The sequence below is a fragment of the Pedobacter roseus genome (assembly GCF_014395225.1).
In the GTDB taxonomy this organism is placed as follows: Bacteria; Bacteroidota; Bacteroidia; order Sphingobacteriales; family Sphingobacteriaceae; genus Pedobacter; species Pedobacter roseus.
In genome coordinates this window covers 1,326,445-1,441,787 of the sequence record NZ_CP060723.1, presented here as the reverse complement: position 1 = coordinate 1,441,787, position 115,343 = coordinate 1,326,445, and the positions used below count along the sequence as shown (strand labels likewise).

Genomic DNA, 115,343 nt, shown 5'->3' with positions numbered 1-115,343 from the left:
TACTTCTTCCAGCGCAGCTGAAGACTGTCTGAGTGTGATATAATAAGTAATCGTCTTCCGGTCAACGAAAATCTCCTCGCCCTTAAAGCCCAGGTAATTAATTTGCAGAACATAACCATTGGCAGGCACATCATTAATCACTAAGTCTCCGTTTTTGTCGGTGGTGTACATCTTATTGATTGTTTTGTTGTAAACATTTGCGCCCGGAAGTGGCCTGCCTGAGGAATCCCGTACGGTAACCTTTACATCAACAGCCTTAATAATATCAACCAGTTTATCAGTTACACTCTTTTCTGTAATTACAATAGTTTTACCATCCAGCGAAAAAGTAAGGGCCTGGTTATTTAATGATTTTTGAATAGCCTCATATACACTAACCTGATTTACATTGATGGAAACCGGTTTAGCATCCAGAATAATATTGAGGTCGTATATAATATCGTAACCGCTCTGTTTACGTATCTCTTTCAGTACGCGTTCTAATGGCACATTTTTCTCAACAATGGAAACTTTTTGTGCCTTTGTTGATGCACTTAATTGCATGAGCGCCAACAGAAGAATCGCAGCAGTTAGTCGCATAACGAGTAGCAGTTTACGGAGCTGCGTATTGCGCAGCCCTAGTGAAGTAAAATTTTTATACATTTGTTTGTTTGGTTATTGCATTTGGCCCGGGCTTCGAAATCAGGACCTTATGCGGTTATTAGTTGATTGATTATAGTCAGCTACCAAATTATCCAGGGGTGCCGCCAAGCACTTCTGGTTTTTTTTGGCATCCTTTTTCTTTATTTAGAAACGATTACCCTCCTTCCTTCAAGTTTAAAATGTACTTTTCCTGTAAGCTGGATGTGATTGAGTACCTCTGAAATGTTAGTACTTCTCGACATCCACCCGCCAAGGATTAAATTCCCTGGTGCTGTGTCATCATAAACCACTTCTACATTATACCAACGGGCCACTTTGCGCATGGCGCTGCGTAAATCTTCTCTAAATACAAATTCACCTTTTTTCCAGGCAACTTCCATATCCGTATCTGCTGATTGTATATCGATATTTTGATTATTAAGCTTTGCCTGCTGTCCCGGTTTCAACAACCTGGTTTTACCATCGTTGAGTACGATTTTCACGCTTCCTTCCAATAATGTACTTTTAACATAAGGCTCATCTGCATAAGCATTGATATTAAAATGCGTTCCCAGAACTTCCAATTTCTGCATTTGAGAATTGCCTTTAACCACAGAGACAGAGAAGGGCACCCTTCCTTTAATCCCATCTACATGTGCAACTTCAAAGTATCCTTCGCCCGTGAGGATTACGCTTCGTTCGTTTTTAGCAAAGGTTGTCGGATATTTTAAGGATGATCCTGCGTTTAGCCATACCTTTGATCCGTCAGGTAAAATAACAGCATACTGTCCTCCCGCAGGCGTACTGATTGTATTGAAGCCTGCACTTTTAGGCTTAGCGTCAGTTGTCGTATAAACCAATGTCCCGTCTTTTGCTTTAGTAATTTCCAGTCCTGCTTCGGTAGCAACTTTTCCTACAATGTCTTTGTTTAGATCAATTACGCTACCATCAGATAAGGTAAGCATAGCCTTATTTGTACCTGCAGGCAGGTCATACTGTTTGGCGACTACAAACTGATCGTTAGTTTTACTTCTGAAAAGCAAATAGCCAACTCCGGAAATCAATAAAATGCTGGCAGCAATCCCAATCGTTATCAGTTTCCTATAGGTATTGTTTAGTTTTTTAACTTTAAGTACATCAGGTAATGGTTCAGAAACTTCATCAAGAATTTTAGACCAGATTTTTGCTTCCAGCCCTACATAGTCTATCTGTGGTTCGGGTGTGCTACTTTCCTCAGCTTTTAACAAATACCAGGTTTCCAGCCGGGCACTTTGTTTAGCAGAAAGTTTACCATCCAGGTAGTCTCGTATAAATTGTCTCACGTTTAGTTTGCTCATGCTTATTACAGGTAGTATAATAGTAAGACAGGCAGCTCGAGGCAATGTTGTATTCCATATTAAAAATAAATTAACTTTTTATTAATTTATCGCCATATTGGGTTATAATGACATGAGAAACAATGGCAGGTGGTTGCCAAACTTATTGCGTAAAGTGGATATTGCCTTATTCATCTGCGTTTTTACAGTAAGTTCAGAAATATTCATCACGCCAGCGATTTCCCTGTAGGATAAGTTTTGGTTGCGTTTCAACTCAAACACTTCCCGCATTCGCGGTGGTAACTTTTCAATTTCGGCCTCAATCAATTTGGAGAGTATGCGCTCCCGGATACGGTGATCGGTAATTTCATGCGCCTGTTCGAGAAAGTGACCAAGATCTTCCAGATAAGCATGATGAACCTTATTTTTGCTAAAAAAATTTAGGATTGCATTTCTTGTAGAGATATAAAGATAAGCACCGATTGAAATATCGGCCTGAAGAGACGGAGCTTTATGCCAAAGTTTTGTGAATACTTCCTGCACAACATCCTCACTTTCATTTTCTTCTTTGAGCATCCTGAAAGCATGTTTATACAATATTGGCCAGTACCTGCTGTAAATCTCAGAAAAAGCTCTGTTATCCCGTTCTATCAATAGCGAAGTTAATTTACTATCATCATATATGGAATAATCTGAAATCATCGATGAGTAAAAATAGAATATATTACCCATATTTAAAAATGTACGACCCGGGAGCAATTTGTTGCCCCTGGTGCAAAGCACTATACCAGTGTACAATCCTTGCGCATCAATTTAATATATCAGCGGGAATGCATCACTGAGAAGTCTCAGCGGTTTAAATGGCATTGCAGCACTAATCCTCTACAGAACTGTAATCAGACCTGATTTGTCATTCGAACAGTTCGTCCCCAATCTCCAAAAATTTATTGAACCTAAAATCTGTCAGGGTTCCTTTGCGTGTTTTCAAATCGCCCTTTATATCTGTTGTCTTTTGTGTTTTAAGATTGATGATTTTCACACCGATCTCCTGCTTATTACCAACAGCTTCATAAGTTTCATAAACAACATACTTGAAACCGTTATTGCTAAAATAAACGTAATTCAGATCCATCCCTTCATTTTGTACTCCACCCCCACGCATGTAGAATGAATACTTAAAATCCTTGCGGCTGCTCTTTGATTTACCCTGAAATTCTAATTCAACTTTGTCTTTCGTACCAAACCTGTAAACAATGTTATTATCCGCTTTGCTTTTGTTTAATGTTAATTTCTTGCCATTCCGGGTTTCAAAAGAAAATAACACCTCTTCGCCAGGCAAAATCAGGTTTTGTGCAAAAGAACCGGTGGTGACACCAAGTAAAATAAAAAAAAGGGACCATCTAAGCTTTAAAAATATCATTTGTTGCTGTTAGGTAATTATCAAAATGTTAAAATGCCATGTTAATCCCAATAAAATTCGCCATCCTGAAGAATTCTGTCAGGAGGAAGCTTTTTATTAACCGACAGGGCGATCTTCCATGGCTAAAATTATAAAATGTTAGGAACATTTCTCCTAACATTTTACATTATCACTTTAACGCTTCAGCACCTGCAGTCGCCACTTCGTGATCCTGATCAACAGTTCCGCCTGAAACTCCGATAGCACCTATTACCACACCGGTTTCATCTTTCAAAACCACGCCGCCCGGGAACGTGATCAGGCCGCCATTTGAATGCTCAATATTGTATAAAGGCTGCCCAGGTTGTGAAAGCTTTCCAATTTCGCCTGAATCCATATCAAAAAACCTCGCAGTTTTGGCTTTTTTAATGGAAATATCAATTGATCCTAGCCACGCGTTATCCATCCTGTGAAAGGCTTTTAAATTGGCTCCTTCATCAACAACAGCAATATTCATAGGAACGCCAATCTCTTTCGCTTTGGCCTTGGCTGCCGAAGATAATTTTTCTACAATTTCTAATGTTAAGCTCATCATGTTTTATATTGATTAAATGTACTTGCTTAACATCACTAAAACGTTATTGTTCTTCTACTTAAAGTTTTTTGTTACTCTTTAACAGAATATTGGAATGCTGTAAATGGGTAGGCTTGGCGACACGATTGTCTATAACGGCAAAGGGAAATTCCGGGCAAAAGTGATAAATCCAGGTACAATAATTAATATTAAATTTAAATGCCTATCGCTATTTTAGCGGTCAAAATAGATACATTTGAAAAAGACACTTATCCTCCCGGTTCTGACCATGTTATCCCTGGCCGCCTTTTCCCAGTCCGTTAGCCTAACCGATCTCATGATCATTTACGATGCTCCCTACAAGGAGGTGAATAGCTTCCTGACCAAAGAAAAAAATTACAAAGCCTTTAAACAGGCAACCCCTGCGGAGTTTACCGTTTACCATTACTTTTTGAACCGCGGAAAAGCAGCTGAGGAAGAAGTGATTACCGGTATGGGATTCGAAACAGAACCAGGAAAAATCAATACGGATTTATATTATAAATCGAGAGATTCTTCTTTTGTTGACAATCTGCAGAAACAGATATCAAACCTTGGCCTTAAACTTGACAGGGAGCATTCCACAAACGAGGTTAAAAGCTTTGAATACTCCAATAGCAGATTGGCAATAAAGTTTACTTATTCTACCTCAAAAAACTATATGATCCTCTTTAGCCGAAAACACTGATTTTGAGGGGTAAAGATATGGATGCTGTAGGTAAATATAATTTGGATACTCGATTTTGCAGCCTGCCGGGGGAGCACCTGACCAATTGATTTTGTATTATCTTTACCCTATGAGCGAAAAGTCTGCACCTATTCCGGTCTACAGCTTAGGCAACAGCCAGAATTGCAAAAAGCTACCTAAGTTTTTTTGCTTCCAGTTATCATAACCATAAAAAATCAGTTGAGTCGTATGTGTCTCATTTTTACCACTAATTGACCTTTTTATACCTTTTTGGTATACTTCTACAATATAACTTTGCCTAAAATTAATGCTAACCTATTGACAAGAACAAAATCAAGTCAGCAAAGATAGGTTTTACGACGACCATAAGGATAGTCAGAATTATTGGCTGTGGCCGAATTTTAATCTTTTCTAACATTACCATTGACTCAGAAAGTCCAGCTTTTCCCCAAATTTTAAATATGTAAATGAAAACACCAAAAGAAATTATCAACCTTTTTTTAGCAAATACTACCAATCCCGACGTTATTGAATCGGTTGTTGATCCCAAAGTAACTTATATCTCATTAAACTTCGATAATCCTGATTTGCAGAAAATTATGCCTTGGGCAGGGACCCACCACGAAGGGGCAAAAGGTTTCATCGATACTTTTGCTGGCTTTAATGAATTCTGGACAATTCAAAATTTTGAAGTGCAGGACATCTTTTCAGAAGATGAAAAAGTTGCAGTCTTTGGTAGATTTACCTACACTTCAAAAACACTTAATAAACAGGTCACTTCTCCTTTTTCAATATTTGCCAAGGTAAAAGGAGAGAAGATTTATCACTTCATGTTCATGGAAGATACTTTTGCAACAGCTGGTAGTTTCAGAATTACTCCAGCCGGTACGTTTCATAGCGACCCAAAAGGAACACAGTTTAGATTATAATTTAAACAATTTTCAATCGGGCAGATGCTTATAGATCTAACCTCATAACAACATGATCAAATTACCACCACTAAAGGTAAGCAAACCGCTAATAGAAAGGCCTAAAGAATATAAAATGTCTCAGGAACAGGGGGCTTGGGTATTTCTTTATCCCCCAGAAGCTGTTTGATATTGATCTCGATGCTGTTATGCCCTGGCTCCCATACGGAAATCAAGGCATAGCATAAGGACTTAAAGGATTCTAATTACCGCCCAATATTACAGGATTTTTACCATTGCCCATAATGATAATCTTGGTATTGGGAGAGAGGGCGATATCTTTCTGGGCGAGGATAGATTCATACTGGAGCTGTTTATCACTTAGTCCGGTTGAGAGGATGCGCTGATAATCGGCTATACCCTGCGCCTCAATACGTTTGCGCTCGGCCAGCTGTTTTTCTTTTTGCAGTACAAACTGCATTTTCTGGGCATCCTGCTCTGCATTTATCTTCGATTCGATCGCTTTGCGGACAGATTCGGGAAGCGTAACATTCCTGACAAGGAGTTGCTCAAGCTTTAGCCCGCGTTTGGCAAAACTTTGATCAATTGCAGAAAAGATCTTACTCTGGAATTCCTGCCTTTTGGTAGAGTACAGAGCAACTGCCTCATAGGATACCGCATTGTCACGGATAGCTGTGCGGGCAATGGGCCGGACAATTTTGTCCAGGTAATCATCCCCGATTTCTTTCAGGATTCTTGGTGCATCCTTAGGGGTAACGCTAAAGAGAACAGACAGGTCTATGGTAACCTCCAGACCGTCAGAGGTGAGGATACGAATGGCATCATCCCCAGCTTTATTACCTTCATCATGCACCGCTGACATGGTATAATTCTGGGTCTTTACATCAAAGGTCGTGACCTCAACAAGGGGGTTAACTATATTTAGCCCGCTGAAGAGCACATCGTTATCAACTTTTCCATAAAGTGTCTTTACCCCTACCTGTCCCGCGGGGATAACCTTGAACATGGAAAGCGAAGCCCCCAGCAGGATAACGACAATACCTGCTATTCTGATGAGTTTGCTATACCGGGTGAGGGGCGTATCACCTTTTGCAGAAACAATACTTATTATAACAATAAGAAAACCCAGGATTATGAGAAACATGATAATCGTTTTTAATTTATAGATATCATTAAGCAAAGGGAATGCCCCAAAATCTTTCAACACAGATTAATGTATCCACAGCAATTTTGAACGCATTTTTTGTTTTCCATCTGAAAACGTACCGGCAGTACACCATGTCAAAATGGGGCGGTATTTTTCATTTTGGTATCATTTCTGTCGGGAGGGAAACCCGCGGTTTACCTCCTGACAAATGTGGCGGTACCCAACATAACCAAAAGTAAGCAACCCTGAACCACAAGCATTTTTTTTCTTTTCTGAATCCCTTTACCGATTTTTATAACGGCGATAAGGCCAAAGGCTATTGCCTCAATATTCTTCTCCTGCGGGGTCTGAATTTTGCTTTGATTGGAAAATGATATCATCCAAAGCCTATAGGCCAGTCCCACCTGTCAAAATACAGACGGCATTAATTTATTGGCAGGCTAAAATAAAAAACAGATCCTCTTCCCGGTTCGCTTTCAAGCCAGATCCTGCCGCCATGATATTTCACAACTTCTGCACTTAAATAAAGGCCGATGCCGAATCCTGAAATATTCTGGGTCTGATTACTGTCCACCCTGAAATACCTTTCAAAAATCTTGGCTGAATCCAGGGCATTTATTCCAATTCCTGAATCTTTTACACCCAAAATCACTTCATTGCCCTGCACAGAACAGGTTACGTTTATCTCGGAGGCTGCAGGAGAATATTTAACTGCATTACTAAGCAGATTGGAAATGACCGAGTGGATCTTTTCACGGTCTGCTGAGACCATTAGCGATCCGCAGTCGCCCAGGGTAATGCGATGGCCCGGAGCTGTGATCTCAAACTCTTCAATGGTTTCAGCTATAAGCTCCCGGATATCAAAAGATGTTTTCTCAATTGAAAGTTTCCCTGATTCCAGCCGGGAAATATTCAGGAAGCCATTGATCATAGCGCTCATGCGCTTAACCTGTGCGGAAGCCTTGGCCATGGCGGAAGCCAGAAATTCGTCAGAACTATTTTTTAGCTTAATCTGCGAAATCTGAATAATAGCAGAAAGAGAGGTTAGAGGGGTTTTAAGTTCGTGGCTCACCATCCCGATAAAATCGTTTTTGCGGATCTCGTCCATCTTCTGTTCAGAGATATCAGCCATAACGCCGGTAATGTAATTACCATTCTTTTTATCCTCAACAAATTTGCCCACCGACCGGACCCACCTTTGCTTTCCCTCATGATAGGTGGTTATCGGATATTCAATATTAAATCCGGCACCTGTGGAGAATGATGCCTGCACAGCTTGCAAAACCAGCTCCCTATACCCGGGTAATATCTGGTCTACCGCAGCACTGTATGGAACCTGCTCATTAATATCAAAACCAAATAGCTGATTGAACCGGGCAGAGGCAGTAATGGTACCGAGTTTCTCATTCAGATACCAGGTTGCAAGCTCACCGGACTCAATAGCCATCCGCATTCCTTCTTCTGCTTCTGCTATTTTCTGAACGGCAAGATAGTTTTCGGTTATATCCATTACAACCCCGGTGAAAGCGGAAAAACTACCGGACCGATCTGCTTTAAGATTACCAATGGCCCTCAACCAGCGAAGCCTGTTATCATGTAAGCCCAATACCGGATAAGTAACATCATAGTCGCCGTTATTATATATTGCATTTTCGAGCTTGGTAGCTACCATCCCCCGGTATTCCTCTGTAATCTGTGCCAAAGCCTGTTCAATACTCAGATCTTCATCCGGAAAATAGCCAAAAAGTTCCTTCAGACGGGCGTCAGTTACAAATTCCCTGGTAACCGAATGTATAAACCATGTCCCGAAATTGGCAGCATCTATGGCCAGGCGCAACGCAGTTCTTCCCTCTTCAATAATATCCTGTGAGGCGATCAGCTCACTATTTACCTGAGCCAGTTCGTCAATGGTCGAGGTCAGTTCCTCATTGGAGGCTGCGAGCTCTTCATTGATGGTGGCATATTCTTCATTTATGGCCTGAAACTCTTCGGCGCTTTCCTGTAACTTTTGTTCAGATTCCTTTCTGTCGGTAACGTCACGGGTAGTGCCCGCAACAGCCTCCACCAGGCCTTCCTCGTTAAAAACTGGAGTTAGTATATAGTCATAAACCCGAATGCCGAGTGTAGCATGCGGAAAGGACACTTCCCCACGTATGGGCTTTCCTGTTGCCCTTACCTGATCTATTTCCCGTTGATGCATTTGAGCATGCCATGGTTCATATCCGTTCTCCAGCAGTCCCTTTCCGATAGCATCATCCCATGATCTGCCCCACATAGAAAGAAGGGCTTTATTGGCATAGGTAAATCTATATTCAAGATCAAATACGTACATGAGGTCGGGCGTGGTAGAGGTGATTGTTTCATATACCCTTTTCTGCTGATCTGACCGTTCCCTTATTTCGCGCAGCGCGGATTCTGCATTTTTGCGCTCGGTGATATCGCTAGCCGTGCCAAACCATTCTAAAATTTCTCCATGTTCATTCAATATCGGTACCGCGCGGGAGAAAGTCCAGCCTGGGCTTCCGTCAGCACGCAGAACCTTATGCTCGAGTTGAAATATTTTTTTAAAACGGATCGCTTCCGCTATCGTATTATCGACAAGTTCCCTATGCTCAGGGTGAATATTCCTGGATTTCCATGCAGTAGTAGGTTCTGTTGCATCCTTCAAAAACCCCCTGCCATCAAGCTCCCTCATGATTTCCCAATCGGCACTTAAACTATAAATAACATCAGATGTCGCATTAACCAGAGCCTTAAAACGTTCTTCACTTGCATAAGCAGCCTGAGGATCCATTTTAGGTCTATCGGAATGTTTGTCCATATTAGCAGATTTTTTATTTAATTTTTTGAAACACGAAATTAAATTAATCTTTTAAAAAAGATAAATAGAGGCAAATTAATTTACAGGTTAACATTCTGGGCAAATCAGCGTATACTGCTTCTACATAGCGGTCAAAATTAATAATAAATATTATGGTGTGATAAAATACAACTTAGGGGTGATAACCTGGCAGCAAATAAAAATGAAAAACCAAACTTTGAGTTTAACTGTCAGTCCACATCCCCAAATTAAAGCATGCAAGCGACAGAAAACAGGATCTTTAGATAGTAGTTAGTAATTGCATGGTTTAATCAAATCTTGTCACCGGATTATAATAAATAAGACTAAAAGGGTCATATTAACTACAGCCTAAAAGAAAGTCCAACAAAATAACTTTTCATCGCATCATGCTGCAATCCGTAGTTCAGACCTCCGTCGAGTTTAACGTCTTTTGCGACCTCAACCTGTAAGGCTGCATTTAGAAAGTTGTTCCATTGGTGTATCTTGGTGTCGTAGGTATAATAGGTCTCAGCAGTAGCCTCAAGATGATTACAGATTTTATGGGCGATGGTCAGCGATTCCAGTAGTTGCGTATGCATGGCAGAACCTTCACTGTCCTGTAAGCGGTCAGCTTCAACCTGCATCCCTAACCTCCAGTCACCGGGAAGCTTTAGAGACATGGGCAGGATAAGCCCCCCTTCATAACGTTCTCCCTCTTCAACAGCTGAAGTTGGAAATTTAACATACGGTAGTATCGCAATGGCAAAGTTCCCCTTATCATTTCCAATCAGATTCTGTTTAATGCGCAAGGTTAAGTCACCAAATCCGTGTGAATGATCAACTGAGCCCTCCTCATCAGAAACTTCTTTCGACAGGACATAGCTTTGCACAACAAGCTGCAAAGCAGTAGAGCCGGTAAGCCCTAGTTTTAGGTTTGCCTGGTTAAACAGATAGGTATTCTTTACCAAATGCTCACTCCTTTCGCGTTGTAAACGAAAAAGATCGCTTTCGTACTGAAAGTGGCCGGCATCCACAGTAATGGGAGATTCGGTCACATCAGGCCTGTCGGTTTCCATATCGCGGAGTTTTGTTCCCGGTACCGGACGGAAAAGATTATAACTACCAGTTTTTTTGTCTTGAGCCATTACGGATGAAACAAACAGGCAAACTGCAACAGTTAAAAAGTATATTTTTTTCATTTGGGTGATTTAATCAGATTGGTATCCTAAACCGTTCTGTTAGATTTAAAGGACATTTGTGGTTCCAAATTAAAGGTTCCGCATTCCAAGGGTTTATTTAGGGTCGACTAAAATTCCTATAGCCAAAGCCAGATATTATAGGTTTTATTGGTTGTGCCGGGTGATCAGTTTTCCTACCTCAGCTACAAAACTATCCTCAAGGCCGTCCAAGGTTCTCCATTGAGTACCTTCATCTGAAGGCTCTGCATAAATTACGCCCGTTTTCTCTTCACCATTCATAATGCGGTAGGTACCATTTTCCTGTGGTTCAACCGTGAAATCCTGACTGTTTACCGTAATGTTGAAATTTTCCATATTTATAAATTTCTTTTTCAACAGTATAATCAGAAATAAAGTTTTATAAAAACACAAAAGGTGGTTTTGAACGAAATTTACTGAACTGGTTAAGCCGTCTGTTTGACCAACATCAAGACACTACTGTGCGCTGTAATAAACATGTTCAGCTAAATTTTAACAAAGCTTTAATATTTCCTCTATTATGTCGGAATAATCCTCTTAGCTTTCTGTCCATCAAATAGATTGAAAAGCATTTTTTCAGTTTCTGTATACTCATGAAAGCCAGAGTGCCGCGATTTTGAAGCATCTGAGAAGAAGTCATAATCACGGGAAAGATAAAATCGCTTAATCCCCAACAAGCATGATGTCCGCCCACTTTAACCTCTCGAAAGATTACATCGGTTCATATTTTAAACGTAATAGAGGTGTATCACTGAGGGATTATATCAAGGGCTATCGCAGGTCGCTGATCAGGAAAAGAATGGAAAGTGGTAGATTCAGTTTAAAGCAAATCGCACTAGATTTTGGGCTCTCTGACGAAAGCCATGTAAGCAAAATACTTACTGCCAAAGATTAAGAGTGCAATAATAATAAATTAAAGGCATACAAATCTTAACGCTATCTGCTTTAGGCCTACCCATCAAAACGCTTTTAATATTCGGCTATTTCATCATCAACAAAACAATAAATCCATCTTTCACCTGGTTCAGATGAGATGATAACCGGATGTTTTTCTTTCCGACAATGGTGCGACATGTGTTGCATCGGAGACGAATCACAGCACAAAGTAACGCCACAGGTTTGGCAGGTACGGAGATGTACCCAATCTGTACCTAGTTTTATACATAGTTCGCATACCTTTTCTTTTGCCAGTTTTAGCTCTTTTATAGCTTTGATATGGCTACAACTTTGATTAATTTCCATAATTATAGTTTTGATAAGTACTGATGAACCTGAGTAACGGCCATGGCGCCCTCGCCCACAGCAAATCAAAAAATTCCCCTGATGATGGTTTGCACATATCCAGTTGTACGGATCATCAAAACAAAACCAATTGTAACCTATGCTGTTTGATTTTACTGGATCATTAGCGTAAATTAACGAAATAAAGCCAATAGAGCACGCACAAAATAAACATAAAGCACTAATTAACAATTAGTTAAAACAATGGCCTGCAAATTGAATAATTGAATTCATCAATATCCCAGGCTTAGTGATCAACCGAATTACACTGGTTAATTCGCAAAGGCTGCTTAAATAATTAAAATTTAATCTAATAAAAAAACTATGAGTACCATTAAAGTAAAAGACGGAACTGAAATTTATTACAAAGATTGGGGAACAGGTCAACCGATCGTTTTTCATCATGGATGGCCTTTATCAGGAGATGATTGGGACACACAAATGATGTTTTTCCTTAAACAGGGATACCGGGTGATCGCGCATGACCGCCGTGGACATGGCCGCTCAGGACAAAGTGCAAATGGTAATGATATGGATACTTATGTAGCCGACATTGCAGAACTAACAGCAGCACTCGATTTGAAAGACGCTATTCACATTGGCCACTCAACTGGTGGGGGTGAAGTAATCCGTTATGTTGCTAAACATGGCAAAGGCCGGGTTGCAAAAGCAGTATTAATTAGTGCGGTAACGCCAATTATGATCCAGAATGAAAGCAATCCGGAAGGTGTGCCATTGGCCATATTTGATGAAATCCGTCAGGGTACCGGTTTTACCAGGGCACAATATTTCTACGATTTCCCTGTAGCGTTTTACGGATGGAACCGTGAGGGCAAAACAGTTCAGGAAGGAATAAAACACAACTGGTGGCGTCAGGGCATGATGGGTTCTGTATTGGCACATTATGAGGGAATTAAAGCCTTTTCGGAATCAGATTTCACTGAAGATTTAAAAAGTGTAGAAATTCCGGTATTGGTATTACATGGCGAGGATGACCAGATTGTTCCTTTCAACCAGGCTCCAAAAGCAGCAAAATTATTGCCAAACGGAAAATTGATTTCTTATCCAGGTTTCCCTCACGGTATGCCAACTACTGAGGCTGACACGATTAATAAGGATATCCTGGCTTTTATTAAAGGATAGTAAGCTTACATTTTAGCCACGGAAACACAGAAAACAGTCCTCATTTCGTTATTCTATCCCTAAAATTTGGGATTAGGTTGTTTTCTTGATCAAAACCAATATGTGCACCAATAAACACAGTGTTTGTTGGTGCGCATTTTTTTTGTAAAACAAGGGAGTTGGGATTGGGGCGTTCGAAATATCGTTATTCCCAACTTGATTGGGAACTACGTAGGTTGCATTAAGATTCCCGCTTGCGAGGGAAAGACGACCGATCTATGGAATCTATGATTGATAAAATTAGTTTGATGTAGATTTTAACAAAATAAAACATAGGTTGGATATCCGCCACAACCTATGTTTTGACCAAACTAAAATCAGCTTATAGAGAATTAAATCTCACTAAGGCTGGTTATGACCGGTCCTCACCGGGTATTTTTTCCGCTTATGATAAGCGGGAATATTTTAATCATCGAGTGATTTTTTTATCTGCTATCACTCTCAGTTTTATATGGGAGTTTCGGAAAATCCTTTTGTGCCTGCTTAAACTGAAGATCGTAGTCCATTGGCCAGCCGAATGCCTTTGCCGCTACGCCCTGTAGGTTTACTCCTGCCGCACCGCTCCAGAAATGTACAAATTCACCGTAATTGAGATCCCTTTTAAAGCGGCCGTTTTTGCTTTTGGGAAAATTTACTGCAAGTAGTTCGAAATACCTGTTCAATACTTTTCCTTCGCCATACTTGCTGTAAATAGGGAAAAACCAGTTTTTGAACCATTGTGTGCCTGACCTTGGAAAGTCGTCGTACTGGGTTTGCATCTGTGTAAATACCCTATTGGCCTCATCGGTCATGCCTATATTTTTAAGCACATCATAATTGAAGATTTCCATAAATTTACTATCGCCCCACAGCGCGTCCGATGGAGATCCCTTTGTACCGTGGCTCGCACTGGTTACAATGTGGCCCATCTCGTGGATTGGCATACCGATCTGTTCTCCACCTGGATTATTCCATTGCGCTAAACCACAATCGATAACATTGCGGTAATCGTGGCTGGCATCAAAAAACGGTGATGGATGACCACCGCCATAATCTTTACCCATAGCACGGTGCAGGATCACATACAATCTCGGATCTGAGCCAAATTCTCCATAATTCCGCTTCACATAAGCCCAGCAACCGGCCATTATAGCAACAGGCCATTTTACATTCGCCGGCATGTTTTTATCATAAAAAACAGCCACATTCGCATTGCTTTCTACCAGTTTCAGTTCCTCCTGATGTTCGAACCAATGTTCTTTCCAAACGGAATCAGGAGTACTTGTAGTTTTTTTAAACTGATCCTTCGCTTGCGCTTTGGATTTTGAAACCAGTCCCAATATAAAAATTGGGACCAGAACATAAATAATTGATTTAGTTTTATTCATAATTGTATTATTTCTCCATTTTACAGAAGAAAACTATTTATTCCAGAAGGATATTTCGCTAATGTTGCTGTAATTGGGATCACCACTGGCCACTTGAATTACGCGGATTCGGATATACCGGATGTCTGGTAGTCCATCTGGAAGGCTCACTTTAAATGGTGCTGATCCATCATCCGAACGTTCTACTGTTTTTAGCAACTTCCACCCTCTTCCTATCGATTCTGCTGTCCAGCCGGCAGAATTGCCTGGCGATTGTGTCTGCGCACCGGTAAGATCGGCTATTCCCCAAATCTCAAATTTGGTAGGGTTATTATAGCCGTTCCGCCCGATGATTTCAAACTGAGCGAGGTTGGTTACCGCTTTACCCATATCGAAAGTAAAGTGATGCGGAAGCGGCGACTTATCATCACTATGGAAAATATCCGGATAATCAGTGGGTGCTTTATTTCCATTCCAGAGTTGAGTCAAATTGGTTTCATCCGAATAAGTGCCCACATCATTACCCAGCTTCAACGGGCGGAACAGCGATTTATCAACCGGAATCAAGATGTTACTCAAAGAATCATAATCTGCGGTGTAAAAGGTATCAATTGCCGATTTAACGGGAATATAGGCCGATCTGAAATAAATTTTTGTGCCAGATTTGTAGTCGGCCAGCCTGATCGAATTTGCATCAGGACTTAGCGCGCTTGTATGTATGGTACCATCTTTATAAGTATAACGTATTTCTGTAGCGATGTTAATGGTATCGGGTTTTTCAAAGTTGAGTGTGATGCCGCTGTCATCTAGTTGATAGGGATTTGCAGATACCAGAAAGCGATTGGTTAAACTCGATTTATAGCTATCGCCATAAACCTTTACGTTGCTGATCTGAACAGGGACTGATTTATTCCCAGCTTTATCATAAGAATAGATGGTAAAGGAATAATTGTACTCCACTAGTTTTGGAATGATTACCGATACATCAGTGATGGACCGATCAGGCGCTGCCATTTCTAATGAATCTGCGGAATTGTTCCAGAATATTTTGTAGCGGATTACACTCGGATCGGGACTGGCTTTCCAGTTTAGTTTTACCCTATAGTTGCCTGGTGCCGCCGCAACTTTGCCCGGAAAGCCGGGATATATCCGCTCTTTTCCATCGAGATATTTTCTATAATCAAGGGCATCCTTGCTACAGCCACAAAGCACTGCAATGGTCATAAAAACCAGTAAGATGCTGTTTATATGTTTAGTTGTCATCTTCTATAAATTTTAATTGGTGTTTCCCCAAAAAGATAATTCCATTACGTGTGCAAAATCCGCATTTCCCCAGGTCGAGTTAACGGCCAGCCTGATAAACCTGACCTTCGGAATATCCAGGGCAATGTTAAACTCAAATCCGGCTTTAACCGCAGCAAGATCTGCAGGAGTAGTTTGTCCCGGAGCGTTGCCAGATGGTGGTGGCGGACAGTTGAAATTGCCCAGGTTAATCCAGTCGCCAACCACGGTACCTTTAGCTGATGTAACGGGCAATTCGATATCTGCCGGTGCCGTTTTAGCCGACCCCCAAAGTGTCCAGGTTTTAGGGTTACCATGGTTATAAGAATAATCGTTTCCATAGGCTTCTCCCCTTTCCCATATCTTATAACGGCTGAGTTTGGTGAGCACGCCCATATCGAAGGTACAGAGCTGAAGGGGCTTACCATAACCTGCTTCCGTATGCCATCCCGGATCAGAGGTATTATTGTCCCAAAGCCTTGTGGTATTCCATCCCAGCGATATGGCACCCAGAGGTGAATCGGATGCTAATCTATATTCACTAAATTGTGCTTTTGGCACCATGATTTCGAAAATCGGGCTGATTGATTTATATAAGGTATCAGAAATATTTCCCCATCTATCGGTTACATAAACCCCGAAATCTCTTTTTAGGGTATCAAAACCCCTTACACTGAAGTTAATGCTCTCTGCTTCGGTATAAAACTGTTCAATTGGCAGCATTTTCCCCGTGGTTTTATCATTGGAGATCACAATTACCCCTATCGGCTTTTTAGCCGGATTGCTGGCTGTCACATTTACCCCGCCAAAATCGGCCTGAAGCTGAACTGTAGGATAAACGGCCAGGTAAGAAGGTGTTGCCGGGCTGACACGTACCTGTACAGGATCACTTTTTACATTTGCACGCGATACGGCATAAAGGGTTACCTCATAATCCGCGCTTTTTTCAAAGCCTTCAACCCTGATTGTATCGCTATAATAAGAAGATTTACTTTGCCTTACGGTTCGCGAATTGATCCTATATTCTGCCTGAACATAAAGCAGGTTCTCGGAATTAGGCAACACATAAGAAATTACCGCCGCGCCAGCCAGATTTTCTACTTTTATTCCGGTAAGTGCTCCGGGTTTTGTCATATCTTTCGATACCACCTCATTAAAACCTTCGCTTTCTTTGCAGGAATAAAGCGAGCAGGCCACAATTAACAGCAAAAGAAACTGTAGTGTGCAAAGCCTGTTGTATATTTTTGATCTAATTTTCATCATCATCTATTTAGAGTTTACCAATAAGGATTTTGAACCAGGTTCGGATTTACGATCAGGTCGTTGTATTTCAGCGGCCATAAATAATCCTTAAGACCAAAGACCGGAATTACCAGGTTACGCTGACGGTAGTAACCTTCAGGCGTAGTATCCTGAATGTTCCAGCCCTGAAGCGGTTTGCTCATTACCTCCTGCATCACCTTCCAGCGCCTCAAATCCCATCCAATCCTTCCTTCAAAACAAAGTTCAATGCGGCGTTCCTGCTGGATGATAGCTCTTAAGCCATCTTTACTCGATGCCTTACCAGGATTTGTGGAGTATGACGACCATGATTCTTTAACACCCTTTAACCCCGCACGTGTACGTACTTTATCAATATAGGTGTACACATCTGCCGTAGGCCCATTTACCTCATTAAGTGTTTCTGCATAAAGCAGGTACAGTCCGGCGAGCCTGATCAGCGGCATTCTAAAGCCCGTCTGGCTAACTTCTGTACCAAAAACCGATTGGTAGTTTACCAGTTTGCTTGGCCAATAGCCTGATACGTTAACCCTGATATTATCTTTCGGGCCAGCAAGGGAAGTTCCGCCACGGGCCTGTACATACAGCATTTTTTCAGGATCGGTTTGGCCATTGCCAAAAAAGCAGCTTCCATCGAATGATAAATCGGCATAAAAGCGAGGTTCCCGATCCATGTGCATTTTTATGGTTTGATAACCGCTTTTTAAATAGTATTTACTTTCAGTAGGCGCTGTAGCAACGGCATAACGGCCTCTATAATCGTAACTAGCATCTTCAGCCATCGGAATACCATTTTTGGAGTAAAACAGCTCGGCCATGCCAATTGGCACCGCAAAATTGCCCGGTGCACCGCCCATATTCTGAACCATGGCATTGGTAAGTCTTGGCATCGCCATAGATTGTAGTCCAAATTCAGGATTAAGCGCCCAGATCACTTCAGGATTTTTTTCCCAGTTCTCAGTAATGCTCTGCCTGATGTCCATAACGGTTTTTAGCGGGGCAGGTATAGTTGGAAGATTGCCCGGCGAGGTAAAATGGTAAAGCGAAAGATTACTTTCCTCGCATGATTTTACAGCTGCCTGGCAGGCCAGCATTGCTTTGCTCCACTTTTCGGCACTAAAAGCCGCCGGGAACAGATTAAGGCCATCTTTATCTTTAAAACCCGTATAATCGGGATTACCGTTAAAGAAAGGGCTAGCCTGAGTGGTCAGCACCTCAGCTTTAACCGAAAGGGCAATGTTTTGCGTAATCCGGCCTAAACTCCTTGCGAGATCCTGAATGGTGCGTGGAAGATCGGGTGTGGCCTCATCCAATAAAGATACGATATAGGCAAAGGCCTCGTCAACGGGCGCACGTTTTACCCTTACCTCATCTGTGCCCGCATCTATTGGCAGGTTCTGTTTAATTAATGGAATCGGGCCATACATCCTTAACAGGTAAAAGTGGTAATAGGCCTTTAAAAACTTCACCTCAGCGATCCAGCGGTTGCGTTCAAATTGTGGGAGATCTTTCGGACGGTCGATATTCTCCAGAAAGATATTACACCTTCTGATGGCCTTAAAAATAGGCTGACCCAACTGTTCCCCATCCCAATAATTTAGTGAGGGGTTATCAGTAGTTTGTACCCCCCTGATCAGGTGAAAGCCCTGCTCTGCATCCCGGCTACCCAGTGTGGCCTCTGTTAAAGTATTGGGAAAATAAATTTCTCCAGAGGTGGTAAAGGCCGCATCGCTATTGGATGGCCCCATATTCTGTATCGTAGAATAACAGGTAAAAAGGTAGTTTTCGGCCTCGTTTCTGTTTCTGAAAGCATAATCGATAGTGGCCACGTTATCTGGCGTTACATCCAGGTATTTCTTGCAGGAAAGGGCCATCCCCGTAATTGCCGCAAGTAGTATGATGAGTTTAAAATTGAATTTCATAACAGGTCTGCTTATAGGTTTACGTTGATTCCAATGTTATACACTTTCTGGATCGGATAACTGAAGCCGTTAGAGGCCAGTTCCGGATCCCAGTCTTTAAACCTGCTCCAGGTAAGCGGATTTAAGGCATTGAAATAGATCCTGCAGTTAGACAGAAATGCTTTTTTAGATAATTTATCAGGAAAAGTATAACCGATTTCTATCGACTTTAACCTGATAAAAGCACCGTCGCGCATCCACCACGAACTGGTTTGGAGGTTATTGCTGATCTCAGAAGAAGTGGTTCCCAAGCGGGGATATTTGGCATAAAGATCCTGGTTTTCCTCTGTCCAATGGCTATCAGCAAAGGGCTGAAGCACCTGCCTGTTCTCCAGAAACGGACTAACCTGCGAAGGGTCGATAAAGAAACTCGTGCGGCCTACCCCCTGAAAGAACAAGGAAAGATCTATTTTTTTGAATCCCATTGATAAGCCCGCACCATAAACAATTTCAGGCGTTGAAGGCAAACCGATAAAAACCTGATCGGCTTCGGTAATTTTGCCATCATTGTTTACGTCGGTATATTTGATATCGCCACCCTTAGGTGCGGATGCTCCGGCGCCAAAAAGCTGTGTTGGCGAAGCGGCCGCCTCCTGGTCATCAACAAAAAGGCGCTCTGCAATGTAACCCCACCTTACCCCGATTTTCTGCCCGGAGAGTATTCTCCATGGCTCCTTATAGGCTGGTTGCTCGTATTGTCCGTATTTATTCTGTGAAAAGGTAAAATTCATTCTTCCCGACATCCAAAATCCTCCGCTGAAGGTTTTACTGTAGTCGGCCGAAAAGTCTATTCCCCTCGAATCGGCGGTACCCAAGTTTGCGCTCACACCTGATTCTAATCCCATACTGGTAGGAATAGAGGCACGCTCCATTAAGATATTATAGCGGTGTTGTTTATACACTTCAGCAATAATATTCAGACTTTTAAATAAGCTGATTTCCAAACCGATATTGGTCTGTCTGGAAGTTTCCCAGGTTACCGCATCGTTTGCATAATTGGTTATGCTCACCCCTGGTCTGGTTACCCCGTTGGTTTGTCCGAAATAAGCAGGATTACCACCATTCAGGTTTACGTTCGACAGATAAAAGAAACGTTGTGCCCCAATGGCGTCATTTCCCACCAGGCCATAACTTGCCCGCAGTTTAAGCTTATTAACAGCGTCTTTCAAACCGCCATTCCAGAATTTTTCGTTAGAGATTACCCAGGAGCCGCCAATTGTTGGGAAGAAACCAAATCTGTTCTTTTCAGCAAAGCGTTCCGATCCGTTGTAACCAAAGTTAAATTCGGCAAAATAGCGGTTGTCATAAGAATAGCCTAACCTCCCTGATAAGCCTACGTTACGGTAAGGAAGTGAATATTGGAGACTTGATAAATTGGTTGCCGGGTCAATAGCATTGGCATATAAACGCTGTTGCCTGGTTGCAATTAAGGTACTGCTGATGTTATGTTTTGTGCCCAGCTGCCTCGAGTAATCTATAACCGCCTGCATGTACACAAAAGTATTGATATCCTTAAATCCTGGCTCGAAACTCAGGTATTCCGAAGCCTGGCCGGGTTGATTATTGATCCAGTTCAAACTATATTGATTGCTGATCCGGTCGTAAGATGCTATATTGTAGTAAAACGGAGCATATTTTCTCGTCAGATCGAAATAGGAATACCTGTTGGTATTAAAAAGTCCTTTAAAGGTTAAACCCTTTGTTAAAAAATTAAGATCCTGGTTCAGCTCCAACTGGGCCGACATCCTGGATCTGGAGAAGGATTTATACCCTTTCATCATGTCTGCATAAGGATTGGAAAAACCCACCGTATTTCCTGTTCCTTCAGTGGAGCTGTTCCCAAACAGAATGTGTGTATCAATTCCCAATGAAGGATCGGCCGGATAATATGCAGGAAACAATACCGGACTGGTATGGAGTGCCTTTTTATACAGATCGGCAGAAAAAGAACCGTCATCTGTAATTGGCCCGTTATACTCATCAAAAGTGCCAGAAAGCCTCAGCACGACTTCTGTGGTAGGCGTAACATTAATGTTTACATTGGAGCGCAGCTGGTAATTTTCGAGCTTCACATTATTGTTAAAGTTATTTACAGGGCTCACTTTTAATATGCCATTGTCGCGGTTATAAGAGGTACCGATGTAATATCTCGCAATTTTGCCCCCACCACTTACACTTCCATTAAGGCGTTGGTTATTGGTACTGGTTTTAAAAAGTTCATCAATCCAGTTTACCGCAGGATACACATATTTGTTGCTACCCGGTGCATTGCTCAGTGTTTGTTCACGATTATAAATATCATTTTGGCTATACCTGGGCACCGCTAGCGGGTTCCTGGTGGTTAAGGCCTCATTGTACATCTTCATAAAGGTAATGGGATCGGCAATTTCGAGGTTTTGCGTAGACTGAGAAATGGAATTTTCAAAGCGAACATTTACTTTTGCGTTACCTTCTACACCTTCTTTGGTGGTGACCAGAATTACCCCGTTAGCACCCCTGGCACCATATAAAGCAGTTGCACTGGCATCTTTTAATATAGAAAAACTAGCGATATCATCTACCTGTAACCGCGCCAGATCGGTTGGGGTGAGCTCCACATTATCCACCAGGATTAGCGGATCCTGTTTATAGCCAAAAGTGGTTACCCCGCGGATAAAAAACGTAGAATTATCCAATCCGGGCTGGCCGCTCCGCTGGTAGGCCACTACCCCGGCAATCTGCCCGGCCATGGCATTGGTTAAATTGCTTGAGGGGATCTTTAGCTTAGAAGGCGTAATGCTGGTAACCGATCCCACCATGACTTCTCTCCGCTCCTTCTTTCCGAAAGCGGTAACCACTACATCAGAGAGATTATTATCATCGGAGTGCAGGATAAGGTCTACCTTTAGTTTTTGTGGATCAGCGACGAAAGTAGTTGTTCTAAAACCGACTGACGATACCACAACGGTAGATTTGGCCGTAGCATTGAGGGAGTATTTACCGTCGCCATCGGTAATGGTACCCATAGCACTCTGGCCTTTTACCTGCAGACTAACCCCAGGTATGCCTAAGCCAAGCGAATCTTTAACCGTTCCAGTAATTTTGATTGTTGCGCCCTGTTGTGCAAAAGTGCTACTGCCCAAGAGCAGAAAACAGACACATAGTACCGAGAGCAGTATCCACAGATTTCCCTGATAAGGCAAATGCCTTATCCTTGCAGTAAAATTTTGGTTCATAAAGTTTGGTTGGTTAAGTGTTGATTTATTTCAAAAAATGATTGTCGGTATACCCTGGAGTAGTTAATTCCCACTTATACCTGGCAAACAAGAGCGGTTAATAAATTAGCCGGGCCAAAATTGATCCGGCTAACCTATCTTATTTTCTTTCGTTAAATACCCCTAGCTCAGCAATTGCTGGCGGGCTGTCGAAGCCTGTAATGGTTACTTTTATTTTTTCGCACCAGATGCGCCCGAACCTAAAAATACTCACCCTTTTCTCGCCCTCCTGTTTTGCGGTTAAAGCATTCCATTTACCGTTCGCATAATATTGTAAGCTGTAAGTCGCTTTTCTGTTATTTCCTGCCGTTAGCACTATCATGTTACAAGGAACGGCTTTCTCGAAGTTTAGCTCATACCATGGCGATTTTACGGTAGGATTAGATGACCAGCTGGAACCAAAATCATCGTCGTTGGCAAAATCCATAATATTCATATCATCACTCCAGCTACTGTTGCTTTTTACATGCTTGGCGATGTTACTTGAAATAATCGGTGCAGCGTAGGCCGGAATACGTGGAAGACCTTCAGGTTTTTTATAGATCTGCCCCATTTCTTTAAGCGCCGCTAAGGCGTTATCATCGATCAGGCCATTTTTGCCCGGTGCCACATTCAATATAAAATTGCAGTAGGCACCATTGTAAGGAATGATGAACTTATTCACCAGTTCGGGTACATTTTTTACAGGTGTATCAGGGAAAGAAGTTTTCCAGAACCAGTTGGCCTGCAAAGGCAAACAGGCAAGCGCCGGAAGTTTGTTGTTTTCTTTTGAAATAAACTGGCCTGCACCTTGTTCATACGATTTGATATCGGTATAGAAAAGTGCCTGTGTAGGATATTTAGCCGCATTCAGATCCATTACCAAACAGTTAGGCTGTAATGATTTAATTAAATAGTAAATATCTTCAAAAGGTACCTGATCATAAGAAATCCTGGACCATGGTGCATCCCATCCATCAATAATAAGGGCGGTGATTTCGCCATAATTGGTGAGCAATTCAGTAATCTGATCTTTGATCATTTTAACATTCGCCGGGGTAATCTGGTTTGGGCGGATGCCGTGATGGGTATCCAATATAGAATAATACAACATTACTTTTAATCCGTTCTTGCGGAAAGCATCTGCATACTCCTTTACCACATCGCGCTTTAGCGGTGTGTTCATCACATTGTAGGCTGTAGTTTTGGTGTTCCAGATCGGAAATCCGCTGTGGTGTTTGGTAGTCAAACAGCCATAAGTCATATTTGCAGATTTTGCGGCTTTAGCCCATTGATCAGCATCGAGCTTGGGCGATTGGAAAAGGGAAAGATCGGCATCAGGGTCAGACCAGTCCTGATCCATAAAAGTAGGCATTCCATAATGGATAAACATGCCCAGTCCAAGGTCAACAAAATCTTGCTGAAGCTCGGGTAAAGGTTTATTGGCCGATTTCTGCTGGGCCATTGCCGGGTAAATGGATGTCGCTCCCGAAACGATAAGTAATAATGATAAAATCCTTTTAAAGGTCATTTCTTTTTTGTTTGATTTATGTATTTGAGTTTTTGCTATTAAAGATGAATTGGTTTACAAACATTTAGCTATTTCAATCGATCAGTTATATCCGATTTATAAACACCATCACGCTTTCATTATTCAAAGCTACACTCCACACCGACGAAATTTGTCGAACGAAACCGTAACAGAAACCTAACAAAAGCTTAACGTTATGGTATTTATGAAATAATACGTCTATTTTTAAGGGATAAAATGAAAGATCGTATCTATAAGTCCGTTGTGCTGGTCAGTTTTCTGATTTTACTCCTGGTACAACTCAGATTAACCTATAATTCTTATGTACTCAGAGACAGGGATTATAGTTTAAAGGAAAAAACGCTGATTAACGATGAATATGGACGTAGTATATCAGAAGATAAAGTGTACAGGGGCGGTGGAAAGATTATCGATTCGATCCTCTCCAGTAATATGCCAGCGCTTAAACAAGCTTACCTCAGCAACCGGAAAGAATTTGTGAAATTGTCGGAAAGGGTGAGCAACACCCTGTTAAAAGATCTCCAAAAGGAAAGTACCATGGACAGTGTTTTCCGGTCGATTGTAAAAAGGAATGGTTTGGATAGCAATTTGCAATACCTGCTCACCTTCCAGCAGATAGAAATCAACTTTGATACCAAAATCGGGAATATCACTATATTCGATAACCATAGTTATACCGGTTTTAAAGCAAACCAAATAACACCTTACGGGGTAATTATTGATGGTACCCTTGCCGATCCAAGCCTTCAAAATCGTGTAACCAATCTTTCGGTTAGTGGCAAACTGGTTTACGATTATAGAATTACCTTCAATCTTTTTGTCGATCCTCCCGGCCGTACCATGAAAGTGGCCTATCAAATGCTGCCAACATTTTCGCTGGTTGCGCTGTGCATCATTATTATCGTAGGCATTAATTATTATACCTATATCAGCTGGATGCGGCAGAAAAAGGAAACGGATGTTAAATCTGACTTCCTGAACAGCATCAAGCACGAATTCAATACGCCCATCACCACCATATTAGTAGCAAGCAAAAGCCTGCATGAAGAGGAGGTGCTCAATGACCGGATGCGTGTAAATGCACTCATCAACATTGTAGAAAGACAAGCCCGGAGACTTCACTCCCACATCAACCAGATGCTGGAGATTTCGGAAATCAACAACAATATCAACCTGGAAGAAACTGACCTTAACTATGCGGTGCTTACTCTGGTTAACGATTATAAAATAAAAGTACAGGCACCCGATAGCCTTACCTTTGACCCTCATGGTTCGGAAATATTGATCATGATGGATCCTTTTGTATTTACCACCATGTTGCAGAATATTCTGGATAACTCCTTTAAACATAACCATAGCGATGTAAAAATGACCGTGCTTTTTATTACGGCGCATAATGGCGGTTACATCCTCCACATTAAAGACAATGGAAAGGGCATTGAGGAGACTGTAAAGGAGAAAATATTCGATAAGTTCTTCCGCGCGGGCAAGGACAATACGGTTTCGGGGCTTGGGCTTGGGCTCTATTATGTTAAACAGTGCCTGGATATTCATGGCTGGGACATCAGCATAAGAACAGAACCGGAAAAAGGAACCGAATTTCTGGTGCACATCCCGGCCGGACAAACGATAGACATTACAAATCATTAACCGACAGCATTATGCTTTATGATATCGTAATTATTGAAGATGAAATAGACCTGGGCAACGTAATTTCAGAATACCTGAAATTGAGGGGCTTTAGCGTATTGTGGTTTAAAACGGCAACAGAGGCATTGGATTATTATGGCACAAACCAGCTCGATAATAAACTGGTGATTGTTGATGTACAGCTACCAGATAGGAATGGTTTCGAACTGGCTACAGAAATGGTAAAGATAAATGCGAACCAGCCTTTTTTCTTTCTTACCGCACACAATGAAAAACAGGACCGGCTTCGGGGCCTCAAGCTTGGTGCGATTGATTATATATCAAAGCCATTCGAAATCGAAGAACTGGTTTTACGGATCGGGAATATCATCAATAAGTTTTCCGGTAATCCGAAAGCGAAATCGCTTTCGAAACCAGACTATATTACTATTGGCGACATCAGGTACCAGAAAGATCAGTTATTAGTGCTCATGCCCGAGGGCAAAGAGATTTCGCTCACAGTACGGGAATCGGAAGTATTAGACCGTTTGGCCGCCAATATCAATCAGGTGGTTAAAAAGAAGGATATCCTTTTGGCGCTTTGGGGAAATGACGATTATTTTAACGGAAAAAGCCTTGAAGTTTTTATTTCAAGGCTTCGCAGGCTTTTTAAGGCCTCTGAGCAGGTAAGTATCGAAAACGTTTATGGCCTGGGTTATATTTTAAAGGTAAAATAAGTAGTTTCTATTAAACAGTTATTAATCTTTAATTCCCAGACTTTAGCCAATTTAAAACTGATGTAAGGAGAATATTTTTTGGAACGACCAAAGTGGTGGTCCGGCTGAACCTTGCAATGTTGATTCCATAAAAATTACCTCCCCAATCGAAAACAGGAGAACCACATGCACTGGCTTTAATGGCCACATCATGGGCAAAAACATGATCAAAACCGTCTCTCCTTTCTGATTTACCACCTTCAAATTTCTCTGCGGGGTGATTAAAGGCAGCTTGTATCCGTTCACCCAGTTTAATGCTTTTCCTTACCTTTACCGAGTCGCTCGTCCATTCAAAAACAAGTTCATCATCTGCCCAGTATTTTAACATTTCAGGAGCAAATTCGCTTGCCTTTGTTAGCGATTTTCCATTAATGCTAATGAGTTCATCACCGACCTTAATACCCGCTTTCTCTGCCGGACTCCCCGCTTTAATCAACGAAAACTGAACCGGACTTGAGTTATACACCACCATTGCACCGAGATAAGGCATATTATTGATTTTTGGCAAATTAAATATTGAACTGCTTAAAACACTGTGCACTATTTTACCATCGTGTTCAACAGTATATAAAAATCTTCCCGTTTCTATCTTACCAACATCACCGGAAGCCATATCTAAATCCACTCCGCCGGCAAGCTTTTCAGGAGTCTGGAGCAAAGCCAGATCATTTTCCTTATCCCTTTTCAAAACAACTAGCGGGAAAGCTAATCCATTATTGGTTAATTGCGCATTTTCTCCAACCATGGCATTTTTGCTCAACAGAAATTGTTTTTTATCTCCATTGGCCATTTTTACATTAAATAAAGTGGCCTCAATTTCCTGAATTTTACCTTTAACCGTACTTTTAATTAGCAAACAACTGTTTTTGAGTGACGGAGTTTCAAAAACTGGATGTAAAGCTTTTTTTTTATTTTCTTTTTCAATTACCGAACTTAAAGGATCTGTTTTAACACTGTCTGTCTTTTTTGGAAAAGCAGTATACAGTATTTCGCTGTTTAAAGCTGTCCAGTAACGGCGGTAAAGATCAACAGGTATTTCAAAATTCATTTCTTCGGAAACATCAATAGCACTGTGCAAACCGATAACCCGACCATGATAATCAAACAATGGCCCACCCGAATCGCCCGGTTCCATTTTGCAGGTAGAGCGGATAAAACCATATTCGTTTTTTACCTCAGCAACATTACCCAACCTCAAAGTTGGCCATGTTTGGTTTAAAGTTTCGGGATAGGAAATACTGATACAAGGTTCGTTTTTAACCAGACTTGCAGAATACCCCATCTCTGCATGCGGCCAGTCTCCTTTATCGGTAATTTTCATCATGCCTACATCCGGTATGCCAGGGGTATCTTTGTTTTCAATTTTACCTAGGGCAATTGCAATACATTCGCGTCCATCGGGAAAAAAGACTTTATAATTTTTACCAGGAATGATGGTATGGGCGGCTGTGAGGATGTAGCCATCTGCGCTTACCACTACCCCACTAAACTGGGCGCTGGTTCTTTGTTGCTGCTGCACATCAAAACCCCACATCCTTACACTGGCTGGATAAGCTTTTTTAACAGCCTCGTTAACAATTTGCTGAAATTTAGCCACTTGTTTTTTCTGGGCAGCGGCACTTAGGCCAATAAACACGGCTATGCTTAATGTTAATCCTTTAATATAATTGTACATCGTTATTTATGAGTTTTTGCCAGCGTAATCCGTTCAGAAATTTCTGCCAGTGCGGCGGCATTGGTTCCGGTAAAACCGGTGAGTTTAAACACAATATTACCGGCTTTATCGATAATAAATTTTGCAGGGATAGCATTTGCGCCATAGGCTTCAACCGCTGCATTGTGCCCTGATCCATCTTTCACATCCATCAGTACCTCAAATTTAAAACCAGATTGTGCCATGTATTTCTTCACATCTTCAACAGGTGTTTTGGAAGTTTCCCAGGTATGGATGAACAAAAATTTAACAGAAGGATCATTTTTATAGGCATTAACGGCAAGCTGCATAGCCGGAAAAGATTTTTTACAGGGTACGCACCAGGTCGACCAGAAATCGAGTACTATAATTTTCCTTTTTAAATCCTTTAGCGACACCACATTTCCATCCAGATCTTTCAGGCTAAAATTTGGGGCTGGCAATGAAACCATTTGGGCTAATAAACTATTGTGTAATGAGTCGGTTTTGCTTAACGGCGTTTGTGCCTTTAGCGAAAAGGATACAGATAGGCACATCAATGCCAAAAGGCAAAGCCTTAAAAATGATTTCATATTTTAATTTAAAGGATTAAAAAACGGCAGGGCCATTTCACCGGTCCTGCCGAGCGCATAAGTTACTTAAATGGGAATTTCCAGTATTTTCTCTTTTGGTGGATAACATTTGGTTTCATCGCAAACCTGGTAATACAGGCCGCATTTAATTTTTGATCCGGCTTTAGCCTGACTATAATCTACCAGCAACCTAAAGCTTGCCTTTCCTTCGAAAATAAACATCCCCTGGTTGCCAGGATATGGAATTGCCGCCGTAGTTTTCCAATCTTTATCAGCAGTAGCACCCTCGGGAAGTTCCAACCGGGTTTCGGTAACAACAAAGGGATTATCTTTGGATACATAGGCGTAAATATGCCACCCTTTTAAAATTTTGGCTTCAATCAGTAAACTGTCTTTTTTATTGTCATTGCCCGGAATAAATCTTGCAGAAACCGAAACCGGATCAGCTGTGGTAGGTTCTCCACCAGTAATTGCTTTTGTTAAATGATAACTTTGTTGTTCGCCAGAGGGAGCAGTTTTTCCATACGTATTAACCATAAATTTAAAGCCGCCCGATTCGGTATAAAATAAATTGTTGCGGTTTTGGTCAAGCCATTTTCTCCAATCTGTAGCCTTAGTAAAATTTTGTGTAGTATATCTTTCCAGCAGGCGTTGGGCCATTGCCACATCTTTGCCACTCTCTAATAAATCTATACATCTATCCAGAAGTGCTATTTTACGGTTAGAAATGCCTAATTTTTGCGCATCATGGTCCAATTGAAGTGTATACACGCCCGAAGGATAGAAATATTCATAATTTTGGCGGTAATATTTGTGGTAAAGGCTGATATTGGTGCCGTAAAGCCTGAACAAGCTATCGCCTGCAAAACCTTTTACATAATCTTCAAAAGATTGTGTATCATTGGTTACCGGCATTTTCAAAAACATTTCGTTGCCATGGCCAATATCTTCACCCTTTGCTTTTTTATCCTTTAATTCCTGTTGCATTTTCAGCATGCGCAGGTTGCCTTCGCGCCTTGACACAATGGCCTGGTTGTACAGGTCTTTGCTCAACCTGTAAATCAGTTCATCTATACCGCTACGGGTTTCGATCTGTACTTTTTTAACGATGGCTGGCTGGCGGTCAAACTTTTTAATATAACAGATGGTATTTACAAAAACATCTTTAGCTTCATCTGTCATGTAATCCGGAGACCCCGCAAAGCCCCACATAAAATAATTTCCCTGACGACCAAGGGCTACTGCTTCTGCATTTTTAATACAAACACCACCCGATATCGACTCCGCATCGGGCGAATCGTTAAATCCTTCGCCATGAGATACCATACCGATCAGGTAAGGTTCTTTTGAGGAGAAACCCTGTTTTACCACCTGCCACATCTCCATTTCTTTTGGCGTTTTTGCTCCCTGATGACCATTAAAAAAAGAACCTGGAGTTGCTTTCTTTACCATAGTCAGTTTTACGGCGTTTGGAGTATTAAATATGGGATGATCTGTTTTGATATTTAAAGCGTCGTTATCCAAACACTGGCAGTACCAATCGAATTTTAAACCCAAAGGCAAACCTACATTGGGGGCCATGGCATGCATAAGTACCATTGGACGGTTAAAATTTGCAGGAATATTCACCGGACCGGCATCCATAAGGGTTACATCAACCCTGTCAGACATTTCCGGTTTATAATCAGCCACATCTACAACCTTAACTTCGGTAAAACGTTGCTCCAGAAAGGCTTTAAAATCTGCCATCCTGATTTTGTATATTTTTTCTACCACAGCTGGCCTAGTTGAATAATAAACTACATTTTTGGGCATAGGCTTATCAGGATTATAGCCCACATACAATACTTTTAAGGCAATCTTATCCCGATATGTCGCTTTTCCGAAAACAATCAGCGAAACGAGCATCAGGCATGCCGTTAATATTCTTTTCATCATTTATTTTTTATCGATCAGTCATTAATTGAATATCTCAGCAAGTTTTTTATTCAAAGGTTCACCACGCAAGCCATTACCGATAATTTTACCCTGCGCATCTACTAAAAAACTGGCAGGCACTGCACGTACACCATATAAACGGCCCACCTCATTGTTCCACCCTTTCAGGTCAGAAACATGGATCCAGTCCAAACCATCTTTTTCAATAGCTTCTAACCAGCGTTCTTTAACATTATCCAGGGAAACGGATATAATTTCGAAACCTTTATCTTTATAGGTTTGGTATTGTTTTACCAGATTCGGGTTTTCTGCCCTGCATGGTCCGCACCAGCTTGCCCAAAACTCAACCAATACTACTTTTCCTTTCAAACTGGCCAGCGAAACGGGCTTGCCTACCACATTGTTCTGGGTAAAAAGAGGCGCTACGTTCCCAACAGCGGTAATACCACTTGCGGCAATACGCTGGGCCAGTTCTTTCCCCATGTCGGTTTCACGGAATTCTTTATTCAGGGCGTTAAAAATCGGCTGAACTTTGACTACGTCTACTTTGCTTCCTGCTGCTTCTGATAGTGCTACTAAAGCGAAGTATGATGTTGGGTGTTCTTTAGCAAACTGAAATTGTTTGTCTGTTCTGTTCTGGATGTTTTTGCGGTAACGCAGATCAACTGCTTTCATGTAAGCAGTATCTTTTTGCTGTTCGGGTGTACCACGGTTAAAATCGATATTTACGGCTTTGGTAAGATCCATAATGGAACCACCAATAGCTTTGTTATAGGCATCATATTCCTGGTAAACTTTAGAGCCGGCAAAAACAGCATTCTGTAAAGAGTCTTTTGAAGTAATGCTTACCTGTTCCTTACCGAAATAAAAGTAAATTACATCACCGGTATAAACGGCTTTACCTTTACCATCTCCTGTATGGTCAAGCGCCATACGGGCATAAGCATTACCGGAGATATGTCCGGTAAATTTGAAAGTTCCGTTAACAAGGACTACAGAATCTTCGTGACTTATGCCATTGTCCATATAATCGATATATGCTTTCGCCGGAGTACCCAGCTCACCTATTTTACCTGCCAAGCTAAAATTTGGGGTTTGTGCCCAGGTTAAAACGGGGAACAAAAAGGCCAATACAGCTAATTTTATGATTTTCATTTTTATGTTTTTTTAAGGATTATTAATTTCCATGATCAGGATTTTTAAGCCTGAGCATGGAAAAGGATTATTTTCTGATTACAATATCAACCGGAGCCCCCGGGATTCCGGTAATGGTTTGGGTGATGACCCCATTTTTGCCTACGCTTACATCAAGGGTATAAACGGCGCCTTCGGTACCGACCGTTAAGGTATTATCATCGGCACTGATTTTCAACATCGATACTTTTTTTCCACCGAAACCGGCATCAAGCGCACGTAAATCTTCGTTTAAAGGATTGTAACGGTAAATTTTATCATTGGCCGTAAAATAAAACACATTTAAACTGTTGCGTTGCCATTTGGTATCGGATGTGATAAGCGATGCACCTTTGAAAACACGTTTATACTCTGCTTTGATCTTTCTGTTTACTGAATCGAACTGGTAGGTAAAACCCAGCTCGTAAATGGTACCATCGGCAGCTTTAAAAAATGCATAATAAGTACCCGCAGGGCCCGTTTGCATGTAAAGCAGGTCCATACCGATGTTCTTAGGATCGAAACTTGTTCCTGCAGGATCGACTACATAATCTTTACCCAGATAACTTCCATCCCCGGCAAAAGTTACAAAGCCTTTGGTTTTGGTATCGAAAGCAAAGTAAAATGACCCAACGAATGAAAAATACTTCGACAGGCTGTAATCGCCACCAATTTCATTGGCAAATTTTCCATAATCAGGTGCAAAAGGTGCTGTTGAAGTTACCCCAACATACATTTTACCGTTTATCACACCTGTTGGCACAGTTCCCTGGTAAGCTTCAATATGACCAGGTACAATAGCGCCCGGAGGGGTAAAAAACTGATCGTTAAAATAGCTTTTCCGCAGTAGTGTACTGGCATCTAATAAGGGGCTTTTTTTAGTCTGATCGTTACACAATACCCAAAACTGCTGCTGGGTAATAGGTTGGTATGGAAGTGGATCTGCAAAATACAATTCAACTGGATGATCAGGCAAAGTTTCCTTATGGAAAGCATTGTAAATATCGGCAATAACCGTTTTATTATCAGGTTTTACAAACGATAGTTTGGTGGTACCATTATCATCGCTTAGCACAATTTTCCCTTTGGTAAATTCTGTACTACCCATAATATTAAATGGAATAGTATATTTTAATCCATTGCGTTTATCGGTAATAATCAATTTTGCGGTACGTAAACCCGGACCAAGATTATAAACAATCCGTAAGGGAAATCCCTGGTATACTGCTGCCCTTAACTCTTCCTGAACGGTAATTTGCCATTCATAAGCTAAATCGGTTGATGGATTGGCATCCGCGATTGAAATTTTCGGATTCAGGATTAGTGAATCGCCTAAAAGGGCAGCAAAAGTAGAGTCTTTAAATGCACTAAGTGTAGGTTCTGAAGGCGGGTGATAATCATAATTACCCAGATCCTTTTTACAGGCCGTATATAAACCGGCCATGATGGCCAGTATTAAAATCATTTTGAATTTCATCTTCATTTTTTTATCAACGGTTAGATAATAATCTGTTTGCCGTTCTCATCAACAAAAAAGTAACCGTTTACCAATGAAAAATATTTCAGGGTATAACGCTTGGCTGGTGAGGCCGTATTGTAGAAATCGAAGTCTTTGCTGCCATCAGTTTTCGGTGTTAACACAAAGTCTTTGCTGGGATTTTTGGTAATCCATGCAGCCGGGTCTTTTAAGAAAACACGGAAGTTTTCGATATAGTAAAGTGAACGTGGAATTTCCAAATAAGCATTGGGTTTAGACTGATCAACCAAATCTACAGTACCGGATGAGATTAAGAACAACTGGTGTTTAATACGTCCATACTCACCTAAGCTTGACTCCCAATATATCCACCAGCCCGGTTTTTCTAAACGGCTGGAGAATACCACTTTTTTACTGCGCAGCGCAAGCGGAAGGTTTGCCTGAAAATCGCCTCCACTTACTGTACTAATACCTAACCTCACCGATTTTATAGCCAGGGCTTCGTCGGTATTTTTAATGATTAATGGAATTTTAACCGTTCCTGAATCTGCTGGCAGGGTATAAAATGGCTTTAATGCTTCGTAATGCGTCCCCTTTACCGCTGTAGTAACCGAATCGACAACGGTTAAGGCAAACTGCCTGCTGTGCGATACCCTTGGTCCGGTAACCACAATAGGCACCCATAAGGTATCCTGGGCTAAACCGGGATTATACGCAAATGAATAGCTGAGCGTGGTGGTATCCTGATTACCATCTTTATCCAGATATCGCAGATAAACGTTATCATTAGCGATATACGGTAACATTTCGTTCTTTTTGCAGGCAAAGAAAGTGATGCTCAAAAGCAAAACATAAACTACATTTTTTTTCATCTTTTGTCTGTTAAGGTTAGTTTCTATAAGCTTGTTCATCTACCGGAAGCGGGAATACAAAAAGTTTATCCGATGGGGCATAAATAAAGCCTGAAGTGGTTATTACATTCAGGTTTAGCCTTTTGTGCATGTAAAAATTCTGACTTTCGCCATAAAATTCTTTACGGTATTCTCCCTCTAATGCGTTTATAAAATCAGTTTTGGAGATGCCAGCCGATAAAGCAGTACCTATGCCGCGGTGGATCCTGAGGATATTGAAATAATCCAGCGCCTTTGTTGCGTCTGTATCAAAACTGGCTTCGGCTGCAATCAGATACATTTCGCTTAAACGTAGCGCGGGCATTACCATTGGATGGAGGTTCTCAATCGGGCTTGAATTTACCACGTATTTTTGCAGGTAAAAACGGTCGGCAACATTCGCAGCCTTTACCAGCCTGAACCATTGTTTATAACGCCAGTCATCGGCCCCAACCGTTCCTAAATTATATGTGGCATTAATTTGGTCGGTAGTTGCAGAATAATCAGGATTGTCTTTTGCAAAAAGTCCGTTGGCCTGATCTATTGCTGCTTTAGATGCAAACCAGCCAAACAAAATTTCATTGTAAAAAATCCTGTCGCGCCTGGCTACATCGGCAGCAAAGAAATCTTCTTTAACTGTCCATGGGAATTTTAACGATTCAATTACTTCTTTGGCATTGCTTAAGCTATTGGTATTGTCTCCTTTATAGAGGTAAACCCTGGCCAGCTCTCCTGCAACAGCATAATAATTAATACGGTGTCTTCTATTCTGTAAAAACAATGAAGCATTTTTAAGTTCGGTTGTTTTTGTTCCGTTTGGATAACCCACCACATAAGAAGCCTGAATAATCGGATCGGTAGTTTTAAGCAGTGCCTTTGCCTGTTGCAGATCAGAAATAACCTGATCGACTACTTCACTCACCGTAGAATATGGTGTACTTTTAGTCGAAACCGTAGTTACATAAGGCATGGCCTTAAACGTAGGGTTGTTTTTGTAAGATGGCCCGAACATGCGCAGCAGATCGAAATGCATATACGCCCTTAAAGCAAGTGCTTCGCCTTTAATAATGTTATAATTACCATCTTTAAAAAGGTTTTTACGATCGTCGATTACCTCTAAAATCTGGTTTACGTTACCAATGCCTTTATATGCCCCAGTCCAGATGGTGCTGATCTTGCTCACCCAGGCCGGAACAGTGTAATCGAAAGCAGCGATTTTTTGTAAGGTAGCATCATTAAACTGGTAGTTCTGTGCAATTATATCAAGATTGCTCACCGTTAAATTGCCCCCATACAGATTGGTACCGGCAAAGCCTACATAAGCACCGTTTAATGCTTCTTTAAAACCTTCTTCAGTTGTAAAAAGCTCTTCCTTAGAAACGTCGGATTCTGGCTGGATATCCAAAAACTTTTTACAGGATGTAAAGGCAATGAGTGTGAGGATGATAAATAAGTATTTTTTCATTTTCTTAATGTTTAGAATGAGGCCAGCAATGAAACAGTTAAACTTCTGGCAAACGGATAGCTTGTACCCCTTTCCATTTCAATGCTCGAAGTCCTGAAAATATCGTTCAACGTTAAGGATGTACGCAGGTTCTGGAAGCCAAGCTTTTTGATCAGTTCCCTTTTAAAATCGTAAGAGAGATAAACAGACCTTAATTCCATCAGGTTATCTTTCTGTACAAACCTTGATGATACATTGGTAATCGATAAATCGGCAATGTTTTTAAAAAATGTCTGGTCGCCGGGTTTAATCCAGCGCTCATTTAACACCCTGCTATCCACATTAAAACGTGGATCGGCATTTTCGACCCGGTCAACCAGGGTTTGATTGTAGGTATAACCGCCAAACCGATAGTAGAAACTTAAACTCAGCATGAAATTGCGGTAGCCAATATTGGCCGATACATTACCTTCTGCTTTTGGTGCACCATCTGCCACCGGCATAATGTTTTTTACATCCCAATCGTAGGTAATTGATCCATCTTTTTTCACAAAAATCTCTTTACCGGTTTGTGGATCGATGCCCAACGACCTTACCGCATAAATAGAAGAAAGTGACTGTCCCTCATTATAGCGCAACAGTGGTGTAGACTGTGCTTTTTTATCGGGATTGGTTTGGTATTGATCGATTTTATCGTTTAAGGTTTTTAACGAGTTGGAAAGTTTCACCAAAGTGTTAACGTTGTGTGCCAGGTTTCCGGTAATGTTGATATTAAAATCTTTATTCCGGTAGGCATTTGCTGTTAAATAAAGCTCATAACCTTCGTTGGCCATATCGCCCAGGTTTTCTTTATAAGTGGTAAACCCTGTAGATGGCGAAAGATCGATATCAGTGATTAAACCTTTGGTTAATTTATAATAATATCGTGGCGAAAGCACAATGCGATCCTGAAACAATCCCAGATCGATACCTACATCATAAGTTTCGGTTTTCTGCCATTGCAAATTGCTGTTACCATAACCCAAAACCTGCGCACCTAAACCGGTAGAATACCAGTTGGAAGGATCGTACTGATAAATAGACTTTGATAAATAAGCCGGAAAAGAAACAGAACCTACAATACCCGTACTTGCTTTTATCCTTAACTGACTGATTACTTTAGAATCAGCAAGGAAAGCTTCGCGGTGCATATTCCATCCAATACCTGTTGACCAGAATGGGGCAAATCGTTTATTAGAGCCAAAGGCAGATGAACCTTCATAACGGAAAGAGGCATCCAACAGGTACTTATTTTTAAAAGAGTAGTTTCCGGAGAAAAATGCGCCTGCCAGCCTGTTTTCTGATACATTACCACCTGGAGCAGAATTTTCTTTGTAGATACGTGCAAAACCGATATTGGTAAAACGATCGTTAGAAAAGCCCTGCGCTTCAATCAGTTTATCGTCGGTACGGGCAGTTACCACATTTGTACCCAACACAAGGTTAAAATATTGATCTCCAATCTGCTTGTTATAACCTAAGGTTGCCTTTCCATCAATTGCCAGGCGGTCGCTTTCTACTAAAGTATAAGAGCCCTTGTTGTTTAACTTATCAGAAGCATAACTGTAAAATTGATTACTTAAAGGCGAAACAAACTTGTCACCCGAGGTTTTACTTTTGTTTAAACTGATCTGACTTTTAAAGGTTAAACTCGGGCTTAATTTCCAGTCGACAGAAAAAGCATCGATTAACTCCAGGTTTGAAGATTTATCAAAACTGGCCAGATTGCCTTCATAGAGTGGATTAAAAACATAAGTAGTTTTAATCTGATCATTTCCCAATCCATGTGTATCTACCTTCCAGTTGGCTATCTCCTGGATAAGCTCTCCATTTGCATTGGTTTTAGGGTAATACGGATTCATGCGTACATAAGTAGAAAAATCGCCATAAGGAGAATTATTACCATCTACCTGCGTAATGGTGATCTCGTTGCGGAACAACAATTTCGAGGTTGGATTATAGGTAAAATTCATGCCTCCACTGTAACGGTTACGGTCTGATTTGAGCATCACACCGGGTGTGGTTTCGTAGCGAAGGTCGACCCCATACCTGAATTTCTGATCGCCACCCTGCACATAAAGCGAGTGTTTTTGACGGTAAGCATTTCGTAATGCCTGCGATAACCAATAGGTATCTACCCCACTGGCCACATTTTTTAACCTTGCAAAATATTCGGCATCCAGCTGATCCTGATTATAAGCCGTGGTTAAACCGCCATCATACAAACCGGCCAATTTCTCATAAGCCAGTTTATCACTTGCATTTAAAACATGGTAATCGGTTAAATCAGGTGCATTTACACTCAGTTCGTAATTATAAGAGAGTTGTAATTTACCCGCAACCGGCGCTTTAGTGGTAATTACAATTACCCCATTCGCCGCTCTAGAACCATAAACAGCAGTTGCAGCAGCATCTTTTAGCAAGGTTACCGATTCGATCCTGTTGATGTCTAAGTCGGTTACCTTCTGCAGGGTAACTTCGAAACCATCAAGCATAAAAGCAGGCAGGTTATAATTGCTAGACAGGTTATTGCGGTCAAGTATATTTTCGGTATCCTCTATAGAAGGTAATGCTGTGGCACCCCTTACATTAATTTTGGGCAGCGCATTGGGATCAGAACCAAACAGGTTATTATCCAGCACTTTAAAAGATGGATCGAAACTCTGGATACTTTTTAACAAGCTCTGCGGATTGTTTTTCTTTAAATCTTCTCCTTTAATGGTGATGGCGTTACCGGTGTAGGTATCTTTTTTGATGGTTTGATAACCTGTTACCACCACATCGTTCATTTGGGTTAATTTGGCACTAAGCTTAATGTTCAATGCTTTTCCACCCGTGGCTTTTGCCTCAGATAAATCGTAGCCCACATAACTGAAAACCAGAATACTGCCTTCATCAACGCTCACTTTAAATTCGCCCTTATCGTTGGTTATACCCAGGCTATTTCCATTTTTAATAGAAATGTTAACGCCAGGAATGGTTTCGCCTGTAGTTTTATCAACCACAATTCCTTTTACTTCAACTTTTACAGCTGAACCTTCTTTAATAACAGGCAAATTCTCTTTATTGCTGATTACAATGGTTTTGTTAACGATATTATAGCTCAGGTTCTGATCTTTTAAAGCCGCATTCAATGCATCTGTCAGCGGTGCCTTAACTAACTCCACCGTTACATCAGGTTTATCCTGCAGCAATTGACCTTTGTAAAAGAAAAAATAGCCTGTTTGCTTTTTTATCTCTTTAAACACTTGTTTAAGCGAGGTTTTTCTTCGAGAGAGCGTTACTGTTTGAGAGAAGGTGGCTGCCGACAAATGTAGGGCGCCAACCAGCAGTAAAGTTGTAGTCAATTTCATGACCAATAAAAATTTAAGCTTTACCCTCCGCATGTCGCACACGGGGTTGTAAAGGGTAGTTAATTTCATACCTTTGTAATGAATGCGGTTAAAAAATAGCAGCTGGGTTTCGAAGCAAGCTGCTTGTCCAAATTTCTACCGGAAGCGTTGTCGCGCTTTCGGTTTTTTTTAAAGGCAGGATGTTAAATTTCTGGTAATTTTTTCATCATAAAGTTTAGTTTGTTTGTAATTGGTTGGTTGATTTTTTTCGGCTGTTTATAGAATAGCCATTCTTGTTTAATTTCCTGATACGGTAAGTACCTTTCCCCTTGCATCAATATGAACGTGGTTAAGTTCTAATATTTTAAATACCTCAGCCAGGTTACTGTTCTTTGGTATTTCGCCCACATATTTTTCTGATGTAATTTTGCCCTCATAAACTACATCCACATCATACCATCTCGAAATCTGCCGCATAATGGTCTGCAGATCATCATTATCAAATGAAAATATATTATTCCTCCAGGCCATTTCTTTGTCAATATCAACCTGTTGGTCGACAATTAATTTAGCTGTGCCGTTATTTAGTCTTGATTGCTCACCAGGATGCAGGTTAACACTGCCCGAAGCGTTGCTTACTTTTACCGCACCTTCCAATAAAGTGGTTTTCACAGCGGCTTCATCAGCGTAAGCATTGATATTAAAATGCGTACCCAGTACTTCAACTGTTTGCGCATCTGTTTTTACCCTGAACGGACGGGTATGATCTTTGGCCACTTCAAAATAGGCTTCTCCATTGAGTTCCACTACCCTTTCATTTTTAGCAAACGCATAGGGATATTTCAACGTAGTAGCTGCATTTAACCAAACCCTGGTACCATCGGGTAAACTTACCTGGTATTGTCCGCCCCGTGGTGTGGCAATACTATTCGAACCTGTAAGTGGTGCATTCGGGATTTCTTTCACCACATATTCAAGCTGACCGTTCTTTGCCTTACGGATCACAATACCATTCTGGCTGGCCACTTCACCATTTTTAGCGTCGTCTAAATTAACTATCGTTCCATCTGCCAAGGTTAATATTGCCTTATGCCCCCCCGGAAGAATATCTTTTAATTCTGTTTTGGCCGTTAATGGTACACTGTTGCGCCCAACCATAAAATAAAGTCCCATGCCAAGGCACAAAATAATACTGGCTGCAATGGCAACACGCTTCAAGATGATCATTCGGGAAGATTTAACACGTGGGCCTAACCTCTGCCAAACTTCCTCTTTACTATTTTCGATCGCGTGATGGTCTGGCGAGCCATTTTCAAAAGGCAATTGATGGTACCAATCTTCAATAACGGCATTTTCTTCAGGCGTACCAATGCCTGCCAGGTATTTATCTAAAAGATTTTTTGCATTTTTCTCCATTAAAAAAGAAACTTTGTTTGGATGATTACTATATATACGGCAAAGGGTATGCCTTGGGGGTATCGAAAAATTTATTTTTTTTTAAAAATAATTAAACCTGCAATTAAATCCGGGAAAAACAGATGCAAATATCGCCCTGCAGTAGATTATCGGTACGTTTTAAACAATAAAGTAACGTAAATAACGAGACCCAACCTTGATTTAAGAATTTTAAGCGCTTTTTTAACCTGTGTTTTAACAGTAAGTTCTGAAAGGCCGAGTTGGATGGCAATTTCTTTATGAGATTTATTTTCTTTTCGGCTTAAGATAAAAATTTCACGCATTTTGGGTGGCAATGCATTTATTTCCTGTTCAATAAGCATACTCATCTGCTTCTCGCGCACTAAATGATCAGTTTGCACATGATCCTGATCGATATAATCCTGTAAAGAGGCTACGTATTTGTTTTCAACCTTGCTGTGGGCAAACACATCCAGGATCCTGTTGCGTACAGCAGCATATAAATAACCTGATAAATTACCATCAGGTGCCACTTGCATGCGTTTAACCCAAAGCGACTCGAATAATTGATGAAGCAGATCTTTAGCTTCCTCTTCATCGTTTAAGCGTTTGCTGGCGTGGATAAAAAGTAAGGCATAAAAACGATTGTAAATTTCTGTAAAGGCCAGTTCATCACCTTTAGTTAACAAAAATGCCAATTCGCTATCAGAATATGAACCGTAAATACGCATAGAGATAACACAAAGATAATATAAATACAATCGGTTTCATTGCCATAATTGGCTATACGTAAATACGCTAAAAAAAATACAATTAAAGCCCTGTTTTTTGCGGGGCAGAATAACCTTAACTCTTTTGATGAGCTATATTTAATACTGATTCCAGCTGCTCATGAGCAACCTTAAATCGCAATCATTTCCCGAATCACCCTAAGCAGCAGCTTACCACGCCAATTGTAATAGAATAACGAGGGTTGATGATGATATAAAGCGCGGAGCGCCCCGGAACTTTTGATGAATTGGCATAAAAGCCACTTTATCAATGCAGGTTGGTGATAAAGAACCGAGATATTTTTTCCATATCCTGTTGGGCCTCATCAATATGTGCGTGTTCGGTTTTTACCTATATACAGACAATAAAGAATATTTCTTCTTTTTTATGGGGTATTAATTTTTATAGTGGTTTAAAAGCTGGCTGTGTTGAATATGCTTTACCATATAACTGGTCGGGAAAGATCGCTATCTTGGAATCAAAGCTGGCATCAACATATCTACCTGAAAAACAAAAAATTAGGAGCAAAAAAAATGGGGCAAAAATCTTCGAAAAAATCTTTGCCCCACTGGGGTCGACAAAGGTTCGGATAAGCAATAAATTTATTGATGATTTGAAGAGAATCGCAGAACTAGACACTAAGATGACAGAGTATGATGAGCTTGGAAGGTTGATGAAATTAAGAAAAGAAAGAGAAAAATTAATTCCAAAAGTTATAGACAAAAAGAAAAAAATCAGAGCTAAACGAAAATCGAGGCAATTGGCACTTAAGAAATGGATAATAAATATTTCTGATGATTAAATATCAGATGGATAAACCATATGCATATTTCAAGTTATTGATGGAGAAAAGCACTAACTGAAATCATTAATTTTATTATGGATGGACTTAAAGATATAATTTTAAAAACTGATTTATAAATTGCAACGATTCGTACTTTTGTAATTATTTAAACAATGAAAAAAAACAGCAGCTGCAATTTAGAATCTTGCTTGATGTGCAGGCATACCTTACCTGAGTGGCATGCTGCAATTGGTAGCCATAAACGAAATTTCGTTGCTAAAAAGGGCGAAGTTATTATTAAGGAAGGTGAACCTGTAACAGGCGTCTACTTTGTAACATCTGGCAACGTTAAGGTTCATAAACATTGGGGCGATAAAGAACTTATAATCCGTTTTGCAAATGATGGTGCTATTTTCGGTCATCGGGGAATTAGCACAGCCAACAACAGTTATCCAATTTCTGCAACGGCTTTAGAAACGACTTCTCTTTGTTATGTTGATATCGAATTTTTCAAAACCTCGCTTAAAGTAAACCACGATTTTGCTTACAATTTATTAATGTTTTATGCTGATGAACTGCAAGCTTCAGAAAAGAAAATGAGAAACCTGGCGCTAATGTCGGTAAAAGGCAGGTTAGCTATTGCAATATTAAGCCTCAAAGAACAATTTGGATTGAATAGTGAGGGTTTTTTAAACCTGGCTTTAAGTCGGCAGGATTTGGCGGCTTACACAGGCGCAACCTACGAAACAGTGTTTAGAACGATGAATGAACTGCTTGCCGAAGACCTCATCCATGTTAAAGATAAAATGATTGGCATTTTGGATGAAACTAAACTGCTGGATTTGAGTAATAAGTAAATGATGATTGGAGTAGTTTTATGCGGCGGACAAAGCTTAAGGATGGGAACCGATAAAGGTTTATTAAACCATCAGGATAAACTTTGGGCAAAATTGGCTGCTGATAAATTGACATCCATTGGTTTACAAGTTAAATTCTCTGTTAACCCAACTCAGGAAGAAAAATACAACAACTATTTTGATAAGGCGCATCTAATAACAGACACTCAATCACTCGATTTGAAAGGACCTTTGCTCGGGGTTTTGTCGGCCCATTTAGTAAACCCAAATGATGATTTGTTTCTACTGGCTTGTGATATGCTGTTAATGGAAACTGATGTTTTGGAGAAATTAAAACAAACTTTTGCTGCATCTAAGGCTTTCGAGGCTTATATTTTTATAAAAAACGAGCAGCAAGAACCATTGTGCGGAATTTATACTTCAGCAGGCTTGAAAAAAATATTGCTTATGCTTCAAAATGGTAAGTTGAATAAGCGTAGCATGAAGTTTGTTTTATCAAATTTAAAGGTTTGTGAAATTATTGTTGAGGATAAGGATTATCGTTGTTTTGATAATTTTAATTCTCATGCAGAGGTTAATGAACTATAGCACCATCAGCTCCGATTGCTCAACTCGCACAAAACTACCTTTATCTGCTTCACAGAGGCTACAACAATAATCCTCTGGTAAATTGTTAAAAGCTGTGCCTAGCGAGATGTTATTTTCCAGTTCTCCAAGCTGCTCATTGTAAACCGTCAAGCAATTGCTACATTGGTAAAGCACAATTTTGTCCTTGCTTGATAAATCTTCGGTTTTCGTATTAACTGATAGCTGGTTACTTTTTAAAGCCATTTGGCGCTGCTTATAAAATTTATAAACCGCTCGTCTAATCTGCTCAGGCAATATTAAACGTAGGTTGCCGCGACTAAAAATCTCTCCAGTACGTTCATTAGGATTAAAATCTTTTGCACAAAGAATATCGTAAACTGGAAATAATTTTATCTCCCATAAATGAATCACGTATCGTTTTCGGATTAAAATACTACTAAAAATTTCGCTCTTTTTTCGGATTTTAATGCCAAAGCAAATACCGAAAGTTCGGGTATCGTTAATACTTAAATGCTTAACCAAAAAATTCTTCAATTCCAGTCCTTCCAAACAATTATCTTCTACCTGAAAATTGAGTTCGTTTGCAGCATGGCGCATATTAAGTTCAAATTCCTCCAGTAAATCATTCCAGAGTTTTTTATCTTTTTCTTCGATGCCTTTTACCATAATGGTTTTCCATGAAGTGCAACAAAACTGACCAAGTTTGGTATCTAAACACAACTGGCATAGGCGTTTCAAAAAAGCTATACTAAACAATTCATCTCTACGGTAAATGCCCAGCCAATATTTATTGTTGTAACGGTTTAAACCTTCATAATAAGGTAAATTGAAGGTTGATAACGCAACGGGTTTTTCGGCAATTTTAAGTACAAAATCTTCCTGATTTAAATAGGCAAAAAGTGCTTCGCCATTGGCGGTTTCGTTATCTATAAATTGCGATGGATAATCCGTAATAATCTTTTCAATCGCCTTGGTTAGTTTTGCAATGTGGTTGGTGTAGCAAAGCTGTTTCCACTCGTAAATTACGTTGGTTTTTGGAAAACGGATAATTAAATGCCAGTAATGTTCCGCCTGCGATGATGCAATCCAATTAATATTCCCTGTAAGCATAGGCGTAAAACTCTGGTTGCTATCGCAAATGTTTACCTTCACTTTAGGCTTGTAATCAATATCATCCAGAATATCTTTATAAATACCGCCCGTTAACCAACTGTTGCGAATAAAAATTTCTTCCGATGGATAAGAACTGATAATATTTGGCGAATTATTATTATCAACTTCGTAAGCAATGCCCAATTTATCCAATTCAACCGTAAAATCTGGCAGGTTATAATTTACGGTATCAACCAATAATTGTTGGCGCAAACCGAATCGAACAAATGCAATTTTCGCCTTACTGGCTGCCACCAATATATTGTACAAATTGCCAGGAGAAATAATCCCGCCAGGAAAGTTGATGATAATTGTTTGGTCCATTTTTACGTGTTAATTAAGCCAAATTCTGCTACCGCCTTCGGGAAATTCATGTTCTCATGCCCTGGTCGGCAAAGTTTTAGCAAAGCAAATCTTTGTATGTCAGTGAGGTTTTTCCATTGGCTGATGGAGATTTCCAGATTTAACTCGGCCGATTTTTCCATCAGCATTTGCGGAATTTGCGCTAAGTTATTCCAAGCTGGTTGTGTATCTACAGCGAGTTCTGTTGCGCTTTTTCCGGTATAAATCTTAATCAGGTTGATTAGATATTTTCGATATTCAGCAGTTTCTATTGTATTGGTAATGGGCAAAAGAGCCAATTCTATTCTTTCCGTTGGATGAAATCGACACCATTCGCCAAGCTTTAGTTTTATGCCTGACAAATCCAGTTTAAAACGAACCACCATTGGAATACAGCGAACGTTTTCTTCCATAAAATCCTCTTCGAATTTAAAATATTCAATGCCTTCGAGGCTAATAAATTCAGATGGTTCCAGTTCTAATTTCATCATTATTTTAAATTTTATTCAGCCAATGCAACTTCTGGAGCTGTTTTTAGCACGTTAACAAACGAATCGAGAATAGCTTTAACTTCAGGGCGACAACTTCCGCAGCCCATTCCTGCACCTGTAAGCTGGCAAAGTTGTAAATGATCTTTACAGCCATCCTTTATTTTATTAATTAGATTGCCTTCCCCCACATTGTTGCAGCTGCAAACCGTTTTTCCAATAATTGGTTCGGCAGTTTTGCCACTTCTTAATAGTTGAAGCCTTTTTTCACTCAGCTCCATTTTATTTTCAATAAGGTTTCTAAACTCCAGAAACTCACTTTTATCGCCAACTAATATGGCGCCCACTAACCTGTCGTTATGTACAATGCACTTTTTATAATAGCGTTTGGCCTTATCAATAAAGGTAATTTCCTCGTAAGTTGGGTCGTTATCGGGTACTTCTGCCAAACCTAAGGAGCATAATTCCAGACTGTGCATTTTTAAAATATTCATCAGCAGGCTGCCCTGATAAAACTTGGCAATATCGCCACAAATAAACCTGGCCACAATTTCGGCCTGTTGCTCTGCCGCAGCGGTAATGCCATACATTTGCCCTTTAAATTCAGCAATTTCGCCAATGGCAAAAACATCCTGCTCGCTAGTTCTCAAATATTCATCAACCTTAACACCTCTCTTGCATTCAATGCCAGCATCCTTAATTAATTCGGTATTGGGTACTGTGCCGATAGCAATAATCAGCGATTCGCAATCGATTGACAAACCACTTTTCAGGCGGATGCCAGATATGTTTTTTTCGCCAATTACTCGGTCAATTTCATCATTATAAAAAATCTCGATGCCTTTACTAATCAGTTCTTCATGTAATAACTGACTTGCCAAGCCATCCAATTGCCTGCCCATCAACCGCGAAATCCGTTGAATCACACTTACTTTCGAGCCTGTTTCGGCAAGCGATGAAGCCAGCTCAATGCCCAATAAACCGCCACCCACAATAACTACTTTTCCATTAGTTGCAGCGGCATGTTGTTTAAAACTATCAGCATCATTTCGGCTTCTCATGGTAAATATACCATTAAGCGGCGGAATATCCTTTAGCATAAAAGGCCTGCTTCCAGTAGCTAAAAGCAAAATATCATATTGGTGGATTTTGCCCTTGCTATCAACAACCGTTTTATCAATTCTGTTGATTTTATCGATGCCTAAACCGCGATGGAGTTTAATTCTGTAATCAATTTCCTCGCTATCGCTCATTTTTATCAGGTTGTGCCACGGCAAAGTGCCAATAATATAATCGGGCAAAAGTACACGATTATAAAACGGAAAATCCTCCTTACTGAAAATCTCAATATCATCTTCACTATTTAAAGCCCTGTAGCTTTTTACAAAACCACAGGCACCTGCTCCAGCCCCAATTACAATTACTTTTTGCCTCGGTTTTTGATAAAGTTTTACCTCAACGGCAGTAAATTTAAAATCGGGTTCTTTGCTTTGTGGGTCAACCAGATTACTGGTTAAGTTATTTACCCGATTTAAATCGCTTTTTAAAATTTTGCCCCAATGCATCGGCATAAAAACAACTCCAGGTTTAATGTCGGTCGAAAATTTTGCTTTCAAACGAACATTTCCACGCAAGCTGTTCATTTCCACTACATCATTATCCTTAATATTTCTTTTTTCCGCATCTGCGGGATGAATTTCCAAAAAGGATTCGCTAATGTGCTGATTGAGTTTGTTTACTTTACCTGTCTTGCTACGGGTGTGCCATTGGTCTCTTATTCTGCCAGTGGTTAAAATCAGCGGATGCGCTGGCGTTAATGGTTCCGATTGATTTTGGCCATCAAAAGAGATGATGTTTGCCTTTTTATCAACCGTAAAAAACTGATGATCTTCAAATAATCTTGCCGTTCCAAAGGCTTTTTCTTGTTTGGGATAAGGCCATTGAACGGCTCTTTTCTCTTTCAGAATTTCATAATTCAATCCGCTGATATCTATATTCGTACCTTCCGTAAGTGCGGCATGTTCATCGTAAATGGCTGCAGCATTCTTAAAATCGAAACCTTCAAAACCCATTTTATGAGCAAACCTGCAAATAATTTCAGCATCAGGTAAGGCTTCGCCAGGCGCTTGTATCACTTTGCTTAAATACGAAATGTAACGCCCGGCATTGGTCATTGTGCCTTCCTTTTCTGCCCATGCTGCTGCCGGCAAAACCACATCGGCATATTTTAGGGTTTCAACAGTATTGCTAATATCCTGCACTACCACGAACTTTGCCTTTTTTAAGCCTTCTTCTGCTTTTCTAACATCGGGCAAACTAATTAATGGATTGGTGCATAAAATCCAAATTGCTTTCAGCTTCCCGGTATTCAACTCATCAAACATTTCGGTAGCGGTAAGTCCAGGTTTTGGCTGAATGGTACCCAGAGGGATTTGCCAGAATTTTTCTACCTCATTGCGGTGACTTTCATTGTTTAAATTTCGATGAGCGGGAAGCAGATTGCTTAAGCCGCCAACTTCTCTGCCACCCATTGCATTCGGTTGGCCCGTAAGCGAAAAAGGTCCGCTGCCAGGTTTGCCGATATGTCCAGTAATTAAATTGAGGTTAATGAGCGATAAATTTTTGTTCGTACCGACCACGCTTTGGTTGAGGCCCATTGTCCACATCGTAATAAAACCATTCGCATTGCCAATAAAAGAAGCTGCCAAACGGATGTCGCTTTCCTCAATTCCACAAATATCGGCAGCATCTTTTAACGAAGTTTCGAAAACAGTTGACTGATATTTTTCAAAACCATTAGTGCTTTTTGCAATAAAATCAAGGTCGATATGTCCATCTTCAATTAAACATCGGCCAATGGCATGATGCAAAGTAATATCCGTACCAGGATTAAGCTGTAAATGAACATCGGCAAGCGAACAGGTTTGTGTTCTGCGTGGGTCGCTTACAATAATTTTCAGGTCCGGATTTTTCTCTTTCGCGGCCTCTACCCGTCGCCACAAAATAGGATGGCACCAGGCAGGGTTTGCGCCAGCCACGAAAATACAATCGGCAATTTCAATATCATCATAACTAATGGGAACGGTATCTTCGCCCAGACTCATTTTATAACCCACAACCGCACTGCTCATACATAAGCGGCTATTGGTATCGATGTTGTTGCTGCCGATAAAACCTTTAATCAATTTATTTACAACATAATATTCTTCGGTTAAACATTGTCCGCTGGCGTAAAATGCAACGCTATCTGGACCATGTTTTGCAATTAATGCCTTAAAAACCATCGCTGTGCGTTCCAATGCCTTACCCCAACTCACTTGTTGTAATGGCATATTTTTATTGTACCTCATAGCGGGATAAAGCAATCTATCGCTTTTATCGTTCGCGGTGTAATGCAAATTCATGCCTTTGCTACACAACATTCCTTTGTTTACGGGATGGTTTTTATCGCCCTCAACAGTAATGCGTTCCTGATTATCTTTACTAAGTACAATGCCGCAGCCAACCCCGCAATAGCAGCAGGTTGTTGTATTATTGGCAAATGTGTTGTTTTCTGTATTCAAGATAATCAGGAATAAGTTGTGTTTAAATTAGTTACCTGTAGCAAAAGCCAGTTCTTCTATTTTTGACTTCTTTTGAGCCATTACCGTTCTGAAAATAAAAACAGCAACGCCGATTCCCAGAATGATATAACCCAATAATGTGAAGGCGGAGGTATAATTTATCAAGTCTTTTTGAACCGTCTGCCCGTTTTCGATCACGTTTTTGGTTAAGTGACTGGCTTCTGATTTAAACATGAAAGCGATGAGCATTGCACCGATATTGCCACCTGCACCTACAATTCCTGCAACGCTACCTACCGCAACAGGGTTGATGAAGGGAACCAAACTGTAGGTAGCACCGTTGGCCATTTTTAAACTCAGGCCAAAAACAAACATCATAAAAATAGCCATCCCGATGTTGCCAGATTTGGCAAACCAGATTAATCCAATACCTTCAATTAGTAGTAAAATGGATAAGAGCAAAGTTTTACCATCAAAGCCCCAAACTTTGCCAATTTTATCGGCAACAATGCCGCCCATTGGTCTGGCGAAAATATTTATCCAGCCAAAAATACCAGCTACCAAACCTGCAATAGCGATGGTTGCACCAAAGGAGTCGGTAAAGAAGATTGGCGCAAAATTATCAACAGTAATTTCTACACCAAAACAGGCGGCATAAGCAATGGTTAAAATCCATGTTCGGTAATCTTTTGCAGCAATAAGAAATGTGTTTTTGCTGCTTTTAATGGTTTCGTCTTTCAGGTTTTTGAAATCTCCTTGTGGACTATCCTGAGTGTAACGGTAATACAAAAATGCACAGACTAAAAGCATAACGCCAGGGAAAATCATCGCATAACGCCAGCTATCTGCAGAACTGCAAAAGCCTAAAGCCGTTAATGCTGATGCAATTAGTGGCATAAATACGTTCGCTGCACCACCACCTGCATTGCCGAAACCACCAGCGGTGGCGTTTGCTGTGCCTTTAATATTTGGCGCAAACATGATGGAGGTATGGAACTGTGTAATTACGAATGATGCACCGATTACGCCAATGGCTAACCTGAAAAGTAAAAATGAAGTGTAAGATTGGCTGGTGCCGATAAGTAAAACTGGAAGGGCACAAAGTACTAGTAGCCAGGTGTAAATAATTTTAGGGCCGAATTTATCTATCAATCTTCCGATTAAAAGGCGGGCCAGGATGGTTGCCGAAACGGATGCGATTTGGATATTTCCAACCTGGTCTTTTGTGAGATGCAATTGTTCTCGGGCTATTTTCATTAATGGTGCCATCCCGAACCATGCAAAAAAGCAAAAGAAAAAGGTAAGCCATGTAATGTGAAAGGTTTTCATTTGAACACCTTTGAGCGAAAATATATTTAGTTTATCGAGTGGTTTGTTGGTTGTTTGAGCTGTCATGGGGATTGGTTTAGATTTTAAGGTTGATTTGAATTAAAATTTGTAACCCAGGCCTGCACCCAAGTTCCATTCGCCGTTTTTGGCCACTGTTTTAGCATTGTAGTAAAAAGGTAACTGCACTGCAAAATGATGAAACACTGCGGTTAATCCGAAGCCTAAATTTGGTGTTACTAAACTGTTTTTAGTAGCTCCAGCAGCAACTTTATCTTCCTTAAACCTAAGTGTTGGAAGCAAGCCAGCAGCAACTGAAAATGGTTTTTTAGTAAATTTTACACTCGGCCCCGTACAATTGATGTACGCACCATTATCTACATAACCTGCTATGATTGTTCCATCAAAAAGGCTGAATTTTGTTTGTGCTTTGGCTCGAAATGAAAGCAAAGCTATAGCAAGGCAGCTTAAAAAAGCCACATAATTGTTGATTTTCATAATTTTAAGTTTAGTGTTAAGCGGTTAAGCTGCTAAGCATTTAATGCAATGTAAACCGTTCCGTTTTCTACTTTTACGGGATAGGTTTTAATGGCACATTCATCTCCACTCAAACATTCGCCAGTTTTTAATGAAAAATTCTTTTTATGGAACGGACAAGCTACCTTAGGTTCATCGGTAATGGTTCCAATCATGCCTCGGCTTAAAGCCATTTGTTTGCGGTGCGGACACTCATTTTGAGTGGCGTACCATTCATTTCTTCGGGTAAAATAGAAGAGCGCAATTTGCTCCTCACCATGTTTTACGCACACCCCTCCGTTTTCTACTGCATCCTCAACACGACATGCGGCTAACCAATTTGTTGTTGTTTCTGCCATAATTGTTTGGTTTTGGTTGATAATTTGTTGGTTGATTTTATATTTGGTTAGACTGATTTCCATTCCGGAGTGCATTTTTGCCCACGCATCTCTACAAATTCTATTGTTGGGTCTTTTTCTTCTGGCGCATTAACAAAGTGCGAAAAGCGTTTTCTAATGGCGGGATTTTCTACCGCTTCTTTCCATTCGCATTTGTACGTATCTACTAATCTTTCAATTTCTGCTTCCCATTTTTCGCCCATGCCTAGGCTATCGTTAACTACCACATTGCGTAAATATTCCATTCCGCCTTCCATTTTGTTTAGCCAGGTTGCGGTTCGGGTTAATGGGTCGCCTGTGCGGATGTAAAACATTAAAAAACGGTCGATGTATTTGATGCAGGTTTCGCTGTCTACATCAGCTGCAAGCAATTGAGCGTGTTGTGGTTTACTACCGCCATTGCCGCATACATATAGGTTCCAGCCTTTTTCTGTGGCGATGATGCCAAAATCTTTGCTTTGTGCTTCCGCACACTCACGAATGCAGCCGCTTACCGCAGATTTAAATTTGTGCGGCGCCCTGATTCCACGGTAACGTTCTTCAATACGGATGGCAAAACTTACGCTATCGTGCAAACCAAATCTACACCAGGTGCTTCCAACACAGCTTTTCACCGTTCTTAAACCTTTGCCGTAAGCATGTCCGCTTTCAAAACCAGCAGCAATTAATTCTTCCCAGATGATTGGCAAATCGTTTAGGTGTGCGCCGAACATATCAATTCTTTGTCCGCCTGTAATTTTGGTATATAGGTTATATTTTTTGGCTACTTCGCCAATTACAATTAATTTTTCGGGTGTAATTTCTCCACCCGCAACCCGGGGAACAATAGAGTACGAACCACCTTTTTGGATATTGGCTAAAAACCTGTCGTTACTATCTTGTGCGGTATCGTTTCCTCTTTTAAGAATCATTTCGTTCCAAAGACTTGCCAATAAGGAAGATACTAAAGGTTTACAGGTTTCACAACCGTCAGATTCGCCGAGTTTATCCAAAACTTCATCGTAGCTTTTTAGCTGATGGATGTGAATCAGGTCATACAATTCCTGGCGGCTGTAATTAAAATGTTCGCAAATTACGTTTCGAACATATTTGCCTTGTGCTTTCAGGGTGTGAAGCATCAAATCTTTTACCATCGGCATACAGCCACCGCATCCAGTTCCTGCTTTGGTACATTTTTTAATGCTATCAATTGTTTCGCAACCTTGTTCGGTGATCGAATTGCAGATATCTCCTTTGGTAACGCCTTCGCAACTGCAAATTAATGCAGCATCTGGTAAGCTTTCGATGCCTGCGCCAGCTTGTTCGCCGCCACGGCTGCCCAAAATCAACTCTTCAGGATTTTCGGTTAGCACAATTCGGTTAACACTGGTTTGCAACAGCATGTTGTATGCTGTTGCGTCGCCAATTAAAATACCTCCTAAAAGGTACTGCCCGTCATTACTAATGTTTATTCTTTTATAAATGCCCTTATGTTTATCTTCAAAAACGATGGTTCGGCAATCTGGCTCGTTAATAAAAGGGTCGCCGAAACTGGCTACATCAATGCCTATTAATTTGAGTTTTGTGCTCATATCAAAGCTTTTGAAAGATTTGCTTTGTGCGCAAAGATTTGATGCCAGCACTTCCGCCATTTCATAACCTGGGGCAATCAAGCCGTAAATCATTTCTTCAAAAAGGGCGCATTCGCCAATGGCAAAAACGCAAGGGTCGCTGGTTTGCATTTCGGTATCTACAACAATTCCGCCTCTTGTGCCAACGTTAATGCCGCATTGTCTGGCTAGTTCATCTCTTGGTTTTATCCCTGCTGATATCACTAGCATATCAATTGCCATTTCGCTGTCATCGCTAAATTTTAATCCACTGATGCTGGTATCGCCTTCAATGCTACTCGTGTTTTTGTTGAGGTGTATTTGCAGGCCTAAATCAACCAACATCGATTTCAGCATTTCGCTTCCAGCCAAATCAATTTGTCTGGGCATTAAGCGAGGTGCAAATTCGATGATGCTGGTTTCTTCTATACCCAAATCTATTAAGGCTTTGGCTGCTTCTAAACCCAATAAACCACCTCCAATTACCGAAGCTTTTTTAGCATTTTTTGAATAGGCTGAAATTAAATCAAGGTCTTCGATGGTGCGATAAACAAATACGCCTTCTTTTTCTATTCCTTTAATATTAGGTACAAATGCTGCAGAGCCAGTGGCAAATACCAGAAAATCATAATTAAAACTTTCTCCAGATAATGTAAAAACGGTTTTAGCCATTCTATCTATTCCAGTGACTGGATTGTTTAAGTAAAGGTCAATCTCTTGTTCCTCGTACCAAGTCGCTGTCGACATACAAAGATCTTCAGCTGTTTTGCCATTAAAGTATTCACTTAAATGAACCCTGTCGTAAGCTCGTCTGGGTTCTTCTCCAAAAACAATTAATTTAAATGAATCAGACTTAGATTTTAGCTTTTCGCAGAATTTGTATCCTACCATGCCATTACCAATTACAATTACTTTTAATTTATTCATGGTTTTTAAGTTTTTTGTAGTTTTGAATGATTTTTTCATTAAAAAATTATAAAATTTCAATAGATATAATTTTCAAAACTCATTTATCATTAATTTTTTAAAAATAAAACTATATTTATTAATATTTATATGATAATTGATATCCAAATATATGTTTTTGTTTTACAATTTTTATAAAAACATGATTTTTATCATAAAATATTGTAAATATTAATAATTTTTAATCACTTTTATAAATAAATAGTTATTTCGTTAAAAATAAACAGATTAAAATGGAAGATTTTGGACTTTTTATAATGGGTGCGGGTCCTGGAGACCCAGAATTATTGACAATGAAAGCCTATAATGTATTGAAAAGAGCAGAAGTTGTGTTATACGACAATTTAAGCAACGATAAATTACTGGAAATTGCTCCAATTGGCTGCAAGATGGTATATGTAGGTAAAAAACCTTACGAAGGTTGCACTCCTCAAGAAAAAATCAACGAATTAATTGTAAAATATGCCAAAAAACATAAAATTGTAGTCCGTTTAAAAGGCGGCGATCCATTTATTTTTGGTAGAGGATTTGAAGAATTGCTTTACGCCGAAAGCCACGGAATTGAATCTCAATACATTCCAGGGATTAGCAGCATGCAGGGTTCGGGTTTTATAGATGTTCCTTTAACGCACCGTGGCATTAGCGAAAGCGTATGGATTATCACTGGAACTAAAAAAGACGGAAGCTTATCGAATGATTTGTCGTGTGCGATGAAAACTTCGGCCACCGTTGTTATATATATGGGTATGCGAAAACTTGCAGAAATTTCAACAGCATACAAAAAAGCAGGCTTAGGTTCTACGCCATCGGCAATTATTCAGCATGCTACATTGCCACATCAAAAACAAGGCACATGCGAAATTAAAGATATTCAGGAAATGGCTTTAAGAGAAGGCTTGGCTTACCCTGCAATAATAATTATCGGCGATGTAGTTAAAGCAAGAGAAATCGTAGCTGCACAGCATTATCCATTACACAACAAAACATTGAAGATAACTGCGTAATATGTTCTTTGATATCTTCCTTTTGGTGACGAATCTGTACCGTCCTGAATTTACTTGTCATCTAGTCTGATACGGGTTTTCCTTTGTAGTTTATTAAAGGTAAAATTTCCCCAAAAACGATCAATTTTTCGAGTTAAAATGAAAATAGTTGATTAGGCTTTATTTTTTTTAACAGTATAAATCAATTATGTTGGGTATTTATAAACTAAGGGTAGGAATATTTTATCAATTCTAAGCTTTGAAGTTTGTTGCTTAAAAAAACTATTTAAAAAAGTACGGTATCCCTAAGGAATACCGTACGATTGGGTCGACAAAGGTTCGGATAAGCAATAAATTTTTAGCTGATTTGAAGAGAATTGGGGGTTCCGCTAAAAGTGGCCACTGGTTTTCATCCATCGTGGCCATCTTTTTCGGCCTATATTGTTCACTAGATTTCGCTTGAAAGTGGCCACTCGGCTCATTTTAAGCGGTTTTAAGCTTCTGAAAAGCGGGGCTGGACTCGATGATTGTTTCGCCTAGAGAAACCGAAATGGAGATGTTCTAATGGCCTTAAAATCAAAAATTACGTTTCTTATTCTGATGTGTTTTTAAACATGGGCTGATTTGTCTCAAATTCTGTCCTGGAAGGCCGTTTTTCTTGCAAAACCATCTTCTGTGGAGGATTGAGAGAACAGATGTAGGAAAGATAGATTGGGAAATGAAGGTAAGGAATCTGGGAAGATTGGATATATTTGGCTCAGTCTTTACGATTCCATCAAGACCGGATGGTAAAAAGCTGGGTGCACAGTTTGGAATGAAATCTGGTGCACACTTTCAGCGAAATCCCCACACTTGCGCTTCGTGGCTGTTTGAAATGCCCTAAGTGTCACCGATCTTTAAGTGGAAGTTCATCAAAAGGAAAAAACAAACACTTCACTTACTACCATTGCACATCTGCTTGCGGAATCAGGTACAGATCCGAAAAAGTCAATGAGGACTTTACAATTGAACTCCTAGCCTACCTACCCAGGAATGGTTATGAAGAGATTTTTATCGAAACTATATCTGATGCATATCATAATCAGGTTGGTTCCATTTTGGATGAACGAAAAGCATATTCAGCACAGATCAGAGAATGCAACAAGAAAATTGAGAGAGCGAGGGATTTATTATTGGATAATGCGCTAGATGCCGTGGACTTTAGAACAATAAAAGTAGAAGGTAATGAAAAAATCGTCATACTCGAATCGAAGCTGGCAGAGCTAAATACTAAAAATAAAGCTGTTTTGAATATTAAACCGATAGCTGAGCGAGCGATCAACAATTTAACCAACCTGGATTTATTTTATGAAAATTCAAGTGTTGAGGGCAAAAGATATCTTATAAGTTGTCTTTTTCCGGAAAAAATGGAATACAATGGCGACCGATATCGAACACCCCAGGTTAATGAAATTGCCCAACATATTTACCTGAAAAACAAAGAGTTAGAAGCAAAAAAAATGGGACGAAAATCTTCTGAAAAGACCTCGTCCCACTGGGGTGGCTGATGGGGCTCGAACCCACGACCCTCGGCACCACAAACCAATACTCTAACCAACTGAGCTACAGCCACCGTGTTTTTTGATGTCACAAAAGTACGACTTTTAATATTCCTTGCAAATATTTTTTCCAAAGTTTTTACAACAAATTTTTAATTCCTTAACATTCAATTATTTGAAATTGAAAAAAAATTTCAGCAACAGATAAAACAAGCTATTTTGAAGCTAAAAACATAACTTTACTGCGTTTATGATCGAAATTTATACAGACGGAGCAGCCAGCGGCAACCCAGGACCAGGTGGCTGGGGTACCATTTTAAGGGCAGGACAACATTATAAAGAATTAAGTGGTGGTTTTAGGATGACTACGAATAACCGCATGGAGTTATTGGCTGTAATAAAGGGATTAGAGGCTTTAAAAAGTTTAAACCAGGAGGTAACCGTTTATTCCGATTCGAAATATGTGGTTGATGCCGTTGAAAAAAAATGGGTTTTTGGCTGGGTAAAAAAAGGTTTTAAAGACAAGAAAAATAAAGACCTTTGGATGCGTTTCCTTGAATTATATAAACTGCACAAAGTGAAATTTATCTGGATTAAAGGCCACAACGATCATCCGGAGAACGAGCGTTGCGACCGTTTAGCTGTTTTTGCTTCACAAGACAAGCAAAATTTAGCGATAGATACTTTTTTTGAAGTGGAAAGAAGCAAGGCGCAGCTTTAGTCGAGCCCACCGATTACATTTAAATCTTCCAGTCTGGCTTCTGCCTTGGCCTCAACCGAAATTGATTTTGCGGTGTAAAGCAGCATCATTTCTTCCGCTTTTTCCACCATTTTTTTGGAGCCGATAAAAATCGGAACCCTTTGGTGCAATTCCGTCGGCTGGATTTCCAGTATACGTTCGAAACCTGTACTTGCCTTGCCCCCGGCCTGTTCTATAATAAAAGCCATTGGGTTACATTCGTACAAGAGCCTTAATTTTCCGTTTGGAGAACGCGAGGTGGTAGGATAGATATAAATTCCTCCTTTTATTAAATTCCGGTGGATATCGCCCACCATGGAACCGATGTAGCGCGAAGTATAAGGGCGTTTTGTCGCTTCATCCTCTACCTGGCAATATTTGATATATTTTTTAACGCCATCAGGAAAATGCACATAATTACCTTCATTTACAGAGTATAGATAGCCTATTTCGGGTATTTTCATTTGAGGGTGGGAAAGGCAAAATTCGCCGATGGATGGATCGAGTGTAAAGCCGTTCACTCCTTTTCCGGTAGTGTACACCAGCATGGTTGATGAGCCGTAAATAATATAACCTGCGGCTACCTGTTGTGTACCTTTCTGCAGCACATCATCGATACTTGCCCTGCCATCTACCGATTTTCTGCGATAAATGGAGAAAATGGTTCCCACAGCAACGTTTACATCTGTATTAGAAGAGCCATCCAACGGATCGATGCAAACAATATATTTGGCATTCTGCGAAACAGGCGATTCGATATGGATAATTTCATCTTCCTCTTCGGTAGCTACGATACAGCATTCACCCCCACTGGTTAAAGCGGCAATAAACTGTTTATCGGCATAAACATCTAATTTTTTCTGTTCTTCTCCTTGGATATTCGTAGTTCCCATATCGCCGAGAATGTCAACCAAACCAGCCTTATTAATTTCGCGGTTTACAATTTTTGCGGCAATGCCAATATCCCTCAACAATCTCGAAAGTTCACCTTTGGCATAAGGGAAATCTGCCTGTTTTTCTATAATAAATTGTCCTAGTGTTTTAACGCCACAAACCATACTTAGTGTATATTTTACATTATCTACCCGATAACTCTATAACCTCTAAGGTATGAATATTTTCGTCAGTAATGCAAAATCTGATCAGTGTACGCACCTTGTGCCAGCCATGTTTTCCCGCTGCACCGGGGTTTATATGCAAACATTTTATTTTTTCATCGAACATTACTTTCAAAATATGCGAATGCCCGGTAATGAATAATTTAGGAGGGTTAGTGTATATTTCTGGTTTTACAAAAGATGAATACCTACCCGGATAACCGCCAATATGGGTCATCCAAACATCAACCCTTTCGCAGCTAAATCGATTTTGTTCCGGAAAGGCTGATCTGATTGCTCCATCATCTATATTTCCGAACACCCCACGCAAAGGCTTAAATGCTGCCAAAGGTTCGGCTACATTGGGGCCAAAATCTCCGGCATGCCATATTTCATCCACCTCATCAAAATGTTTAAAAACGGCATCATCCAAAAAACCATGGGTATCAGAAATTAATCCTATTTTTTTCATTTTGTAAAGTTAATACCCATTGTGTTTTACACCTTTATTTACCGTTAAATTATTTTAAGTTCTTTTAAAACCACTGTAAAAAAGATGTTTTTTAGCTTAAACGACAAACAAAACCCGATAAATCATCATTTTTTATTTATAGGATATTATCATCGGGTTCAGATCCTGATTAATCCCGATGAACATGTTTTCTTCTAGTTTTGCCTCACCTGTTTGAACGTTCCGTTAGGCTGTATAAATGAAACGGAAGAAGCTTTTGATACGCCTTCTTTTTTCTCGAATTTTAAACTAAAGCCTTTTAGATTTTTAAAATTAAAAGTATCGTTTCCTATTGAAATGGTTTCATATTCAGGCTGACCGGGCACTGAAACAAATAAAATCTTGCCTTTTAAATATACCTTGGCGAGTCCCTTTTCGCCGTAAGTACCGGTATAACTTTCTAAATCCGCAGCACTCAACTCAACAGTTCTTGGTTTGTATGAAAAAATGGCTGGTTTCATTCCCCGCTCAAGCGGAATACTGACCCCTTCAATTTTGCCGTCCTGTCCGCTGATAAAATTAAAGCGCAGATCACTTTCTGCCGTGTCAATTTTTCCTTTTTTATCGATACCGCTGATGCTGAACACATCATAATGATAGTGCCTAAGTAAAAGCTTCTCTTTTCCCATCATGGCAAATAGCGAATCGTTTTTAAATGATACATTGATCACGCCATAAGCAGGGTTGTCAAACAGGCCATCGTAATCTTTTAAAGGATGTGAAGGTTTGGTATTTAAAACGTGGGTATTTTCAGCTGTCTTTTTTGTTGCCTTTTCTCTTTCTTTCGCCTCTTTTTTTGCTTTAATCGCTCTACCGTTCCAGTCGATGTTTTTTAGTTCCAATACCCTGTCGGCAATGCTGCTGTAAACAATTTTGGGAACATTAGATGTATTCTGATTGGTTAAAACCACAATACCTATTTTATCTGTAGGAAAAAAGGATACACTTGCCGAAAAACCATTGATGTTGCCCCCATGCTCTACCATGTAATGCCCACGGTACGAACTGATCATCCAGCCAAAACCATAAGTAGAAAGGTAAATATCCTTATCCTCTTCGGGTAAACCGCCCCCATCACCATCTGAGAACTTGCAGCCTCTCGTATATAAGAGGTAGGTAAAATCTCTTTCCCTTTATAAGATCCCCCGTTGATCCACACTTTTAACCAATGGGTCATATCGTTAACACTGCTATTAATGCTTCCGGCCGGCCCCATTCCATCTATATTAAAATAATCGATCTTTTCAATAACGCCTTTATTGTTTATGGTATAGGGTAATGAAGCATCATTATCCTTTTCGAATTCAAAAATACTGGTATTGGAACGGCTCATTTCCAGTGGATCAAAAAACTTTTCTTTTATATTCTGCTCCCAGGTTTTTCCGGTCAGTTTTTCAACAATCATGCCCTGCGCCAAAAACATAAAATTATTGTATTGCCATTTTTCGCGCACAGCAGCAGTTGGCTCCATATAACGCACCCGCTGTATGATGCTATCGCGGTTGGAAGTATTAAATACGAACCACGATAAATCATAACGTGATAAACCAGTGCGGTGGCACATCATATCACGAACGGTAATCTGGCTGTTCATATTATCATTATAAAACTTTAACTGCGGCAAATAAGAGGTCGCAATGCCATCGAAAGATAGCTTTCCTTCTTTTTGCTGCAAACCAATGAGTGCAGAGGTAAATGATTTAGTGCTCGAGCCGATAGCAAAAAGGGTGTTCGGTGTAACCGGTTTTTTGTTTTCGACATCGCGGTAACCAAAACCTTTACTATAAATTACCTGATCGCCTTTTACCACCGCTACTGCAAAACCAGCCACCTGCTGATCTTTCAAGATCCTGTTTAGCAAAGTATCGATCCCAGCCAAAGGATCGCCAGTTTTTTGTTTTTTCGTTTGTGCAAGAGAAGATAGTGCTATTAAACATAGCAAGAACACATTAAGAATACGTTTCATTTTAATTTAGGTGAGATTATGCCTCCTAAATTACAAATGATAATGGCTTTATACTTGAAAATGCATAATTTTCAGCTATTTTCTTAATAAGCGAGAAAAAAATCCTTTAGTAGAGCCTTATATTCTTGCGTATGCTCCTTTAAAGATTCGTAAATATTAAAATCACTTTCTATCAACAGCGTTGTGCCTTTTTTCAAACAGATAATCTGCCTGAAAGTTGGTTTATTTTCATCAGAATGGATATTGATCCGTGCAGCAAGCGATAAATTATATTGAGATGCGATACAGATCACTTCATCAGCCTGTTTTACCGGCAAAATAAGCCAGATCTGCCCGTCATCAGCCAAAAGCCAGTTCGATTTTTCAACCAATAAACTAAAAAAATCTTCACCTGCATGCCTGGCGATGCCTTTTCTAACTTCTTCGTTTTTTAGATCATTTACAAAAAATGGTGGATTGGAAACAATCAGATCAAATTTTTCAGGATGGTTATATTGTTCAATTGCGGTATGGCTAATACTTAACCGCTCACTAAAAACTGACGATTGAAAATTCCTCCCCGCGGTTTCAGCAGCTTGTTTGTCTATTTCCACCGCATCTATAACTGCATCAGGAAAACGTTGCGCCAGCATCAAAGCAATTACCCCCGTTCCTGTTCCGATATCCAGTATCCTTTTTGGCGACGGATGGGTAACTATTGCACCAAGCAATACCCCATCGGTATTAATTTTCATCGCGCAGCCTTTTTGGTCTACTTCAAACTGCTTGAATTTAAAAATACTCATCTTATTTTTTAAAACCTTAAACCAATCCTTATTGGAAGAAAAATGGATTGGTGAACAAACCTGAACCCGGCCTTGTACTGAAGGCTCAGTTTCGCCCCTATCTTATGTTCAACTCCACCACTAAAATCAACAACTGTTGCAGTAGAACCGTTTGTATATTGATTATTAATATGACTTCTTCCTATCTTCAGGTTAAATAATGGAGAAATTTTAGCTTTGGTTGTGATATACTCCAAATCGCCAAAAACAGAATAGCCATTAATATGCTCATAATTTAAATAAGACACACCTAAACCTAATCGAAGGTTATCCCTAAAACTTACTCCATTAATAAAGCTTAAATCGATACCATTAGGCTTTCCATTAAGCTGATAACCTAACCAACCTTCTCCAACATCATACTTTATGGGCCTGGAAAGGAAAAACTGATATCCAGCCTCAATTTTAGCGGTATATTTAATTTGAGATTGTGCATAAGTATTGATTGAAGCATAAATCAATGCACAGCATAAGAGCGTTTTTTTCATTTGAGCGTTATAATTTTAATTCTTATATATTTATTTTTCGTAAAGTTCTAAAGGTAAACCATCCGGATCAGCAAAAAAAGTAAAGCGTTTATCAGTAAATTCATCAATACGGATCGGTTCGGTTACAATCCCATGTCCACTTAAACGCGAAATCTCCTTTTCAATATCCTCAACCTCAAAAGCCAAATGACGTAAACCTTGTGCTTCTGGTTGCGACGGCCTCACAGGAGGATTTTCAAAAGAAAAAAGTTCGATCTGGTAAACACCATTTACGGCCAGGTCTAGTTTATATGATTTCCTTTCTGCACGATATGCCTCTGCCAAAACCGTAAAACCTAATTTATTGACATAAAAATCTTTCGATTTTTCGTAATCAGAACAGATAATGGCAATGTGGTGGATTCGAAGCATAAAAAGTTAATGATTGAATGGCAAAATGATTGAATGAGTGAATTAACCGGACAAAGTTGCAAAATATCCACATTAGTTAATTAAAATTCTTTTATTCGACACTCACTCATTCTAAATTCTCTCATTCAATCATTATTTTTTGACATTCAATCATTCAAAATTCTCTAATTCAATCACTCTACTACACCTGTTTTTTCATATAAAAAAGCTATTTTTGCAACTTCAAAAAAAAAGCATGATTCATTTCTTCCTTAGTCAATCGCAGGCGATTTTTGTTCTACAAACAGACAAAGCGCTTTCTACCACTGATATTACTAAACTCGAATGGTTATTTGGCGGCGCCAAAATCTCGCAGGAAACAGCTCTTAAAGGCTTTTTCGTTGGACCAAGAGCAGCAATGATTACTCCATGGAGTACCAACGCGGTGGAGATTACCCAGAATATGGATATGCAAGGCATCATCAGGATTGAGGAATTTAAGCAGGTTGACGAGAATTTTTCAGATTATGACCCAATGCTTTCTCAAAAATACGATAAACTTGATCAGGAGGTTTATACCATCAACATCAAACCTGAACCGATTTTAGAAATCACCGATATTGCGGCTTATAATAAACAAGAAGGTCTTTCTTTAAGTGATGAAGAAGTTGAGTATTTAAACACCTTAGCACAAAAACTAGAAAGACCTTTAACCGATTCTGAAGTTTTTGGTTTTTCACAGGTAAATTCAGAACACTGCCGTCATAAAATTTTCAATGGTAAATTCGTAATTGATGGTGTAGAACAGCCTACTTCTTTATTTAAGCTGATCCGTAAAACCTCAGAAGAAAACCCTAACGATATTGTTTCCGCCTATAAAGATAACGTTGCTTTTATAAAAGGCCCGAAAGTGCAGCAATTTGCACCGAAACGTGCCGATGAGCCCGATTATTATACCACAAGCGATTTCGAATCAGTAATTTCCCTAAAGGCTGAAACACACAACTTCCCAACCACAGTAGAGCCTTTTAATGGTGCTGCAACAGGTTCGGGAGGTGAAATCAGAGACCGTTTAGCTGGCGGACAAGGATCATTGCCTTTAGCCGGAACAGCAGTATATATGACAGCCCTTTCTCGCCTGGAGGATAACCGTCCATGGGAAAAAGGTGTTGAAGAAAGAGAATGGTTATACCAAACCCCGATGGATATCCTGATCAAAGCATCAAACGGTGCTACTGATTTTGGAAATAAATTTGGACAACCGCTCATTACAGGTTCGGTTTTAACTTTCGAACACGAAGAAGAAGACAGAAAGTTAGGTTTCGATAAAGTAATTATGCTTGCCGGTGGTATCGGTTACGGTAAAGCCAGCCAGGCGCAAAAACTTAAACCACAGGAAGGCGATAACATCGTTATCCTTGGTGGCGAAAATTACAGGATTGGAATGGGTGGTGCAGCAGTTTCATCTGCAGATACTGGTCAACATGGTAGCGGCATTGAATTAAATGCCATCCAGCGCTCAAATCCTGAAATGCAAAAACGTGCAGCAAACGCAGTACGTGGCATGGTAGAAAGCGATCATAATTCGATTATTTCTATCCACGATCACGGCGCAGGCGGTCACTTAAACTGTTTATCAGAACTGGTTGAAGAAACAGGTGGTTTAATCGACTTGGATAAATTACCTGTTGGCGACCCTACCCTTTCGGCCAAAGAAATTATTGGTAACGAATCGCAGGAAAGAATGGGATTGGTAATCGGTAACGAGCATATCGAAACTTTACAAAAAATTGCCGACCGCGAACGTTCACCAATGTACACCGTAGGTAAAGTAACCGGCGATCACCGTTTTACTTTTAAATCGGCAACAACCGGTTTAAAACCGATGGATTTAGAATTGGCAGCTATGTTTGGCAGTTCACCTAAAATCGTAATGGACGACAAAACCATCAACCGTAATTACGAAGCTGTTACATATAACAACAACGAATTAAATACCTATTTAGAGCAGGTGCTTCAACTAGAAGCTGTTGCAGCTAAAGATTGGTTAACCAATAAAGTAGACCGTTGCGTGGGTGGCCGCGTAGCCAAACAGCAATGTGCTGGCCCGTTACAATTACCATTGAACAACTGTGGTGTAATGGCTTTAGATTTTCAGGGAAAAGAAGGTATTGCCACTTCGGTTGGTCATGCACCACTTTCAGCCTTGATTGACCCGGCTGCTGGTAGCCGCAACGCCATTGCAGAATCGCTTTCGAATATCGTTTGGGCACCTTTAAAAGATGGTTTAAAAAGTGTTTCACTTTCTGCCAACTGGATGTGGGCCTGTAAAAACGAAGGCGAAGATGCCCGTTTATATGCAGCTGTAAAAGCCTGTTCTGATTTCGCCATCGATTTAGGAATCAACATTCCAACCGGAAAAGATTCGTTATCGATGAAACAGAAATATAAAGATGGCGATGTAATTGCGCCAGGTACCGTAATTATTTCTGCAGGTGCCAACTGTGATGACATTACCAAAGTGGTTGAGCCTGTATTGCAGAAAAATGGCGGATCTATTTATTACATCAACCTTTCTAACGATACCTATAAATTAGGTGGTTCATCTTTCGCACAGATTTTAAACAAAATCGGTACAGAAACCCCTGATATTAAAGATGCCGGTCAATTTAAAACGGCATTTAATACCCTTCAACAATTAATTAAGGAAGACAAAATCCAGGCTGGACATGATATTGGCAGTGGTGGTTTAATTACTACCTTACTGGAAATGTGTTTTGCTGACCGCAATTTAGGTGCATCGATCGATTTATCTTCATTGGCAGAAACAGATAGCATTAAAGTATTATTTGCAGAAAACATTGGTATCGTATTCCAGGCTGATGCTTCGGTTGAAGAAACCTTTGCACAAGCTGGCGTTGCTTTCCATAAAATCGGCGAGGTAAATACTTCAGCTAAATTAGAAGTTAAAAACGCTGCAGACAGCTTCAGTTTTGATATCGATCATTTACGTGATGTTTGGTTCAAAACTTCATACCTATTAGATAGCAAACAAACGGGTAATGGATTAGCAAAAGAGCGTTACGATAATTATAAAAACCAGGTTTTAAATTACACTTTCCCAACGCAATTTGATGGTAAAAAACCTGTAATCGACGCCAGCAAACCACGTCCAAAAGCGGCCATTATCCGCGAAAAAGGAAGTAACTCAGAGCGCGAATTGGCCAATGCGATGTATCTGGCAGGTTTTGATGTGAAAGATGTGCACATGACCGATTTAATTACTGGCAGGGAAACTTTGGAAGATATCCAGTTTATCGGCGCTGTTGGTGGTTTCTCTAACTCCGACGTTTTAGGATCGGCAAAAGGCTGGGCCGGAGCATTTTTATACAACGATAAAGCAAGGGTAGCCTTAGAGAAATTCTTTGCCCGCCCTGATACTTTATCGGTTGGGGTTTGTAACGGTTGCCAGTTATTTGTAGAGTTAGGTTTAATTAATAAAGACCACGCAGAAAAACCTAAAATGCTGCATAACAAAAGCGGTAAACACGAAAGTATTTTCACTTCGTTAACTTTACAGGAAAATAACTCTGTAATGTTATCAACCCTTGCCGGAAGCACTTTAGGCGTTTGGGTATCACATGGTGAAGGAAGATTCTCGTTACCTTATACAGAAGATAAATATAAAATTGTAGCTAAATATGCTTACGAAAGTTATCCGGCAAGTCCGAATGGCTCAGATTATAATACGGCAATGATGTGTGATGAAACAGGCCGTCACCTGGTAATGATGCCGCACATTGAGCGTTCATTGTTCCAATGGCACTGGGCAAATTATCCGCAAGGCCGTAAAGATGAAGTTTCGCCATGGATGGAAGCCTTTGTAAATGCACGTATGTGGATTGAGAATAAAGCATAATAGAAATGGAAGATGTAAAATGGATGATGGAATTAAAAACCATCATCCATTTTTTGTTTAAACACATTCATCATCTCGAGCGGGACCGATAGCTATCGGGTCCACTGCGGGCTAACCGCTATGTAGGGTTTATTAAACAAAAGCCTGTTCTTCGGCATACCGGCCTGTTTCTGCGTTCGCAATAAACCATTAATAGCATTACCAGCCTTGCCACCTAAACCCGACCGAAGTGAAAAACCCGCAGCCTGAGGTACGAAGGTGAGGATTTGAAACAAAGGGCGGGACTGCAATTACAAAAAAGTACTGTTCATGCTTTCCAAAAAAGCAACAATAAAACCACTAGAACAAAAAAACGGCCCGGGCATCGCCCAAACCGTTTCAATTTACCTAACTCAACATCTCCCTAAAAACCAAGAGCATTAATTAGAAAGTCTCCCCATTACCCATTTTCCATCCCACATCTTCCATCCCATCATATTCCCTGAATGTCTTTTCTAACCTCTGTTCTCCAGCCTTTTCCGTATTTCTTATCCATAAAAGAAGCCACTACTTTATTGTAATCTTCAAGTGAAATATTTAAAGGCATTACACATCCAAAATCCCGGTAAGCAATGCCATACTTCTTTTCAAATATTTCCTGCCCTTTAACATAAGTAGATACAATACCACCGCGGAGCAAAAATTTCACATTTCCGTTTTTTAAATCAGTATTGGCCAGTTTAATGCTGTATTGTTTTGAAGTATCTACCGGATTTACAACCTTCGCACTTAAATAAGCAGCTGAAAAACAAGTAAACAATAATATTAATAGGGACTTTTTCATATTCAGCAATTTTAATTAGAAATCTGGAAGTTGATCGCCATATTATACCTCACACGTACTGGTGTACCTTTATTTTTACCTGGTTTCCATAACGGTGATTTTTTAATCACTTTCATTGCTTCTTCGTCGCAACCAAAACCGATTCCTTTAATTACTGATACATCAGTGATGGAACCATCTTTCTCTACTACAAAACTCACAAACACTTTTCCCACTGCACCTTCTTCCTGCGCTCTTGATGGATACCTTAAATTACGCTCCATATATTTAGACCATGCTTTGGCACCACCGGTAAACTCTGGATACTCATCAACACCACCGTTAATATAGATATTTGTATCTTCTCCTTTTCCTTCGCCCTCTTTAGCAGTTCCTGTTCCATCACCATTACCTTTATTATCTGTTACCACCGCGCTTGGAGCTACAATACCTTCCTGTGTTTTGGTACTAATCACCGCTAATTTTATATCATCCATTGTTGGCGGCGGTGGAAGTTCTGTTTTATTAACTACTACAACCTGTGATGGAAGCGCTATCGTTTTAACTTTAACCGGGTCAGCCTTTTTAGGCTCAGGCTTTTCTTCCGGTTTAGGCAGATCTTGTTTCATCTGGTGGATAACATTATCTAACTTAACTTCAACTGCCGGCGTTTCAACTACAATATCTTTTGGCGACAGCTTCGCATAAATCAACGGAGAGAAACAGGCAAGTACAAATAAACTACCTGATACAAAAAGTGCCTTGGTCATAATCTTTGAAGATTTAGATCTTAAATCATAAGCACCATAGTTTTTGTTGCGGTTTGCAAATACAAGATCGAGCCACTCGGTTTTGTATACGTTAATAGAAGAGTTGAACATAGTTTTAAAGTTTTATAGGATGATGCAACAAAATCATCGATTCCATAAACCATTTAAAAAATCTATTTTCTTTACAAAAAATGAAATTTTTCATCTGAAAAACATTTTTTTATTTCATTTTCAGTAAAATTCACATATTTCTTGCGATTGTTTTACAAAAATTAATAAAATATACTATTTTTGACAAAAAACATAACAAATTAATGAAAAGCTTAAGAACCATCGCATTAAAAGAGGCTCAAAATAGAATTTCACCTGAAGTTAAATCTCCTTCGGCGAAAATTTCTGATTTTTACGGCTCGAATGTATTTGATAAGAAAAAAATGAGAGATTTCTTATCTAAGGACGTGTATGAAAAATTAATTTCATCTATCAACCAAGGTGAATTAATCAATTCTGACGATGCTAACCAAATTGCTACAGCTATGAAAGCCTGGGCAATGAGCGCTGGCGCAACGCACTACACGCACTGGTTCCAGCCATTAACTGGTACAACTGCCGAAAAACACGATTCGTTTTTTGAGCCAAGCGGTGATGGTGCTATCGAAAAATTTGCTGGCAGCGCATTAGTTCAACAAGAACCAGATGCTTCAAGTTTCCCTAACGGTGGTATCCGTAATACTTTCGAAGCCCGCGGTTATACTGCATGGGATCCTTCTTCTCCAGCTTTCATTATGGAAAGTAAAGCAGGTAAAACACTTTGCATTCCTACAGTTTTTGTATCATACACAGGCGAAGCCTTAGATTATAAAGCGCCATTATTAAAAGCATTAGCTGCACTTGATAAAGCTGCTGTTGATGTATGCCAATATTTCGATAAAAGCATTACTAAAGTAAATGCATCATTAGGTATTGAGCAAGAATACTTCTTAGTTGATGAGTCATTATTCAACGCCCGTCCGGATTTATTATTAACCGGTCGTGCTTTGTTCGGTCACATGTCTGCTAAAGGCCAACAATTAGAAGATCATTATTTCGGTTCTATCCCTGAGCGCGTATTCAGCTACATGGTAGATTTCGAAAACGAAGCTTTGAAATTAGGTATTCCATTAAAAACCCGTCACAATGAGGTTGCGCCTTCTCAATTTGAGTGTGCACCAATTTATGAAGAAATCAACCTGGCTATCGATCACAATCAATTATTGATGGATTTGATGGAGAAAGTTGCCCGTCGTCACCATTTCCGTGTATTATTACACGAGAAACCTTATGCAGGTATCAACGGATCAGGTAAACACAATAACTGGAGCTTAATTACCGATACTGGTAAAAACTTATTGGCACCAGGTAAAACGCCTAAAAACAACTTAATGTTCCTTGCTTTCTTTGTAAATACAATTAAAGCGGTTAGCGAGCATGCAGATTTATTACGTGCAAGTATTGCATCGGTAAGCAACGATCACCGTTTAGGTGCAAACGAAGCGCCACCTGCAATTATCTCTATCTTCTTAGGTTCTCAACTGAACGATGTATTAGATGAGATTGAGCACTCACGCATCAGCAAAAAAATCAAAGAAGATAATGCACTTTGGTTAGGTATTCCTAAAATCCCACAGATTTTGTTGGATAATACCGACCGTAACCGTACTTCTCCTTTCGCCTTTACAGGTAACAAATTTGAGTTGAGAGCTGTTGGTTCATCAGCAAACTCTTCTGCTCCAATGACGATCTTAAACGCGATTATGGCTGAGCAATTGGTTAAATTTAAAACAGAGGTTGATAAATTGATCAAAAAAGGTGATAAAAAAGACATCGCTTTATTAACAGTGATCAAAAAATACATCAAAGAATCTAAAGGTATCCGTTTCGAAGGAAATGGTTACAGCCAGGAGTGGGAAGATGAAGCTGCAACACGCGGTTTATCAAACATCAAAACTACGCCAAAAGCTTTAGATGCTTATTTAACTGAAAAATCTGCTGAGTTATTTGCTTCAACAGGTATTTACAGTGCACGTGAAATTCATGCCCGTCATGAAATCATGTTAGAAAACTTCTACAAAAAATTACAGATCGAAGCACGTGTAATGGGCGAAGTAGCTAATACTGCTATTATTCCTGCTGCTATTGCTTACCAAAACTCTTTAATCGCAAACGTACAAGGCTTAAAAGCAATTGGTGTAGACAGCAAAGTTTCTATCGATATCGTTAAAAAACTATCTGAGCATTTAGAAATTGTAAAAACCAATATCGATGCGATGTTAGAAGAACGTAAAGTAACCAACAAAATCGAAGATACCCGCGAAAAAGCGATCGCTTACGATGAGAAAGTTAAATCTTACTTCGATATCATCCGTTACCACGCTGATAAATTAGAGCAGATTGTTGACGACAGCGTTTGGCCTTTACCAAAATTCAGAGAATTATTATTCATGAAATAAGAAAGGCATAAGCTAAAAGGTTTAAGGCGTAGGGTTTACTCTACGCCTTTTTTTGTTTCAAGAAATTCGTCATTGCTATAAGGGTTTTTCAGCCGACAAAGCAATCTTAATGCTCTCTGTAAAAAACATTTTTACCTTTGTTCTCTGTGTCTTCGTGGTAAACAAACTTAGGTGATCTTAGTTAGTTAAACATTTTTTTTTGGAAAGCAATCCCTGTGCTCATCGGTTAAAACAGCCCTGCTTTCCTTCCTGCTACAATGGCGCTGCCAATTTTAATGTTGCTGCACCAGCATCCATACAATCAGGTTTATTTTAGATAGGCCTGTGCAAGGGAAAAATCTGCCACAACGAGCAATCCTAAATGTCCTAAGCCCGATTGTACGAATGCCGTTTTATAACTTAAATGTTTTTTTTTCGATAGCTTTAAAACGGCAGCAGGAAAAGCGGGGCTGCAAACCGCCATGAAATGACAACTTTCGCTTCCAAAACCTTTTTCAATTTTCTTGTTAAAACAAGCCTTGTGCAGGGAAAAACCTCTGACAATGACTCACAATTTACCATCGACTCCCGACTTCCGACTCCCGACTTCCGACTTTCTAACTTCTCCCCTTTTACCTTCCACCTTAAAAAACTATCTTTGCGGCAACATGAGTGATAATAGGTACAATCAACGCGGCGTTTCTGCCTCAAAAGAAGATGTGCACAATGCCATCAAAAACATCGACAAAGGAATTTTCCCTAAAGCGTTCTGCAAAATCATCCCCGATATTTTAGGTGGAGATGAGGAATATTGCAACATTATGCACGCCGATGGTGCCGGTACCAAATCTTCTTTAGCTTACGTTTACTGGCAAGAAACCGGCGATATTTCGGTATGGAAAGGCATTGCACAAGATGCCATTATCATGAATATCGACGATCTGATCTGCGTGGGTGCTACTGATAACATTTTACTATCCTCAACCATTGGCCGGAACAAAAACCTGATTCCCGGCGAAGTGATTGCTGCCGTAATTAACGGAACCGAAGAAATTTTGGCCGATTTACGCGAACAGGGCATCTCCATTTACTCAACCGGCGGCGAAACCGCAGATGTAGGCGACCTCGTGAGGACTATTATCGTCGATTCTACCGTAACCTGCAGGTTAAAGCGCGAAGACATCATCAGCAACGACAACATTAAGCCAGGCGACGTAATTGTGGCATTAGCCTCCTACGGACAAGCGACCTACGAAACCGAATATAATGGTGGCATGGGATCGAACGGATTAACCTCCGCCCGTCACGATGTTTTTGAGAAATCTGTTGCCAATACCTATCCTGAAAGTTTTGATCCGGCCGTTCCTTTCGACCTGGTTTTTTCTGGTCAAAAGCAATTGGCCGAAGAAATAGAAATCGAAGGTTTTGGCAAAACTACAGTCGGTAAACTGGTATTATCACCTACCCGTACTTATGCCCCGGTAATTAAAAAGATTTTAGAAAGCTACCGCAGCCAGATTAATGGCATTGTACATTGCAGTGGTGGCGCACAAACTAAAGTGTTACACTTCATCAATGATGATATCCACGTCATCAAGAATAATTTATTCCCTATTCCACCGCTATTTAAATTGATACAAGAGCAATCGGGCACCGATTGGAAGGAAATGTACAAGGTATTTAATATGGGCCACCGCATGGAGCTTTATGTTCCTCAAGAGATTGCAGATAGCATCATCGAGATCTCAAAAAGCTTTAATATCGACGCTCAGGTAATTGGCCGTGTAGAAAGAGGCAATCAGAAACAGGTAACCATAGAAAGCGAAAAAGGTACTTTTGTTTACAATTAAGAAATAATATACATATTAAAAAAGGGTCTGAAATAAAATTTCAGACCCTTTTTTTATGACCTTTCTACAAATTTGTGGAAGGGAAATTATTGTCCGGCAGCTTTCTTTTTCTGGCTAATGAAATCAGTTTGTGCTATCAAAGATTTAAAAAAGGCAATCGGTTTATTAAAATCCGATAAACACTCATGTCCTGACTACAATAATTTTATCCGTCACAAAAAAAAGCTCCCGATTTTCATCGGAAGCTTTTCAAAATTATTTTTTAAAAGCTACAATGCAGCTCTTAATCCAAATTCAGAAAGTGCAAAAGTGTATTCTGCCAACGTTACATTAGCAGCATCCTGAGCAACAATAATAACGCTTGTTCCTCTTGATTGCGAAGTAACACCGTTACTTGTTGTGAAAAGGCCCTTGCCTATTTGACTTAAATTAAATGTGTAGGTAAGTCCCCAAACAATATTACTAGCATTTCCATAAGCACCAATTGCAGTAACCACTGGTGCACCAGTAATAGGCGATGCAGTTGCAGCTAAAGAAACATTTGAAGCTGTAAAAAGCTGTGTCCTAACAGAACTTGTATTTGTTTGAGTATTAGCCAAGTAATAAACAGTTAATTTAGGAATTATTTTTGATGGAAAAAGTTTCTCTCCAACAATATAATTAAGCGTTACAACGCTAGTTCCTACAGTACCTGTAGCCGATATAGCAGCACCTTTAGCCAACTCAATAGTTGTACCACCTGTACCCGAAACTTCTTTTTCAGCATTAGGGTCTTTTTTGCAAGCGTTCATTGATAACACAATAATGCTAGCCGCAACCATAATTTTTGATAATATATTTTTCATTTTAATCAATTTAAAAATTTACAGCCTTAGTTGAAATTATAACGTACTCCGAACTGCATGTAGTAAGTAGACAAAATAGTTTGTGAAGTTCCAAATGTTTCTCTAACAATATCACCTTGGGTTGCAGCAAGTCTGAATGTAGGCTTAGTTGTAGGGCTGATAGATGAAACGTTCTGAGGAACAAGAATAGCAGAGTTGTTTACAAAGTTTACATTACCCCATTTACGGTTCAACAAGTTACCTACGTTAAAGATATCAACTGTAAATTGAAATGAATTTTTAGATTTTCCGTAATTTCTGAAAACTTCCTGGGTTAACCTAAAGTCAAACTGATTTCTCCAAGGAGAAGTTGCTGCGTTACGCTCAGCATACTCACCTTTATGTTTGCTTAAATATTTATCGTTCTCAATATAATTCATGAAGATATCACTCTGCTCTTGAGCAGTATATCCTCTGGCATACCCTGTAGTTCCTGTAGGAATATTAACAAAGTTAATCTCTGAAGCATCACGAGGAATATAGATCAAATCATTTGTTTGTCCATCACGGTTAAAATCTGCGCTGTAGCTATATGAGAATCTTCCTTGTTGAGATCCTGAGTAAAACAAAGAGAACGATGTTGCTAAGTTCTTCAAGTACTCTTTTCTATAAGAGATATTAGCAATAACACGGTCAGGATTTAAGTTTGAAGAATAACTTAATGTTGGGTTATTAGCATTTGTTGAAGTAAATGGAATAGACCACAAGTTTAATAATTGGTCACCACTTCCGTCACCATAGTTACGTTGATCAGATCTTGTGTAAGCAACCATTGCAGATAAACCACCTTGAAATTGTTTAGTTAACTGAGCAGTTGCTTGCCAGTTATATCCACCTTTAGCATTTGTCATTTCAACAACATTTAAGGCTGAAGTACCAGTAGTACTTGGAATACCGGCAGCTGTCATATTTACTACCTGTCTGGCATTAACAGTACTTCCGTAGAATGGTCTGTTATCAGGATAACCTGGAATGTTTAAAGCGGTAGGCGTTTGTAAGTTTACATTCTGACCAACAGCTACATTTAAATCTTTACCATAAATACCTTCTAAGGTAGCTACGATTCCACCAGGCAATTTAAAATCTACTGCTAAACTTGATTTCCAGGTTTGAGGAAATTTCAAGTTACGTGATAATGCACTGATTGTTCCAGGGATACTTGTTCCGGCAGCTGGAGCAGTTGCAGATGTTAAATTTGGAGCTATACTTGGATTAAAGAATGGAGTATTCGCTTGTCCAGAGTATACTTGAGTAAATTGTAATAAACCAGCATCACCAGATTGAGAAACAATCCATACAAAAGGAACACGACCAGTGAAGATACCTGAACCTCCACGAACTTGTAATGAACGATCACCCAATACATCCCAGTTAAAACCAAAACGTGGAGAATAAGTTAATTTAGCTTCTGGTAAAACTCCAGTATCAATTTTCTCGCCATTAGCAAAAGTTTGCGCAGCAACTAAAGGATGGGTTTTAATTTCTGAAACATCAGGGAATGTTGCGCGCTCGAAACGGATACCCGCAGTTAATTTTAAACGATCAGATACCGTAAACTCATCTTGCAGATAAGCTGAGTATTGAGCAAATTTAAAGCTTGGATATGCTTGCGAACCATCAGCAGTTAATGGATAAGTTACAGAATACTGTAATGGTTTAGCGTTGTTATAAAAATCAGCATAAGAAGCAAAAGTGTAAAAACCTGTTCCGAAACGTTGGAAACCGTTTTTAGTTGTGCTGAACTCAGCTTGTACGCCTAAAGTAATGTTGTGTTTACCTAAAGCCAAACTTACATCATCGCTGTAAGTGTAACCTTTAACATCCCTTAAGTTTCCATAAGTAAATGGTTCGTAACCAAATGTAGTTAAAACGCTACCAGCTGATGTTCCGCTTTGAGTGTTATTTAAGATATCAACCAAAGGGAAAGGAGAACTATCTGAAGTTCTAGGGTCATTTTGGTGAGAATAAGTAGCACGTAAAACGTTAGTAACTTTACTTCCGAAATTTGAGTTTAACTCAGCTACAGCAGAATATAAGTTTGCTGCCTGGTAATAATTTGAATTAGAAAAGTTTAAACCAGCATTGGTTGCAGTTCCTGATCTATTGTTACCATAACCTAAGTTACCAGTTACACCAGAACCAGTTACTGATGTACTTGCAGAACTAGGTGATTTACTCTCAACCTGGTTATAACGAACACTGAAACGGTGATTTTTAGTAATGTTCCAGTCTAAACGGGCAAACATTTTTTCGTTATCACTGATATTTGAATAACCTTGATAAACACCTGGATCGTAACCATACTTAGAAATTAAAGTAGATTTAAGTTGGTCAAGATCTGAAGCAGTTGCAGGAGCAACTGTTGATACACCACTATTATACGGTAAACCTGGAGTTGCAGCAATTCTGTTATTTCCTGGTTCAACTGTATGTTTCTTCTCGTAGTTAACAAAAAAGAACAATTTATCTTTTACGATTGGACCACCTAAGCTGAAACCATAATTTTTCTCATCTAATTTCTGAATAGATGTAGCAGGAATTCTATATGTTTCGCCTATTCTTTTTCCTTGTTGCTCTTCGCCACGCATGGTATAGAAAGCATTTCCAGAAAAATCATTTGTACCTGAACGGGTAACAGCTGTTACCGATCCACCAGTGAAACCTGATTGACGAACATCATAAGGCGTTACATTAATAGAGATTTGCTCTAATGCATCAATAGAAATTGGAGAACCATTAGCTGGAATGTTTTGGCCAATACCAAACTGGTTGTTGAAGTTAGCACCATCTACAGTAAAGTTGTTCGAACGATAGTTACCCCCACCGATTGATGTACCGTTGGCTTGAGGTGTTAAACGGGTTAAATCGTTAACACTACGTGTAATGGTTGGCAAAGTTTGAATCTGTTGTCTGGTAATTACAGTATTTGCACCAGTTTTATTAGAGTTCATAATAGCATTGCTACTTTGACCTACAACTTTAACTTCGGCAAGTGTTGAACTATTATCAGTTAAAACTAAATTTAATAAATAAGGCTCACCTAATTTTAAATAAAGTTCAGTTTGTTTTTCTGGTCTGTAACCTACAAAACTAACTTCAATGGTATAAGGACCGCCAACCCGCATACCTCCGATGGTAAAACGGCCATCGTTGTTTGTAGATACAGAATAAACAGTCCCAGTTGGTGTATGTGTTGCTTTAACACTTGCACCAGGTAAGGCGCCTTTGGCATCCTTAATTGTTCCTGTCATTGATGATGTGGTTACCTGTGCATTAGCACCAACAGTAATACCTACAAATGCAACAATAACCAGTACTAATCTTAAAAGTAAAGATTTCTTCATACTTTGTTTTTTAAATGTTTTTTGTTGTTGAATAATAATCTAATAGGGATTTTATTGCTGCAAATGTCCTAATAAAATTTAACACATTTTAACATCCAATGTTAAATAATTATTAAGTCCGGCAAAACTTTTCAACATTTAACACATATTGCATGGATTATAACTTTCAGTTTATCAATACATTGATAATAAAGCTAAATTTTTAATAACGAAACAATCAGTTGATTATAATTTAAGCATAAAACCTATGTTAACATTGGTATTTTTCAAATAATATATATTAACACCATTTTTTTACCCATAACATCCCGGTTATTTAACTTTTTGTTACCTAACCAATATATTATTCTGCAAATCAACTTGATTATCGCTATTATTTTAGCATAAAATATTCAAAGCAATATTCATTCATTGTAATTTTTAAAGGCTATCTCAACATTGCCCTATTCAATTGACATTTTTTTTTTAGTTTTGAGGGATTATTAAAGGAGCAAAACCTTTAACTTTTGTAGTGCGGGGGTTTACCGTACAATGTACCAGAACCTTAAGATTACAGATTAACACAGAACAATTAAAAAACAAATCTCTTTAAAATTAGATATGAACCGTCCATAACTAAACATCTGTAAAATGATGATCTAATTATGGTAAGCTCCATCTGAAAGATAAATAACAAATTAAAAGAAACAGATGAATTACGACGTTATTGTTTTAGGCAGCGGCCCAGGTGGTTACGTAGCTGCAATCAGAGCTTCTCAATTGGGACTAAAAGTTGCCATTGTGGAGCGTGAATCATTAGGTGGTATTTGTTTAAACTGGGGCTGTATCCCTACCAAAGCACTTTTAAAAAGCGCTCAGGTTTTCGAATATATCAATCATGCTGCTGATTACGGAATTACTACTGCTGGTGCAACAGCAGATTTTGCCGCTGTTGTAAAACGCAGCCGCGGTGTTGCCGATGGCATGAGTAAAGGCGTTCAGTTTTTAATGAAAAAAAATAAAATTGACGTAATCATGGGAACTGGTAAAGTTAAACCAGGGAACAAATTAGAAGTTAAAGGTGCGGATGGTTCTCAACAGGAACTAAGTGCTAAAAACATCATCATTGCCACAGGCGCGCGCTCAAGAGAGTTGCCAAACCTTAAACAGGATGGTAAAAAAATTATCGGCTACCGCCAGGCAATGGTACTTCCTGAATTACCAAAAAGTATGGTAGTGGTAGGTTCGGGCGCTATCGGTGTAGAATTTGCTTATTTCTACGCTACAATGGGCACCAAAGTAACCATTGTTGAGTTTATGGATAACGTTGTTCCTGTAGAAGACGAAGATGTATCTAAACAATTATTGCGCAGCTTGAAAAAAGTGGGCATCGATGTAATGACTTCAGCAAGCGTTGAATCAGTTGATACCAGCGGCGCAGGTTGCAAAGTTTCGGTTAAAACAGCTTCAGGTATGCAGACTATCGAGGCCGATATCGTACTTTCGGCTGCTGGTATTGTTGCCAATATCGAAAACATTGGTTTAGAAGAAACCGGTATCAAAACCGAAAAAGGTAAAATCGTTACTGACGAGTTTTACAATACTTCGGTTAAAGGTTACTACGCCATTGGTGATGTAGTTGGCGGACAAGCTTTAGCACACGTTGCCTCTGCAGAAGGTATTATCTGTGTAGAAAAAATCGCTGGTCAGCATGCTGAGCCTTTAGATTATAACAACATTCCTGGATGTACTTATTGCACACCAGAAATTGCTTCTGTAGGTTATACCGAAAAAGCGGCTAAAGCGGCGGGTTACGAATTAAAAATTGGTAAGTTTCCGTTTTCAGCTTCAGGTAAAGCAAGTGCTGCCGGTGCTAAAGATGGTTTCGTAAAATTAATCTTTGATGCTAAATACGGAGAATTATTAGGTGCGCACATGATCGGTGCCAACGTTACCGAAATGATTGCCGAAATTGTTGTGGCTCGTAAATTAGAAACTACCGGACACGAAATGATCAAATCTGTTCACCCTCACCCAACCATGAGCGAAGCCATTATGGAAGCTGCTGCTGATGCTTACGGAGAAGTGATACACTTATAATATACGGTTAATCGTTAAAACTGTTAAATTGGTTAATTGTGAATAGCAATTAGCCAATTTTAGTTTTAACCCATTTGCAATTAAACGATTAGCTTTCCTATCAATTAACCAATTTAAACAATTAACCAGTTAACCTTACTTCATGAAACTTCATACCATAAACACAGGCTTATTTAAATTAGACGGCGGCGCCATGTTCGGCGTGGTACCTAAGGCCATCTGGCAAAAAACCAATCCTGCCGATAGCAATAACCTTTGTACCTGGGCCATGCGTTGTTTATTGATTGAAGAAGGAAATCAATTGATTTTAGTGGATACCGGCATCGGAAACAAACAGGATGAAAAGTTTTTCAGCCATTATTACCTGCATGGCGATGATTCTATGGAAAAATCGCTCTCACAATTGGGTTTTGGCATGGCAGATATTACAGATGTTTTCCTTACACACCTTCATTTTGATCACGTAGGCGGGGCAATTATGAGGGAAAATGAAAAACTGATTCCTGCTTTCAAAAATGCAACATACTGGAGTAACGAAAAACACTGGCAGTGGGCAGTTGAACCAAATGCAAGGGAAAAGGCTTCGTTTCTAAAAGAAAATATTTTACCTATCCAGGATAGCGGACAGCTTAAATTTATAGCCGAAAAAGAAAATATCGAGTGGCAAAAGAATATCAATATCAGCTTTGCTTACGGCCATACTGATGCCATGATGTTGCCTAAGATCAATTATAAAGGAAAAACGATCGTATATATGGCCGATCTTTTACCATCGGTTGGTCACCTTCCCCTACCCTATGTAATGGCTTACGATATGTTCCCGTTAAAAACGTTAACAGAAAAACAGGCTTTTTTAGAAGAAGCTGTGAACAACAACTATATATTGTACTTAGAGCACGACCCCGTTAACGAATGCTGTACTTTGCAACGTACTGAAAAAGGGATCCGCGTAGCAGAAACCTTTAACCTGAGCGATATATAATGATCAGACCAGCTAAACCCACTGATGCTACAGCAGTAGTGCCATTAATTATCCAGGCGATGGGCAAACTGGCGAGTAAATTAACCCATGTTGAAGAGGGGCACGTGCTGAAAGAAATCTTTACTCATTTTTTTCAGCTGGAGGGCAATCAATACAGTTACGAAAACACACTGGTTTTTGAAGAAGAAGGTAAAGTTTTGGGATCACTGAATGCTTATGATGGCGGAAAACTGCTTGAACTCCGTAAACCGTTTCTTAACTATGTAGTTGAACATTACCATGCAAACAACGCCAATCAAGATGCGGAAACCGAAGGCGGAGAGTTTTACCTCGACAGCATCAGTGTCAATCCTTCAGCCCAAGGGAAAGGAATTGGGAAACAGCTGATTAAAGCCGGTATAGATTGGGCTAAAAAACTTGGTCACCATACTGTTGGCCTTCTGGTAGAAAAAAATAATCCAAATGCATTAAGGCTCTACGAAAAAATGAATTTCGTTATCCAGAACGAAAAACAATTTATGGGCGGATTATACCATCACATGATTTTTAAAATCAAATAATTAGCCTCTGGTCATTCACCTGGCACCGCCAAACGCCCAACTCCAGCCGGTTCTCAAATTTATTTTGGTTTTTATTTGTATTTAATCTAAATAATGCCAATTTTTGTAACCGATGGAAAAAGCATGTATTGACATTAACGAACTGGTTAACGTATTCTCAAATACCCATGGTTCTATTTATCAGTCAGATAAATTAAACTGCTTTTATGTAGATTTTGGCGGCAAGTTTGCACGCTATAACTGCCTGTCGCTTCAAAAACTGAAAACAGTTGTCGAAAATATCGATATTGAAGCCCTTCTTTTAAATACCCATAAAGCCGATTTCGAACTGGTTACCTTTAATGGTTGCGAGCACATTTATTTATTAAGTGCCTTAGAAATTATTGCCTTGAAAGATTTATTACAGGGAACTTTCACCATGTTCAAACTTAACCATATTATTAGCGACTGCCTTTACAGATTGGTTTATTAGTGAAATTGGTTAATCGGTTAATTGTTTAAACTGGTTAACTGTCCACAGCAAATTGCCAATTGTAAACTGTTTAACTGCAATTCCTCGAACATCACTCTACTTGCTCAGGTTGTCATTTCTACTGGAGCGTTAGTCCCGAATATTCAGAGAGAAATCTATTCCATGCATTTCTCATCAAGATCCTTCATTACATTATCATTTGACAACACCTTATACTAGCTAATATTGATTACTTTATATAAATATTGTATTCCCGACCAACTAGGCCATAGCACGGTATCTCCGTTTTACTTAGTTCCGGCATAACAAATTTTTCGGGCTCCACTGCCCCTGCCAACCTACCGTCTTCCAAAGAAAAATTTTCAGCCGGCATTTTTTGTTTCTTTTTGATGCCAAAAAGAAAGAGCCCTTCGGCGGCGGCGAGCCGAGGCAAGAAGGTGCAGTGGGTAAAAAAATCAATTGTACATCATTCATGCCGATTTTTATGCAATAAATTATCAGTGTTGATGACAAATTAGCTGAAAGGGATCGTTTTATCTTTAACGCTGAAAGCGATCGCTAATTGATTGTTGATGAATTGATCATTGATGAAATAACCGTCACTATACCTCTGATCTTCAACCACTATCCGTCTCGCGTTATCCTTCCATTTTCCATCATCCGTCTTACCTCTTACATCATCCACCCCGCCTTATTTAAACTGATTACAAATAACTAATTATCAGCAATTTAGACTAATTTCATATTGCAAATAAATTAGAATCGAGAACAAATTCCGTTTACATTTGTATTGTTATTAAAGTACAGAAACATGAAAGATCTAATGCGTATCAAATGTTTAATATCTCAGGATATCGAAACATTATTAAATCAGCAAATTAAAAAAGAAGCTCACTCTTCATCACTATATTTAGCAATGTCATCCTGGTGTGACCAAAATGGATTCGACTTTTCAGCAGATTATTTTTTAAAGCAATCTGAAGAAGAAAGAGTACACCAGTTAAAGTTATTCAAATATGTATTGGATATGGGCGGAAATGCAATCTCTCCGGAAGTTACCGGCATCAAAACCGACTTCGCTGGATTTAGAGAAGTTTTTGAAGATGCTTTAGAAGCAGAAATCGCCATTACCCAGAGCTTTAAAAACCTGGCCGCAAAATGCCATAAAGAGCAGGATTTCGTAACCATGGAATTTTTGAACTGGTTCTTAAAAGAACAACGTGAGGAAGAATACAAAGCCCGCAGAGCACTGGAATTGTTCGAGGTTATTGGCGAAGAAGGAACAGGAAGATGGGAAATTGATAAACACGTGAATAAAATCACTTACTCAGAAGCATAACAACAACAAAACATATATTGAAAAGCTATCCAAAACGGGTAGCTTTTTTTTTGATGATTTTTATGGCTGGCTCTTCAAATAAAAGTCCGTCATTGCGAGAAGGCTTTTTCAGCCGACGAAGCAATCTTTCTTGCAATAATCGCCAGCAGGAAAGATTGCTTCGTCGTTCCTCCTCGCAATGACGAGTTTTCTATTGGAGTTTATAAATAGTATCAGAGTGCAACGCAGCCGGGAACCACGCTCAGCTAAGCTAAATCTAACTCGAGATAGATCTTTCCATTCCAGTTTAGATGACGCTCCTCTTATTAAAACCTAACTATTTTTGCCACGGATGCACAGAAACCACGGAGAAATTTCCCCTCGCTATCCGTCATCCTCTACTTTGCCATCCTGAGCGGAGTCGAAGGATTTCTATTCCACCACGCTCCAGTCGCGATGCCGATATTCCTATAAAAAGAAAAGCCCCAGTTTTTCTGGAGCTTACTTAGTTTAGGTTGTTTGGTTTATGTTGATTATGAATAAGTCTTGAATTTTGTAAAAAAAGCGCCGTTACCAGCGCTTTTTTTAAACCAAATATATAATAATAATTAACGAGCATTACAAAAGTACAAATTTTATTAATATTAGCAAGTATTTTTAATAAAAAATTTAAATATTTTATTAAAAAAGATAAAAACACCAGAAATTAAATAAAAAACACAACTAAATAAGATACAAAAAAGCCTAATTATTAATTTTATTGATAATAAATATCATTATTTCTATATAAAAACATATTTTAAGGAAATATTTAAGCAAAATGATAGAAGATTTTATTAAAAACTATTCAAATCATCCCAAAACTTATGACGAAATGTTTTTAAATGGTGATCATTACAGGGATCACTACACAAACTTTATCAACAATTTCTCTAAAGAATCGCTCGAAAACTTAAACAAAAAGGAAGAACTCGCCAAAAAGCTGTTCATGAGTCAAGGAATTACCTTTACCGTGTACGATAGCGGCGAAGGAATCGAAAAAATCTTTCCTTTCGACATTATTCCCCGAATTATTACGTCAACTGAATGGAGTTTTATAGAAAAAGGAATAAAACAAAGGTTAAAAGCGCTAAATCTTTTCTTAAAAGACGTTTACAGCAATCAATTTATCCTGAAAGATAAAATTGTGCCCATAAATGTTATTTATTCCTGTCCGCATTTCTTAAGAGAGATGCATAATGTGAATGTGCTGCACGATATTTATATCCACATTGCAGGAATAGATCTGATTAGAGACCACGACGGAACATTTTATGTACTGGAGGATAATTTACGCACACCATCAGGAGTAAGTTACATGCTCGAGAACAGGGAAATTACGAAAAGGTTATTCCCAGATCTGATTCCGCAGTGCGGCGTAAGAAGTGTGACTGAGTATCCGGCCATACTGTATAAAAATTTAATGGCCCTCTCCCCCAGGGCAGTTTCTAACCCAACCATAGTGCTGCTTAGTCCGGGTATGTATAATTCTGCTTATTACGAACATACTACCTTGGCCCGTTTAATGGGTGTAGAACTGGTAGAAGGCCGCGATCTGGTGGTTAAAGATCAAAAAGTATTTATGAAAACCACTACCGGCCTGCAACAGGTTGATGTAATTTACCGGAGGGTTGACGATGATTATATTGATCCCTTAGTCTTTAATCCAAACAGCGTTTTGGGCGTAGCAGGCTTAATGGGTGCTTACCGCAAGGGCAACGTAGCCATTATTAATGCGGTAGGCAATGGCGTGGCAGACGATAAAGCGGTTTATACCTACGTACCGGATATGATCAGGTATTACCTTAACGAAGAGCCCATATTAAAAAATGTGCCCACCTACCAGCTGAGCAATAAAGATGAACTGGAATATGTTTTTGCAAACATTAATACCATGGTAATTAAAAAAACCAATGGAAGTGGCGGATATGGCATGTTAATGGGACACGCGGCCACTGAACAGGAAACAGAAGAATATAAAATTGAAGTATTAAAAGATCCACGCAATTTTATCGCCCAGCCTACCATTAGTTTATCATCTGCACCTTGTTTTATCAACGGAAAGCTGGCACCCCGAAGAATTGACCTCCGCCCCTTTGCTTTAAACGGGCCAGATGGCATTTCGATTGTCCCGGGTGGTTTAACCAGGGTGGCTTTAAAAGAAGGCTCACTGGTGGTAAACAGTTCGCAGGGCGGCGGCAGTAAAGATACATGGGTTTTAACTTCTTAAAATACGGGATATGTTAAGTAGAGTTGCATCAAGCCTATATTGGCTAAGCAGATATGTGGAGCGTAGCGATGGGATGCTGCGCATGTTAAAAATAAATTACGCTTCCTCGCAGGATACCATACAGGAATTTACCTGGAAGCCCGTGATCAGGATTTTTTCATCAGACGACGAAAACGAGTTATTAAATATCCAGCACGATAGCCGGGCCGTAATTGAATACCTTTTGCTAAACCGTGAAAACCCAAATTCGATTTTAAACATCGTTACGCTTGCCCGTGAGAATGCAAGAAGTGTTCAGGAACATATTCCGAAAGACCTATGGCAGTGTTTAAACGAATATTACCATGCGGTAAAGGATGAAAAATTATTGTGGTATGTGCAAAAGGATGATCCTATCACGGCATTAGATGTTTTGATTAAACAGGTAATGTTATACCATGGCACAGCGGATAGCGTAATGGAGCGCGGCGAAAGCAGAAGTTTTATGAAAATCGGGAAACACCTGGAGAGAAGTATCCAATCTATCGATATCCTGGATATCAAATTCAGTTCCATCAGCAGCAATCCTGATTTATTAACCGATATTGCCTACTGGAAACACTTATTATTATCTTTAGGTGGTTATGAATTATATTTAAAAACCTACCGGCAGGGTTTTGACGCGAAAAACATCATCGAACTGGTGATGCTCAACAATGATTTTCCGCGTTCGGCTTTGTACGCCATGAACAATATTGAAAGGTATTTTAACCGGTTAAAGAGCGAAAGCAACATTGAGCATTATAATAATTTATCATTTAAAATAGGTCGCCTAAAAAGTATGATTACCTATAGTTCGGTAAATACCATGAACGAAGAACAGCTTCACCATTACCTTACTGAAATCAGGGCCGAACTTTTCGGCATCGGAAACCTGTTAAATGAGTATTATTTCGCTAATTCATAATTTTTCAACCACAGATGGACACAGATTAACACGGATATTATGCTGTGTTAAAATATAATAATAGCCAATATGCCAATTTTCAAAATCAAACACATCACCAACTATAAATACGAATTGCCTGTTCGCGATAGTGCCAATCAGATTATTTTGTTCCCGATTAAGGATGACTATCAAAAAGTAGTTAAACACGACCTGAATATCTCCGGAAGTCCGGAGATTGAAATATTTATCGATTATTACGGCAATGAGGTGGGTACTTTCACGCAAAACGAGCCACACACACAACTAAAAATCTTCTCGAAGGTAAGCGTAGAAACTTTTGCAAAACCCTTACCGCAGGATGATATGTTTAGCAGCGAGCAATGGAACAGCCTCGATATGCTTAAATATGAGGTACCCTATATCGATTATTTACGGCAGGAAAGTTTTGATGGCATTAATCAACTTAAAGCAACCGCTCTGGGTATTAAAGAGCCTGATGACACCCCTTATCAAACCGCTATAAAATACTGCGCGGATGTTTTCAACAATTTCGAATACATTAAAGGCGTAACGGCAGTTGATACCACCATCGAAGAAATTTTGAAACTGAAAGCAGGCGTTTGTCAGGATTTTGCACATGTATTAACCGCTATGTTGCGTTTAACAGGCATCCCGGCACGGTATGTTAGTGGCTATATCTGCCCTAACAGAGATGGCATGCGGGGCGAAGGTGCAACCCATGCCTGGGCGGAAGCTTACCTGCCCGAATATGGCTGGTTAGGTTTAGACCCGACCAATAATTGTATTGTGAACGAAAACCACGTGCGTTTGGCGGTTGGACGTAACTTTACCGATTGCTCACCCGTAAAAGGCGTTTACAAAGGTGGTTTTGAACATATTATGGAAGTAAATGTATCAGTAGGCTACAATGATGAAGACTTCAACGATCATGAAACGTATTTCCAGCCGAAAGAAGTGAATTATACCAAACCTACCGGAACAATAAGCACTGTAAGAACTAAAAATAGCTACCAGCAGTATATGGAAGCGATGCAACAACAGCAGCAACAGCAGTAGTAGGTAGTTATCAGCTGGCAGTTTATAGTTTCATATCGTCAGCAATAAAAAGCAGCAGAGATTTATTTCAAATCTCTGCTGCTTAAAATTTCATCAATCTTTTCATTTTCAATAATCCACATCCCTATCCTTTCATCAGTAATCCCATCCATCAGATGATAAGTAAACGTTGGTTTGTTGCCTTCCATTTTAGTGAAAAGATATTTGAACACGACATTTTTATTATCTTTTAGAATTTCTGCAACCTCAATAATATGAGTGGAAATCATGAAACAACAATCTTCTATTTTAGAGAATGATTTAATCACAGATAAAGACCCATCAAAAGCATCTTTTACATTTGTACCTCTAAATAACTCATCAAAAATCACGAAAATGTTTTTAGAGACTTTAATCTTTTCAGCAACATGTTTCACCCTTAATACCTCATTGTAAAAATGACTGTACCCTTGATTTAAATTATCGGGCAAATTTATGGTCGAGATCAATCCTTGCCAAATACCAATCTCCATATATTTTGCAGGAACCGGAAGTCCTAAATGCGCTAGATAAATAGAAATACCAACAGACTTTAAAAAAGTAGATTTTCCAGCCATATTACTACCTGTAAGAAAGCAGACATTCTTTCCGGTTTCGAATTCAATATTATTACCAACAGGATTACTTAAAAAAGGATGAAAAACACCATCAATACGAAGGTGACGCTCTTTTACATTTACATTTGGCAGGATTAAATTAAATTTTCTGGCTGCCAGAAGGATAGAAAAATAGGCATCTATCTGATAGATTAAATCTAAAAACTTCTTAACTGTTTTCAGTTCCTTTTTCCTAAATATAAAATCCAGCTCTTCTAACTCAAATAAGCTAATTTTCTTTTCCTCCCGCTGAACAATCCTTTTAATTAAAGGGTGTTTGAATAAGGTAAGCAACACTTCATCAAACTCATTAATCAATACAGGTTTAGATTTATCATTTAATTCAGCAAAAACTTCGCCTAACTTTTTAAGCAAAAAAAATATTTCTTTTATCCCTTTCTCCTTTAAATAATAGGCTTGATTTGGGTAAAAGAAATAATTGACAGCTTTAGTTAATGCCGAGATCCTGGAATAAAACTTGATTTTAGAATATTGCATCAGATAACTTTCAACAAAATCTATATTGATACTATCAAGACTTAAATCGCCAGAATATGCTGAGAGATATTTTATTAAATGCTGTCGTTCGTTAATTATTTGAATAGCTGTAGATGGCGTTCTAAAAATATCGTTCAGTTTATCATTGCCTTTAATTGTCGAAGTAAAATTGAATAAAGAAAAAACACTTTTATTCAAACCATAAGCCTCAAATATGTTTAAATCACTCAGGGTTTGTTTATCTATATCAAATTTACTCATGCGCTATCTTTAACATTAAAAGCAGGTCAAAAAATCAACTAAAACTTTAATTCAAATACAGATTGAATATGGCAAAATTAATTTGATATTAAAATCATTTGAGGATAAGATTTCATCAGCAGCAGGCAGTTTTCAGTTGGCAGTTAACAGTTAGGACTGACCGCCTGCTAAAAAACTGCCTACTGAAAACCGAAAACTGTTAACTGATACATTTTTTTTTCTAAATTTGCGCCTTTTACAAATAACAATATGATTAAGAGACAGCAAATTAAAGATTTATTAAAGTCGACAGCATTTGACACAGAAGTAACGGTTATGGGATGGGTTAGAACCTTCCGTAATAATCAGTTTATTGCCTTAAATGACGGGTCTTGCATGAGCAATATCCAGGTTGTAATCGATTTTAATAATTTACCTGATGAGCTGTTAAAAAGAATAACAACTGGCGCAGCCATTTCGGCAACTGGTAAATTGATCGAATCGCTTGGAAAAGGGCAATCTGTTGAGGTTAAAGCTACCAGTTTAGAAATTTTGGGTGATAGTGATCCTGAAAAATTTCCTTTGCAGCCTAAAAAACACAGTTTAGAGTTTTTACGCGAAATTGCACACCTGCGTTTCCGCACCAATACTTTTAACGCCGTTTTTAAAGTGCGCCACGCCTTGGCTTTTGCCATTCACCAGTTTTACAACGAACGTGGTTTTGTGTACATGCACACCCCTATTATTACGGCTAGTGATGCAGAAGGTGCAGGCGAAATGTTTAAAGTAACTACTTTAGATTTCGACAATACGCCACGTAATGAGGATGGTAAAGTAGATTTCTCACAGGATTTCTTTGCCCGTGCCACCAACTTAACGGTATCGGGACAGTTAGAAGGTGAATTAGCAGCCATGGCATTTGGTAAGATTTATACTTTCGGACCTACTTTCAGGGCTGAAAATTCGAATACTACACGTCACCTGGCGGAGTTCTGGATGATTGAACCCGAATTTGCTTTTGCCGATTTAGAAGATAACATGCAGCTTGCAGAAGACATGATGAAGTATGTGATTAAATATGCTTTAGACAACTGCAAGGATGAATTAGAATTTTTAAACAGCCGTTTAGCGGAAGAAGATAAACAAAAACCGCAGAACGAACGCAGCGAATTCAGCTTGTTGGAAAAACTGGATTTCTGTTTGGCAAACGATTTTGAGCGTTTAACTTATACAGAAGCCATCAGAATTTTAAAATCTTCGAAGCCGAACCAAAAGAAACAGTTTAAATACCTGATTGATGAGTGGGGAGCTGATTTACAAAGTGAACATGAGCGTTTCCTGGTAGAGAAACACTTTAAAAAACCGGTAATTTTAACGGATTACCCAGCTGATATTAAGTCGTTCTACATGCGTCAGAATGAGCCGGATGCAGAAGGCAGACAAACCGTTGCCGCAATGGACATCTTGTTCCCAGGCATTGGCGAAATGATCGGTGGATCGCAGCGTGAGGAGCGTTTAGACCGCTTAACCAAACGTATGGAAGATTTAAATATTCCTCAGGACGAACTTTGGTGGTATTTAGATACCCGCCGTTTTGGTACTGCACCACATGCTGGTTTCGGTTTAGGTTTCGAACGTTTGGTATTGTTTGTAACCGGAATGACCAACATCCGTGATGTAATTGCTTTCCCAAGGTTCCCGAAAAACGCAGAGTTTTAGGGTTTAGGAAAAACAAATAATCCATTATCAAAGAAGTTAAGTTTTAAAAACTTGACTTCTTTTTTTGTGCCAAAAAAACTCTATAAGTTATCTCTAATGACAGATCTAAAAATCGGCGTCATCTCGACCATAGAGAGATCTTTGGCCTATATTAAAAGATCTCTCCACTATAGTCGAGATGGCGATTTATCTTAACCTGCCATCCAAATCCTTTGTTTTTGGCTAAAAAACTAATCTCCACTATTGACAGATATTAAAGAGGGGCGTCATTACGAGGAGGCTTTTCAGCCGAGGAAGCAATCTTACTACGATTGATACTATCGTGTGCTTTAAGATTCTCATCTGCCTAGCTGTTTCGTTTCTATTAAACATTTATGATTAAAACATTATTCGCTAGTCGTCCCGTCGGGACGGCTGGTGGGTAGAACCGCCAATTGCCCAATTAGCGGTTTCGTTCCGTAGGAACGTTTGGTGATTTAAACATTGATCTTCCTTCTGTTCTGTCCACCTAAACCTGATTGAAATGAAAAGCACGCAAACGAGGAACGAGTGCGGACTTGGAATGAAAAGCAGGACTGAACACACCCAAGCACTACTGCACCTGCTTTTCTAAAAAAAACTTTATAACAAAGAGGTCAAGTTTTAAAAACTTGACTTCATTTACTATCTGGAAAGACTTCCGAAGTTTATTAACTATCTTCCATCATCGTGCATGGTATCGCTATACGGATTAGCATGTGCATAATCTACCGCCGAAACTTTATAATCGGTTGGGGCAAAACTGGCCGAAGTACTCAATGCCATGCCCAGTTCGTAACGGGTTGGATAAGGCGTTTGCAACAAACTGCCTGCCGGAATATATGGAAAACTCTCTAAATAACTCTGCATTACACTCGGGCTCACCCGCCTGTTGATATAAGCACGGCTTAACTGATGTGTTTCCCTTAAACCAGCAGCGCCCAATAACTCAACCGCGCTGGCTACCGTTAAATTATGGAAGTTCTTCACACGCACGGTTTTATCTTCTACCACAAGCCCTTTCATTAAACTCTGATCTTGTGTGGCCACACCCGTTGGGCAGGTATTGCTGTTACATTCTAAAGCCTGGATACACCCCAAAGCGAACATCATCCCGCGGCGGCATTACACATATCAGCACCAAGGGCAATGTTTTTAACCAGATCAAAACCTGTAGCCACTTTACCTGAGGCAATAATTTTAATGTGTTTTTTTAAGTCGAAGCCATTTAATACATCATAAACAAAAGCCACCCCTTCGCGCAAAGGCATACCTACTGAGTTGGAGAACTCCTGTGGGGCAGCACCTGTTCCACCCTCGCCACCATCAACGGTAATAAAATCAGGGTAAATTTTAGTTTCGATCATGGCTTTGCAGATGGCGTAAAATTCGCTTTTACGGCCGATACACAATTTAAATCCTACCGGTTTGCCATCAGATAAATCGCGGAGTTTTTTAACAAATTCCAACAAACCGATTGGTGTATTAAAAGCAGAGTGTGCAGGTGGCGACAATACATCTTTACCTTCGGGCACCAAACGGATCCTCGCCACTTCTGGTGTTACTTTTTTAGCCGGCAACATCCCGCCATGACCAGGTTTAGCACCTTGCGAAAGTTTAATCTCGATCATTTTTACCTGATCAGTTTTTGCCCTTTCGGCATAAGCATCGTAATTAAAAGTTCCATCGGCATTACGGCAACCGAAATAACCGGTACCAATCTGCCAGATTAAATCGCCACCCGGCTGACGGTGATAATCGCTGATACCTCCTTCACCTGTATTATGTGCGAAATTTCCCATTTTGGCACCACCATTTAAAGCTAAAATGGCATTCTGGCTTAATGAACCAAAGCTCATGGCCGATATATTATAAATACTGGCCGAATAAGGTTTTTTACAATCTGGTCCGCCTACCGTAACGCGGGGATCTAAATTTAACTCGTGGTGCGAAATGGCGGCAATGCTATGGCTCAACCACTCGTAACCATTATCGTACACGTTTAACTGCGTTCCGAAAGGAATGGTATCGTTGTCTTTTTTAGCACGTTGATAAATTAATGAACGGTTTAACCTGTTATAAGGTGTACCGTTGGTATCGCTTTCTACGAAATATTGATACACTTTCGGCCTCAACTCTTCCATAAAATACCTTAAACGCCCAAATACGGGGTAGTTTCTAACGATACTGTGTTTGGGCTGGTATAAATCGTAAATTCCAAGCAATACAAATGGACCGGTGAAGATGAATGTCCACCATAAAAAAGGATGGTACAAGCCCAGCATAATGGTTAGGGCAATTAAAAATGCAGCAATTGCGACAAAAGCTTTTCTCATGTTGTTATTGTTAAGTATGATATCTGCACTGTAGAAGGATAATTTTGTTATCTTCTACCTTGTAAACGAGTCTGTGTTCTAAATTAATCCTTCTCGACCACCATCCGGAGTATTGATGTTTCAGTGGCTCCGGTTTCCCGGTTCCTTCAAAAGGCGTACGTTCGATTTCTTTTATGAGGGCGTTTATTTTCTTGAGTACTGATTTATCAACCAATTGCCAATAGAGACAATCCTCCCATGCACCATCAAGAAACAATTTAATCATTATCGATCAAATCTTTTTCCTTAGCTAAACCATCCTCATAATCTTTTAGTCCCTGCTCAAGCCTCATTGCATTTTTTGGGCTTTTTAACAGATAAAAAGTTTCCTGCATGCTATCATAATCTGCTTTTGATAGCACAACAACGTCTTCTCCTTTTGCCCGGGTAACAAATAAAGGGGTATGATTAGTGAAAACCTTATCTAAATAAGACTTTAAACTTTGCCTGAATGAGGTATAATTTGTGATTTCCATAATACTCGTTTATAATCTTCAAAATTAAAGATAATAAAAAACCTGTACAATTATTTGTACATATTTAGAACGTTTATGATTAATGTTATTTAAACAACAAACGCATTAAATTGTTATTTTTACGCTATGCTTATTAAGATTTATCCGGAAAACCCAAACGAAAGGGCCATTGAACAAGTTGTTGAAGTGCTGAAAAAAGGTGGCCTGATCATCTATCCAACGGATACGATTTATGGTTTGGGCTGCGACATTACCAATCCGAAAGCCATCGAAAAAATCTGCAGGATACGTGGTATCAAACCCGAAAAGGCAAATTTCTCTTTCATCTGTCACGATTTAAAACACATTTCTGATTACATTAAACCTATTGACAATACTACCTTCAGGGTGTTAAAAAAAGCCTTACCGGGTCCGTTTACGTTTATTTTTAACGCCAATAACAATGTACCCAAATTATTAAGTTCCAATAAAAAAACAGTCGGTATCCGTGTGCCCGATAACAACATTGCACGCTGTATTGTAAAGGAACTGGGCAACCCCATCCTGTCTACCTCGATAAAAGACGATGATGATGTAATCGAATATTCTACTGATCCGGAATTAATCCACGAGAAATACGAAGACCTGGTTGACCTGATCATTGACGGTGGTTATGGCGACAATGAAGCCTCAACCGTGATTGATTGCACGACAGGTGAGTTTGAAGTGATCCGTGAAGGGAAAGGAAATATTGAAGAGTATTTGTAGCGAGCGCCTTAACCCCCCTATCCGCCTATCGGCACCTTTCCCCTGAAAGGGAAGGACTTGAAAAACAAATTACAGCATCCTGCAATATGCACCCTGCTATCCGGCCTCGCAGATTTCCGCCGGAAAAGCACGAAAATCTTTGCAGTTCCCCTAATAACCCCACAACCTAAGGCAGGATCAAGCGGGCGTGCTGGGATAACCTAGGCCAAGAGCCTCGATACTGCCACAATTAAGATTTCCGTAGGTTTTTACAAAAAACGATGCAAGCCTTTCAGTTATGACTTGTTTGTTGTTGTTTTTATAGGTAGTCATGCTTTCGCTACGCTCAGGTTTGTTCCTTTTGGATCAAGCCAAAAGTAAGAGCCCCTCGGCGGCGGTTGACCTGTGCCGATTTTTCATCGGTAGCCGAGGCAAGCCAGAGCAACGGGTAAAGAATAGCGATAGCTATCGGATGACGAAATATGTTTATGGAAAGCACAAAGATCTATCCCCAAAAGGAGTTCCTTCGGAACACTACGGTCGAGATGACGACCCAACGCGCCCCTCGCCTAAAATTTATCAACATCCCATCTAAATATCAAAGAAATATATAAATTTATATTTTTAATACCGTACTCCACAAGCTTTTAACAAAACAAACAACTAAAATTAACTTCATTCTAATGTTGAATTAACATTCTACACCTATTTTCGTAACCTAATCATTCTATATGGCGCTACAATTACTCCAATAAAGCTTTCCGGTTAAAAAATCTTTGTCAGGCAAATGATTTTCGCATAATTACTATGAGTATTTACCCTATAGTGATGGTTTGCGCTGAATGATCAAAAATCTTCTAATTACAATCCTTATTATTCTGTATGGCAAAACTTTACTTCTAATCATTCGAATCCTCGCGGGACCGTTCCCGAAAACTCAGGCAGTTATCCTTAATCCGCTTCACTAACTTATTCACAAAGATTAATCATCATTTCATATCCCTAAACAAATTATATGAAAAAACTTTTACTATTATGTTTTACAATGCTTTTGGCAACTTCACTATTTGCCCAAAGTTTTAACGGAACCTACAATTTCAGTAGTGTTTCTAACACCACAGGTAAAACTGATCCAACCACTGTACCCACCGCAACGGGGGTTACCTTTGGTTCTTTTACCGCAAATGGAGCTGTATCTACCAATCCAAACGCAAGTGGCAGGTTCTCTTTTACCAGCCAGCCTACTGGTGCAACCAATGGCAGTGATGTTTTTACCGGCGGAATAGATTTAACCAAATACTACGAAGTTACCATTACGCCAGCTTCGGGGTACACCTTAAACATCACCGGAATTAAGTTTTCAGTACAGCGCTCAGCAACCGGGATCAGGCAATATAGTGTCCGTTCGAGCAAGGATGGTTATGCAGCCAACTTGCCGGCAACCATATCACCTGCCAATGCAGATTTACAGGTCGTATCCGGAAATGTATTCCAGGTAATTGACATTGCAACAGCTGCCGAGGTGGGCAGTACCATTACCTTAACAGGTTTCACCAGCATTGCTACCGCAACAACTTTCCGCTTTTATGGTTACAATGCCGAGGCCGCCGGAGGTACATTTAGTATTGATGACGTTTCGGTTTCAGGATCTGCAGTTTCTGCTACTGATAACACGCCGCCCGTAAACGCCGCTACCTACCCAAAAACCTCCAATATTACCTCAACAGCTTTTAGCCTTACCCATAATATCGACGAGGCTGGCAAAACCTATTATGTAGTTACTGCATCAGGCAGCCCCGCGCCAACACCTGCACAGGTAAAAGCCGGCTTAAACGGAAGCGGTACCGCAGCCATTAAATCGGGTTCATTAACCAATGTGGCCAATACCGATGTGAGTGCTTCGGTTACCGGATTAACAGCAGCAACAAGTTATGCGGTGTATGTGGTAGCAGAAGATGTGGCCACCACGCCGAATGTACAAAGCACCGTATCACTTTTAAATGTAACCACACTTCCTTTAGTAGATGTTACACCACCTGTTTTTGCCGCAAATTCGCCTGCAGTAACAGGTATTGGTACCACTTCGTTTAACTTAAGCAGCAATATTAACGAGGCTGGTAAAACTTATTACGTTTTAGTAGCAGCCACTGCACAGGCACCAGGCCCTGCACAGGTAAAGGCCGGCCTCGATGGATCAAATACGGCAGCACTAAAATCAGGTTTGCTTAACAATGTTGCCAATACAGATGCAGCCGCAGGTATAACAGGTTTAACCGCCTCAACAGCTTATAAACTATATGTAGTGGCAGAAGATAATGCCACCTTGCCTAACCTGCAAACCGCTGCTGTATCATTTAACATCACCACTTTTGCGCCACCTACCATTATCATCAGCCAGTATTACGAAGGCTCGGGCGTAAACAAATGGATAGAACTGACCAACTTAAGCAACAGCCCGGTTAATACCTCTACCCCACAGCTGAAACTGGGTTTATGGAACATTTCGGGCGATGCAGGCAATATCAATATCACCGGGGCACCTTCGCAGGTGTATAACTTAACGGTAACCATTCCGGCCAGGGGAACCGTGCTGATCGGAAATACCAACAATTCACCAGAAGAAATCCCATACCTGACCGCTGCAAGTGCAGCCGAATCAAGCAATACTGTAATTAACTTTAACGGTAACGATGGCGTAGCACTTTTAGATGCCAACAACAACATTATCGATGCTTTTGGCCAGGATGTAAACGCGAAAGATGTTTCTTATGTAAGGCACCTTGACGTTGCATCGGCGAGCTCAACCTTTATAGCCGACGACTGGACAAGATTAACCGTAGATATTGTAAAAGATGCAGTAGATGATGATGACGCAAATAAACTTGGCGTTCATTTCCCACCAAACCTGCCTAACTGTGCCGCACCAACCATTGTGCCAGGCAATGCACAGTTTACCAATACCACAACAAACAGCATTTCGTTTACCTTCAACAAATCAGATGATGCGACAGAATACCTCATCATCAGAAGTTTAAACAGTACACTTTCTGTTAACCCCACGGATGGAACAACCTACGCAGTAGGTACTGCATTGGGCGGCGGTGTGGTAGTGGCGCGCCAGGCCACGCCAGCCTTTAACAATACGGGTTTAACAAGCGCTACTAAATACTATTATTTTATTTATGCCCTAAACAATACTTCCTGTCTTGGTGGTCCTAAATATTTAACCAGTGCACTTATTGCAAGCGAAACCACCAAAACGCTCCTGCCTTGTGTAAAACCAGCCAGTCAGCCACAAAATTTTGTGGTAACCAATGCCAACCACAACTTTGTGCAGGCCTCTTATGCAGCGGCAACCAATGCCGACGATTACCTGGTGGTAATGGCTACCAAACCAACACTTACTGCTTTGCCAGCCGACCAAACCGTTTATAACGTAGGCGACAACCTGGGCGGTGGTATTGTTGTAAAAAGCGGTGCCGGTACCAGCTTTACCAGATACGGACTTACACAAAACACCCAATATTACTTCTTTATCTTTTCGGTAAACAGCAATTGTACCGGTGGGCCATTGTACCTGACCACAAACCCGCTTGTGGGGCAGCACAAAACCAGTATCCTTGATGTAAATAAATTGAATTTCTATTATGGCAACTTACACAGTCACAGTAGTTATTCGGACGGTAACCAGGATGATAAAACCAAAATCCCTGTTGATGATTACGAGTTCGCAAAGAAATCGATGAACCTGGATTTCCTCGGTATTTCTGAGCACAACCACTCTCAGGCCGGAATGATGAAAGCAAACTGGCAAAAAGGCATCGACCAGGCCAAAAACGCAACAACACCAACTTTCCTGGCCTTACATGGTATGGAGTGGGGTGTAATCAGCGGTGGCGGTCACGTTATTGTTTACGGTATCGATTCGCTGGTTGGATGGGAAAACGACAACTACGATATCTTTGTACCTAAAAACACCTATACCGGCAACACCGGTTTATTCAGGATTATCAACAGGCATGGTTTAAATGCGGTAGCCACACTGGCCCACCCCAATACCACCGATTATAACAATTTAGTAGCCAATTACGATATCAGTGCCGATAGTGCAATTGTAGGAACAGCACTCGAAAGCGGTCCGGCAACATCAAAAAACATTACCTATTCAGATCCCGCCAGCTCAATGAGTTACCTGAGCTATTACAACAGGATGCTCGCAAAAGGTTATCACCTTGGTGCCACAATAGATCACGATAACCACAACCTTACTTTCGGTCGCCATACCAAGGCCAGGCTGGTGGTACTTTCGCCTGCCCTTACCGAAAACGACATCCTGGATGCCGTTAAAAAAATGCGCTTTTATGCCTCAGAAGATTCGGCTGCTAAAGTGCTTTTCACCATCAACAAACAACCCGTTGGCAGCGTATTTACCGTGGCTGGCGCACCACAGATAGAGGTCACTTCTAAAACCACAAAAGATGTAACCAGTATTAAATTAATGTATGGTGAGCCAGGTACCGGAGTAAACCCAACCGAACTGTTAACCAGTGCCACAGGCCAGTTAACGTATAGCCACACCACCCTGGCCAATTTAAAAACAGGTTATTATTATGCAGACATTGTTGAATCAGACGGAAGCCGGATAATTACTTCCCCTATCTGGTATACCAGAGATGATGCAGTGGTAAAAAAAGATCAGCAGATCACTTTTACCGCCACCAAAACCGTTACCTATGGCGACCCGGATTTTGATGCAGGTGCAACCAGCGACAACACCAGTATCAATATTGTGTACACCAGCAGCAATACCAATGTTGCAAAAATCAGCAACAACGATATTCAGATTGTTGGAGCCGGTACCGCAACCATTACCGCAACCCAACCCGGTGATGCCTTTTATAATGAAGCTTCAAAACAATTAATCCTGACAGTGGCGCCTAAACCAATCAATGTGAAGGCCGATGCCAAAATAAAAGTTGAAGGAACTTCAGATCCTGTATTTACCTATACCGCTACACCAGCTTTACTGGGTACCGATGTATTTACCGGAGCCTTAACAAGAGATGCAGGCGAAACTCCCGGCGATTTTGCCATAAAGGTGGGTACGCTGGCCATTAATCCGAATTATGCCATTAATTATACCGCAGCCAGCCTGCACATTTATGCTAAACCGGTTGCAGCATTAAGCGGTAATATTTCTATTCCTGTAAATACCACCGCACCAGTAATTACCTTTACCGCAACTGCAGGTACTGCACCATTTACTTTTACCTATAACATTAATGGTGGTGCAAGCCAAACCTTAACATCAGTAACAAATACCGCAACGGTAACGGCGCCAAGCAATACCGTGGCTACCTTTGTTTATACGGTAACCAGCATAACAGATGCTTACAGTACACAGCCTCAAAATATCTCCACCACGGTTAAAATTAATCCTATCCCAGTGGCCGGCATTGCCGGAACTACGGCCTTATGCTTAAACGCAGCCGCACCAACGGTTACTTTTACCGGTGGAAACGGAACAGGGCCTTATGTATTTACCTATAACATTAACGGCGGTGCAAGCCAAACGGTGAGCACTACAGGTACAAATACCACAGCTACGGTAACTGCCCCAGCAAATGTTGCAGGTACTTTTAACTACAATTTACTGAATGTGAGTGATGTAAATGCAGGCCAGGCACAAAGCGGAACCGCAACCATCACCGTAAGGACTTTAGCCACAGCAAGTATCTCAGGTTCAACAGCGGTACCAAACCTCGCGCCTGCTCCAAATATTACCTTCACCGGTGCTAACGGAACTGCGCCGTATACCTTCACCTATAACATTAATGGCGGGGCAAGCAGAACAGTAACCTCAACAGGCAATACCGCAACGGTATCAGCGCCAACTTCGGCAGTAGGAACTTTTGTGTACAATTTAGTAAGCGTGGCCGATGTAAACTGTGGTCAGCCGCAAACCGGTTCGGCAACGGTAACGGTTCGTCCTTTACCAATGGCTACCATTGCAGGTACTACATCAGTATGTAATTTCGGTTCATCGCCAAACATCACCTTTACCGGATCAGTTGGAACAGCACCTTATACCTTTACTTATACCGTAAACGGAGGCAGTAACCGCACCGTTACCACAAATTCGACTACAGCAACGGTGAGTGTGCCAACCAATGCAGCAGGTACCTTCACCTATACCTTAGTGAGCGTGGCCGATGCTTATGCCAGCCAGACACAAACCGGAACAGCAACCGTAACGGTAAACGCTATACCGGTAGTTTCGATCAGCAGCAATAAAGGTTTGTCGATTTCCAAAGGAGATGCGATTATTTTAACCGCTACCGGCGGCACACAATACAGCTGGTCGGGCTCTGATGTGGTGAGCGGACAAAACACGCCTGCCTTAACCATCCGTCCGAAACAGAGCGGTACTTACCGCGTTACCGTAACCAATGCCAGTGGTTGTGTGAGCGATCAAACCATTGCCATTACGGTAATAGATGATTATAAACTCGAAGCCAGTACCGTAGTTACGCCTAATGGTGATGGATACAACGATAAATTTATCGTAAAAAACATCGATTATTATCCAAACAATACCTTAAAGATATTTGATAAGGCCGGAAGGATATTATACACCAAACATACCTATACCAATGATTGGGACGGAACCATTAACGGCAGTCCGTTGAGTGAAGGAACCTATTATTACATCATCGATTTAGGTAATGGTATCGGTACATTTAAAGGTTACATCAACATCATCAGAGACTAATTACAGACATGAGAGCAATTACAAAAAACATAAAGCAAATGCGTCGCGTAACGTTTCTATTTGCAGCAATCACATTATTTTTCGGATCTGCAAAAGCGCAGATCCTTCCACTCAATGCACAGTATTTCCAGAACCGTTACCTCGTTAACCCCTCAATGGCCGGTATTAACGAAGGTTTCAACATCAACGGAAGTTTCCGCAAACAATGGTCGAACATTCCCGGTGCACCCATTACACAAAGTGTGACTTTAGATCAGCAGCTGAACAAAGTGGGCTGGGGCATAAACATCTACAACGAGAAATCGGGCGGGATTCAGCGTACCAAAGCCGTGGGTACTTTTGCCTATCACCTGCCGCTAAACAGCGACGACCAGAAATTAAACTTCGGGATCTCTTTTGGTGCAAGTCAGGACAAACTCGATTTAAGCAGCGTAAGAAATAGCGACATCAACGACCCATCCATCGCCCGTTTTAACGACAGGGGTTATTATTTAGATGGCGATTTTGGTATTTCCTATACTTCAAAAGGTTTAACCGTTGAAGGTGCCGTGCCCAACATGCGCTCCGTTTTCAGAAAAGACGATTTAAACTTTGCCGATAAACCCACCTTTTATTCCGCCGTGAGTTATAAATTCATGTTAGGATCAGGCATCAATGGCATTAGCCTCGAGCCAAAAGGTGTTTTCAGGGGCATTAAAAATTACGAAAATTTATGGGATGCAGGGGTAAACGCAAACTTCGCCAACGATAAATTATACCTGATGGCGATGTACCACAATACGCAGAACGCTACCGTTGGTTTCGGAATGAATTACAAATCGACCTTATATTTCATGGCTTATTACAATACCGCCACTTCAGCCATCAGCGGTTATACCGACGGCGATTTCGAAGTGAATATCCGTGTAAATATTGGCAAGAAGCCATAAGCTATAGCAATCATTCAAAAAACTTGTTTCAGTCTTAAAGAATGGTCGTCATTCCCGCGCAGGCGGGAATCTTAATGCAACAATATACATCATTTAGCATGATGAAAAAACGAAAAGCCGCAGATCTAAGTATCTGCGGCTTTTTATTTTAGAAGAATTATCGTCATTTCGACTGGAGCACAGCGAAATGGAGAAATCTTTGAACTGTGTTTTGTTTACTTTCAAGCACCTTAAACCCCTATCCGCCTTCAGCACCTTTCCCCTGAAAGGGAAAGGGCTTGAAAAACAAATTACCGCACCCTGCAATATGCTCCATGCTATCCGGCCTGGGAAATGATGGAAGGAGAAAGCGTTAAAGCTTTTGCAACTCCTTTCGACCTACCACTACCCCGAGGCAGCACACCCTCCCCGATTTTTCATCGGGCTTGTGCTGGCGACCAATAAGCTTTGACGAATTTATCCGACATCAGATCCAAGCCTTGATTTTTTGGTCCCTTTTTCATCAAGGAAAAAGGACTAGCCCCCGGCGGCAATGAGCCGATAGAGATTTTCATAGATAAACAAGATAAAATCTTATTTTTTAATTAAACATAGTCCAAAGATTTCTCTCCCGAAGGTTCGGGACTGCGCTTCATCCGATAGCTACCGGATCGAAATGACGAATTGATCGATGTAGAAACTACGCGTAATATCCCTATACTCCCTGCTACCGGCCTCGGAAATGATGGAAGGAGAAAGCGTTAAAGCTTTTGCACCTCCTTTCGACCTACCACTACCCCGAGGCAGCACGCCCTCCCCGATTTTTCATCGGGCTTGTGCTGGCGACCAAAAAGCTTTGACGAATTTATCCGACATCAGATCCAAGCCTTGATTTTTTGGTCCCTTTTTCATCAAGAAAAAAGGACTAGCCCCCGGCGGCAATGAGCCGATAGAGATTTTCATAGATAAACAAGATAAAATCTTATTTTTTAATTAAACATAGTCCAAAGATTTCTCCGTTCCGCTGCGCTTCAGTCGAAATAACGATTTATCTTGATAGAAATAACGCGGGCAATCCCTCTGCTCCCTGCTATCCGGCCTCGGAAATGATGGAAGGAGAAAGCGTTAAAGCTTTTGCACCTCCTTTCGACCTACCACTACCCCGAGGCAGCACGCCCTCCCCGATTTTTCATCGGGGCTTGTGCTGGCGACCAAAAAGCTTTGACGAATTTATCCGACATCAGATCCAAGCCTTGATTTTTTGGTCCCTTTTTCATCAAGAAAAAAGGACTAGCCCCCGGCGGCAATGAGCCGATAGAGATTTTCATAGATAAACAAGATAAAATCTTATTTTTTAATTAAACATAGTCCAAAGATTTCTCCGTTCCGCTGCGCTTCAGTCGAAATAACGATTTATCTTGATAGAAATAACGCGGGCAATCCCTCTGCTCCCTGCTATCCGGCCTCGGAAATGATGGAAGGAGAAAGCGTTAAAGCTTTTGCAACTCCTTTCGACCTACCACTACCCCGAGGCAGCACTCCCTCCCCGATTTTTCATCGGGGCTTGTGCTGGCGACCAAAAAGCTTTGACGAATTTATCCGACATCAGATCCAAGCCTTGATTTTTTGGTCCCTTTTTCATCAAGGAAAAAGGACTAGCCCCCGGCGGCAATGAGCCGATAGAGATTTTCATAGATAAACAAGATAAAATCTTATTCTTTAATTAAACATAGTCCAAAGATTTCTCTCCCGAAGGTTCGGGACTGCGCTTCAGTCGAAATGACGATTTATCTTGATAGAAATAACGCGGGCAATCCCTCTGCTCCCTGCTATCCGGCCTCGGAAATGATGGAAGGAGAAAGCGTTAAAGCTTTTGCACCTCCTTTCAACCTACCACTACCCCGAGGCAGCACGCCCTCCCCGATTTTTCATCGGGGCTTGTGCTGGCGACCAATAAGCTTTGACGAATTTATCCGACATCAGATCCAAGCCTTGATTTTTTGGTCCCTTTTTCATCAAGGAAAAAGGACTAGCCCCCGGCGGCAATGAGCCGATAGAGATTTTCATAGATAAACAAGATAAAATCTTATTTTTTAATTAAACATAGTCCAAAGATTTCTCTCCCGAAGGTTCGGGACTGCGCTTCAGTCGAAATGACGATTTATCTTGATAGAAATAACGCGGGCAATCCCTCTGCTCCCTGCTATCCGGCCTCGGAAATGATGGAAGGAGAAAGCGTTAAAGCTTTTGCACCTCCTTTCAACCTACCACTACCCCGAGGCAGCACGCCCTCCCCGATTTTTCATCGGGGCTTGTGCTGGCGACCAATAAGCTTTGACGAATTTATCCGACATCAGATCCAAGCCTTGATTTTTTGGTCCCTTTTTCATCAAGGAAAAAGGACTAGCCCCCGGCGGCAATGAGCCGATAGAGATTTTCATAGATAAACAAGATAAAATCTTAATTTTTTAATTAAATATAGTCCAAAGATTTCTCTCCCGAAGGTTCGGGACTGCGCTTCATCCGATAGCTATCGGATCGAAATGACGAATTGATCGATGTAGAAACTACGCGTAATATCCCTATACTCCCTGCTACCGGCCTCGGAAATGATGGAAGGAGAAAACGTTAAAGCTTTTGTACCTCCTTTCAACCTTCCACTACCCCGAGGCAGCACGCCCTCCCCGATTTTTCATCGGGGCTTGTGCTGGCGACCAATAAGCTTTGACGAATTTATCCAACATCAGTTCCAAGCCTTGATTGTTTGTTTCTTTATCATCAAGGATAAAGAAAGAGCCCCCTCGGTGGCGGCGAACCGAGGCAAGCCCGAGCAAGAGGAAAGCCAGGGCAAGAGGCAAAGAATATCAAGTGCTTTACGTTTCCCAAATACTCGGAATCCCATAGCTATCGGATAACCTCCCTATTACCCCTCCACAACATTTCACAAAAAACATCCCCTTTTCCCTCTTCTTTCACTATTTTTACCCCTATGCCTAAAATCATCAACCTAGAAGCATTTCAGCGTTTTTTCCGCTCCGGACAAGTAGGCGGCTTTTTACTGCTCATTTGCGTTGCCATCTCCCTGCTCATCGCAAATACTGCCTCTAAAGAAAGTTTCGAAGCTTTTTTAGCCGTCAAATTAGGCTTTGGTGAAGTAAACTACAGCATTTTAGCCTGGATAAACGACGCCTTAATGGCCATATTTTTCCTACTTGTAGGACTCGAAATTAAACGCGAACTTGTAGAAGGCGAACTCTCCTCCCTTAAAAGCGCAGCCTTACCCGTAATCGCCGCCTTAGGGGGCATGCTCGTACCTGCAATAATTTATAGCCTCTTTAATAAAGGCGCAGAAACCGCCGGTGGCTGGGGCATCCCCATGGCTACCGACATTGCCTTTGCGCTCGCCATTATCGCCATGCTGGGTAAAAGCGTACCCACCAGTTTAAAAATATTCCTGGCCGCTTTGGCCATTGTAGATGATCTCGGTGCCATTCTCGTCATCGCGATCTTTTATACGCAACAGATCCATTTCGAATACCTGGCCATGGCCGGGGGCATCCTGGTGCTTTTAGGTTTGATGAATTATTTCGGCGTAAAGAAACTCGTATTTTACCTCATCCCGGGTATATTCCTCTGGTATTTCATCCACCACTCGGGCATCCACGCCACCATTGCAGGGGTATTACTGGCTTTCACCATCCCCACCAACGACACCGATATCGAATCGCCTTTAGAAAAACTGGAGCATTTTTTAACCACTCCGGTAAATTACCTCATTATGCCGGTTTTCGCACTGGCCAATACGAATATCACTTTCCAGAAAGAAATGCTTACGGGACTGGTTTCTCCTTTAGGCCTCGGCATCATCGTAGGTTTATTTGCTGGCAAAACCATTGGCGTAACCTTTTTTAGCTGGCTTGCCGTGAAACTGAAATGGGCAGATTTACCCACCGGAGCAGGCTGGAAACACATCTTAGGTTTGGGCATGCTCGCCGGAATCGGTTTTACCATGTCGATTTTTATTGCACTGCTCTCTTTTAGCGAGGTGTTACATGTTTCGGAAGCGAAGTTTGCGATATTAACGGCTTCAATCTTATCGGGTGTGGTAGGTTTTGTGTTTTTGAAATCGGTGAAGAAGGTTTAAGCGCATATTTAACCGCAAAGGGCACAAAGTGAGTCGCAAAGAGCGCGAAGTATAAGTAACTGAATTCACTTCAAAATCGTTCAAAGCAAAGTTAATATTAATAAGAAATTGGGTAGAATAATCGTCATTTCCGAAGTGCAAAGGAATGGAGAAATCAAGCTGTTGATTTACTACAACTGCGGAAAAGCATCTGAAGCTTTATAATCTACTATGAGCTTGCGCATGTGCCCTTTATTACTAAAATGTTTGCTTACGTTAATCGCTTTATCATGGAAATCGCCATTGTAGTGAAATAACCTAATTGATTTGCAGTTTTCATGTTCGAAAATTTCTTTAAACATGGTACGATCTGATAAACCGCAAGAATGTCCCATTACAAATACCTGATAACTCTCACGATTTAAGAACTTTAATAAATTACGATAATGAGGTGTTTGTAGATATTGATATGATTTTATATGCTTAAAAAGTTCATTATTACGATGCTCCTCAAATTCAGCATAATGCTTATCATATTCATCCCCAAAACCAAAGATAATTGGGTTATCAGTTTTATTTAACTGACCATGAATATAATTAATCTCAATATTCGAAAAACCCTTCTTATTTTTGTTCAATTCATCGCAATAATTTTGTAATACATGAGTATAGTTAAAATTTAAAAAATACAAATGATGCTGCACTACTGGCCCCATTCGTATAAATCCTAAGCTTACTCTAGCATTTTCATATCCCATTAATGGTTCAAAATCTGAAATTTCAAAATTAGCGCCAATTGCATTTAAAAGCTTAGAGATTAATTTAACCTGGGTTTTATCTTGTCGTAGTGTTAAATACTCTTCTAATTTCTGCTTAAGATAAGTGAATTCACTATTTAGCTGACAAACCTTTTCTTTATCAAATGAGCCGTCTTTTGATTTACAGGTTTTAAGTTGATCGAAATACTCATTTTCAATATCTACCCAATTATTATCAATACAGCTAAATATTAAATGCCTTAAAAATCGAGATTTAAACTCAATTTTATGTGCTACTATATTGACAACCTCATAATATAAAGATTGTTCTTCTTGGGTGGTACGCTTTGCATTTTCATTAAGGTAGGAATCTAGATACCGATGCAAAATTCCTTTACTGTGTAAATATGAACAAATACTTTGCCCATTTATTTTATTTGAAAGGTTTAACCACCGGTAGTAATCGATCGTCCTTATATTTATATATTCATTATCAAATGGGAGATGTTCATAAATCCCTGCCTCCTTAAAACAGCTATCTAAATACCAAAAAATAAAATCCTTGTAGCTTGTCTTCAAGCCATGCGCCAGGTCGAAACCGTTGCCAACTAATATTAATCTATTCATTTTGAGGCGTTAATTGATAAATTTAGTTTATAGCTTGTTTAACCAAGCTCATAATATATTCAAGGTTTTTGGTGTCATTAATTATAACTTCGTAATCTCCATTACCCCAATGGCCAATACTAGAAACATCCCTAGTTAGGCCTTTCGGATCATCTAATTTTTCTCTCTTTAGATTTATCCAAAGTTTTAGGTTGCCTTTCAAAATACAAATATCCGTAAATATCTTACCATTTCTCGTAAAACCAATTTCTTGCTTCTTTGGCTTAATATCTGTATCATTTGCAAGATTTAGAATAGCGTTCTTAAAACTTTCATAAAGTTCTTTTATCTCATCACTTTTACCTTGCAAATGATCATCCTCTGTATATGTTTTTATTTCGCTTACAACTTTACTAAGTTCAGTATTTTCAGTGCCTTGCAATTGCTTTATGCTAGGTGCAGATTTACTTTTCTTTATAGGATTAACTGTAATAATTTCGCCTTCAAATTGTTTAACCTCCCAAAGCTCAATAGCTAAATCTTTAAAATTAGTTGCCTGTTTCTGGTTTTCGTTAAAACCAGGCGATACAAATATCACTTTAGTTTGCGACCAATCTAATTCGCTTCTTAATAAAGCCTTATTAAAACACTCATTATATTCTACAATAAACTCGGCCTTATAATCTAACATTAAATTAAGATAAGCAATACCCTGATCAACTACACTATTGCTATTGCTTCTTTTATATTCAATCACCACAAAAGCCTTAGCTTCTTCGTCAAAAGCAAGTGTATCTATACGATAGTTCTTAATTGTAAATTCAGATTTCACCAATGTTAACTGTGTAAGATCAAATAAACTGGCCTCGAATATTTTCTGTAAATCCCTTTCGAGCTTAAAAGGTATTTCTTTAAGTGTAGAAAGGCCTATTTTATTTTTACTAAAAAGTATCATAGCTTAGAGGCAATCTCATTTTAAAATCGTTAGTAATAATATTAATAATTAAATGATAATTTGAAATATTCTCAGATTATCTATTACCTAAGAAACCCCAACTTGATTAATAAAGTCATTCCAAACTCTTTCCGCAATTTGCTTATCAGTCAATCGCTCCGCACTACGCGATTGCATAAGATTACTATGTTGCCAATAAAGCTCGTAGGCATCATGCTCAATAGTAAAAACATTATTTAAATTGATGGTATTTTGATGTTGGCCTTTTGTGAAGCTATAGGTTAGATCACTATGGCGAAAGCCATCACCACCTGCAACAGAAATGGTGAGATACGCATCCTTTAAATTCCCTTTATTAGATATCAGGCACGTAAAAGACTTTTTCTCTTCCTCTATTAATTTTGATTGCAAGTTCTCAATACCATTAAATTCGGCCATCGCAGATTTAAAATAGTTTGTGATAACTTCGAAACTTTTTTCTTTAAAGTCTAATTTATCAACTTCCGTAAAAATTCTCTCTGCTCTATAATTTCTGCTCGGAACCTGTGCTTGGGAAGTCGTGTTGTTAGTTAGAACTTGTCTAATTTCCCCTACGCTTAGCAACTTTCTGATTTCTTGAGCAATTTTTGCAAATGCATTATTTTGATTGGTCCACTCACTAACAGGCTTACCATCGTCAGGTAGGGCTTTGATTGTTGCCATTGGCGTCGATTTCCAATCACATGGTTCGACAATAATGGGTATCACAGTAATCTTACCTTCTTCTTGCAATTTAAGCGCCGTTGTAAATTCCTTTTCGAAACAATAATGTGAGGCGATATAGTCAGGGCTTACTATTGAAATGAACAATTGAGAGGTAGACAATGCGGCCGAAATACTATCATCTAACCGACTTCCAGCAGTGATCTCTTGATCTGTCCAATCAGTGATCAGACCTTCTCTCTTTATCTGTGCTAAATGAACCTTTAGTTTCTCTAAATAGTCCACATCTTTGTGACTGTATGATATAAATGCTTTCATAATTATTCTTATTTAATTTCTTCACTCTTCTCCAATTCACTTACAATCTCCCTAAAACTAGCTAAGCCAGCTTCTATATTATCAATAATTTCAAGTGCCAAAACATCAGGATCAGGCAGATTATCCAGATCAGTTAAACTTTGGTCTTTGACCCAAAAAATATCCAAACTGGTTTTATCCCGTGCAATGATTTCATCATAACTGTATTTTCTCCAACGGCCGTCAGGATTTTCTTCGCTCCAGGTTTCTTTGCGTTTATTGATGTTGGATGAATTATAACATGTTACGAAATCTGATAAATCCGATTCTGCCAACGGCTTCTTTTTTAACGTATGGTGAACATTGGTTCTATAATCATAAAACCAAACTTCTTTCGTCCAGGCATCTTTGTTGGCAGGCTTGTTATTGAAAAACAACACATTTGCCTTTACTCCATTGGCGTAGAAGATACCTGTAGGCAAACGTAAAATGGTATGCAGCTCCGTTGTTTTTAATAATTGCTTTCTGATTTCCTCTCCCGCTCCACCTTCAAATAAAACATTATCAGGTAAAACGACTGCAGCCTCACCATCAATCTTCATCAACGATTTGATGTGCTGCAAAAAGTTAAGTTGTTTATTGCTGGTCGTTTCCCAAAAATCCTGACGGTTGTAGCTAATATCCTCTTTCTCAATATCGCCATCCTCATTGGTAACCGTCATACCACTTTTCTTCCCAAAAGGTGGATTTGCCAAGATGTAATCATAGGTTTGGCTTTCAGCAGCAATCAGTGCATCGTTTGATTTTACCAATGGTTCTGCGTCTATTTCACCAATACCGTGGAGGTATAAATTCATCAGACACATTCTACGCGTACTCGCTACAATTTCATTACCGTGAAAAGTGCTGTTTTTTAAGAACATCTTTTCGTCTTTGTCTAATTTATTGTTTTCGGTCAGCCAATCATAAGCTGCTAAAAAGAACCCGCCCGAACCACATGCCGGATCTATTACGGTTTTCATTGGTTTAGGCTGTACACAGGCTACCATTGTTCTGATTAATGCCCTTGGTGTAAAGTATTGTCCTGCTCCCGATTTGGTATCTTCCGCATTCTTTTCCAATAAACCTTCGTAGATGGTTCCTTTCACGTCGGCCCCCATCAAACTCCAATCTTCTTTACCAATCATGGTAATGATACGCTGCAGATTAGAGGGGTCTTGTATTTTGTTCTGACTCTTTACATAGATTTGCCCCAACATCCCTTTCTCTGTCCCGAGTGAACGCAATGCCTGGATATAAAAAGACTCCAGTTCTGCACCGTTCTTTGATGTTAAATTCTCCCACGAACAAACTTCTGCTCCTTCCGCTTCTTTGCCTTCTATATCTTTCAGTCTTGGTAATTTTAGGTTTCTGTTGTAAGGTGGTTTATTTAATTCATCCACCATTTTAAGAAATAGCAGATAGGTGATTTGCTCAAGATAATCTCCATAACCTACTCCATCGTGGCGCATTACATTCGCCAGATTCCATATTTTTGATACAATTGCTGCTTCTGTCATTTTATACTTTTGTGGGTATTAAACCATTAACTTTTAACTCCGTAACTATTTTTCGAACTACCGATACTAATGTAGTTAGACTTTCTTTCAATGAAATACGATCGCTATGCTTAAAGAAAAATTTATTCCGCCATCTTCCATTTTCCTGCAGTTCAAAGCCTACAAGCGTTGAGCCATTGAGCATGCTATCTATTTCACAATCTTTATAAAAAACATCTAGATGCCACTGTCCCTTTGTTTTATAAATTAAATCCAGGCCCAATCGTGGCTTCGGCCAAAAAGCCTCAACAACTTCATTTTCAGCTACCACCAAATCCAAATAAGCAGTTTCTAAAAGATGTTGTTTAAATTTGATACCATCTAAATCTAAATTTTTTAAAAGGCAAATAGGCAAATAGCAATCTAACGTTGATTGTTTAGTTTTATTCATCAAGATTGTATCTGCTAGCTCTCCATTTCCAACAAAATAATTTTCATTGGTATGTTCAAGAACGTTCTTATAATTAACAAAATAATATCTCCAATCAAATTCATCCTTAAATAATTCTTTACGCTGTTTAAACTGATTTGATAATGTATAATTCTCATTGCTCAACCACTCATCAATAATTGTCTTAAACCTATCTTTATTAATTACTCTATTTAGCCATGACCGATTATCACTTATCAAATTAATTTTCATTCTTCCATAACTATACCCAGAATGATCTCCATAATCAAAATAGCTTAAAACGTATTTTCTTAAAAGCTTACTTCTTAAATTTAAATTTAATTCGCCTTCGTTAACCACAAAGAAAATCTCTTTAAGAATTTCAATTACTTTTAGACTTTTGCAATTGTCAAAATTGTCGACCAACGTTAAATCTGCCAATTTAAATAGAATGTCTGTCCTACCTTCCAGCAGTTCCTGTATTTTATAATCAAAACATAAATGATGAATAAAGTGATAGAAAGATTTATTTTTGCCAATTAGTCCTATTTTATCAAAATCGTGTTGATCAAAAATCTTATCATCAACAAAAACTGATTCAATTAGAGATGATGATTGAAGCTGATCTATATATCTTAGTTGCTCGATCAACCATGCCGTTGGCTCGTTTTGCACTTCTCTACTATGAGAAAAATTTAAAGTAAATAGCCTGAATTGATTTAGATCATCATCGGCAATCCCTGTAATAGAAAACTTCAAATGATAATACCAAACTGTCAAATATCTAAAAAGATGTTTTTTATCGCCTTTACTAAAATAATCATCTACATAAATTTTTTCTCCATCAACCCAAAATAATATTGCTTTTAATGAAAAAAACGATCGTTTTAAGAACTCAATATCCAAATATTGTATTTGAAATTCTTTTAATTCTTTAAAATCCTCTAGAATTTCTTTGGATAGTTTTCCTCGAAATTGTTGCTTTAAGATAGAAGAATAATAAAGAAAATTCTCAAACCCAATATCCGCATTTTCGTTATTGTATTTGTGTTCAAAAAAGAAATCTTGCCATTCTTCCCATAGTTTACCTGCCGCCTTCTTATCTTCTCTATTACATTTCTCAATGAGGTTAGCTCGTAACTTTTCTTGATGCGATAAATGAAAACCACGGCTATTCATATACAGATACAAACTTTCGCCTTGCTCACTTAATTTCGTATCAAAATAATTGAATTCAATATAATTTTCAATATAGTCTAATAAACCCATAAGATTTTCCTTCTCAATTTCTTTTAGTTTAAAAGATATAAAACGATAATTCTGTATAAGATTTCTTACAGTAGTATCATTATTATAGTCGGTATTAAAGAAGTTTTTATTTACTTCAAAATCTTTGATTTCCAAAGTTTCATCTAAAAATAAACGAAGAAATTCATAAGCGGACTCTCGAACCTTATAATCTATTTTTGGTAGCCCGTTGCTGTAATAGTTTTTCCTAAACTTATCTGCCTCTCCAATTTTAACATAAATTGCAAGTAATACAAGATAAAATGTAGTTAGCCTTTGCTGCCCATCTATCAAGAAGAATTTACCTGGCATCTCCTTATCATGATAAGCATATACAAAACCCATTTTAGTTTTATGTGTTAAAACACGATATGTTTTTTCCAAATAAGTAACCACAGATGAGCTGCCAATGGGTACATTGTTTTCTAAAATACTTAAAGAAGTATTGCTTACTGCTTTAAACTTTGCATAAAAGCTGTTCCAAACTTTGCCAACTTCATTAGTAGTCCAAACATAATCCCTTTGCAGTTCGGGTATTACCATCTGGTCAATTTCATTGTGCGTTAACAAATCCCTTAAACTATATTTTCCAGTTTTCATTTAGTTGCAAGTATGGTGATAAGATGGTTGTATGTGCTGACTATCCATGAGCTATTTGCTGCAATATCAGCTTCTTCCCATTCTGTTAACTTTTGGCTAAAGCCTAAACCTTCGCCACCCACAGATACGTTATTCAGTAATTTGGAAACCGTATTTATAGTGTGTTGTGGCACAAAAGCACCTTTAGTAATTAGGTTAAGTAGGATCTTCCGTTTTTTGGGGAAAATGTAGTTTTTTAGAGCACTATTATTTCCAGACTGTAATAAAGCTAAATTGCCTAACTGGTGCTCATCAAAACCTTTGTTTGCCAAAGCTTCAAGTTCTTCTTCATTAACCTGCTGGTTTTGCTTTACCTTCTCAATTAACTGTTCGTTAAAATGCTCCTCTTTACGCTCAACTTTATCTAAAAACCAATCGTAATATTCCTCATAGTCTTTTAAAGAGCAATCTGGATGTTGAGGGTAAATATGCTCAATACTCCAATCATTATTTCTATAAGTATGGAAATCAAATCGGTGAGTGAAATCGATAACTACATTGTCAATGTCATTTTTAAGAGCAAATACATTCAAAGCCAAAAAAATAACATTCAATAATGGTCTATCCTCAGTATAGTTAAGTTCTTTTATCGTCCTCCCTTTAAACTGTAAAGTTTTATTTAAATGCTGATAGAGACTTTTCTTCAAATCACTGCTGCCTAAATGCAATATCTCATCTAATTTACCATTGGTATAAATGTAATACCCTATTAAGTTATGTATTTCATTATCTGAGAACCAATTTTTTAAACGCTTACTGGTCTGATGTATATTTGCTAGTTGAGCTTCCGCCTTCGCTTGGGTTTTTAAATTATCGTTATAGCAATTAAATAATTTATAATCGTCTACAATTGCACTAGTATCACCCAATTTTAAAATTTCTATAAACGTGCTAAGTAAGGGAATGTTTTGTAAACTATCTGTGGCAACTGGTTTTAAAGCATTTAATAAGGAGTTAATCCCAATATTTTTTTCATTGCCAATGGTGATGTATTTATTAAAAAACAATTGATTTTGTACCTCATCGTGGAGCCAATTGTCTATTTCGTCCCAATTACGAGCAATGCGATTTCTTTGCTCCTGGATTTCATTAAATAGCTTTTTTTGATGTTCTGGCCGAGTAGATTTCGTAAACAGCAAACCTTTAATTAGGTAATAATTGGTAAGGTCTACTTTGTTATCGTTCAGGTTAGAAAATATTTCTTCGGCTGCAGTCATTTCATCTTCCAGATTAATAATGATTTTAACCTTTTGCCTACAATAATCGTAAAATGATTTTGCCTCGTCCGCGGCTAATAATTCTAAAAAAGAAGCGATGCAAACTTTAGCATGATAGATGTAATAAAGGTCTTGATGACGTGTTAATAATTTAGCTATTTCTGCGTCTTCTTTATCATAAGCAATAACTTCATCGAAAATAGCCCTATTCTGATATCGCTCATACTGCACTTTGTTTTTTGTAATGTTTTCAAAACCGAAATGTGTAGCAAAGCTGTAAAAAAGCAAGCTGATAGTAGTTAAACGCTGTTGCCCGTCTATTACCTCCAACCAATTCTTATGCTCATCATTTTTTTTTACTGTAATATATTGTAGATAATATTCAGAAGTGTCTACTATAAATGCTTCATAAATATCTGTTAAAAACAATGGCACTTGGTCATTAGGTCCAAACGATTTCCACTTGTAACCTCTTTGATAGGCTGCGATATAATAATGGTCAGCCTGTAAATCGTTTAATAATTTGTCTGCAATAAACAAATCTTCGAGAGCGTAAATAAATTCTTTCATTGATATTTTAAGACTTCTTCTTTTTCGGAAAAGGAACTACATCTCCATAACCTGTTGGTACTATTTCATTTTTACGCAGCCATTCAATCGCCTTGAAAAAACGTTCCCTTGCAATCTTCAACTTTCGTTCAGACCAGTTCTCTCTTGATTCATAAACGATTTCCTCATCTGATGGATTTGCATTTCCAGTAAGAATCAAATTATTCCATCCTGCGTAAGTGGTGGCAATAATTTCTGAGACTTCTAAATCAAAGTTTAGGAATAAAGCAATTAAATCATCCAACTGTTTATTCTTTTTAAATGAAATTGAGGACTGGATTTTCTCAATTGCTTTATCTGAGTTTTTTGCTGATGAATAAGAATAGCCAATATCTTTCTTTTGGACAGCAAAATAATTAGCCATTTTTGCCCGATGTTCTATTTTCTTCAAATGTGGATAGTCATCTGGACCCGCAGCATCTTTTACAGGTTGTCTTCCCAATGGAATTTGCAAATGGTATTCAACCAAATGGGCAATCTTCTCGCATTTAATGTGACTTAAGTTGTCTATTGATGTAGGATTTTCTTCGTGAATTTTAATCACTTTGACAATTAAGCCAGCGTGAATGTCTGCTGATATTTTTGCAACCGGAGTTTCTGTTTTAGCCACAACTGAAGGTTGAGCCACTTTCTTTTTGCTTGGTTTAGCTGTTGCTTTGTTCTGTTGCGCTTTTATCCGCTCCAGTAATACACCTGCAGGCTCATAATCTGCAGCTTGTTTGCATGCTGCCAATTCTTGTGCGGTTAACAAATTACCTTCAAATGCTTTTTTAAGAATGCTTTGACGCAAAGCTTCTGCTTTTTTTAAACCTTCTTTTATGTTTTGTTGAATAAAATCACAAACGGATAAGCGGGATTCGATTTGTTTGACAATTTCTTTTTGTTCTTTAATTGCTGGCAATGGAATCAAATAATCTTCAATAAATTTCTTGGGTACTCGTCGTAAACCTACAGCGCCTGTCATTGCTCTTTCGGCCTCAGACCTAAATTTATCTTGTATTATGAAATAAAATAAGTATTCATTAAGCAACTCTTCATTACAGCGAAATACGTGAAATTCTGATGAACCTAATGCAACCCCGTTTTTTAAATCTTTTGCAACTGCAATTTTACCATTTTCCATACAAGGTGTAACTTTTGCAAAAATTACATCGCCTGTTTCAAAATAAGTATAACTTTTCCCTTTAAGTGTACTAAACACTGCTGTTTCTTCAAGATGTATTTTGTTAATGAGTGCTTCAACAAGCTTCATTGGAACGAACTGACATTCAATATCATCGTCAAAACCTTCTTTTGGTGGTCTTGGATTGACAATTACTCTCTGTCCTATTGGTACTAAATTTTCAATCTTAAGGTTTGTTAACTCCCCTTCAAAAGCCTTTTTCAAAACCGCTTGCCTGTAAATTTTTAATTGCTGTTGTGCTTTTTTTAAATCGGCAACACCGGCATCTAAACTGCTAAATAAACTTTCTAATTTTTTAACAATGGCTCGTTGTTCGGGCAGGGATGGAAGCAGAATATCATATTCATAAATTTTTGCTCCTGAAATAACGGGTTGTGCTGTTGAATTGGATAGCTTATTAAGATTTTCAATTTCAAGAAGTAATTTGAAAAATTTTAAATTAGGGATTTTAAATTTAAAATTTACTACCAAAGCATTATCAGTAACCCACGAATTTGTTTGCGTTATGTGCACAACACCACACTTTGCACCAACTCTACCAATTATTAATTTTATATCTTCAAATAAAAAATGAGAATGATAACCACTAATTCCATTACCTCCATAAACCGGAAATTTGCCAGCTTCCATTTTGCTTGCTGACAATCCTTTTCCACTGCTTACTGTAAGAATTTCTCCCAATTTACATTCTATCCAATCTTCTCTCATTATGCAGCTAATGCTTCATTTAATTCGTTAATAATACTATCCATTTCGTTACCAAATA

The 115,343-nt window shown here is 39.5% G+C and carries 83 protein-coding genes, 1 tRNA gene and 1 pseudogene (2 of these 85 only partly in view); 28 read left to right on the top strand and 57 right to left on the bottom strand.

Going from position 1 to position 115,343, the window contains the following annotated elements:
• The 5 genes from H9L23_RS06425 to H9L23_RS06405 form a co-directional block, all read right to left on the bottom strand.
• On the bottom strand, positions 1–642 hold the start of the coding sequence (locus H9L23_RS06425) for a SusC/RagA family TonB-linked outer membrane protein (RefSeq protein WP_187594186.1). The gene continues 2,955 nt to the left of window position 1, outside the view; only the first 642 of its 3,597 coding nucleotides appear in the window; the start codon lies at positions 640–642; its stop codon lies off the left edge, out of view.
• A gap of 140 nt (positions 643–782) precedes the next feature.
• Positions 783–1,958, bottom strand: a complete 1,176-nt coding sequence (locus H9L23_RS06420) for a FecR family protein (protein WP_187594185.1) — start codon at positions 1,956–1,958, stop codon at positions 783–785.
• 102 nt (positions 1,959–2,060) lie between these two features.
• Entirely contained in the window at positions 2,061–2,669 is a 609-nt protein-coding gene (locus tag H9L23_RS06415; protein ID WP_187594184.1) for an RNA polymerase sigma factor, read from the bottom strand.
• Positions 2,670–2,847: 178 nt separating this feature from the next.
• On the bottom strand, positions 2,848–3,357 hold the full coding sequence (locus H9L23_RS06410; protein ID WP_187594183.1) for a hypothetical protein: 510 nt from the start codon (positions 3,355–3,357) through the stop codon (positions 2,848–2,850).
• Between the two features lie 169 nt (positions 3,358–3,526).
• Positions 3,527–3,931, bottom strand: a complete 405-nt coding sequence (locus H9L23_RS06405; protein ID WP_246474867.1) for a GlcG/HbpS family heme-binding protein — start codon at positions 3,929–3,931, stop codon at positions 3,527–3,529.
• Positions 3,932–4,247: 316 nt separating this feature from the next.
• Between H9L23_RS06405 and H9L23_RS06400 the strand changes: the two genes are divergently transcribed.
• Positions 4,248–4,637 (top strand): hypothetical protein, encoded by a 390-nt coding sequence (locus tag H9L23_RS06400; RefSeq protein WP_187594182.1) that lies wholly within the window; start codon positions 4,248–4,250, stop codon positions 4,635–4,637.
• Between the two features lie 467 nt (positions 4,638–5,104).
• Complete coding sequence (locus tag H9L23_RS06395) at positions 5,105–5,566, top strand: nuclear transport factor 2 family protein (RefSeq protein ID WP_187594181.1); 462 nt, start codon at positions 5,105–5,107, stop codon at positions 5,564–5,566.
• A 241-nt stretch (positions 5,567–5,807) separates the two neighbouring features.
• On the opposite strand, the gene H9L23_RS06390 is transcribed toward H9L23_RS06395, so the two are convergent.
• The 4 genes from H9L23_RS06390 to H9L23_RS06375 form a co-directional block, all read right to left on the bottom strand.
• A complete protein-coding gene (locus H9L23_RS06390; protein WP_246474866.1) occupies positions 5,808–6,773 on the bottom strand; it encodes a prohibitin family protein in 966 nt (321 codons plus the stop codon).
• A 364-nt stretch (positions 6,774–7,137) separates the two neighbouring features.
• The gene (locus H9L23_RS06385) at positions 7,138–9,534 is read right to left on the bottom strand and encodes a PAS domain-containing sensor histidine kinase (RefSeq protein ID WP_187594180.1); all 2,397 of its coding nucleotides are present in this window, start codon (positions 9,532–9,534) and stop codon (positions 7,138–7,140) included.
• A 362-nt stretch (positions 9,535–9,896) separates the two neighbouring features.
• The gene (locus tag H9L23_RS06380) at positions 9,897–10,733 is read right to left on the bottom strand and encodes a transporter (protein ID WP_187594179.1); all 837 of its coding nucleotides are present in this window, start codon (positions 10,731–10,733) and stop codon (positions 9,897–9,899) included.
• 144 nt (positions 10,734–10,877) lie between these two features.
• Positions 10,878–11,087 carry a hypothetical protein gene (locus tag H9L23_RS06375; protein WP_187594178.1) on the bottom strand — a complete coding sequence of 70 codons (210 nt, stop codon included), beginning with the start codon at positions 11,085–11,087 and terminating at the stop codon, positions 10,878–10,880.
• A gap of 343 nt (positions 11,088–11,430) precedes the next feature.
• Here H9L23_RS06375 and H9L23_RS06370 point away from each other — a divergent pair, with 343 nt between their 5' ends.
• The gene (locus H9L23_RS06370) at positions 11,431–11,646 is read left to right on the top strand and encodes a helix-turn-helix domain-containing protein (RefSeq protein WP_187594177.1); all 216 of its coding nucleotides are present in this window, start codon (positions 11,431–11,433) and stop codon (positions 11,644–11,646) included.
• A 74-nt stretch (positions 11,647–11,720) separates the two neighbouring features.
• On the opposite strand, the gene H9L23_RS06365 is transcribed toward H9L23_RS06370, so the two are convergent.
• The gene (locus H9L23_RS06365) at positions 11,721–11,993 is read right to left on the bottom strand and encodes a UBP-type zinc finger domain-containing protein (protein ID WP_187594176.1); all 273 of its coding nucleotides are present in this window, start codon (positions 11,991–11,993) and stop codon (positions 11,721–11,723) included.
• 363 nt (positions 11,994–12,356) lie between these two features.
• Here H9L23_RS06365 and H9L23_RS06360 point away from each other — a divergent pair, with 363 nt between their 5' ends.
• Positions 12,357–13,175: an alpha/beta fold hydrolase gene (locus H9L23_RS06360; protein ID WP_187594175.1), complete on the top strand. Its 819-nt coding sequence runs from the start codon at positions 12,357–12,359 to the stop codon at positions 13,173–13,175.
• A gap of 464 nt (positions 13,176–13,639) precedes the next feature.
• On the opposite strand, the gene H9L23_RS06355 is transcribed toward H9L23_RS06360, so the two are convergent.
• The 6 genes from H9L23_RS06355 to H9L23_RS06330 all read right to left on the bottom strand — a co-directional run bounded on the left by H9L23_RS06355 (position 13,640) and on the right by H9L23_RS06330 (position 23,847).
• Positions 13,640–14,581 (bottom strand): hypothetical protein, encoded by a 942-nt coding sequence (locus H9L23_RS06355; protein WP_187594174.1) that lies wholly within the window; start codon positions 14,579–14,581, stop codon positions 13,640–13,642.
• Between the two features lie 33 nt (positions 14,582–14,614).
• The gene (locus H9L23_RS06350) at positions 14,615–15,823 is read right to left on the bottom strand and encodes a DUF4998 domain-containing protein (protein ID WP_187594173.1); all 1,209 of its coding nucleotides are present in this window, start codon (positions 15,821–15,823) and stop codon (positions 14,615–14,617) included.
• Positions 15,824–15,835: 12 nt separating this feature from the next.
• Positions 15,836–17,107, bottom strand: coding sequence for a DUF5000 domain-containing lipoprotein (locus H9L23_RS06345; protein ID WP_187594172.1), 1,272 nt, complete (start codon positions 17,105–17,107; stop codon positions 15,836–15,838).
• An 11-nt stretch (positions 17,108–17,118) separates the two neighbouring features.
• Positions 17,119–19,044, bottom strand: a complete 1,926-nt coding sequence (locus tag H9L23_RS06340; RefSeq protein WP_187594171.1) for a RagB/SusD family nutrient uptake outer membrane protein — start codon at positions 19,042–19,044, stop codon at positions 17,119–17,121.
• Positions 19,045–19,055: 11 nt separating this feature from the next.
• The gene (locus H9L23_RS06335) at positions 19,056–22,298 is read right to left on the bottom strand and encodes a SusC/RagA family TonB-linked outer membrane protein (RefSeq protein ID WP_187594170.1); all 3,243 of its coding nucleotides are present in this window, start codon (positions 22,296–22,298) and stop codon (positions 19,056–19,058) included.
• 139 nt (positions 22,299–22,437) lie between these two features.
• Positions 22,438–23,847 carry an alpha-L-fucosidase gene (locus H9L23_RS06330; RefSeq protein ID WP_187594169.1) on the bottom strand — a complete coding sequence of 470 codons (1,410 nt, stop codon included), beginning with the start codon at positions 23,845–23,847 and terminating at the stop codon, positions 22,438–22,440.
• 237 nt (positions 23,848–24,084) lie between these two features.
• Here H9L23_RS06330 and H9L23_RS06325 point away from each other — a divergent pair, with 237 nt between their 5' ends.
• Together H9L23_RS06325 and H9L23_RS06320 are read left to right on the top strand one after the other, a co-directional pair.
• Positions 24,085–25,518: a sensor histidine kinase gene (locus H9L23_RS06325; protein WP_187594168.1), complete on the top strand. Its 1,434-nt coding sequence runs from the start codon at positions 24,085–24,087 to the stop codon at positions 25,516–25,518.
• Positions 25,519–25,529: 11 nt separating this feature from the next.
• Positions 25,530–26,234: a response regulator transcription factor gene (locus H9L23_RS06320; protein WP_187594167.1), complete on the top strand. Its 705-nt coding sequence runs from the start codon at positions 25,530–25,532 to the stop codon at positions 26,232–26,234.
• Between the two features lie 28 nt (positions 26,235–26,262).
• On the opposite strand, the gene H9L23_RS06315 is transcribed toward H9L23_RS06320, so the two are convergent.
• The 10 genes from H9L23_RS06315 to H9L23_RS06270 form a co-directional block, all read right to left on the bottom strand.
• Positions 26,263–27,948 carry a trypsin-like peptidase domain-containing protein gene (locus H9L23_RS06315; RefSeq protein ID WP_187594166.1) on the bottom strand — a complete coding sequence of 562 codons (1,686 nt, stop codon included), beginning with the start codon at positions 27,946–27,948 and terminating at the stop codon, positions 26,263–26,265.
• A 2-nt stretch (positions 27,949–27,950) separates the two neighbouring features.
• Positions 27,951–28,538, bottom strand: a complete 588-nt coding sequence (locus tag H9L23_RS06310) for a TlpA family protein disulfide reductase (protein WP_187594165.1) — start codon at positions 28,536–28,538, stop codon at positions 27,951–27,953.
• Positions 28,539–28,604: 66 nt separating this feature from the next.
• Positions 28,605–30,476 carry a protein-disulfide reductase DsbD domain-containing protein gene (locus H9L23_RS06305; RefSeq protein ID WP_187594164.1) on the bottom strand — a complete coding sequence of 624 codons (1,872 nt, stop codon included), beginning with the start codon at positions 30,474–30,476 and terminating at the stop codon, positions 28,605–28,607.
• A gap of 21 nt (positions 30,477–30,497) precedes the next feature.
• The gene (locus H9L23_RS06300) at positions 30,498–31,631 is read right to left on the bottom strand and encodes a TlpA disulfide reductase family protein (RefSeq protein WP_187594163.1); all 1,134 of its coding nucleotides are present in this window, start codon (positions 31,629–31,631) and stop codon (positions 30,498–30,500) included.
• Positions 31,632–31,698: 67 nt separating this feature from the next.
• Complete coding sequence (locus H9L23_RS06295; RefSeq protein ID WP_187594162.1) at positions 31,699–33,126, bottom strand: PKD-like family lipoprotein; 1,428 nt, start codon at positions 33,124–33,126, stop codon at positions 31,699–31,701.
• 20 nt (positions 33,127–33,146) lie between these two features.
• Positions 33,147–33,998 carry a DUF4843 domain-containing protein gene (locus H9L23_RS06290; RefSeq protein WP_187594161.1) on the bottom strand — a complete coding sequence of 284 codons (852 nt, stop codon included), beginning with the start codon at positions 33,996–33,998 and terminating at the stop codon, positions 33,147–33,149.
• A gap of 16 nt (positions 33,999–34,014) precedes the next feature.
• Entirely contained in the window at positions 34,015–35,481 is a 1,467-nt protein-coding gene (locus H9L23_RS06285) for a RagB/SusD family nutrient uptake outer membrane protein (protein WP_187594160.1), read from the bottom strand.
• A gap of 11 nt (positions 35,482–35,492) precedes the next feature.
• Positions 35,493–38,852, bottom strand: coding sequence for a SusC/RagA family TonB-linked outer membrane protein (locus H9L23_RS06280; protein WP_246474865.1), 3,360 nt, complete (start codon positions 38,850–38,852; stop codon positions 35,493–35,495).
• Positions 38,853–39,128: 276 nt separating this feature from the next.
• On the bottom strand, positions 39,129–40,247 hold the full coding sequence (locus H9L23_RS06275) for a FecR family protein (RefSeq protein WP_187594158.1): 1,119 nt from the start codon (positions 40,245–40,247) through the stop codon (positions 39,129–39,131).
• 146 nt (positions 40,248–40,393) lie between these two features.
• Positions 40,394–40,978, bottom strand: a complete 585-nt coding sequence (locus tag H9L23_RS06270) for an RNA polymerase sigma factor (protein ID WP_187594157.1) — start codon at positions 40,976–40,978, stop codon at positions 40,394–40,396.
• A 512-nt stretch (positions 40,979–41,490) separates the two neighbouring features.
• Here H9L23_RS06270 and H9L23_RS06265 point away from each other — a divergent pair.
• The 3 genes from H9L23_RS06265 to H9L23_RS06255 all read left to right on the top strand — a co-directional run bounded on the left by H9L23_RS06265 (position 41,491) and on the right by H9L23_RS06255 (position 43,247).
• Positions 41,491–41,820 (top strand): hypothetical protein, encoded by a 330-nt coding sequence (locus H9L23_RS06265; protein WP_187594156.1) that lies wholly within the window; start codon positions 41,491–41,493, stop codon positions 41,818–41,820.
• A gap of 155 nt (positions 41,821–41,975) precedes the next feature.
• Entirely contained in the window at positions 41,976–42,659 is a 684-nt protein-coding gene (locus H9L23_RS06260; protein WP_187594155.1) for a Crp/Fnr family transcriptional regulator, read from the top strand.
• Positions 42,660–43,247 (top strand): molybdenum cofactor guanylyltransferase, encoded by a 588-nt coding sequence (locus tag H9L23_RS06255; protein ID WP_187594154.1) that lies wholly within the window; start codon positions 42,660–42,662, stop codon positions 43,245–43,247. It abuts the gene before it with no gap.
• Here the strand turns inward: H9L23_RS06255 and H9L23_RS06250 are convergent.
• From H9L23_RS06250 to nirB, 7 genes are read right to left on the bottom strand one after another with little or no spacing between them, the layout of a single operon-like run.
• Entirely contained in the window at positions 43,242–44,723 is a 1,482-nt protein-coding gene (locus tag H9L23_RS06250; RefSeq protein WP_187594153.1) for a rubredoxin, read from the bottom strand. The genes H9L23_RS06255 and H9L23_RS06250 overlap by 6 nt on opposite strands.
• 2 nt (positions 44,724–44,725) lie before the next feature.
• Complete coding sequence (locus H9L23_RS06245) at positions 44,726–45,232, bottom strand: nitrate reductase associated protein (protein ID WP_223191041.1); 507 nt, start codon at positions 45,230–45,232, stop codon at positions 44,726–44,728.
• Positions 45,233–45,243: 11 nt separating this feature from the next.
• Positions 45,244–48,792, bottom strand: a complete 3,549-nt coding sequence (locus H9L23_RS06240; RefSeq protein WP_187594152.1) for a nitrate reductase — start codon at positions 48,790–48,792, stop codon at positions 45,244–45,246.
• 27 nt (positions 48,793–48,819) lie between these two features.
• Positions 48,820–50,187 carry an MFS transporter gene (locus H9L23_RS06235; protein WP_187594151.1) on the bottom strand — a complete coding sequence of 456 codons (1,368 nt, stop codon included), beginning with the start codon at positions 50,185–50,187 and terminating at the stop codon, positions 48,820–48,822.
• Positions 50,188–50,220: 33 nt separating this feature from the next.
• Positions 50,221–50,616 carry a hypothetical protein gene (locus H9L23_RS06230; RefSeq protein ID WP_246474864.1) on the bottom strand — a complete coding sequence of 132 codons (396 nt, stop codon included), beginning with the start codon at positions 50,614–50,616 and terminating at the stop codon, positions 50,221–50,223.
• A gap of 32 nt (positions 50,617–50,648) precedes the next feature.
• The gene (gene nirD, locus H9L23_RS06225; protein ID WP_187594150.1) at positions 50,649–50,993 is read right to left on the bottom strand and encodes a nitrite reductase small subunit NirD; all 345 of its coding nucleotides are present in this window, start codon (positions 50,991–50,993) and stop codon (positions 50,649–50,651) included.
• A gap of 47 nt (positions 50,994–51,040) precedes the next feature.
• A complete protein-coding gene (gene nirB, locus H9L23_RS06220; protein WP_246474863.1) occupies positions 51,041–53,587 on the bottom strand; it encodes a nitrite reductase large subunit NirB in 2,547 nt (848 codons plus the stop codon).
• Positions 53,588–53,820: 233 nt separating this feature from the next.
• Between nirB and cobA the strand changes: the two genes are divergently transcribed.
• A complete protein-coding gene (gene cobA / locus H9L23_RS06215; RefSeq protein WP_187594149.1) occupies positions 53,821–54,591 on the top strand; it encodes a uroporphyrinogen-III C-methyltransferase in 771 nt (256 codons plus the stop codon).
• A gap of 803 nt (positions 54,592–55,394) precedes the next feature.
• Complete coding sequence (locus H9L23_RS06210; RefSeq protein ID WP_187594148.1) at positions 55,395–56,117, top strand: hypothetical protein; 723 nt, start codon at positions 55,395–55,397, stop codon at positions 56,115–56,117.
• Here the strand turns inward: H9L23_RS06210 and H9L23_RS06205 are convergent.
• Positions 56,106–56,182, bottom strand: a tRNA-His gene (locus tag H9L23_RS06205). The genes H9L23_RS06210 and H9L23_RS06205 overlap by 12 nt on opposite strands.
• A 176-nt stretch (positions 56,183–56,358) precedes the next feature.
• On the opposite strand from H9L23_RS06205, the gene rnhA reads away from it, so the two are divergent.
• Entirely contained in the window at positions 56,359–56,829 is a 471-nt protein-coding gene (rnhA, locus tag H9L23_RS06200; protein ID WP_187594147.1) for a ribonuclease HI, read from the top strand.
• Here the strand turns inward: rnhA and fbp are convergent.
• The 7 genes from fbp to gloA2 form a co-directional block, all read right to left on the bottom strand.
• On the bottom strand, positions 56,826–57,905 hold the full coding sequence (gene fbp, locus H9L23_RS06195; protein ID WP_187594146.1) for a class 1 fructose-bisphosphatase: 1,080 nt from the start codon (positions 57,903–57,905) through the stop codon (positions 56,826–56,828). The two genes, rnhA and fbp, sit on opposite strands and share 4 nt — an antisense overlap.
• Before the next feature lie 19 nt (positions 57,906–57,924).
• Entirely contained in the window at positions 57,925–58,416 is a 492-nt protein-coding gene (locus tag H9L23_RS06190; protein ID WP_187594145.1) for a metallophosphoesterase family protein, read from the bottom strand.
• Between the two features lie 194 nt (positions 58,417–58,610).
• Positions 58,611–59,468 carry a DUF3471 domain-containing protein gene (locus H9L23_RS06185; RefSeq protein WP_187594144.1) on the bottom strand — a complete coding sequence of 286 codons (858 nt, stop codon included), beginning with the start codon at positions 59,466–59,468 and terminating at the stop codon, positions 58,611–58,613.
• Positions 59,465–60,421, bottom strand: coding sequence for a serine hydrolase domain-containing protein (locus H9L23_RS06180; RefSeq protein ID WP_187594143.1), 957 nt, complete (start codon positions 60,419–60,421; stop codon positions 59,465–59,467). The genes H9L23_RS06185 and H9L23_RS06180 overlap by 4 nt, the downstream gene beginning before the upstream one ends.
• 83 nt (positions 60,422–60,504) lie before the next feature.
• Entirely contained in the window at positions 60,505–61,206 is a 702-nt protein-coding gene (locus H9L23_RS06175) for a tRNA1(Val) (adenine(37)-N6)-methyltransferase (protein ID WP_187594142.1), read from the bottom strand.
• 8 nt (positions 61,207–61,214) lie between these two features.
• On the bottom strand, positions 61,215–61,733 hold the full coding sequence (locus tag H9L23_RS06170) for a hypothetical protein (protein ID WP_187594141.1): 519 nt from the start codon (positions 61,731–61,733) through the stop codon (positions 61,215–61,217).
• Positions 61,734–61,763: 30 nt separating this feature from the next.
• The gene (gloA2, locus tag H9L23_RS06165) at positions 61,764–62,144 is read right to left on the bottom strand and encodes an SMU1112c/YaeR family gloxylase I-like metalloprotein (RefSeq protein WP_187594140.1); all 381 of its coding nucleotides are present in this window, start codon (positions 62,142–62,144) and stop codon (positions 61,764–61,766) included.
• A gap of 235 nt (positions 62,145–62,379) precedes the next feature.
• Here gloA2 and purL point away from each other — a divergent pair, with 235 nt between their 5' ends.
• Positions 62,380–66,042 carry a phosphoribosylformylglycinamidine synthase gene (gene purL, locus H9L23_RS06160; protein WP_187594139.1) on the top strand — a complete coding sequence of 1,221 codons (3,663 nt, stop codon included), beginning with the start codon at positions 62,380–62,382 and terminating at the stop codon, positions 66,040–66,042.
• A gap of 472 nt (positions 66,043–66,514) precedes the next feature.
• Here purL and H9L23_RS06155 read toward each other — a convergent pair whose 3' ends face one another.
• Entirely contained in the window at positions 66,515–66,865 is a 351-nt protein-coding gene (locus H9L23_RS06155; protein WP_187594138.1) for an FEKKY domain-containing protein, read from the bottom strand.
• An 11-nt stretch (positions 66,866–66,876) separates the two neighbouring features.
• Complete coding sequence (locus H9L23_RS06150; protein ID WP_187594137.1) at positions 66,877–67,725, bottom strand: energy transducer TonB; 849 nt, start codon at positions 67,723–67,725, stop codon at positions 66,877–66,879.
• 203 nt (positions 67,726–67,928) lie between these two features.
• Between H9L23_RS06150 and H9L23_RS06145 the strand changes: the two genes are divergently transcribed.
• Both H9L23_RS06145 and H9L23_RS06140 read left to right on the top strand, forming a co-directional pair.
• Positions 67,929–70,103 (top strand): glutamine synthetase III family protein, encoded by a 2,175-nt coding sequence (locus H9L23_RS06145; RefSeq protein ID WP_025146134.1) that lies wholly within the window; start codon positions 67,929–67,931, stop codon positions 70,101–70,103.
• A gap of 647 nt (positions 70,104–70,750) precedes the next feature.
• Entirely contained in the window at positions 70,751–71,932 is a 1,182-nt protein-coding gene (locus H9L23_RS06140) for an AIR synthase related protein (RefSeq protein ID WP_187594136.1), read from the top strand.
• Between the two features lie 269 nt (positions 71,933–72,201).
• On the opposite strand, the gene H9L23_RS06135 is transcribed toward H9L23_RS06140, so the two are convergent.
• Positions 72,202–72,777: a hypothetical protein gene (locus H9L23_RS06135; RefSeq protein WP_187594135.1), complete on the bottom strand. Its 576-nt coding sequence runs from the start codon at positions 72,775–72,777 to the stop codon at positions 72,202–72,204.
• A gap of 26 nt (positions 72,778–72,803) precedes the next feature.
• A complete protein-coding gene (locus H9L23_RS06130) occupies positions 72,804–76,160 on the bottom strand; it encodes a TonB-dependent receptor (RefSeq protein WP_187594134.1) in 3,357 nt (1,118 codons plus the stop codon).
• Positions 76,161–76,850: 690 nt separating this feature from the next.
• Between H9L23_RS06130 and lpdA the strand changes: the two genes are divergently transcribed.
• From lpdA to H9L23_RS06090, 8 genes are all read left to right on the top strand, one after another.
• Complete coding sequence (gene lpdA, locus H9L23_RS06125; protein ID WP_029275810.1) at positions 76,851–78,239, top strand: dihydrolipoyl dehydrogenase; 1,389 nt, start codon at positions 76,851–76,853, stop codon at positions 78,237–78,239.
• Positions 78,240–78,381: 142 nt separating this feature from the next.
• Positions 78,382–79,221: an MBL fold metallo-hydrolase gene (locus H9L23_RS06120; RefSeq protein WP_187594133.1), complete on the top strand. Its 840-nt coding sequence runs from the start codon at positions 78,382–78,384 to the stop codon at positions 79,219–79,221.
• The gene (locus tag H9L23_RS06115) at positions 79,221–79,781 is read left to right on the top strand and encodes a GNAT family N-acetyltransferase (protein WP_187594132.1); all 561 of its coding nucleotides are present in this window, start codon (positions 79,221–79,223) and stop codon (positions 79,779–79,781) included. Before H9L23_RS06120 ends, H9L23_RS06115 begins: the two co-directional genes overlap by 1 nt.
• 112 nt (positions 79,782–79,893) lie before the next feature.
• Positions 79,894–80,253, top strand: coding sequence for a hypothetical protein (locus H9L23_RS06110; protein WP_187594131.1), 360 nt, complete (start codon positions 79,894–79,896; stop codon positions 80,251–80,253).
• Positions 80,254–81,064: 811 nt separating this feature from the next.
• Complete coding sequence (locus H9L23_RS06105) at positions 81,065–81,592, top strand: ferritin (RefSeq protein WP_187594130.1); 528 nt, start codon at positions 81,065–81,067, stop codon at positions 81,590–81,592.
• 799 nt (positions 81,593–82,391) lie between these two features.
• Positions 82,392–83,840: a circularly permuted type 2 ATP-grasp protein gene (locus tag H9L23_RS06100; RefSeq protein ID WP_187594129.1), complete on the top strand. Its 1,449-nt coding sequence runs from the start codon at positions 82,392–82,394 to the stop codon at positions 83,838–83,840.
• A 10-nt stretch (positions 83,841–83,850) separates the two neighbouring features.
• Positions 83,851–84,786 carry an alpha-E domain-containing protein gene (locus tag H9L23_RS06095; RefSeq protein WP_187594128.1) on the top strand — a complete coding sequence of 312 codons (936 nt, stop codon included), beginning with the start codon at positions 83,851–83,853 and terminating at the stop codon, positions 84,784–84,786.
• Positions 84,787–84,855: 69 nt separating this feature from the next.
• Entirely contained in the window at positions 84,856–85,845 is a 990-nt protein-coding gene (locus tag H9L23_RS06090) for a transglutaminase family protein (RefSeq protein WP_187594127.1), read from the top strand.
• 62 nt (positions 85,846–85,907) lie between these two features.
• Here H9L23_RS06090 and H9L23_RS06085 read toward each other — a convergent pair whose 3' ends face one another.
• Positions 85,908–87,239 carry a MutS-related protein gene (locus H9L23_RS06085; protein ID WP_187594126.1) on the bottom strand — a complete coding sequence of 444 codons (1,332 nt, stop codon included), beginning with the start codon at positions 87,237–87,239 and terminating at the stop codon, positions 85,908–85,910.
• Positions 87,240–87,488: 249 nt separating this feature from the next.
• Between H9L23_RS06085 and asnS the strand changes: the two genes are divergently transcribed.
• Complete coding sequence (asnS, locus tag H9L23_RS06080) at positions 87,489–88,937, top strand: asparagine--tRNA ligase (protein WP_187594125.1); 1,449 nt, start codon at positions 87,489–87,491, stop codon at positions 88,935–88,937.
• A 693-nt stretch (positions 88,938–89,630) separates the two neighbouring features.
• Here asnS and H9L23_RS06075 read toward each other — a convergent pair.
• From H9L23_RS06075 to H9L23_RS06065, 3 genes and pseudogenes are all read right to left on the bottom strand, one after another.
• A pseudogene (locus H9L23_RS06075) lies at positions 89,631–90,814 on the bottom strand (FMN-binding glutamate synthase family protein).
• Between the two features lie 487 nt (positions 90,815–91,301).
• Positions 91,302–91,556, bottom strand: coding sequence for a Txe/YoeB family addiction module toxin (locus H9L23_RS06070; protein ID WP_187594124.1), 255 nt, complete (start codon positions 91,554–91,556; stop codon positions 91,302–91,304).
• Entirely contained in the window at positions 91,549–91,806 is a 258-nt protein-coding gene (locus tag H9L23_RS06065) for a type II toxin-antitoxin system Phd/YefM family antitoxin (RefSeq protein ID WP_187594123.1), read from the bottom strand. Before H9L23_RS06065 ends, H9L23_RS06070 begins: the two co-directional genes overlap by 8 nt.
• A 126-nt stretch (positions 91,807–91,932) precedes the next feature.
• Here H9L23_RS06065 and H9L23_RS06060 point away from each other — a divergent pair, with 126 nt between their 5' ends.
• The 4 genes from H9L23_RS06060 (at position 91,933) to nhaA (ending at position 104,356) form a co-directional block, all read left to right on the top strand.
• The gene (locus H9L23_RS06060) at positions 91,933–92,553 is read left to right on the top strand and encodes an L-threonylcarbamoyladenylate synthase (RefSeq protein ID WP_187594122.1); all 621 of its coding nucleotides are present in this window, start codon (positions 91,933–91,935) and stop codon (positions 92,551–92,553) included.
• Positions 92,554–93,547: 994 nt separating this feature from the next.
• On the top strand, positions 93,548–99,304 hold the full coding sequence (locus tag H9L23_RS06055; protein WP_187594121.1) for a CehA/McbA family metallohydrolase: 5,757 nt from the start codon (positions 93,548–93,550) through the stop codon (positions 99,302–99,304).
• A 38-nt stretch (positions 99,305–99,342) separates the two neighbouring features.
• On the top strand, positions 99,343–100,233 hold the full coding sequence (locus tag H9L23_RS06050) for a PorP/SprF family type IX secretion system membrane protein (RefSeq protein WP_187594120.1): 891 nt from the start codon (positions 99,343–99,345) through the stop codon (positions 100,231–100,233).
• A 2,968-nt stretch (positions 100,234–103,201) separates the two neighbouring features.
• A complete protein-coding gene (gene nhaA / locus H9L23_RS06045) occupies positions 103,202–104,356 on the top strand; it encodes a Na+/H+ antiporter NhaA (RefSeq protein ID WP_187594119.1) in 1,155 nt (384 codons plus the stop codon).
• A gap of 170 nt (positions 104,357–104,526) precedes the next feature.
• Here nhaA and H9L23_RS06040 read toward each other — a convergent pair whose 3' ends face one another.
• The 8 genes from H9L23_RS06040 to H9L23_RS06005 form a co-directional block, all read right to left on the bottom strand.
• Positions 104,527–105,720, bottom strand: a complete 1,194-nt coding sequence (locus tag H9L23_RS06040) for an AbiH family protein (RefSeq protein ID WP_187594118.1) — start codon at positions 105,718–105,720, stop codon at positions 104,527–104,529.
• A 22-nt stretch (positions 105,721–105,742) separates the two neighbouring features.
• On the bottom strand, positions 105,743–106,654 hold the full coding sequence (locus tag H9L23_RS06035) for a DUF5655 domain-containing protein (protein ID WP_187594117.1): 912 nt from the start codon (positions 106,652–106,654) through the stop codon (positions 105,743–105,745).
• An 87-nt stretch (positions 106,655–106,741) separates the two neighbouring features.
• Positions 106,742–107,674, bottom strand: a complete 933-nt coding sequence (locus H9L23_RS06030) for a toll/interleukin-1 receptor domain-containing protein (protein WP_187594116.1) — start codon at positions 107,672–107,674, stop codon at positions 106,742–106,744.
• A gap of 8 nt (positions 107,675–107,682) precedes the next feature.
• Complete coding sequence (locus tag H9L23_RS06025; RefSeq protein WP_187594115.1) at positions 107,683–109,212, bottom strand: class I SAM-dependent DNA methyltransferase; 1,530 nt, start codon at positions 109,210–109,212, stop codon at positions 107,683–107,685.
• Between the two features lies 1 nt (position 109,213).
• Positions 109,214–111,529, bottom strand: coding sequence for a DUF262 domain-containing protein (locus H9L23_RS06020; RefSeq protein WP_187594114.1), 2,316 nt, complete (start codon positions 111,527–111,529; stop codon positions 109,214–109,216).
• Positions 111,526–113,355, bottom strand: a complete 1,830-nt coding sequence (locus H9L23_RS06015; protein ID WP_187594113.1) for a DUF262 domain-containing protein — start codon at positions 113,353–113,355, stop codon at positions 111,526–111,528. The genes H9L23_RS06020 and H9L23_RS06015 overlap by 4 nt, the downstream gene beginning before the upstream one ends.
• A gap of 7 nt (positions 113,356–113,362) precedes the next feature.
• Positions 113,363–115,285, bottom strand: coding sequence for a restriction endonuclease subunit S (locus tag H9L23_RS06010; protein WP_187594112.1), 1,923 nt, complete (start codon positions 115,283–115,285; stop codon positions 113,363–113,365).
• Positions 115,285–115,343 carry the 3' end of a type I restriction endonuclease subunit R gene (locus H9L23_RS06005; RefSeq protein ID WP_187594111.1) on the bottom strand. Its footprint extends 2,761 nt past the window's final position, so the window shows 59 of its 2,820 coding nt (coding positions 2,762–2,820); its start codon lies off the right edge, out of view; it ends in the stop codon at positions 115,285–115,287. Before H9L23_RS06005 ends, H9L23_RS06010 begins: the two co-directional genes overlap by 1 nt.

Excerpts from the sequence above, each read along its gene's own strand:
- H9L23_RS06015 (WP_187594113.1), bottom strand. The coding sequence starts at position 113,355 with ATGAAAGAATTTATTTACGCTCTCGAAGATTTGTTTATTGCAGACAAA.
- H9L23_RS06320 (WP_187594167.1), top strand. The coding sequence starts at position 25,530 with ATGCTTTATGATATCGTAATTATTGAAGATGAAATAGACCTGGGCAAC.
- H9L23_RS06290 (WP_187594161.1), bottom strand. The coding sequence starts at position 33,998 with ATGAAAAAAAATGTAGTTTATGTTTTGCTTTTGAGCATCACTTTCTTT.
- H9L23_RS06395 (WP_187594181.1), top strand. The coding sequence starts at position 5,105 with ATGAAAACACCAAAAGAAATTATCAACCTTTTTTTAGCAAATACTACC.
- H9L23_RS06325 (WP_187594168.1), top strand. The coding sequence starts at position 24,085 with ATGAAAGATCGTATCTATAAGTCCGTTGTGCTGGTCAGTTTTCTGATT.
- H9L23_RS06120 (WP_187594133.1), top strand. The coding sequence starts at position 78,382 with ATGAAACTTCATACCATAAACACAGGCTTATTTAAATTAGACGGCGGC.
- H9L23_RS06140 (WP_187594136.1), top strand. The coding sequence starts at position 70,751 with ATGAGTGATAATAGGTACAATCAACGCGGCGTTTCTGCCTCAAAAGAA.
- H9L23_RS06065 (WP_187594123.1), bottom strand. The coding sequence starts at position 91,806 with ATGGAAATCACAAATTATACCTCATTCAGGCAAAGTTTAAAGTCTTAT.
- rnhA (WP_187594147.1), top strand. The coding sequence starts at position 56,359 with ATGATCGAAATTTATACAGACGGAGCAGCCAGCGGCAACCCAGGACCA.
- H9L23_RS06350 (WP_187594173.1), bottom strand. The coding sequence starts at position 15,823 with ATGACAACTAAACATATAAACAGCATCTTACTGGTTTTTATGACCATT.
- H9L23_RS06175 (WP_187594142.1), bottom strand. The coding sequence starts at position 61,206 with ATGAGTATTTTTAAATTCAAGCAGTTTGAAGTAGACCAAAAAGGCTGC.
- H9L23_RS06280 (WP_246474865.1), bottom strand. The coding sequence starts at position 38,852 with ATGAAATTGACTACAACTTTACTGCTGGTTGGCGCCCTACATTTGTCG.
- H9L23_RS06105 (WP_187594130.1), top strand. The coding sequence starts at position 81,065 with ATGAAAGATCTAATGCGTATCAAATGTTTAATATCTCAGGATATCGAA.
- asnS (WP_187594125.1), top strand. The coding sequence starts at position 87,489 with ATGATTAAGAGACAGCAAATTAAAGATTTATTAAAGTCGACAGCATTT.
- H9L23_RS06270 (WP_187594157.1), bottom strand. The coding sequence starts at position 40,978 with ATGCGTATTTACGGTTCATATTCTGATAGCGAATTGGCATTTTTGTTA.
- H9L23_RS06095 (WP_187594128.1), top strand. The coding sequence starts at position 83,851 with ATGTTAAGTAGAGTTGCATCAAGCCTATATTGGCTAAGCAGATATGTG.
- H9L23_RS06340 (WP_187594171.1), bottom strand. The coding sequence starts at position 19,044 with ATGAAATTCAATTTTAAACTCATCATACTACTTGCGGCAATTACGGGG.
- H9L23_RS06230 (WP_246474864.1), bottom strand. The coding sequence starts at position 50,616 with ATGAAAATCAACAATTATGTGGCTTTTTTAAGCTGCCTTGCTATAGCT.
- H9L23_RS06055 (WP_187594121.1), top strand. The coding sequence starts at position 93,548 with ATGAAAAAACTTTTACTATTATGTTTTACAATGCTTTTGGCAACTTCA.
- H9L23_RS06355 (WP_187594174.1), bottom strand. The coding sequence starts at position 14,581 with ATGAATAAAACTAAATCAATTATTTATGTTCTGGTCCCAATTTTTATA.
- H9L23_RS06405 (WP_246474867.1), bottom strand. The coding sequence starts at position 3,931 with ATGATGAGCTTAACATTAGAAATTGTAGAAAAATTATCTTCGGCAGCC.
- H9L23_RS06400 (WP_187594182.1), top strand. The coding sequence starts at position 4,248 with ATGATCATTTACGATGCTCCCTACAAGGAGGTGAATAGCTTCCTGACC.
- nhaA (WP_187594119.1), top strand. The coding sequence starts at position 103,202 with ATGCCTAAAATCATCAACCTAGAAGCATTTCAGCGTTTTTTCCGCTCC.
- H9L23_RS06410 (WP_187594183.1), bottom strand. The coding sequence starts at position 3,357 with ATGATATTTTTAAAGCTTAGATGGTCCCTTTTTTTTATTTTACTTGGT.
- H9L23_RS06370 (WP_187594177.1), top strand. The coding sequence starts at position 11,431 with ATGATGTCCGCCCACTTTAACCTCTCGAAAGATTACATCGGTTCATAT.
- H9L23_RS06025 (WP_187594115.1), bottom strand. The coding sequence starts at position 109,212 with ATGACAGAAGCAGCAATTGTATCAAAAATATGGAATCTGGCGAATGTA.
- H9L23_RS06145 (WP_025146134.1), top strand. The coding sequence starts at position 67,929 with ATGAAAAGCTTAAGAACCATCGCATTAAAAGAGGCTCAAAATAGAATT.
- H9L23_RS06170 (WP_187594141.1), bottom strand. The coding sequence starts at position 61,733 with ATGAAAAAAACGCTCTTATGCTGTGCATTGATTTATGCTTCAATCAAT.
- H9L23_RS06420 (WP_187594185.1), bottom strand. The coding sequence starts at position 1,958 with ATGAGCAAACTAAACGTGAGACAATTTATACGAGACTACCTGGATGGT.
- H9L23_RS06185 (WP_187594144.1), bottom strand. The coding sequence starts at position 59,468 with ATGATCAGTTCGTACCGTGGGCATTACATGGTAGAGCATGGGGGCAAC.
- H9L23_RS06035 (WP_187594117.1), bottom strand. The coding sequence starts at position 106,654 with ATGATACTTTTTAGTAAAAATAAAATAGGCCTTTCTACACTTAAAGAA.
- H9L23_RS06300 (WP_187594163.1), bottom strand. The coding sequence starts at position 31,631 with ATGAAAATCATAAAATTAGCTGTATTGGCCTTTTTGTTCCCCGTTTTA.
- H9L23_RS06085 (WP_187594126.1), bottom strand. The coding sequence starts at position 87,239 with ATGAGTAAATTTGATATAGATAAACAAACCCTGAGTGATTTAAACATA.
- H9L23_RS06345 (WP_187594172.1), bottom strand. The coding sequence starts at position 17,107 with ATGATGATGAAAATTAGATCAAAAATATACAACAGGCTTTGCACACTA.
- H9L23_RS06245 (WP_223191041.1), bottom strand. The coding sequence starts at position 45,232 with ATGATGAAATTAGAACTGGAACCATCTGAATTTATTAGCCTCGAAGGC.
- fbp (WP_187594146.1), bottom strand. The coding sequence starts at position 57,905 with ATGGTTTGTGGCGTTAAAACACTAGGACAATTTATTATAGAAAAACAG.
- H9L23_RS06285 (WP_187594160.1), bottom strand. The coding sequence starts at position 35,481 with ATGAAAAAATACTTATTTATCATCCTCACACTCATTGCCTTTACATCC.
- H9L23_RS06030 (WP_187594116.1), bottom strand. The coding sequence starts at position 107,674 with ATGAAAGCATTTATATCATACAGTCACAAAGATGTGGACTATTTAGAG.
- H9L23_RS06190 (WP_187594145.1), bottom strand. The coding sequence starts at position 58,416 with ATGAAAAAAATAGGATTAATTTCTGATACCCATGGTTTTTTGGATGAT.
- H9L23_RS06255 (WP_187594154.1), top strand. The coding sequence starts at position 42,660 with ATGATGATTGGAGTAGTTTTATGCGGCGGACAAAGCTTAAGGATGGGA.
- H9L23_RS06050 (WP_187594120.1), top strand. The coding sequence starts at position 99,343 with ATGCGTCGCGTAACGTTTCTATTTGCAGCAATCACATTATTTTTCGGA.
- H9L23_RS06375 (WP_187594178.1), bottom strand. The coding sequence starts at position 11,087 with ATGGAAAATTTCAACATTACGGTAAACAGTCAGGATTTCACGGTTGAA.
- H9L23_RS06315 (WP_187594166.1), bottom strand. The coding sequence starts at position 27,948 with ATGTACAATTATATTAAAGGATTAACATTAAGCATAGCCGTGTTTATT.
- H9L23_RS06010 (WP_187594112.1), bottom strand. The coding sequence starts at position 115,285 with ATGAGAGAAGATTGGATAGAATGTAAATTGGGAGAAATTCTTACAGTA.
- H9L23_RS06040 (WP_187594118.1), bottom strand. The coding sequence starts at position 105,720 with ATGAATAGATTAATATTAGTTGGCAACGGTTTCGACCTGGCGCATGGC.
- H9L23_RS06415 (WP_187594184.1), bottom strand. The coding sequence starts at position 2,669 with ATGGGTAATATATTCTATTTTTACTCATCGATGATTTCAGATTATTCC.
- H9L23_RS06130 (WP_187594134.1), bottom strand. The coding sequence starts at position 76,160 with ATGAAGAAATCTTTACTTTTAAGATTAGTACTGGTTATTGTTGCATTT.
- H9L23_RS06180 (WP_187594143.1), bottom strand. The coding sequence starts at position 60,421 with ATGAAACGTATTCTTAATGTGTTCTTGCTATGTTTAATAGCACTATCT.
- H9L23_RS06150 (WP_187594137.1), bottom strand. The coding sequence starts at position 67,725 with ATGTTCAACTCTTCTATTAACGTATACAAAACCGAGTGGCTCGATCTT.
- lpdA (WP_029275810.1), top strand. The coding sequence starts at position 76,851 with ATGAATTACGACGTTATTGTTTTAGGCAGCGGCCCAGGTGGTTACGTA.
- H9L23_RS06070 (WP_187594124.1), bottom strand. The coding sequence starts at position 91,556 with ATGATTAAATTGTTTCTTGATGGTGCATGGGAGGATTGTCTCTATTGG.
- H9L23_RS06250 (WP_187594153.1), bottom strand. The coding sequence starts at position 44,723 with ATGGACCAAACAATTATCATCAACTTTCCTGGCGGGATTATTTCTCCT.
- H9L23_RS06305 (WP_187594164.1), bottom strand. The coding sequence starts at position 30,476 with ATGATGAAAAGAATATTAACGGCATGCCTGATGCTCGTTTCGCTGATT.
- H9L23_RS06020 (WP_187594114.1), bottom strand. The coding sequence starts at position 111,529 with ATGAAAACTGGAAAATATAGTTTAAGGGATTTGTTAACGCACAATGAA.
- H9L23_RS06310 (WP_187594165.1), bottom strand. The coding sequence starts at position 28,538 with ATGAAATCATTTTTAAGGCTTTGCCTTTTGGCATTGATGTGCCTATCT.
- purL (WP_187594139.1), top strand. The coding sequence starts at position 62,380 with ATGATTCATTTCTTCCTTAGTCAATCGCAGGCGATTTTTGTTCTACAA.
- H9L23_RS06110 (WP_187594131.1), top strand. The coding sequence starts at position 79,894 with ATGGAAAAAGCATGTATTGACATTAACGAACTGGTTAACGTATTCTCA.
- H9L23_RS06295 (WP_187594162.1), bottom strand. The coding sequence starts at position 33,126 with ATGAAATTCAAAATGATTTTAATACTGGCCATCATGGCCGGTTTATAT.
- gloA2 (WP_187594140.1), bottom strand. The coding sequence starts at position 62,144 with ATGCTTCGAATCCACCACATTGCCATTATCTGTTCTGATTACGAAAAA.
- H9L23_RS06135 (WP_187594135.1), bottom strand. The coding sequence starts at position 72,777 with ATGAAAAATATATTATCAAAAATTATGGTTGCGGCTAGCATTATTGTG.
- H9L23_RS06385 (WP_187594180.1), bottom strand. The coding sequence starts at position 9,534 with ATGGACAAACATTCCGATAGACCTAAAATGGATCCTCAGGCTGCTTAT.
- H9L23_RS06260 (WP_187594155.1), top strand. The coding sequence starts at position 41,976 with ATGAAAAAAAACAGCAGCTGCAATTTAGAATCTTGCTTGATGTGCAGG.
- H9L23_RS06100 (WP_187594129.1), top strand. The coding sequence starts at position 82,392 with ATGATAGAAGATTTTATTAAAAACTATTCAAATCATCCCAAAACTTAT.
- H9L23_RS06380 (WP_187594179.1), bottom strand. The coding sequence starts at position 10,733 with ATGAAAAAAATATACTTTTTAACTGTTGCAGTTTGCCTGTTTGTTTCA.
- nirD (WP_187594150.1), bottom strand. The coding sequence starts at position 50,993 with ATGGCAGAAACAACAACAAATTGGTTAGCCGCATGTCGTGTTGAGGAT.
- H9L23_RS06330 (WP_187594169.1), bottom strand. The coding sequence starts at position 23,847 with ATGACCTTTAAAAGGATTTTATCATTATTACTTATCGTTTCGGGAGCG.
- H9L23_RS06360 (WP_187594175.1), top strand. The coding sequence starts at position 12,357 with ATGAGTACCATTAAAGTAAAAGACGGAACTGAAATTTATTACAAAGAT.
- H9L23_RS06235 (WP_187594151.1), bottom strand. The coding sequence starts at position 50,187 with ATGACAGCTCAAACAACCAACAAACCACTCGATAAACTAAATATATTT.
- nirB (WP_246474863.1), bottom strand. The coding sequence starts at position 53,587 with ATGAAAAAATCATTCAAAACTACAAAAAACTTAAAAACCATGAATAAA.
- H9L23_RS06090 (WP_187594127.1), top strand. The coding sequence starts at position 84,856 with ATGCCAATTTTCAAAATCAAACACATCACCAACTATAAATACGAATTG.
- cobA (WP_187594149.1), top strand. The coding sequence starts at position 53,821 with ATGGAAGATTTTGGACTTTTTATAATGGGTGCGGGTCCTGGAGACCCA.
- H9L23_RS06155 (WP_187594138.1), bottom strand. The coding sequence starts at position 66,865 with ATGAAAAAGTCCCTATTAATATTATTGTTTACTTGTTTTTCAGCTGCT.
- H9L23_RS06365 (WP_187594176.1), bottom strand. The coding sequence starts at position 11,993 with ATGGAAATTAATCAAAGTTGTAGCCATATCAAAGCTATAAAAGAGCTA.
- H9L23_RS06060 (WP_187594122.1), top strand. The coding sequence starts at position 91,933 with ATGCTTATTAAGATTTATCCGGAAAACCCAAACGAAAGGGCCATTGAA.
- H9L23_RS06335 (WP_187594170.1), bottom strand. The coding sequence starts at position 22,298 with ATGAACCAAAATTTTACTGCAAGGATAAGGCATTTGCCTTATCAGGGA.
- H9L23_RS06115 (WP_187594132.1), top strand. The coding sequence starts at position 79,221 with ATGATCAGACCAGCTAAACCCACTGATGCTACAGCAGTAGTGCCATTA.
- H9L23_RS06275 (WP_187594158.1), bottom strand. The coding sequence starts at position 40,247 with ATGGAGAAAAATGCAAAAAATCTTTTAGATAAATACCTGGCAGGCATT.